The 115343-nt window shown below is 62.5% G+C and carries 82 protein-coding genes, 1 tRNA gene and 2 pseudogenes (1 of these 85 cut by a window edge); 43 read left to right on the forward strand and 42 right to left on the reverse strand.

Annotated features, from left to right (window positions below; translation table 11 throughout):
- The first annotated feature begins 192 nt into the window (after positions 1–192).
- From IDM28_RS08525 to IDM28_RS08545, 5 genes are all read left to right on the forward strand, one after another.
- Positions 193–519: a helix-turn-helix domain-containing protein gene (locus tag IDM28_RS08525; protein ID WP_101318434.1), complete on the forward strand. Its 327-nt coding sequence runs from the start codon at positions 193–195 to the stop codon at positions 517–519.
- Between the two features lie 126 nt (positions 520–645).
- Entirely contained in the window at positions 646–1284 is a 639-nt protein-coding gene (uvrY, locus tag IDM28_RS08530) for a UvrY/SirA/GacA family response regulator transcription factor (protein WP_101318436.1), read from the forward strand.
- Between the two features lie 6 nt (positions 1285–1290).
- A complete protein-coding gene (gene uvrC / locus IDM28_RS08535) occupies positions 1291–3114 on the forward strand; it encodes an excinuclease ABC subunit UvrC (RefSeq protein WP_101318439.1) in 1824 nt (607 codons plus the stop codon).
- A gap of 33 nt (positions 3115–3147) precedes the next feature.
- Positions 3148–3708, forward strand: coding sequence for a CDP-diacylglycerol--glycerol-3-phosphate 3-phosphatidyltransferase (gene pgsA, locus IDM28_RS08540; RefSeq protein ID WP_101318441.1), 561 nt, complete (start codon positions 3148–3150; stop codon positions 3706–3708).
- A 62-nt stretch (positions 3709–3770) separates the two neighbouring features.
- Positions 3771–3846: transfer RNA gene (locus IDM28_RS08545), tRNA-Gly, on the forward strand.
- Positions 3847–4113: 267 nt separating this feature from the next.
- Here IDM28_RS08545 and IDM28_RS24015 read toward each other — a convergent pair.
- Entirely contained in the window at positions 4114–8277 is a 4164-nt protein-coding gene (locus IDM28_RS24015) for an NEL-type E3 ubiquitin ligase domain-containing protein (RefSeq protein WP_410524658.1), read from the reverse strand.
- On the opposite strand from IDM28_RS24015, the gene IDM28_RS24180 reads away from it, so the two are divergent.
- Positions 8179–8394: a hypothetical protein gene (locus tag IDM28_RS24180; RefSeq protein WP_188035707.1), complete on the forward strand. Its 216-nt coding sequence runs from the start codon at positions 8179–8181 to the stop codon at positions 8392–8394. The two genes, IDM28_RS24015 and IDM28_RS24180, sit on opposite strands and share 99 nt — an antisense overlap.
- 335 nt (positions 8395–8729) lie before the next feature.
- Here the strand turns inward: IDM28_RS24180 and IDM28_RS08560 are convergent, their stop codons facing one another.
- Positions 8730–9554, reverse strand: coding sequence for an MBL fold metallo-hydrolase (locus tag IDM28_RS08560; protein WP_262500041.1), 825 nt, complete (start codon positions 9552–9554; stop codon positions 8730–8732).
- Between the two features lie 323 nt (positions 9555–9877).
- On the opposite strand from IDM28_RS08560, the gene mdcA reads away from it, so the two are divergent.
- The 9 genes from mdcA to madM are packed head-to-tail and all read left to right on the forward strand — an operon-like array spanning position 9878 to position 17094.
- Entirely contained in the window at positions 9878–11539 is a 1662-nt protein-coding gene (mdcA, locus tag IDM28_RS08565) for a malonate decarboxylase subunit alpha (RefSeq protein WP_150572854.1), read from the forward strand.
- A complete protein-coding gene (locus tag IDM28_RS08570; protein ID WP_188035709.1) occupies positions 11539–12393 on the forward strand; it encodes a triphosphoribosyl-dephospho-CoA synthase in 855 nt (284 codons plus the stop codon). The genes mdcA and IDM28_RS08570 overlap by 1 nt, the downstream gene beginning before the upstream one ends.
- A 2-nt stretch (positions 12394–12395) precedes the next feature.
- On the forward strand, positions 12396–12695 hold the full coding sequence (locus IDM28_RS08575; protein ID WP_101318453.1) for a malonate decarboxylase subunit delta: 300 nt from the start codon (positions 12396–12398) through the stop codon (positions 12693–12695).
- A complete protein-coding gene (locus IDM28_RS08580) occupies positions 12688–13542 on the forward strand; it encodes a biotin-independent malonate decarboxylase subunit beta (protein ID WP_188035710.1) in 855 nt (284 codons plus the stop codon). Before IDM28_RS08575 ends, IDM28_RS08580 begins: the two co-directional genes overlap by 8 nt.
- Positions 13539–14321 (forward strand): biotin-independent malonate decarboxylase subunit gamma, encoded by a 783-nt coding sequence (gene mdcE, locus IDM28_RS08585; protein ID WP_188035711.1) that lies wholly within the window; start codon positions 13539–13541, stop codon positions 14319–14321. The genes IDM28_RS08580 and mdcE overlap by 4 nt, the downstream gene beginning before the upstream one ends.
- A gap of 4 nt (positions 14322–14325) precedes the next feature.
- Entirely contained in the window at positions 14326–14931 is a 606-nt protein-coding gene (locus IDM28_RS08590) for a malonate decarboxylase holo-ACP synthase (RefSeq protein ID WP_188035712.1), read from the forward strand.
- Entirely contained in the window at positions 14928–15854 is a 927-nt protein-coding gene (gene mdcH / locus IDM28_RS08595) for a malonate decarboxylase subunit epsilon (RefSeq protein WP_150569603.1), read from the forward strand. Before IDM28_RS08590 ends, mdcH begins: the two co-directional genes overlap by 4 nt.
- Positions 15855–15914: 60 nt before the next feature.
- Positions 15915–16331, forward strand: coding sequence for a malonate transporter subunit MadL (gene madL / locus IDM28_RS08600; protein ID WP_101318463.1), 417 nt, complete (start codon positions 15915–15917; stop codon positions 16329–16331).
- Position 16332: 1 nt separating this feature from the next.
- The gene (gene madM / locus IDM28_RS08605; RefSeq protein ID WP_101318465.1) at positions 16333–17094 is read left to right on the forward strand and encodes a malonate transporter subunit MadM; all 762 of its coding nucleotides are present in this window, start codon (positions 16333–16335) and stop codon (positions 17092–17094) included.
- Positions 17095–17143: 49 nt separating this feature from the next.
- Here the strand turns inward: madM and IDM28_RS08610 are convergent, their stop codons facing one another.
- The 5 genes from IDM28_RS08610 to IDM28_RS08630 form a co-directional block, all read right to left on the reverse strand.
- Complete coding sequence (locus IDM28_RS08610) at positions 17144–18061, reverse strand: LysR substrate-binding domain-containing protein (RefSeq protein WP_101318467.1); 918 nt, start codon at positions 18059–18061, stop codon at positions 17144–17146.
- A 403-nt stretch (positions 18062–18464) separates the two neighbouring features.
- Positions 18465–19655 (reverse strand): Na+/H+ antiporter NhaA, encoded by a 1191-nt coding sequence (gene nhaA / locus IDM28_RS08615; protein WP_188035713.1) that lies wholly within the window; start codon positions 19653–19655, stop codon positions 18465–18467.
- Positions 19656–20044: 389 nt separating this feature from the next.
- Positions 20045–21634 (reverse strand): hypothetical protein, encoded by a 1590-nt coding sequence (locus IDM28_RS08620; RefSeq protein ID WP_188035714.1) that lies wholly within the window; start codon positions 21632–21634, stop codon positions 20045–20047.
- A gap of 149 nt (positions 21635–21783) precedes the next feature.
- The gene (locus IDM28_RS08625; protein ID WP_101318473.1) at positions 21784–22278 is read right to left on the reverse strand and encodes a DUF934 domain-containing protein; all 495 of its coding nucleotides are present in this window, start codon (positions 22276–22278) and stop codon (positions 21784–21786) included.
- Entirely contained in the window at positions 22262–23914 is a 1653-nt protein-coding gene (locus IDM28_RS08630; RefSeq protein ID WP_101318475.1) for a nitrite/sulfite reductase, read from the reverse strand. Before IDM28_RS08630 ends, IDM28_RS08625 begins: the two co-directional genes overlap by 17 nt.
- Before the next feature lie 211 nt (positions 23915–24125).
- On the opposite strand from IDM28_RS08630, the gene IDM28_RS08635 reads away from it, so the two are divergent.
- Positions 24126–25202, forward strand: a complete 1077-nt coding sequence (locus IDM28_RS08635) for an ABC transporter substrate-binding protein (protein ID WP_188035715.1) — start codon at positions 24126–24128, stop codon at positions 25200–25202.
- 272 nt (positions 25203–25474) lie between these two features.
- Here the strand turns inward: IDM28_RS08635 and IDM28_RS08640 are convergent, their stop codons facing one another.
- Together IDM28_RS08640 and metH are read right to left on the reverse strand one after the other, a co-directional pair.
- Positions 25475–25693, reverse strand: coding sequence for a DUF2970 domain-containing protein (locus IDM28_RS08640; RefSeq protein ID WP_101318479.1), 219 nt, complete (start codon positions 25691–25693; stop codon positions 25475–25477).
- Positions 25694–25779: 86 nt separating this feature from the next.
- Positions 25780–29487 (reverse strand): methionine synthase, encoded by a 3708-nt coding sequence (metH, locus tag IDM28_RS08645; protein ID WP_188035716.1) that lies wholly within the window; start codon positions 29485–29487, stop codon positions 25780–25782.
- Between the two features lie 164 nt (positions 29488–29651).
- On the opposite strand from metH, the gene IDM28_RS08650 reads away from it, so the two are divergent.
- From IDM28_RS08650 to IDM28_RS08670, 5 genes are all read left to right on the forward strand, one after another.
- The gene (locus tag IDM28_RS08650) at positions 29652–31961 is read left to right on the forward strand and encodes a fatty acid cis/trans isomerase (RefSeq protein WP_181089356.1); all 2310 of its coding nucleotides are present in this window, start codon (positions 29652–29654) and stop codon (positions 31959–31961) included.
- A gap of 142 nt (positions 31962–32103) precedes the next feature.
- The gene (locus IDM28_RS08655) at positions 32104–33138 is read left to right on the forward strand and encodes an acyltransferase family protein (protein WP_101318485.1); all 1035 of its coding nucleotides are present in this window, start codon (positions 32104–32106) and stop codon (positions 33136–33138) included.
- 58 nt (positions 33139–33196) lie between these two features.
- Positions 33197–33781: a Fe-S biogenesis protein NfuA gene (gene nfuA / locus IDM28_RS08660; protein WP_101318487.1), complete on the forward strand. Its 585-nt coding sequence runs from the start codon at positions 33197–33199 to the stop codon at positions 33779–33781.
- A 234-nt stretch (positions 33782–34015) separates the two neighbouring features.
- Entirely contained in the window at positions 34016–34621 is a 606-nt protein-coding gene (locus tag IDM28_RS08665) for an SCO family protein (protein ID WP_101318489.1), read from the forward strand.
- Between the two features lie 6 nt (positions 34622–34627).
- A complete protein-coding gene (locus tag IDM28_RS08670; RefSeq protein WP_188035757.1) occupies positions 34628–35110 on the forward strand; it encodes a copper chaperone PCu(A)C in 483 nt (160 codons plus the stop codon).
- Positions 35111–35178: 68 nt separating this feature from the next.
- Here IDM28_RS08670 and IDM28_RS08675 read toward each other — a convergent pair whose 3' ends face one another.
- From IDM28_RS08675 to IDM28_RS08710, 8 genes are all read right to left on the reverse strand, one after another.
- Positions 35179–35406, reverse strand: coding sequence for a hypothetical protein (locus IDM28_RS08675; protein ID WP_101318491.1), 228 nt, complete (start codon positions 35404–35406; stop codon positions 35179–35181).
- Positions 35407–35466: 60 nt separating this feature from the next.
- Complete coding sequence (locus IDM28_RS08680) at positions 35467–36300, reverse strand: AraC family transcriptional regulator (RefSeq protein WP_188035717.1); 834 nt, start codon at positions 36298–36300, stop codon at positions 35467–35469.
- On the reverse strand, positions 36297–36611 hold the full coding sequence (locus IDM28_RS08685; RefSeq protein WP_101318495.1) for an AzlD domain-containing protein: 315 nt from the start codon (positions 36609–36611) through the stop codon (positions 36297–36299). Before IDM28_RS08685 ends, IDM28_RS08680 begins: the two co-directional genes overlap by 4 nt.
- Complete coding sequence (locus tag IDM28_RS08690; protein WP_101322983.1) at positions 36608–37309, reverse strand: AzlC family ABC transporter permease; 702 nt, start codon at positions 37307–37309, stop codon at positions 36608–36610. The genes IDM28_RS08685 and IDM28_RS08690 overlap by 4 nt, the downstream gene beginning before the upstream one ends.
- Before the next feature lie 92 nt (positions 37310–37401).
- Positions 37402–38046, reverse strand: coding sequence for a hypothetical protein (locus IDM28_RS08695; RefSeq protein ID WP_101322984.1), 645 nt, complete (start codon positions 38044–38046; stop codon positions 37402–37404).
- 192 nt (positions 38047–38238) lie between these two features.
- The gene (locus IDM28_RS08700) at positions 38239–39312 is read right to left on the reverse strand and encodes a hypothetical protein (RefSeq protein ID WP_188035718.1); all 1074 of its coding nucleotides are present in this window, start codon (positions 39310–39312) and stop codon (positions 38239–38241) included.
- A gap of 35 nt (positions 39313–39347) precedes the next feature.
- Complete coding sequence (locus IDM28_RS08705; RefSeq protein ID WP_103436955.1) at positions 39348–39980, reverse strand: LysE family translocator; 633 nt, start codon at positions 39978–39980, stop codon at positions 39348–39350.
- Between the two features lie 3 nt (positions 39981–39983).
- A complete protein-coding gene (locus IDM28_RS08710) occupies positions 39984–40760 on the reverse strand; it encodes a YqcI/YcgG family protein (protein ID WP_101318501.1) in 777 nt (258 codons plus the stop codon).
- Between the two features lie 159 nt (positions 40761–40919).
- Between IDM28_RS08710 and IDM28_RS08715 the strand changes: the two genes are divergently transcribed.
- The 6 genes from IDM28_RS08715 to IDM28_RS08740 all read left to right on the forward strand — a co-directional run bounded on the left by IDM28_RS08715 (position 40920) and on the right by IDM28_RS08740 (position 68281).
- A complete protein-coding gene (locus tag IDM28_RS08715) occupies positions 40920–41840 on the forward strand; it encodes a LysR substrate-binding domain-containing protein (RefSeq protein WP_101318503.1) in 921 nt (306 codons plus the stop codon).
- 52 nt (positions 41841–41892) lie between these two features.
- The gene (locus tag IDM28_RS08720; protein WP_188035719.1) at positions 41893–44253 is read left to right on the forward strand and encodes a DNA polymerase II; all 2361 of its coding nucleotides are present in this window, start codon (positions 41893–41895) and stop codon (positions 44251–44253) included.
- A 91-nt stretch (positions 44254–44344) separates the two neighbouring features.
- Positions 44345–53596, forward strand: a complete 9252-nt coding sequence (locus IDM28_RS08725) for a non-ribosomal peptide synthetase (RefSeq protein WP_188035720.1) — start codon at positions 44345–44347, stop codon at positions 53594–53596.
- Positions 53597–53665: 69 nt separating this feature from the next.
- Positions 53666–54724, forward strand: a complete 1059-nt coding sequence (locus tag IDM28_RS08730) for a TauD/TfdA family dioxygenase (protein WP_101318508.1) — start codon at positions 53666–53668, stop codon at positions 54722–54724.
- A 10-nt stretch (positions 54725–54734) separates the two neighbouring features.
- Entirely contained in the window at positions 54735–57815 is a 3081-nt protein-coding gene (locus IDM28_RS08735; protein WP_188035721.1) for a non-ribosomal peptide synthetase, read from the forward strand.
- Positions 57812–68281 carry a non-ribosomal peptide synthetase gene (locus tag IDM28_RS08740; RefSeq protein WP_188035722.1) on the forward strand — a complete coding sequence of 3490 codons (10470 nt, stop codon included), beginning with the start codon at positions 57812–57814 and terminating at the stop codon, positions 68279–68281. Before IDM28_RS08735 ends, IDM28_RS08740 begins: the two co-directional genes overlap by 4 nt.
- 642 nt (positions 68282–68923) lie before the next feature.
- Here IDM28_RS08740 and IDM28_RS08745 read toward each other — a convergent pair.
- The 8 genes from IDM28_RS08745 to pvdM form a co-directional block, all read right to left on the reverse strand.
- Complete coding sequence (locus tag IDM28_RS08745; protein ID WP_188035723.1) at positions 68924–70120, reverse strand: colicin-like pore-forming protein; 1197 nt, start codon at positions 70118–70120, stop codon at positions 68924–68926.
- Positions 70121–70378: 258 nt separating this feature from the next.
- The gene (locus IDM28_RS08750) at positions 70379–72847 is read right to left on the reverse strand and encodes a TonB-dependent siderophore receptor (RefSeq protein WP_188035724.1); all 2469 of its coding nucleotides are present in this window, start codon (positions 72845–72847) and stop codon (positions 70379–70381) included.
- Between the two features lie 93 nt (positions 72848–72940).
- Complete coding sequence (locus tag IDM28_RS08755) at positions 72941–74596, reverse strand: cyclic peptide export ABC transporter (RefSeq protein WP_181108735.1); 1656 nt, start codon at positions 74594–74596, stop codon at positions 72941–72943.
- A gap of 197 nt (positions 74597–74793) precedes the next feature.
- A complete protein-coding gene (locus IDM28_RS08760) occupies positions 74794–76542 on the reverse strand; it encodes a BCCT family transporter (protein WP_150573506.1) in 1749 nt (582 codons plus the stop codon).
- A 330-nt stretch (positions 76543–76872) separates the two neighbouring features.
- Positions 76873–77889: a GNAT family N-acetyltransferase gene (locus tag IDM28_RS08765; RefSeq protein WP_101318520.1), complete on the reverse strand. Its 1017-nt coding sequence runs from the start codon at positions 77887–77889 to the stop codon at positions 76873–76875.
- 35 nt (positions 77890–77924) lie between these two features.
- Positions 77925–78734 carry a formylglycine-generating enzyme family protein gene (locus IDM28_RS08770; protein ID WP_224786383.1) on the reverse strand — a complete coding sequence of 270 codons (810 nt, stop codon included), beginning with the start codon at positions 78732–78734 and terminating at the stop codon, positions 77925–77927.
- A gap of 96 nt (positions 78735–78830) precedes the next feature.
- On the reverse strand, positions 78831–80111 hold the full coding sequence (locus IDM28_RS08775; RefSeq protein WP_188035725.1) for an aminotransferase class V-fold PLP-dependent enzyme: 1281 nt from the start codon (positions 80109–80111) through the stop codon (positions 78831–78833).
- Positions 80108–81481 (reverse strand): pyoverdine-tailoring dipeptidase-like protein PvdM, encoded by a 1374-nt coding sequence (gene pvdM, locus IDM28_RS08780; protein ID WP_150569565.1) that lies wholly within the window; start codon positions 81479–81481, stop codon positions 80108–80110. The genes IDM28_RS08775 and pvdM overlap by 4 nt, the downstream gene beginning before the upstream one ends.
- A gap of 286 nt (positions 81482–81767) precedes the next feature.
- Between pvdM and IDM28_RS08785 the strand changes: the two genes are divergently transcribed.
- From IDM28_RS08785 to IDM28_RS08800, 4 genes and pseudogenes are all read left to right on the forward strand, one after another.
- Complete coding sequence (locus IDM28_RS08785) at positions 81768–82331, forward strand: DUF4174 domain-containing protein (protein WP_101318527.1); 564 nt, start codon at positions 81768–81770, stop codon at positions 82329–82331.
- Positions 82332–82546: 215 nt separating this feature from the next.
- Positions 82547–82801 (forward strand): annotated as a pseudogene (locus IDM28_RS08790) (hypothetical protein); the annotation flags it as partial.
- Positions 82802–82906: 105 nt separating this feature from the next.
- Entirely contained in the window at positions 82907–83737 is an 831-nt protein-coding gene (locus tag IDM28_RS08795) for a DUF692 domain-containing protein (protein ID WP_188035726.1), read from the forward strand.
- Positions 83734–84453 (forward strand): DUF2063 domain-containing protein, encoded by a 720-nt coding sequence (locus IDM28_RS08800; protein WP_188035727.1) that lies wholly within the window; start codon positions 83734–83736, stop codon positions 84451–84453. The genes IDM28_RS08795 and IDM28_RS08800 overlap by 4 nt, the downstream gene beginning before the upstream one ends.
- Here IDM28_RS08800 and IDM28_RS08805 read toward each other — a convergent pair.
- Positions 84429–85385, reverse strand: coding sequence for a DMT family transporter (locus IDM28_RS08805; protein WP_150569561.1), 957 nt, complete (start codon positions 85383–85385; stop codon positions 84429–84431). The genes IDM28_RS08800 and IDM28_RS08805 overlap by 25 nt on opposite strands.
- Positions 85386–85487: 102 nt before the next feature.
- Here IDM28_RS08805 and IDM28_RS08810 point away from each other — a divergent pair, with 102 nt between their 5' ends.
- The 3 genes and pseudogenes from IDM28_RS08810 (at position 85488) to IDM28_RS08820 (ending at position 87829) form a co-directional block, all read left to right on the forward strand.
- On the forward strand, positions 85488–86372 hold the full coding sequence (locus IDM28_RS08810) for a LysR substrate-binding domain-containing protein (protein WP_101318535.1): 885 nt from the start codon (positions 85488–85490) through the stop codon (positions 86370–86372).
- A 26-nt stretch (positions 86373–86398) separates the two neighbouring features.
- Positions 86399–86584 (forward strand): annotated as a pseudogene (locus IDM28_RS08815) (hypothetical protein); the annotation flags it as partial.
- Between the two features lie 75 nt (positions 86585–86659).
- Positions 86660–87829, forward strand: a complete 1170-nt coding sequence (locus IDM28_RS08820; protein ID WP_188035728.1) for a GGDEF domain-containing protein — start codon at positions 86660–86662, stop codon at positions 87827–87829.
- Between the two features lie 62 nt (positions 87830–87891).
- On the opposite strand, the gene IDM28_RS08825 is transcribed toward IDM28_RS08820, so the two are convergent.
- The 5 genes from IDM28_RS08825 to IDM28_RS08845 form a co-directional block, all read right to left on the reverse strand.
- Positions 87892–89250, reverse strand: coding sequence for a hypothetical protein (locus IDM28_RS08825; RefSeq protein ID WP_188035729.1), 1359 nt, complete (start codon positions 89248–89250; stop codon positions 87892–87894).
- Positions 89251–89389: 139 nt separating this feature from the next.
- Positions 89390–90205 (reverse strand): protein phosphatase 2C domain-containing protein, encoded by an 816-nt coding sequence (locus IDM28_RS08830; protein ID WP_188035730.1) that lies wholly within the window; start codon positions 90203–90205, stop codon positions 89390–89392.
- 153 nt (positions 90206–90358) lie between these two features.
- Positions 90359–92698, reverse strand: coding sequence for a TonB-dependent siderophore receptor (locus IDM28_RS08835; RefSeq protein WP_188035758.1), 2340 nt, complete (start codon positions 92696–92698; stop codon positions 90359–90361).
- 137 nt (positions 92699–92835) lie between these two features.
- Complete coding sequence (locus IDM28_RS08840) at positions 92836–93807, reverse strand: FecR domain-containing protein (RefSeq protein WP_316936995.1); 972 nt, start codon at positions 93805–93807, stop codon at positions 92836–92838.
- Entirely contained in the window at positions 93804–94325 is a 522-nt protein-coding gene (locus IDM28_RS08845; RefSeq protein ID WP_101322988.1) for a sigma-70 family RNA polymerase sigma factor, read from the reverse strand. The genes IDM28_RS08840 and IDM28_RS08845 overlap by 4 nt, the downstream gene beginning before the upstream one ends.
- A gap of 159 nt (positions 94326–94484) precedes the next feature.
- Between IDM28_RS08845 and IDM28_RS08850 the strand changes: the two genes are divergently transcribed.
- From IDM28_RS08850 to IDM28_RS08865, 4 genes are all read left to right on the forward strand, one after another.
- A complete protein-coding gene (locus IDM28_RS08850) occupies positions 94485–95006 on the forward strand; it encodes a sigma-70 family RNA polymerase sigma factor (protein WP_150569557.1) in 522 nt (173 codons plus the stop codon).
- Positions 95003–95962 carry a FecR domain-containing protein gene (locus tag IDM28_RS08855; protein ID WP_150569556.1) on the forward strand — a complete coding sequence of 320 codons (960 nt, stop codon included), beginning with the start codon at positions 95003–95005 and terminating at the stop codon, positions 95960–95962. The genes IDM28_RS08850 and IDM28_RS08855 overlap by 4 nt, the downstream gene beginning before the upstream one ends.
- Positions 95963–96054: 92 nt before the next feature.
- Complete coding sequence (locus IDM28_RS08860) at positions 96055–98529, forward strand: TonB-dependent siderophore receptor (protein ID WP_188035731.1); 2475 nt, start codon at positions 96055–96057, stop codon at positions 98527–98529.
- Positions 98530–98543: 14 nt separating this feature from the next.
- Positions 98544–98831: a hypothetical protein gene (locus tag IDM28_RS08865; protein ID WP_375139959.1), complete on the forward strand. Its 288-nt coding sequence runs from the start codon at positions 98544–98546 to the stop codon at positions 98829–98831.
- Between the two features lie 88 nt (positions 98832–98919).
- Here IDM28_RS08865 and IDM28_RS08870 read toward each other — a convergent pair whose 3' ends face one another.
- Complete coding sequence (locus IDM28_RS08870) at positions 98920–100128, reverse strand: MFS transporter (protein ID WP_188035732.1); 1209 nt, start codon at positions 100126–100128, stop codon at positions 98920–98922.
- A 135-nt stretch (positions 100129–100263) separates the two neighbouring features.
- Here IDM28_RS08870 and IDM28_RS08875 point away from each other — a divergent pair, with 135 nt between their 5' ends.
- Positions 100264–100863, forward strand: coding sequence for a TetR/AcrR family transcriptional regulator (locus tag IDM28_RS08875; RefSeq protein ID WP_188035733.1), 600 nt, complete (start codon positions 100264–100266; stop codon positions 100861–100863).
- Between the two features lie 180 nt (positions 100864–101043).
- On the opposite strand, the gene IDM28_RS08880 is transcribed toward IDM28_RS08875, so the two are convergent.
- Entirely contained in the window at positions 101044–102363 is a 1320-nt protein-coding gene (locus IDM28_RS08880) for a 2-hydroxycarboxylate transporter family protein (protein WP_188035734.1), read from the reverse strand.
- 121 nt (positions 102364–102484) lie between these two features.
- On the opposite strand from IDM28_RS08880, the gene IDM28_RS08885 reads away from it, so the two are divergent.
- Positions 102485–103402 carry a LysR substrate-binding domain-containing protein gene (locus IDM28_RS08885; protein WP_188035735.1) on the forward strand — a complete coding sequence of 306 codons (918 nt, stop codon included), beginning with the start codon at positions 102485–102487 and terminating at the stop codon, positions 103400–103402.
- Between the two features lie 35 nt (positions 103403–103437).
- On the opposite strand, the gene leuD is transcribed toward IDM28_RS08885, so the two are convergent.
- Together leuD and leuC are read right to left on the reverse strand one after the other, a co-directional pair.
- Positions 103438–104052, reverse strand: a complete 615-nt coding sequence (gene leuD, locus IDM28_RS08890; protein WP_188035736.1) for a 3-isopropylmalate dehydratase small subunit — start codon at positions 104050–104052, stop codon at positions 103438–103440.
- Positions 104049–105470, reverse strand: coding sequence for a 3-isopropylmalate dehydratase large subunit (gene leuC, locus IDM28_RS08895; protein WP_188035737.1), 1422 nt, complete (start codon positions 105468–105470; stop codon positions 104049–104051). Before leuC ends, leuD begins: the two co-directional genes overlap by 4 nt.
- 390 nt (positions 105471–105860) lie before the next feature.
- Between leuC and IDM28_RS08900 the strand changes: the two genes are divergently transcribed.
- A complete protein-coding gene (locus IDM28_RS08900) occupies positions 105861–106844 on the forward strand; it encodes a DUF1852 domain-containing protein (protein ID WP_188035738.1) in 984 nt (327 codons plus the stop codon).
- Positions 106845–106871: 27 nt separating this feature from the next.
- Positions 106872–107894 carry a methionine synthase gene (locus IDM28_RS08905; RefSeq protein ID WP_150569550.1) on the forward strand — a complete coding sequence of 341 codons (1023 nt, stop codon included), beginning with the start codon at positions 106872–106874 and terminating at the stop codon, positions 107892–107894.
- A gap of 30 nt (positions 107895–107924) precedes the next feature.
- Here the strand turns inward: IDM28_RS08905 and IDM28_RS08910 are convergent, their stop codons facing one another.
- The 4 genes from IDM28_RS08910 to lysA all read right to left on the reverse strand — a co-directional run bounded on the left by IDM28_RS08910 (position 107925) and on the right by lysA (position 111290).
- The gene (locus IDM28_RS08910) at positions 107925–108599 is read right to left on the reverse strand and encodes an anti-sigma factor domain-containing protein (protein WP_188035739.1); all 675 of its coding nucleotides are present in this window, start codon (positions 108597–108599) and stop codon (positions 107925–107927) included.
- The gene (locus IDM28_RS08915) at positions 108596–109162 is read right to left on the reverse strand and encodes a sigma-70 family RNA polymerase sigma factor (RefSeq protein ID WP_224786382.1); all 567 of its coding nucleotides are present in this window, start codon (positions 109160–109162) and stop codon (positions 108596–108598) included. The genes IDM28_RS08910 and IDM28_RS08915 overlap by 4 nt, the downstream gene beginning before the upstream one ends.
- A 125-nt stretch (positions 109163–109287) precedes the next feature.
- Positions 109288–109881 carry a fasciclin domain-containing protein gene (locus IDM28_RS08920; protein ID WP_188035740.1) on the reverse strand — a complete coding sequence of 198 codons (594 nt, stop codon included), beginning with the start codon at positions 109879–109881 and terminating at the stop codon, positions 109288–109290.
- Between the two features lie 176 nt (positions 109882–110057).
- Positions 110058–111290, reverse strand: a complete 1233-nt coding sequence (gene lysA / locus IDM28_RS08925) for a diaminopimelate decarboxylase (RefSeq protein ID WP_188035741.1) — start codon at positions 111288–111290, stop codon at positions 110058–110060.
- Positions 111291–111409: 119 nt separating this feature from the next.
- On the opposite strand from lysA, the gene IDM28_RS08930 reads away from it, so the two are divergent.
- Positions 111410–112324: a LysR family transcriptional regulator gene (locus IDM28_RS08930; RefSeq protein ID WP_150572986.1), complete on the forward strand. Its 915-nt coding sequence runs from the start codon at positions 111410–111412 to the stop codon at positions 112322–112324.
- Positions 112325–112326: 2 nt separating this feature from the next.
- Here the strand turns inward: IDM28_RS08930 and IDM28_RS08935 are convergent, their stop codons facing one another.
- The 3 genes in view from IDM28_RS08935 to IDM28_RS08945 are tightly spaced (each overlapping or abutting the next) and all read right to left on the reverse strand, a layout consistent with a single transcriptional unit that may run on beyond the window.
- A complete protein-coding gene (locus IDM28_RS08935; RefSeq protein ID WP_188035742.1) occupies positions 112327–113841 on the reverse strand; it encodes an MDR family MFS transporter in 1515 nt (504 codons plus the stop codon).
- Positions 113831–114976, reverse strand: a complete 1146-nt coding sequence (locus IDM28_RS08940) for an HlyD family secretion protein (RefSeq protein WP_188035743.1) — start codon at positions 114974–114976, stop codon at positions 113831–113833. Before IDM28_RS08940 ends, IDM28_RS08935 begins: the two co-directional genes overlap by 11 nt.
- A protein-coding gene (locus IDM28_RS08945) for an efflux transporter outer membrane subunit (protein ID WP_188035744.1) crosses the window boundary here: on the reverse strand, positions 114973–115343 show its 3' portion. Its footprint extends 1069 nt past the window's final position; 371 of the gene's 1440 nt are visible here — the last part of the coding sequence; its start codon lies off the right edge, out of view — the gene reads right to left on this strand; the stop codon is at positions 114973–114975. Before IDM28_RS08945 ends, IDM28_RS08940 begins: the two co-directional genes overlap by 4 nt.

Here is a 115343-nt window from a genome sequence, read left to right on the forward strand (position 1 = left end):
CGTCAAAAATCTGATGCTGCTTGATTGGCAACAAAATGGCGTCGGTAAACTGTCGTTTATGTATTATTTTCATCTTGCTGACTGCGTCGGGTGCCAACTTGCGTCGAGCGGCTGTGCTAGGCATAGTTGCACTTGGTTACACCTCGGGTGCTGGAAGTGCTCGATCGCCCTTTACTGCACAGGAGGCATCTCATGAAAGGAATCGGACCTAGGCTGCGCGAAGAGCGTGAACGTCTGGCACTTACCCAGCGCAGATTTGGTGAGATCGGGGGCGTCGAGCCCAATGCTCAGGGCAAATACGAGAGTGGCGAGCGCACACCGCGTGTTGACTACCTTGCCGCGGTGGTCGCTTGCGGCGTTGACGCCAGATACGTGCTCGGTGGTGTCCGCACGCCACCGCCCATAACCAATCTAAGTGAAGACGAGACCCGCTTGCTGGGTACGTTTCGCAGCCTGTCCGCCAGTGATCAGGCTGCGCTGTGGTACCTCGCCGAGCGCTTGCTGGGTGACGCCAGCTAAAGCCTGACCAGATAGTCAGTTCAGATCGAGCAAAAGGCCTGGAATCGTGATGCGAAGGGCTAGGTCGACCTTGTAATTTTTTGTTATGGTGGCGGGATCCAATCGCCCCACTGACGAGGTGTCTGCTTGATTAGGGTCCTAGTGGTCGATGATCACGATCTGGTGCGTACCGGCATCACCCGCATGCTTGCCGATATCGACGGCTTGCAGGTGGTGGGTGAGGCGGATTCCGGTGAGACAGCCCTCAAGCTGGCCCGTGAGCTGAAACCCGATGTTGTCCTCATGGACGTCAAGATGCCTGGCATCGGCGGCCTGGAGGCGACCCGCAAGCTGCTGCGTAGCCATCCGGACACCAAAGTGGTGGCGGTCACCGTGTGTGAGGAAGACCCGTTCCCGACGCGTCTGCTGCAGGCCGGCGCCGCTGGCTATTTGACCAAGGGCGCGGCGCTGGATGAAATGGTCCAGGCCATTCGCCTGGCATTTGCCGGCCAGCGCTATATCAGCCCGCAGATCGCCCAGCAGCTGGCGCTGAAGTCATTCCAGCCGCAGGGCTCGCCGTTCGACTCGCTGTCCGAGCGAGAAATCCAGATCGCTTTGATGATCGTCGGCTGCCAGAAAGTGCAGATCATCTCCGATAAGTTGTGTCTGTCCCCCAAGACCGTCAATACTTACCGCTATCGAATCTTCGAAAAACTTTCGGTCACCAGCGATGTCGAATTGACGTTACTGGCCGTACGCCACGGTATGGTCGACGCAAGCCTCTGAGTTTCCATGTCCCCAATTTTTGATGCCAGCGCATTCCTGGCGACCTGCAGTGGTCGGCCGGGTGTGTACCGTATGTTCGACGCCGAGGCGCGGCTGCTCTATGTGGGCAAGGCCAAGAACCTCAAGAAGCGTCTGGCCAGCTATTTCCGCAAGACCGGGCTGGCGCCCAAGACTGCCGCCCTGGTGGGGCGCATCGCCCAGGTCGAAACCACCATCACCGCCAATGAGACCGAGGCACTGCTGCTCGAGCAGAACCTGATCAAGGAGTGGCGGCCGCCGTACAACATCCTGTTGCGCGACGATAAGTCTTACCCATATGTATTCCTGTCTGACGGCCAGTTCCCACGCCTGGGTATTCATCGCGGGGCGAAGAAGGCCAAGGGTCGTTATTTCGGCCCGTACCCAAGTGCTGGTGCCATCCGCGAAAGCCTGAGCCTGTTGCAGAAGGGCTTCATGGTCCGCCAGTGCGAAGACAGCTATTACGCGAACCGGACCCGGCCGTGCCTGCAATATCAGATCAAGCGCTGCAAAGGCCCCTGCGTGGACTTGGTCAGCCCAGAGGAATATGCCGAGGACGTGCGTCACTCGGTGATGTTCCTCGAAGGCCGCAGCCAGCAGTTGGGCAATGAGCTCAATGCCGAGATGGAACAGGCGGCGATGACCTTGAATTTCGAGAAGGCAGCCCAGCTGCGCGATCAGATCGCCTTGTTGCGCCGGGTGCAGGACCAGCAGTACATGGAGGGTGGCTCCGGTGAGGTCGACGTGGTGGCGGCCTTCATCAACCCGGGCGGCGCCTGTGTGCACCTGATCAGCGTGCGCGGCGGGCGGGTGCTCGGCAGCAAGAACTTTTTCCCGCAGGTGGGCATAGAAGAGGAGGTCAGCGAGGTCATGGCGGCCTTCCTCGCCCAGTATTACTTGGGCAATGCCGAACGCGAGATGCCCGGCGAGTTGATCGTCAACGTCGTCCACGAAGACTTCGCCGCTATCAGCGAAGCCGTGCAGACCTTGCGCGGGCGCGAGTTAGCTATTACCCATCGCGTGCGTGGCACCCGTGCCCGTTGGCAACAACTGGCCGTGACCAATGCCGAGCAGGCGTTGAACGCCCGGCTGGCCAACCGGCAACACATGGCCGCACGCTTTGAAGCCCTGGCCAGCGTGCTGGGCCTTGATGAAGTACCGCAGCGCCTTGAGTGCTACGACATCAGCCATTCCAGCGGTGAGGCCACTGTAGCCAGTTGCGTGGTGTTCGGCCCGGAAGGCCCGATCAAGTCCGACTATCGCCGTTTTAACATCGAAGGCATTACCGGCGGTGACGACTATGCCGCCATGCACCAGGCACTGATGCGCCGCTATGGCCGGATCCAGGCCGGCGAGGGCAAATTGCCCGATGTGTTGCTGGTCGACGGCGGTAAAGGTCAGTTGAACATGGCCCGCGACGTCATGCAGGAACTGGGCATCAGCGACCTGACCTTGCTCGGCGTAGCCAAGGGCGTGACCCGCAAGGCCGGCTTCGAGACCCTCTACCTCAACGACGTAGCCCACGAGTTCACCCTCAAGGGCGACTCTGCTGCGCTGCACTTGATCCAGCAGATCCGCGACGAAGCGCACCGTTTTGCTATCACCGGCCACCGTGCCCGGCGCGGCAAGGCCCGACGCACCTCCAGCCTGGAAGACGTCGCCGGGGTTGGCCCGAAGCGCCGCCGCGAGCTGCTGAAACATTTCGGCGGGCTGCAGGAGCTCAATCGCGCCAGTATCGACGAGATAGCCAAAGCACCCGGAATCAGTAAAAAGCTTGCCGAGTCGATTTATGCCAGCCTGCATAGCGAGTAGAATGCCCAGTTCAACTCGCAGCCAGTCGTACCGATGAATATTCCAAATCTGCTCACCGTTCTACGCGTCCTGCTCATCCCGATCTTCATTCTGCTGTTCTATGTGCCCTATCACTGGAGCTACATGGCTGCCAGTACGGTGTTTGCCATCGCCGCTGCCACCGACTGGCTGGACGGCTATCTGGCCCGTCGTCTGCAGCAGAGCACTGCGCTCGGTGCCTTCCTCGACCCGGTCGCAGACAAGCTGATGGTCGCGGTTGCTCTGGTGCTGCTGGTACAGGTACACGCGAACTTCTGGCTGACCTTGCCTGCGGCGGTGATCATTGGCCGCGAGATCGTTGTTTCGGCGCTGCGTGAGTGGATGGCCGAGTTGGGGGCGAGGGCACATGTTGCCGTGTCCAATCTGGGCAAGTGGAAGACTGCGGCGCAGATGCTGTCCCTGGTGATCTTGCTGGCCAACCCGCCGGTCTTTGGCTTCTGGGTTGTGCTGGGCTATGGTCTGCTGCTGGTAGCTGCAGCGCTGACGTTGATCTCCATGATCAATTACCTGGTCGCCGCCTGGCCGCATCTGCGTGAAGGTTCAGAGCCGAAATAAAACTTTTTTGAATCAAGGGCTTGACGGCGTTTGGCAGATCGCTAGAATAGCGCCATCACCAAGCGGGAATAGCTCAGTTGGTAGAGCACGACCTTGCCAAGGTCGGGGTCGCGAGTTCGAGTCTCGTTTCCCGCTCCAAATATCGGTCTGCAGAAGGAAGGTAATTTCTGCAAGGCCTTGAAAAAAGACGCTTCGGCGTCTTTTTTCGTTCCAGGCCAAACCACTCCGATCCATGGGCCGCCAGACTTTTTGCTCCAGGAATCAGCCCATGAAGCCCGCACTCCCATTCGCTGGAGCGGGAGACCTGGATCCCCGCGGTGTGCCCGAGCCAAAAGGCGACGTCGCTACTCCGGTCGCCTGATTGGAGTATTCTCACTGCAGCTCACTCCTGGCTACCCAGACACTCTACAAGACGCCCCCCCAGGGGTGCTCGGTAAGCAATCCCTGCGTCAAAGTCAGCGTCAGCTCGCGCTCGGCTGCGCTGCGTTCATCAGCCAGCATGCCCACCGCTTCAATGACTTGCTGCTCGTTGGCGCCTTCCTCGGGCACCAGCAGCGTTTCGAGGCGGTCATGGTAGGATTGGTTCAGCGCCTCGTATTGTTCCGCAAAGGTCTCACGCAGAAAATCGATCCAAAAGCCATGCTGCGCCATCGAATCTGCGATACGGGCGTTGGTCTCTGCCTGCAGGATGGTCCGGGCGGCGTCACGCAGGCGAGCGTCGTTCACGTCGGAGAATATCCGGTGATACATGTAGCGCGCCTGGGCCGGCAGCCCCAGCGGGCGCACCAGACCGGCGCGATACGCCAGGTGTATTTCCACTTCATCGATCAGCCCGTGGGGGTTGCTGGTTCTTAGCTCCCTTATGTGCTGCGCCGCGACGCGATCTACCTCGTCAAGCCGGTACAGCTCGCGGCCCAGCTGCACCAGTGCCGGGCTCATCTCTGCGCTGCCCAGCCCGGCCGTGCGGGTGGCGACCAAGGCGCGCACCTCGAACAAACTGAGCATCAACAGCATCTGGTCTGCGCAGGTCCGCGGGCCCGCTGCTTGCTGAAAAATCGCCTCCCGCACTTGTGTATTCTCCACGCACACCTCAACCAGCGCCCAGATGCGCCTGCGCAAATCGATGCCCTGAAGGTCATAATCACTGGATCGGCCGAGGTCGTTGAGAAACCGCATGAGATCATCGCAACCCGGTTGTTGCGTCAGGGCCAGCCACTGTTCGGAGCGGATGGCACGTTCCTCAACGCTGAAGTCGGCCAGCCATCGCTCGAGCGACTCCTGTCCGCCAGGCCCATGACGTCGCGTAGGCAATGCTCCCGCACCGGCCTCGCCCAGGGTGCTGCGCAAGGCGGTCTGGGTCGGCTCGGGTAACGGGTTGTCATGCAGGCTCAACCCGGCCAGTCGGCGGTGCGACCGAGCAAGGGTCGGGCTCATGTCCTGTATGTGATTGTCGCGCAGATCGATGTCTTCAAGCGCAGGGTGCATGTACACCTCTACAGGCAATTCGCTCAGGCCGCAGTGGCGCAAATGCAGGCGCTGGAGGTTGAGCAGACTGCCCAATGGCGGCAGCTGCCCGATCGGATTATGCGACAGGTCCAGCACCCGCAGTCTGGACAATGCACTGAGCCTGGCCAGGCCTGCATCGTCGATCACGATCTGATTGCGCGTCAGGCGCAGCTCGCTGAGCTGGGTCAGTGCCTGCAGGCCATCTGGAATGCCGCCTAGCAGATTGTCACTGAGGTCCAGGGTGCGCAGGTTGGCGAACCGTTGCAAAAACCCCTCGGTGATGTGCGTCAAATGCGCGCGGCGCAGAATTAAGTGCGTGACATGGTCAAAAGTCACCTGCGCCGGCAGCACCGGCAGACTATCGATACGCTCGCTATCTATCACCAGACGGTACTCGCCGTCCGCGTCAGGCCGCTTGCGCCGCCAGCACTGGCGAATGCGTCGAGCGATCAGGCGGCGGCGCTCGGGCAGAGGCGCAACAGTGGCCTCCCGGCGCCACGCGCCCAGGCTCTCGCCCAGTCCGATCAGGTGCTGCTGCAGGCTGTGCAAGTGGTCCCACGGTTGCTCACCCTGCAAGCGAACGCGCTCCAGGTAGACCTCTATCTCCATGTCGGTCAACGTCGGGAAGATTTGCTGATAACCGCGAAGCAGCGCGCGTCGTGAGCCTTCCGGGCGACCGCTGAGTACATAGCCGATGCGTCCATCACCCAGACGCATTGGAGGTCGGGGGGTGCCGATCGGCGCCATGCCCAGCAGCCGTGCCGCCTCGTTGCGGTCTGCGAAGGCTAGATCTGCAAGGGTGCTGGCCAGCTTCGCCGGCGATGCTGAGGCTTCGCCCAGCGCCACCCGTTGCTGCGTGTCCAGCACATGCAGCAGGGCCTTGAACAGATCGTCGCCAGCCAGGGAACCGGGCTTGGCGAAACCTGCCTTGTCGGTAGCAAGGTAGCCTCGTACGGTGCGGATCAGAGAGTGGGTCTGCGTGGGCTGTTCAGCGCCAATGCTGGCCGCGACATCACCGTTGAGCTGTGTGTCGCGCACCTCCACTCGCACCGTCGATTGCCAGGGCCATGCGGTGTGAAGCAAGCCCAGGGCCAGCTGCTCTGTGTCAGGCGTCACAGCAACTGGCTGCTCGAAGCCTGCGCAAGCGCGATCCAGGCGTGCGTCGCGCAGTTCCCAGCGAGCCTTTTCGGCCAGCGCCAGTGGCACCCTCTGTTGCTCCAGCAACTGGGTGAGATCGCTGTCGCTGGCGGCTGCGACCAACGCTCTGCCCGAGCGGATCGTCAGGCCAGGAAAGGCGCGGTGCAAGGGCTGTGCTGGGTCGCTCGGAACCGGCTGCGTCTCCTGCCAGTATGCCTCGAATGCTTGCCCGCGCAGGCGTGGGAACGACTCGTGGGCTACGTACCGTTGCAGTGCGTCACAGAGCCGGGCAGGGGCAGGGGCGTTTTCCAGATGCAGGCGCCGTAGGCACGCTTCATCCATGCCTACACTGCGCAGCAGCGAGCTGGCCAAGTCATGCCTGGCCAAACCGAGGTTCGAACCGAGCCTCCTCATCAGCATTCCCGCATCTTGCCAGTCATGTGGTCGCTCCAAGGCGTGGTGCACGCCACCAGCCTCGTTTTCCTCCAGGGCTATTGCTGCCGCTTGAGCACGATCGGGGTGCACCACGGTTGGGCGCTCCTCACTTTGTCCCAAACGGTAAGCCTGCTGCGCGATCGACACGTGTGGCTTGCCCCGCAGAACACCTCGCTGGCCCGACATCAGGCTGGTGCCTGCCATCGAGTAGCCCGGCAGGTCAGCTCGTGCCAGGCGCTGCTCACCTGTGGGCGTGAGCACGGGTGCCAGCTCATCAACGGCAGCTTCTCGAGCCAGTATCCCGCCTGTTGCGGCTCCGGCGGCCGCCCCTAATCCGATCATCGCAACGTTTTGGGCTACAGACATCAGGTGGCTAAGCGCTGCCTCACGATCGCCCAGCTCCCAGTCCTGGTAACCCTCGAATACGTTGTTTGTTACCTGGTGCGCAGCCAGCGCAAGCAATGGCAAGCCAAGCTCTGGTACGAAGAAAGCGGCCAGCCCAAGCATGTCCACGCCGAGTCCTTTGAAGAAATGCATGCGCCGGTCGCGTTCCTGGCTATCGACAGCGCTGTTGGGGACTGCCAAGGCTTGAGCGTCCTGCAGTACCTTATCGATCTGCACCTGACGCAGGTGCTCGGCCAACGAACCGGTAATAAGCTGCTGGCGCCCGTCCAGGTGCATCGGCTGCTGGGCAGCGCCTTGGCCCAGCAAACCCTTCAATTGCTGGCTGACGTGCATCCGGTCATGCTTTTTGATGAACCGTTGGAAGAACGTTCGATAGGCTGGATCGCGCAGACGGCTACCCAAGGTGTTGAACACTTGCGACCATGACCCATAGACGTTCAGGGCCCCATGCGGATCGTCAGGGATCCACACCATCAGGCTCTGCGGCGCAGTGGTTGTTGCACTCGAGCGCGGCTGGAACACCGTTACACCAGTGATCACCCGCCCCAGCAGTCGAAGCTCGCTGAACGTACCTGCGGCGCTTTCGGCTGGAGCCGATACAGCGTTCAGCATCTCATCAAGCAGCACCCCCTCAACCTCGCCTTTGAGGCGCGCCAGTTGCGCAGCCGCCAGCAGGTTCGTGCGCCATGCTTCTTCGAGTATGGCGTTGACGCTGCGCCGGCGGCTGTCGTCTGCAAACAGCACCTGCTTGAGATGTTGCTGATAAAGCGCGCCCACATCCAGAGAACGGCACAGGCCGGCAAATGCACGAGGTCGCAGCGCGATCAGCGTACCGTCTGCATCTTGCAGCCTGGACTCTGGCAACCAGGCCGACTCGGAGGTTTCCCGGCGCTCGAAGTTGTGCAGGGCGCAGGCCAGCAGGCTTTGCTCCGAGGTTGTGGGGACCACACGATCGGGAACTGTGCTGACACCTGATGGGTAACGCACGTGTACCACCCGGCGGAGCTTGGCCGTGTGGACATCCACTGGGCGCTGCGCGAGCCTTTGCAGCGCTGCGTCCAGCGATGTGCTGGCGAAGCTGTCCAGGGGTTCTATCTGGGCGAAAAGAAGCGTCAGCTGTTCGCGCGCACGCTGTTGCGCGATCAGTGCCTGATGCAGAACAGAACGTTGATCGGCGGTAGCCGCGGTCAGCCAGTCTGGTAAGCGATCTGCTATGAGGGTATCAACGGAAGTGTCCGGGAATAGAGTATCTTTCATAACGCACCAATGAGCGCAAAACGCTCATTCAGCCCGCGTTGTCACCGGCGCGTGCGGTAGTTATGTCGATGACAGCGGGTACTGGGACGCCAAGATCGAGAGCGATCCGCGCCGAACACATGAGAATGCAGCGCAATGAACGCTGGCAGGAGGGCTGTGGTTTTTTGATTGATGTTGGGCAAGACAGGTTCACAACTGGCAAAAATGATAGGGCTGCTTCCTGAAATGATCAGCACTGAAGCCGCTGACGGCAAAGTCGACGGCTTGGTTGCCGAGTCGGATCACTCCCACTGCATCTCGCCCTTGGCCACCTTGGCACTCAGCTCCAACGAGCTGTCCCCGCCCAAATCCGGATAGCGCTTTTTCATCGCCGCAATCAGCTCAGCGGAGTTGTCAGCCTTGGCAGTCTCTTTGTCAAACGCGCGAATGTAGTCAGCGGTGAACTGAACAGCTTGCAGGCCCTTAGGGAATGTCCCGTTGAAATGCCCTGGTATCACCGTGGCCGGTGCCAGTGCCTTGATCTGCTCCAGCGTCGCCAACCAGTGCTCATGGGAGGCGGCGCTCTGCGTATCAGCCATCCACACATGCTCACCCCATTGCACCGGAATGCCGCCAACCACCGTCTTGATCGAAGGAATCCAGACAAAGGTGCGCTCTGGCGTCGGGCCATCGAGGCCGATGATCTTCAGTGGCTGACCTTCCAGCATCAGGGTATCGCCGCTGAGGGGCTGCGGCACCACGATCTGCCGCGGCGCATTGGCGCCAAGCTCGGGAGCCCAGATTTTCAGTTTCGCGTCTTTGCTGGCGTTGATATGGGCAACGGTCTGCGCGGTGGCGACAACTTTTGCCTGAGGGAATGCGCGCACCAAAGTGTCCAGCCCGAAGTAATAGTCAGGGTCGCCATGGCTGATGTAGATGGTCGTCAAATGCTTGCCGGAGGCCTTGATCCGGGCTGCAAGTTTGGCGGCCTCCTGCGCGGAGAACTGGGCGTCGATCAGGATTGCGTCCTGCTTGCCTTCGACCAGTACCGATGACACGGCAAAGATTGCCGCTTCGCCTGGATTGAACACATCCACAGTCAATGCCTGATGCGCAGGCCTGGTCATGGCGGGCGGCTCGCTGACTGGGCTGGCAGCGGGTGCGGTGCCAGCCACTAGCATGGCGAAGGCGCCGGTCAAGGCTGAGAGGACAAATCGCGGTGTTTGCATCGGAGTTCACTCGGCAAAGATTGAAAGGAATGGGGCAACGCCCTTGGATTGAAGCGCACTGTCCGCATCAACGTGTAACGAAAATCAGCCCTCAGCTATTAGCGCTTTCTAAATTAAGTAATCATTAACCTGAGAGTAATGATCAGCCCCGGGCGTTGATTGATCGGCCTGAACTGCCAGCCTTAAATGACTCCACGAAAGCGCACCCGTGGAGTTGCAGAATGACAACAAGAACCTCCCCCCCACCGCAATGGTCGCGGCGGCGCAGCGAAAAGCAGCGCCGCCTTGAGCAGGTGCGAGACCTTGCCGATGGCGTGGTGTTGCCCAGCGAGCGGATCGTCGAAGCCCTTGAGCGCCTGATCGCCCCTGGTGACCGGGTGGTACTCGAAGGCAATAACCAGAAGCAGGCAGATTTTCTCTCGCGCTCGCTGGCCAAGGCCGACTCCGCTCGCCTGCATGACCTGCACATGATCATGCCCAGTGTCAGCCGTGCCGAGCACCTTGATCTGTTCGAGCGCGGCATCGCCCGCAAGCTCGACTTCTCCTTCGCTGGGCCGCAGAGTCTGCGCATCGGCCAGTTGCTTGAAGACGGCCTGCTCGAAGTCGGCGCCATTCACACATACATCGAGCTGTACTCGCGCCTGCTGGTCGACCTGATCCCCAACGTTGCCCTGGTTGCCGGCTTCATGGCCGACCGCGAGGGCAATATCTACACCGGCGCCAGCACCGAAGACACTCCGGCGCTGGTCGAGCCTACGGCGTTCAGCGATGGCATCGTCATCGTTCAGGTCAATCAGTTGGTTGACGACGTGCGCGACCTGCCGCGGGTGGATATCCCGGCGTCCTGGGTCGACTTCGTGGTGGTCGCGGACAAGCCGTTCTATATCGAACCGCTGTTCACCCGCGACCCACGCCACATCAAGCCGGTGCACGTGCTGATGGCGATGATGGCGATCCGCGGCATCTACGAAAAACACAACGTGCAGTCGCTCAATCATGGCATCGGTTTCAACACCGCGGCCATCGAGCTGATCCTGCCGACCTACGGCGAGTCACTGGGCCTGAAGGGCAAGATCTGCCGCAACTGGACACTGAACCCGCACCCGACATTGATCCCCGCGATCGAAACCGGCTGGGTGCAGAGCGTGCATTGCTTTGGCACTGAATTGGGCATGGAGGACTACATCTCCCAGCGCCCAGACGTGTTCTTCACCGGCCGCGATGGCTCGATGCGCTCCAACCGCATGATGTGCCAGTTGGCCGGGCAGTACGCAGTCGACCTGTTTATCGGCGCCACGCTGCAGGTTGACGGCGACGGTCATTCCTCGACCGTCACCCGTGGCCGCCTGGCCGGCTTTGGCGGTGCGCCGAACATGGGCCACGACCCCCGCGGTCGGCGCCATGCAACGCCGGCCTGGCTCGACATGACCACCCCGGTGACTATGCTCGAACGCGGTCGCAAGCTGGTGGTGCAGATGGTCGAGACCTTCCAGGAGGGCGGCAAACCCACCTTCGTCGATACCCTCGATGCGGTCGAGGTAGCCAGGAAGGTCGGTATGCCGCTGGCGCCGGTGATGATTTACGGCGACGACGTGACCCACCTGCTCACCGAAGAAGGCATTGCCTATCTGTACAAGGCACGCACGCTCGAAGAGCGCCAGGCGATGATCGCGGCGGTTGCCGGCGTGACCAGCATCGGCTTGCGCCACGACCCTAAAGACACCGCACGCATGCGCCGCGAAGGGCTGATCGCCTTGCCCGAAGACCTTGGCATCCATCGCAATCAGGCCTCGCGTGCGTTGCTCGCCGCCAAGAGCATCGCCGAGCTGGTCGACTGGTCCGGCGGCCTGTACAACCCGCCCGCACGCTTCAGGAGCTGGTGATGACTGCATCCATTCAGATCCACGCACCACTGCCGTTGTCGCACCAGTTGGCCGACCTGGCGGTTGAAGCGCTGATCGACGAAGCCGATCTGTCGCCCAAACCGGCCCTGGTCGACCGCCGTGGTAGCGGCGCCCACAGTGATTTGCACCTTGGCCTGATGCACGCTTCGGCGCTGTCGCTCTGGCCATGCTTCAAGGAGATGGCCGAGGCCGCCATGCTCCACGGAGAGGTCGGCCAGCCATTGCGCGAAGCCCTCGGCCGCATTGGCCGGGAAGGCGAGACAGCCATGCGCGTCACTACTGCCGGCATCAATACTCACCGTGGTGCCATCTGGGCACTGGGCTTGCTGGTCGCTGCCCGTGCCCTTGATCCAATCAACAACGATGCCGCATCGATTGCCGCACGGGCAGGGCGCATCGCCCTGATCGACGACCGCTATGCGCCGCGTCAGCACGACAGTCATGGCCTGCAAGTACAGCGCCGCTTCGGCGTGCGTGGTGCCCGCGAAGAGGCGCAGTTGGGCTTCCCGACGGTACTCGCCTACGGCTTGCCGCAGTTGGCCAAAAGCCGCGCTGCTGGCAGTGGCGAGCAGAACGCGCGGCTGGACGCGTTGCTGGCGATCATGAGCCAGTTGCACGATACCTGCGTGCTCTGGCGGGCAGGCCTCGAAGGCCTGCAGGCCATGCACCAAGGTGCCCGTGGCGTACTGGATGCTGGCGGCAGCGCAACCCTGGCCGGGCGCCGTGCGCTGCGCCAACTGGATACGCGCCTGCTGGCGCTGAACGCCTCACCGGGCGGCGCCGCTGACCTGCTGGCGGCCTGCCTGCTGCTTGATAACTTCGGGAGCCTTTGAGCATGGAAACCTTGTCTTTCAGATTTCCGGCCGGCGCGCCGGCAACCAACCGAGCCTTGGTCGGCTGTGTCGGCTCAGGCGACCTCGAAGTGCTGCTCGAACCTGGCACCAGCGGTGTACTGAACATCAACGTAGTGACCTCGGTAAACGGCAGTGCGCCGCGCTGGGAGCAGCTTTTTCAGCGCCTGTTCGCCGAGCACAGCCTGCCCGCCATGAACATCGACATCCACGACTTCGGCGCCACGCCTGGCGTAGTACGGCTGAGGCTGGAACAAGGCTTCGAGGAGATCAACCATGACTGACATCGACCGTTTACTGCAGGCCTGCAGCTTTGTTGAACTCAGCGCCCGCGAGCGCGCCCGCGCCTTGCTCGATGCCGGCAGCTTTCGCGAATTGCTTGGGCCGTTTGACCGGATGATGTCGCCGTGGCTACCCCAGCAAGGCATCGTGCCCCAGGCTGACGATGGCGTGATCATCGCCAAGGGCAGCCTCAATGGCCAGCCGTTGCTGGTGGCCGCCATCGAAGGCGTATTCCAGGGCGGCAGCATGGGCGAAGTCGGCGGCGCCAAGATCGCCGGGGCGCTGGAGCTGGCGGTCGAAGACAACCGTAACGGCATACCCACCGCCGCTGTGCTGCTGCTGGAAACCGGTGGCGTGCGCTTGCAGGAAGCCAACCTCGGCCTGGCCGCGATCGCCGAGATCCAGGCCGCGATAGTCGAGCTGCGCCAGTACCAGCCCGTGATCGGCCTGATCGCAGGTTCAGTCGGTTGTTTTGGCGGCATGTCGATTGCCGCTGGGCTATGCAGCCGGTTGATCGTCACCCGCGAAGCACGCCTGGGCCTGAATGGGCCGCAGGTCATCGAGCAGGAAGCCGGCATCGAGGAATACGACTCGCGCGACCGGCCGTTCATCTGGAGCCTGACCGGCGGCGAGCAACGCCACGCCTGCGGCCTGGCCGACGCCTATGTGGCGGATGATCTGGCCAAGGTACGTGAGGCGCTGGTAGCACAACTCGCTGCAGGCGAACCGGCGTTGCCGCGCAGCCGTCGCCACGCTGACTTCCTCGCGCTGTTGGCCACGCTGGGCACTGACTGTGCGCAAGTCGACGCTGCGCTGACGCGGGCGCTGTATCAAGGAGAACTGCAATGAGCCGTGGTCTTGAGTGGATTCGGGCGCTGGCCCAGGGCAGCGAGCTGCCAGGCTATCCCGCCTCGGTAAAAGTCATCGACGGCGAGTTGGGCAACCGTCCTGCACGCTTCATCGCGGTTGTGCCCGACGCGCAAAACCCCTTCCCAAGGGCTCGCGATGGCGAGGTCGGCCTGCTCGAAGGCTGGGGCCTGGCCAAAGCTGTCGATGAGGCGATTAAGGCTGACCAGGGCGGCACGCCGCGGGTGTTGGTCGCCGTGGTCGATGTGCCCAGCCAGGCTTACGGCCGCCGTGAAGAGGCGCTGGGGATCCATCAAGCGCTGGCTGGCGCGGTAGATGCTTATGCCCGGGCGCGCCTGGCAGGGCATGCACTGATTGGACTGCTGGTGGGCAAGGCCATGTCCGGGGCGTTTCTCGCCCACGGCTATCAGGCGCAGCGCTTGATCGCGCTGGATGATCAAGGGGTGATGGTGCATGCCATGGGCAAGGCGGCAGCTGCGCGGATTACCTTGCGCAGTGTCGAGGAGCTGGAGGCTCTGGCTGCAAAAGTGCCGCCCATGGCCTACGACATCGCCAGCTATGCCTCGCTCGGCCTGCTCTGGGAGCGGGTCAAGGTGGACGCGGTCGAGCAGCCGACTGCCGCCGATATCGGCAAGGTGCGCGCGGTGCTGGAAAGCGCTGTGGACGACATCGGCAGCAGTACTGATCTGCGCGGGCGACTGGGCGCGCCCAACCGGGCGATGTCTGCCCAGGTTCGGCAACTGCTGCGCGAGCAATGGTGAAAGCATGAACGCACACGACCTGCTGTGGGGCATGGCCCCGGACCATTTGCCTGCAGACGCCCCCGCGTGGGCGCGGCAGATGCTGCTGGCCGGTCAGCCGGTGGTGGTGCGCCGCGCCGTAGCCGGTGCGGGGCGCGTGGCGGTCGGCGTGCGTGGCAGTCAGCGCGGCGAGCGTCTGGCGGCTGAAATGCCCGTCGCCTCGATCAAGCGCCGTTGCAGCCCTGAACAGCTGCGCGGCGAGGGCAGGGCAGAGCTGGCTGCGCTGCAGGCACTGCACGCTGTTACGCCGTTTATGGACAGCCTCGGCCTGTCTTGGGGGCCGACCGGAGGGGTGGGCTATCAGTTGGCGACGGGGATCGCTGTGCTGCACCACGGCAGCGATCTGGACCTGGTTTTGCGCACGCCCGCAGCCTTGACTCGCGTCGATGCGAAAGCGCTGTATCAGGTGTTGTGCGCTGCACCGTGCCGTATCGACCTGCAGCTGGAAACACCCTTCGGCGCCGTCGCGTTGGCTGAATGGGCCGGCGCTTCAAAGCGGGTGCTGCTCAAAAGCCGCCACGGTGCATGCCTGGTCAGCGACCCGTGGTCAGTATTGGAACTGTCGGCATGAGCAGCTTGTTTGCCTTCCCCGGCCAAGGCGCGCAACGGCCCGGCATGCTCCAGCAATTGCCGGATGCGGCCGTGGTGCGTGCCTGCGTGGAGGAGGCCAGCGACGTGCTGCAGCAGCCGGTGTTGCAGCTCGACACGGCGCAGTCGCTGGCGTCTACCCGTGCGGTGCAACTGTGTCTGCTGGTGGCCGGTGTCGCCCATGCGCGCTGGTTGCTGGAGCGCAGCCCGGCGCCGGACTACGTTGCCGGTCTGTCGATCGGCGCTTACCCAGCGGCAGTCATAGCCGGGGCTTTGACCTTCGCCGATGCCCTGCGGCTAGTGGCGTTGCGCGGCGAACTGATGCAACAGGCCTATCCCGAGGGCTACGGCATGACCGCGATCATCGGGCTTGATCAAGGCACTGTCGAACGACTGCTTCAAGACTCGGCGCAGCCGCTGTACCTGGCCAACATCAATGCCGACAACCAGTTCGTGATCGCCGGCAGCGATACGGCCATGGCCGCGCTTGCCCGCCAGGCCCTGGCGCTGGGTGCCGGCGCGTGCAAGCGGCTGGCGATGAGCGTGCCGTCCCACTGTGCGCTGCTCGATGCGCCTGCCGCCGAACTGGCGGCTGCATTCGCCGAGGTGCCGCTCAAACGCCCGCAACTGGGTTACCTGAGCAGTACCAGCGCTCGCCAACTGCATGACCCAGAAGCCCTGCGCCGCGACCTGGCGCTGAACATGTGCCGCACCGTCGACTGGTACGGCACGCTGTGCAATGCCTACGAGCGCGGTGTACGGCTGCTGATCGAACTGCCCCCCGGCACCGTCCTCAGCGGCCTGGCGCGGCGTGTATTCAACTCCGGTACGGTGATCGCCTGCCAAGGCGCCCGCGCCGACACCCTGGATGCCCTGTTGCGGCGGGAGGTGAACGCCAGCGACTGACTGCCCGCATTTCGAAGAACAACAACAAAACAACTTCGATTCAACGTGAGGAAAACAACAATGATCATTTACGGTGTGGCCTTGCTGGCCATCTGCACGCTTGCCGGTGTCATCCTCGGCGACTTCCTTGGCGTTCTGCTCGGGGTCAAATCCAACGTCGGCGGGGTCGGCATTGCCATGATCCTGCTGATCTTCGCCCGCCTGTACATGCAGCGTAACGGCGGCATGAGCAAAGAGTGCGAGCTGGGCGTGGGCTTCTGGGGCGCGATGTACATCCCCATCGTGGTGGCCATGGCTGCGCAGCAAAACGTCGTCACCGCCTTGCATGGCGGCCCGGTCGCGCTGCTGGCAGCGATCGGCTCGGTCCTGCTGTGTGGCGCCACCATCGCCCTGATCAGCCGCACCCACCGGGGAGAACCGCTGGAAAAGGAGGTCGTTGAAACCTCCAGCGCAGTCGCACCGGTCGGAGGTCGCTGATATGGAAGTCATCCTCAAAGCACTTGAACACAACAGCCTGATCACTGCCTTCGCCGTAGTCGGCGCAGTGATGTGGATCTCGGTAATCCTCTCCAAGCGCCTGACCTTTGGCCGCGTGCACGGCTCGGCGATTGCCATCGTCATCGGCCTGGTGCTGGCTTGGGTGGGCGGCACCCTTACCGGCGGGCAAAAAGGCCTGGCCGACCTGACCCTGTTCTCCGGCATCGGCTTGATGGGCGGCGCCATGCTGCGCGACTTCGCTATCGTCGCCACCGCCTTTGAAGTGCAGGCCACCGAAGCACGTAAGGCCGGCATGATCGGCGCAATCGCACTGCTGTTGGGTACAGTGCTGCCGTTCGTGGTCGGTGCGGCAGTCGCCTGGAGTTTCGGCTACCGCGACGCGGTGAGTATCACCACCATCGGTGCCGGCGCCGTCACCTACATCGTCGGTCCGGTCACTGGTGCCGCGCTGGGCGCCAGTTCCGAAGTGATGGCGCTGTCGATCGCCACCGGCCTGATCAAAGCTATTCTGGTGATGGTCTTCACCCCCGTCTCGGCGCGCTGGCTGGCGCTGGACAACCCACGCTCGGCGATGGTCTTCGGCGGCCTTGCCGGTACCGTCAGCGGCGTTACCGCAGGCCTCGCGGCAACCGACCGCAGGCTGGTGCCATATGGCGCATTGACCGCAACCTTCCACACCGGACTTGGCTGTTTGATGGGGCCATCGATCCTGTACTTCTGCGTACGCGGCCTGGTCGGCTGATAGTACCTTTGACAAACGCCCCGGCCCCGAACGCCGGGGCGTTTGCGTTTCAGCCTTCGCGTTGGCGGCTGTACATCCGGCATTCGGCAACCAAGGCGAGCAGGTTCGGGTCGCGCTCGCGAGTCTTCAAGAACACCGCACCGATATGCTGCTGATGACGGTAACGCGCCTGCAGCGGGATCAGCCGAATCCGGTTCTCGTACACCGCCGAAATCCGCCCCGGCAACAGCGCATAACCCACCCCGGAACTGACCATGCTCAGCAGGGTGAAAATGTCATTCACCTGCATCGCCACATTCGGCTTGAACCCCGCCTGCTCGAATACCCGCTCGCCATCGCGGTGGGTGGCAAAGCCCTGGGTCAGGGTGATGAAGGTCGAATTGGCCAGATCCGCCAGGTCGACCTCCTGCTCCTGAGCAAATGGCGAATCGGTCGGCACCGCCAGGAAGATATCGTCCGAGAACAGCGGCAACTGCTCGCACGCCGCATCGCAGGTGCTCTCATCCAGCGAGACCAGAATCGCGTCCAGCTCGAAGTTTTTCAGGCGGTACATCAAGTCCACGTTCGAGCCCAAGGTCAGGTCGATGTTCAGCTCGCTGCGGCGCAGCTTCAAGCCCATTACCAGCAGCGGCACGGTTTTCACCGTCAGCGAATACAGCGCGCCTAGCTTGAACCGCTCCGACGAAAAGCCCGCCGCCTCGCGTGTGGCGCGGACCATCTCGGTGGTGTCCTGGATCAGCTTGCGGGCCTTCTCTTCAAGCACGTAGGCGCTCTCCAGCGGCGTCAATGTACGGCCCTCGTGCTTGAACAGTGGGCAGCGCAGGGCGTTTTCCAGGGAATGGATGGCCCGGTGCACGCTGACACTGCTGGTGTCCAGCGCGCTGGCTGCACGGGCCAGGTTACCGCTGTGCATGAAGGCGAGGAATATTTCGAGCTTCTTCAGGGTGAGCTCTTCGTCGATCTGCATGTGGGCCTCGGGAGCGGTGGGGCGGTTTTCAGTTGCTGCTGACGAGCGAGGGGTAGGGCGGGATCAGGATAGGGCGTTGGAGCTTGGGCGGCAATTTGTATTCAGGGTGGGTGAACAGTGGTGGGTTGTGGATGGCCTCGGCAGCTATTGCGGTGTGGTTTTGCGTGCAGAGGCCGTGGGCAAACTACTCTTTGGGGAGTCGTGTGCGGCGACGACCGTATAGTTTTTTCTTGCGCGACGGTTCGCGTGCGGGTGCCTCTTCAAAGGCTTCAGCAGGCGGCGCTGCAGCTTTGACGTTGAACAGGCGGCAGAGGATGTACCAACAGATGGCGAGTGAAAAGTTGTGGTTCCTAGCCATGACAGCCGCGGCTGAACGGCGCCGCTGACGCGGCGCCGTTCCCCTTCACTCCACCGTCTTAGGCGCAAAGCGCAATATCAAACAAGCAATCACCGCCGACAGTAGCGACCCCAGCAAAATCCCGATCTTGGCTTTATCAATCAGCTCAGCCTGCCCCGGAAACGCCAACTCACCGATAAACAGGCTCATGGTGAAACCAATCCCACAGAGCATGGCCACCCCGTAAATCTGCAACCAGCTGGCCCCCTGCGGCTTCGAAGCCAGGCCAGTCTTGACCGCCAGCAACACCCCGGCAAACACCCCAAGCTGCTTGCCCAGCAACAGCCCAAGGGCAATCGCCAGCGGCAGGGGCGCAAACACGTCGCTCCAGCTCAAGTGGGTAAACGCCACGCCGGCATTGGCAAAGCCGAACGCGGGTACGATCAGGAAACCTACCCACGGCGCAATGGCATGCTCCAGCGTCAGCAGCGGGCTCTTGGCATCGCCGGCGGTGTAAGGGATCAGCAGTGCGCCGACCACGCCAGCGATGGTCGCGTGCACGCCGGACAGCAGGGTGAAGTACCACAGGGCGGCGACGCCGATCATGTATGGCCACAGGCTGACCACGCGCAGGCGGTTCAAGCCCAGCAGCAGGGCGACGATAGCGCCGGCGCCGGCGAGGGCGATGAGGTTGATCGAGGAGGTATAGAACAGCGCGATGATCGCTACTGCGCCCATGTCGTCGATGATCGCCACCGATACCAGCATCACTTTCAGCGACAGCGGTGCGTGCTTGCCGAGCAGCGCCAGGGCGCCGACGGCAAAGGCGATGTCGGTGGCGGCGGGGATTGCCCAGCCACCGGCCAGGCCGGGCTCTACAGCGGACACCTTGAGGTAGATCAGCGCTGGCACTGCCATGCCCATCAGCGCTGGCAGCGCTGGCAGCCGGCGTTGCTCCCAGGTGGCCAGGCGGCCGTCGACCATCTCGCGCTTGATCTCCAGGCCAACCATCAGGAAGAAGATCGCCATCAGGCCGTCGTTGATCCACAGGTGCACGGTCATCGGCCCGAGCTTGTCCGTGAAGGTGGGGCCGAGGGGCAGGTGCAGCAGGTGTTGGTAGGCCGCAGCCCATGGGCTGTTGGCGACGATGATGGCCACTACTGCGGCAAGCATCAGCACCACGCCGCCTGCGGCTTCGCTGGCGAGCAGGCGCTGCAGCAATGGGCGCCGCTGGGCGTTGTTCAGAGAAACGGTCATGCGAGGTCCTCGTTCATGGATTCGCCCTGGATGCTGCAGGCATTGGCCGAACGACGGCCATGGCAAAGCGCTGGCACCGAATGGGCCACTGCAACAATAGGCGAGAAGAAGGGAAGGGGATGCAGCGAGCACGTACCCGGCAAAAAACGCGGAAACGGCATACGCCAAAGGAATAGCAAGGCTGCGTGCAACATGGATGGACTCTCGGAAAACAAATGAATGTTCTCCGTATTCGGGATAGCTCCCGGGCGCACGCAGCACACGCCAGGCGGCGAATTATACAGAGTTGGCAGTCAAGGTGGGCGAGGGGTCTGCATCGAAATGTTGCAATGGGGAGCCGCGCTCGAGCATCAGCCCATTGCGGGCGTCTGCTCGAGCGCGGTCAGGCGTTAGCCGCCGATGGCCGCAGTCGACCCTTGCAGCTGCCAGCGGCTGCGCAGCGACTGCAGTGCATCATCAAGGATCGAGATGCCGCTCTGCTCGCGTGCGATGCGCTCCTGGCGGAAGCTGTCGTCCAGTACCGTCAGCAGGCTCTGGCTGCGGCTGCTCGAGCTTGGCGTGGTCACGTCATCGGTCAGGTCGCCATTCACATAAGTACGCACCCGCTCGCTCTGGCTGGCGGATTGCGAGGCGCTGGCTTCGACCAGGCGGCCTTTGTCGAAGGCCAGGCGCGTGCTGCTGCTGGCCTGGTCGTTGATCTCGTGATAGCGGTAGTTCTGCGATTCGCGGTCCAGCCCTAGCTGCATGTTGGTCAGCGGGTTGAGGCCCAGGTGGTAACCCGCTTTCAGTGCGCTCTGCTGATCCTGCTGCACCGAGCGGGTCAGCTGGCCGCCACCTGTAATGCTGGTCGATTGCGACGCGCGGTAATCGAAGCGGTCGGATTCTTCCAGGCGCATCGGGTTGCTCTGCTGCGAGGTCTGGCTGATCGAGGCATTGAAGTCGGCCAGGCCGCTGAGCAGGGCGCGGTCGCTGGCGCTCTGCAACGAGCCACGCTCGGTCACCGCCTGCTTGCCGTCATCGACGGCGTTGAGCTGGGTGAAGGCGTCCTTGAACAGGTTCATCAGGTTCTCATCGCCTTTACCGCGCTTTTGCGCGGCGTCGAACTGGCTCAGGTAATTGCTGATGGCGGCCTGGCGCTGGCTGCTACTGCCCAGCTTGGCAGCGTCCGGCGTGTCGAGGTTCATCTGTACGCGCCCGGAGGGGCCGTCCAGTGTCAGGTTGCGCGACTGCTCGTTGACGCTGAGGTCAAAGGTCTGTGGTTCGCCGTTGACGTCCAGCTTGGCGTTCAGTTGCAGGCCGCTGAACAGCGTCGTGTCAAACTTGACCAGGTTACCGAGCTGCAAGCGCGGTGGCACCTGGGTCAGGCCGTCGAGCGCCGATTGGAAGTCGTCGGCCATTGCCGCCAGGCCTTGGAGTTCTTCGTCGTTCAGTTCACCGCCAAGCACCTCGGCGCTCACGGCCAGGCCTTGTGCGCTGCTCGCCAGGGAGAGGTTGACGGTCGCTCCGGAGGCCGTGGTCAGGCTGAATGTCACCCCATTGGTGGGGTGCGAGCGCAGGTTGGCCAGCTGCAATTGCAGGGCAGCCTCATTGGGCTGCTCGCCGCTGGCGATGGTCATGATGGACTGCGAAACGGCCTTGCCGCCATTGCCTGCCAATTGCTCCAGCAGCGCGGCGCCGATGTTCTGGAAGCGGCCACCATTGGACGACGACTGGATGCTGTTCTTCAGGGCAATGCTGAGCTTGTCCGATCCTTCCCGCTCCCAGACGTGGCGCACCTGCGGGCCAGCCAGAGTACCGTTGGCCAGCGTACCGTTGGCGGTGTAGGTCGGGTCGGGGGTAGCGTCCACCGCCTGGCCGAGGCTGACCGAAGTGCTTGGCGAGGTCAGGGGTTGGCTGGCTTGGGCAACCGCCTGCACTTGAACAGGAGGCGGAGCGTTGTAGATTGGGGTTAGGCGCTGCGCAGCAGTTATCGCATTCATGGTCGGCTTCCGTGCAGATCTAGGGTCTAACCCAAGGTATCGGCACGGTCAGGCAAAACCTTAGCGTTCATGCAGGTATTGGCGGGGCTGCGCCAGCCAGAAACAAATCAGCCCGCCAAAGGGCGGGCTGATTGCTCAAGCACAGACGATCAGCGGCGGCGGAACAGCGGCAGCGGTTCGTCGGTCGCGGCCTGGTAGGTCACCGAAAAATCTTTCAAGCCTTCCAGGGCATCGACGGGGTCTTTGTCAGCGCGAATGGCAAATGCATCGAAGCCGCAGCGCGCCAGGTAGAACAGCTGGTCACGCAGGACATCGCCGATTGCGCGCAGCTCACCCTTGAACTGATAGCGATCACGCAGCAGGCGCGCATTGGAGTAGTTGCGCCCGTCGGTGAAGGCCGGGAAGTTCAGGGCGATTACCTGGAAATGCGCAACGTCGTCACCGATTTCTTCAGCTTCTTCGTCGCTGTCCAGCCATACGCCAAGGCCGCCATCGCGGGCCTTGAGCGCATGGGCGTGATCGCGCCAGAGTTGCAGCGGCACGATGTAGTCGTCGCAGTTGGTCAGTTCGTCGAACGAGGCATCCTTGGGCAGCAAGTGCCAGGTTTCGTCGACCAGCTGGTTGTTCTTAATGATTCGCTGCATAGACGCGCTCCTTGAAGGGGTCGATGCCAATACGTTGGTAGGTGTCGATGAAGCGCTCTTCTTCGGTACGTTGTTCAACGTAGACGTCGATCAGCTTCTCGATCACATCGGCCATCTGGTCCTGAGCGAACGATGGGCCGAGGATCTTGCCCAGGCTCGCGTCACGGGCGGCGTTGCCACCCAGCGAGACCTGGTAGAACTCCTCGCCCTTCTTGTCGACACCAAGGATGCCGATGTGGCCGACGTGGTGGTGACCGCAGGCGTTCATGCAACCAGAGATGTTCAGGTCCAGCTCACCGATGTCGAACAGGTAGTCGAGGTCGTCGAAGCGACGCTGAATCGACTCTGCAATCGGGATCGACTTGGCGTTCGCCAGCGAGCAGTAGTCACCACCCGGGCAGCAGATGATGTCGGTCAGCAGGCCGATGTTCGGCGTGGCGAAGCCGCTTTCGCGCAGCTCTTGCCAGAGCGTGTGCAGCTGACGCTGCTCGACATCGGCAAGGATGATGTTCTGCTCGTGCGAGGTCCGCAGGAAACCGAAGCTGTAGCGCTCGGCCAGATCGGCAACGGCGTCCAGCTGCTTGTCGGTGAGGTCGCCCGGGGCAACCCCGGTCGGCTTCAGCGACAGGGTCACGGCCACATAGCCTGGGCGCTTGTGCGCACGGGTGTTGCGCGAACGCCAGCGGGCGAAGCCTGGGAACTCCTGGTCGAGCTCGGCGTAGTCGACGTTGTCCAGCGCCTGGTAGGCCGGGTCGACGAAGTGGCGCGAAACGCGCTCGATCTCGGCTTCGGTCAGGGTCGTGTTGCCACCGCGCAGGTGGGCCATTTCGGCTTCGACCTTTTCCGCGAACACTTGCGGGGTCAGGGCCTTGACCAGGATCTTGATCCGCGCCTTGTACTTGTTGTCACGACGACCGTAACGGTTGTACACGCGCAGGATCGCGTCGAGGTAGCTGATCAGGTCCTGCCACGGCAGGAACTCGTTGATGAACGAGCCGACCACCGGGGTACGCCCCAGGCCGCCGCCGACCAACACGCGGAAGCCCAGTTCGCCGGCTTCGTTGTGCACCGGCTCAAGGCCGATATCGTGCACTTCGATGGCCGCGCGGTCGTCCTTCGAGCCGTTCACGGCAATCTTGAACTTGCGCGGCAGGTAGGCGAATTCGGGGTGGAAGGTGGTCCACTGACGGATGATCTCGCACCATGGGCGCGGATCGATCAGCTCGTCGGCGGCGACGCCGGCAAACTGGTCGGTGGTGGTGTTGCGCAGGCAGTTGCCGCTGGTCTGGATCGCGTGCATCTGCACGGTGGCCAGCTCGGCAAGGATGTCCGGGATGTCTTCCAGCGCCGGCCAGTTGTACTGGACGTTCTGCCGGGTACTGATGTGCGCATAGCCCTTGTCGTAGTCGCGGGCGATCTTCGCCAGCACACGCACTTGCGTCGAGTTGAGTTGGCCGTAAGGCACGGCCACCCGCAACATCGGGGCGAAACGTTGGACATACAGGCCGTTCTGCAGGCGCAGAGGGCGGAATTCTTCTTCGCTCAGTTCACCGGCCAGATAGCGGCGGGTCTGATCACGGAACTGCTTGACGCGGTCCTCGATGATCCGCTGATCGTACTCGTCGTATACGTACATAAAAGTCCTGTCTCAGGCTGCATGCAGCTAATCGCGCGCACGGCCGCGCACTCCGGTTCGGAGCCGGGGAACGATATCAGGTTGCATTTATGCGCTAAAGTGATGTTTTTGCATATGAAAAGAACTAAACGGACTAAGTGAGACTGACTGGCATTTATTCCAGGCGTCTGCGCTGGGTATAATCCGCGCTTTGCTCCACAGAGATGCACCCATGTTCAAAGCGCTGTGCCAGAGTCTGTGCCTGTTTCTGCCGTTATCGGCCGGTGCGCAGGCGGCGTCCGTGGTGTTTCTCAACCCGGGTCATGCCAACGAGAACTTCTGGGTGGGATACACGCGCTTCATGCAGGCCGCCGCTGACGATCTCGGCATGCAGCTGCGGGTGGAATACAGCGAGCGCCGCGCCGATCTGGTGTTGAGCCAGGCGCGGGCTATCTTGAGCGGGCCGCAGCGCCCCGACTATCTGGTGCTGGTCAACGAGCTGTATGTCGCTCCGGAGATCATTCGCCTGTCCCGCGACAGCGGCGTGCAGCTGTTTCTGGTCAACAACGGCCTGACCGATAACCAGCTCGAGAGCGTCCGGGCACAACCGGACAAATACCCGCCAGTGCTGGGCACGCTGACCAGTAACGATGAGCAGGCCGGTTACCAGATGCTGCGCGAGATGGTCGCGAAGTTGCCGCCATCGGACGAGCCGATCGACCTGCTGGCATTTGCCGGCGTCAAGACCACCCCAGCCTCGCAACTCCGCGAGCATGGCATGCGCCGGGCCTTGGCCGATCACCCGCAGGTGCGCTTGCGCCAGGTGGTATACGGCGGCTGGAACCGCGAGCGCGCGTTCGAGCAAGCGCAGCTGCTGCTCGAGCGCTATCCGCAAGCGCAGTTGGTGTGGTCGGCCAATGACGAAATGGCTTTTGGAGCGATGCAGGCGTTCGAGGCAGCGGGGCGCAAACCTGGCGTCGATGTGCTGTTCGGTGCGGTCAACAGCTCGCCTGAAGCGCTGCGCGCGCGTATCGACGGGCGCCTCAGCGTATTGATGGGCGGCCATTTCACTGTCGGCGGCTGGGCCATGGTCATGCTGCATGACCACGCCCAGGGCATCGCCATCAATCGCGACGGTGGCGGCGAATACAGCTTGCCGGTGCTGCAGTCAATCGATCAGGCCAAGGCGCGGCGCTGGCTGGCCCTGCAGGAGGGCGACGATTATGGTCTGGACTTCCACCGTTTCAGCGCCGAAGGGCGACCAGCCGATTATCGTTACCCGTTTCTGACGTCACCGGTCGACTATTGAAAGACCCTGCTTGAATCAAGGGCATTGCTCGACTTAACTGCTGATGGTGTATGTGCATTCCCATAACCACTACAAGAGGCAATGCAATGGGTAACTCCACCAAGCTGCGCAAAAGCGACAGCAGTGTCGATGCCTGGGCGATCCTGTGTCTGATCGTGCTGGTCGTCGTTACTGCGGTGTACTGGGTCAGCCATCAGTAGCGCATCACTGCTGTCGACCGTGATTGCAACCTGAACCGCCCGTGGCAGGCACCGCCACGGGCGGCTTGCCTTTCAACGGGCGGTCAGGTGCATGGCCAGTTGCACCAGGCCAATCAGCACCAGTACGAATACCAGCGTGAACAGCACGCCCAGGGCGATGAAATGGCTGGCCTTGCCATGAGTGAAGTCGCGAGCGCGGTTCTTGCCGCTCTGCACGCCCAGGGCAGCGGCAAGCACGCTGTGCAGCATCTGCCAGAAGGTCGGCGGTTTGCCTTGGCTGGGGTCGTCCATGCTGGCCTCCTGTAGGTAGCGCAGGCGATCAGTGCACAGTGTAGACCTTCAGCAGGCAGGGGCCGCGCAGCAGCCCCTGGCACGCTTTAGTTGTCGTAACCCAGATTAGGTGCCAACCAGCGCTCGGTGACATTCAGCGCCTGGCCTTTGCGCTCGCTGTAGCGCTCGACCTGGTCCTTGTCGATCTTGCCCACGGCAAAGTACTGCGCCTTGGGGTGGGCAAAGTACCAACCGCTGACCGCTGCCGCCGGGAACATCGCGAAGTGCTCGGTAAGGAACACACCACTCTGGCCGGTCTCGCCAATGGCCGTGCCGTCGAGCAGGCGGAACAGGGTTTCCTTCTCGGTGTGGTCTGGGCACGCTGGGTAGCCCGGGGCAGGGCGGATACCGCTGTACTGCTCCTTGATCAGCGCATCGTTGTCCAAGTGCTCATCACGGGCATAACCCCAATAGTCCTTGCGCACCTGCTCGTGCAGCCACTCGGCGCAGGCCTCGGCGAGGCGGTCGGCGAGCGCCTTGACCATGATCGAGCTGTAGTCGTCGCCCTTGTCCTGATAAGCCTTGGCCACTTCCTCGGCGCCGATGCCGGCGGTAGTGATGAAGCCGCCGATATAGTCGCTGACGCCGCTGTCCTTCGGTGCCACAAAGTCGGCCAGCGACAGGTTGGGCTTGCCGTCGGGCTTGATCGTCTGCTGGCGCAGGTGGTGCAGTTTGGCCAGCGGTTGGCCATCGGCGCCGTACACTTCGATGTCGTCGTCGGCGACCTGGTTGGCCGGCCAGAAGCCGAACACCGCACGCGCGCTGATCAGCTTCTCGTCCATCAGTTTGTCGAGCATCTCGCGGGCATCCTGATACAGCGCGGTAGCCGCTTCGCCGACCACTTCGTCGGTGAGGATGCGCGGGAACTTGCCGGCCAGGTCCCAGGAGATGAAGAACGGGGTCCAGTCGATGTACTCGGCCAGGGTCCGCAGGTCGATGTCTTCCAGCACCTTGACGCCGGTGAAGGAGGGCACTGCCGGGGTGTACTCGGCCCAGTCGTATTTGGGCTTGGCAGCAATCGCCTGGGCGTAGCTGAGGCGTTCGGTGCGGGCACTGCGGTTGGCGGTGCGTTCACGGACTTCGATGTAGTCCAGGCGAGTGCGCTCGACGAACTCCGGCTTGAGCTCCTTGGACAGCAACTGGGTGGCCACGCCGACCGCACGCGAGGCGTCGGTCACGTAGATCACCGCGTCGTTGGAGTACTTGGGCTCGATCTTCACAGCGGTGTGCGCCTTGGAGGTGGTCGCGCCACCGATCATCAGCGGCAGGTGGAAGTCCTGGCGCTGCATTTCGCGGGCGACATGGACCATTTCGTCCAGCGACGGCGTGATCAGCCCGGACAGGCCAATGATGTCGCACTTCTGCTCGCGGGCGGTCTGCAGGATTTTCTCGGCCGGGACCATCACGCCCATGTCGACGATGTCATAGCCGTTGCAACCGAGCACCACGCCGACGATGTTCTTGCCGATGTCGTGCACGTCGCCCTTGACCGTGGCCATGAGGATCTTGCCCTTGGCTTCGGGCTTGTCGCCTTTTTCCGCTTCGATGAACGGGATCAGGTGGGCCACCGCCTGCTTCATGACGCGGGCCGACTTGACCACCTGTGGCAGGAACATCTTGCCCGCGCCGAACAGGTCGCCGACCACGTTCATGCCGCTCATCAGCGGCCCTTCGATAACCTCGATCGGGCGCGTCGCCAGCTGCCGGCATTCTTCGGTGTCTTCGACGATGAACGCAGTGATGCCTTTGACCAGTGCGTGTTCGAGGCGCTTGCCGACCGGCAGCGAGCGCCACTCTTCGTTCTCGACCTCTTTGGTGGCGCCGCCGCCCTTGTAGTCGTCGGCAATCGCCAGCAACGCGTCGGTGCCTTCGGGGGTGCGGTTGAGCACCACGTCCTCGACCTTCTCACGCAGCGCAGGCGGGATCTCGTCGTAGATCTCCAGCTGGCCGGCGTTGACGATACCCATGGTCAGGCCATTCTGGATCGCGTGGTAGAGGAACACCGAGTGAATCGCCTCACGCACCGGGTTGTTGCCACGGAACGAGAACGATACGTTGGAGACGCCGCCACTGGTCAGTGCGTGGGGCAGATGATCGCGAATGAAGGCACAGGCCTCGATGAAGTCGACGGCATAGTTGTTGTGCTCTTCGATGCCGGTGGCAACGGCGAAGATGTTCGGGTCGAAGATGATGTCTTCAGCTGGGAAGCCCACTTCGTTGACCAGAATGTCGTAGCTGCGCTGGCAGATTTCGCGCTTGCGCGCCGCTGTGTCGGCCTGGCCCAGTTCGTCGAAGGCCATTACCACTACCGCTGCGCCATAGCGCTTGCAGAGGCGGGCGTGATGTTTGAAGGCATCTACACCTTCTTTCATCGAGATCGAGTTGACGATGCCCTTGCCCTGGATGCACTTGAGGCCGGCTTCGATCACTTCCCACTTGGACGAGTCGATCATGATCGGCACGCGCGAGATGTCCGGTTCACCGGCAATCAGGTTGAGGAAGCGGACCATGGCAGCCTGGGAGTCGAGCATCCCTTCGTCCATGTTGATGTCGATCACCTGCGCGCCGGCTTCAACCTGCTGCAGGGCGACTTCCAGCGCCTCGGTGTAGTTCTCTTCGCGGATCAGCCGGGCGAACTTGGCCGAACCGGTAATGTTGGTGCGCTCGCCGACGTTGACGAACAACGACTGGCGGTCGATGGTGAATGGTTCCAAGCCCGACAGCCGGCAGGCCTTGGCGATCTCCGGGATGACCCGCGGCGGGTACTTGGCCACGGCCTCGGCAATCGCCTGAATGTGCCCTGGGGTGGTGCCGCAGCAACCGCCGATGATATTGAGAAAGCCGCTGGCGGCAAATTCTTCGACCACTTCGGCCATTTCTGCCGGGGTTTCGTCGTATTCGCCAAAGGCATTCGGCAAGCCGGCGTTGGGGTGCGCAGAAACGTGGGTGTCGGCTTTGGTCGACAGCTCTTCCAGGTACGGGCGCAGGTCTTTGGCGCCGAGGGCGCAGTTGAGGCCGACCGAAATGGGCTTGGCGTGACGCACCGAGTTCCAGAAGGCTTCGGTGGTCTGCCCGGACAAGGTCCGCCCGGAGGCGTCGGTGATGGTCCCGGAGATCATGATCGGCAGCTCGATGCCGTCGTCTTCGAACACCTGCTGCACGGCGAAGATGGCCGCCTTGGCGTTGAGGGTGTCGAAAATGGTTTCGATCAGGATCAGGTCGGCGCCCCCGGCAATCAGCCCGCGGGTCGACTCGATGTAGTTTTCTACCAGCTCGTCGAAGGTGACGTTGCGATAGCCCGGGTCGTTGACGTCGGGCGAAATCGAGCAGGTGCGGCTGGTCGGGCCGAGCACGCCGGCGACGAAGCGCGGCTTGTCTGGCGTCTCCAGGGTTTTTGCGTCGGCCACCTGGCGGGCAATACGCGCGCCTTCCAGGTTCATCTCATAGGCCAGCGCTTCCATGCCGTAGTCGGCCTGGGAAATCTGCGTGGCGTTGAACGTGTTGGTTTCGAGGATATCGGCGCCAGCGTCGAGGTAGGCTTTCTCGATCGCGGCAATGATATCGGGCTGGGTCAGCAGCAAAAGATCGTTATTGCCCTTGATGTCACTTGGCCAATCGGCAAAGCGCGTGCCACGATAGTCGTGTTCCTCGAGACGATAGCTTTGGATCATAGTGCCCATGCCTCCGTCGAGGATCAGTATGCGCTCCTTGAGTGCGTGCTGGAGTGCTTGGAGACGAGCGCTACGGTCGGACATAGGACTACCTGGTCGGGCGAAAAACAGAAGGTGCGGAATGATAGCAAAGCTGCGCGGTTTTTAGGTGCGTAGGGCTTTTGCATGAATTTCTCTCATGTTTACGCATCCCGCCGGCCCGTTAGATACACCGTGATGGCTTTATTCGAAACCAGGACATTCGGCACATGATTCACCGCTGTTTACTTGCCCTAGCTGGCACGCTGGCCCTGTCGGTCAGCAGCATGGCGCTGGGGCAGGCCCCGCAATCGAGCCCGGCAATCTCCTACACCCGGGACATTCAGCCGATCTTTACCAACAAGTGTGTGGCCTGCCACGCCTGCAACGACGCTGCCTGCCAGCTCAACCTGGGCAGTGCCGACGGCGCCCAGCGCGGCGCCTCCAAGGTGCCGGTGTATCAAGGCGACCGCAGCCAGGCGGTGCCGACCACGCGTTTGTTCTATGACGCCCATAGCGAGCAGGCCTGGCGCAAGCAGGGCTTCTATTCGGTGCTCGACGGCCAGGGCAGTCAGGCGGCGCTGATGGCGCGCATGCTCGAGTTGGGCCACAAGACGCCGCTGACGCCCAACGCCAAACTGCCCGAGAGCATTGTGCTGGGCCTCAATCGCAACAATATGTGCCCGTTGCCCCATGAATTCGATGCCTACGCCGGTGTTCATCCTGGCGAAGGTATGCCCCTGGCCGTCACCGGCCTGACCGATCAGGAATACCAGACCCTGCAGCGCTGGCTGGCAGCCGGCGCGCCGGTCGATGCCCAGGCGCTACAGCCGAGCGCTGCGGAAGCCAGCCAGATCGCCGAGTGGGAAGCGTTGCTAAACCGCCCAGGCTCATCCGAGGCGTTGATCGGTCGCTGGCTGTACGAACATCTGTTTCTTGCCCATATCGACTTCGTCGGTGGCCAGCCTGGGCACTTCTTCCAGTGGGTGCGTTCGCGCACGCCCAGCGGTCAGCCGGCCGACATCATCGCCACTCGCCGACCCAACGACCCGCCCGGTACTGACTTCTATTACCGGTTGGTCCCGGTGCAAGGCGTGATCGTTCACAAAACGCACATCAGCTACCCGCTCGGGCCGCAGAAGCTCAAACGGGTCAAGCAGCTGTTCTATAGTGGCGACTGGCATGCCACCTCATTGCCAGGCTATGGCCCAAGGCACCGGGCCAACCCGTTCGAGACCTTCGAAGCGATCCCGGCGGTGGCGCGCTACCAGTTCATGCTGGATAACGCCGAGTACTTCGTGCGCACGTTCATCCGCGGGCCGGTCTGCCGTGGGCAGATTGCCACCGATGTGATTCGCGACAACTTCTGGGCATTGTTCCAGGAGCCTGCACATGACCTGTACATCACCGACGCACGTTATCGCGGTGAGGCGACGCCGTTGTTGGCCATGCCCGGCCAGATCGACGACGTTGGCAGCGTGATCAGCCTCTGGCATTCCTACCGCGACAAGCGTAACGAATACGAAAAGCTGCGCCGCGAAGCCTATGCTGAGGCCCCCGCGCCGAGCTGGTCGACCTTGTGGGCCGGTAATGACAACGCGCTGCTGAGCATCTTCCGCCACTTCGACAGCGCCTCGGTGAGCAAAGGCTTGATCGGCGACGTGCCACTGACTAGCTGGCTGTTCGACTACCCGCTGCTTGAGCGCACCTATTACCAACTGGCGGTCAACTTCGATGTGTTCGGCAACGTCTCGCACCAGTTGCAGACCCGGCTCTACTTCGACCTGATCCGTAACGGCGCCGAGGTCAATTTCCTGCGGTTGATGCCCGCTGACCAGCGCGGCGCGATCCTCAGCGATTGGTACCAGACCACCGGCAAGGTCAAGATGTGGCTGGATTACGAAGACATCGACACCGATACGGCAAGCGCTTTCAAGCTCGACGAACGTGACCCCAAGCGCGACTTCGGTCTGCAATTGCTGCAGCGCACCAAGAGCCTCAATGTCACGCCCGACCCGATCAACCGCTGCCAGGGCGCGTACTGCTCGCGGCCGCAGATGAGCGCCGAGTTTCGCGATGTCGAGCAGAGCCTCAGCCGCTTGGTATCACGTCCTGCCGCAGGCCTGAAGGTAATCAATCAGCTGCCCGAAGCGAGCATGCTGCGTATCGAAGGGCAGGGTGGGCAACGCCAGGTCTACAGCCTGCTGCGCAACCGTGCGCACAGCAACGTGGCGTTCCTGCTGGGCGAGGAATCGCGCTATCAGCCGGGTCTGGACACCCTGACCCTGGTGCCGGGCGTGCTCAGCAGCTACCCCAATTTCATCTTCAACATCCCGGCCAGCGATGTCCCGGAGTGGGTCGAAGACATGGAAGCTGCGCGCGATGATCCGGCCAAGTTCGAGCGCATCGTCATGCGTTGGGGCGTGCGCCGCAGTCACCCGCAGTTCTGGCAGTACTTCCACGATCTGAATACCTTTATCCAGGAGACCGATCCGCTGGAAGCGGGGGTGCTGGACATGAACCGCTATGAAAACCTGTGAGTTGACCGCCCGGCAGGAGGGCTGATCTTTTCATCGATGTCGTGGTCCCAATAGCAAGTGGTCTGTGGTTCGGCTCGCCGCTCTCGGTGGCGCGTCTGCGCCGAACCCCAGGCTTGAATGCACCAGGACCACAGGGCATTGCATGTTGTACTCGCTTCAGGCACTTCGGGCGTTCGCCGCCTGGGTGGTGGTTTGCCACCATTTCATGCAGATATTCTTCGACTTCCACGCCAGCGGCCCCGTTGGCGCCCTGCTCGCCGAGCGCGGCGCAGTTGGGGTGGACATCTTTTTTGTGATCAGCGGGTTGGTGATCTACCTGTCGACACGTGACAAGGACATCGTCCCCAGTCAGTTTCTGCTCAACCGCGCGTTGCGCATCATACCCGCCTACTGGTTTTACACCGCTCTGATGGCCCTGCTGCTGTTCGGCGCCAGCCGCTGGATGCCGCATCAGGTGTTCGACTGGCAGCATTTGCTGCTGTCGTTGCTGTTCATCCCGGCAGAAAACCCCGGCGGCTACGGCATGTATCCAACGCTCAATGTGGGCTGGACACTGAATTTCGAGATGTTCTTCTATCTGCTGTTCGGCCTCGCCTTCATGGTACGTCGGCGTCTGCACCTGCTGCTGGTCACGGCCGCGCTGTTGCTGGTCAGCGAAGTTCTGGGGCGGCTGGGGGTGGTCAGCCACTTCTACAACAACGGCATCATCTACGAATTTCTGTTAGGGATCGGCCTGGGCGTGCTCTACCGCCGAGGTCTGATCCGCGAGGGCTTTTGGCTGCCGTTGGCATTGCTGGCGCTGGCCGGGTTTGCCCTATACCGGCTGGATGCGTCGCTGCGCCTGCTGCACTGGGGCCTGCCGAGCGCGCTGGTGGTGCTGGCGTTCATCTCGCTTGAGCCGTATTTCCGTGGCAACCAGCTGCTCAAGATGCTCGGTGACTGCTCCTACTCGGTATATCTGATCCATGTGCTGGTGCTGCATGCTGGCTGGTTCGTCAGCGAGCGCTTTGCACTCAACCCTTATCTGGTCTTCGCCTTCTGCGTGCCGTCCATTGGACTAATGTCGTGGCTGAGCTACCAATGGCTGGAACGCGGCCTGTATCAACGGATGAAGGCCTGGATCGATGCACGTTCGGCGCAGCAGCCAGCCTGGGAGCTATCCCGAGTCAAATGCTAGGACTTTGTTCGGGGCCTGGGTTGGCGTACACTTGCCAGCAAGTCTGTGAGGAACTTCCATGAGCGCTATAACCATTACCGACGCCGCCCATGATTACCTGGCCGATCTGCTCTCCAAGCAGAACACCCCGGGTATCGGCATCCGCGTATTCATTACCCAGCCAGGCACCCAGTACGCAGAGACGTGCATTGCCTACTGCAAGCCGGGCGAAGAGAAGCCAGAGGACACTGCCCTCGGCTTGAAAAGCTTCACGGCCTACATCGACGCCGTCAGCGAACCGTTTCTGGATGACGCGCTGGTCGACTACGCCACCGACCGTATGGGCGGCCAGCTGACCATCAAGGCGCCAAACGCCAAAGTGCCGATGGTCAACGAAGACAGCCCGATCAACGAGCGCATCAACTACTACCTGCAAACCGAGATCAATCCAGGGCTGGCCAGCCACGGTGGCGCAGTGAGCCTGATCGACGTAGTTGACGACGGCATTGCCGTCCTGCAGTTCGGTGGTGGTTGCCAAGGCTGCGGCCAGGCCGACGTGACCCTCAAGGACGGCATTGAGCGCACCTTGCTCGAACGCATTCCTGAGCTTAAGGGCGTGCGCGATGTGACCGACCATACCCAGAAAGAAAACGCCTACTACTGATAGCGGTAGTGGTGCGCAAGCAGACCCGGGCAGCAACGCGCGGGTCGCGCTTCTAGCAACAATCTGTTACTGATTCAACCCCCGCGACAACAGGTCGCAGCCGCGTATTACAAGGGCTGCAGGCCGATCACCGGCTTTGTTGGGTAGATAGCCAACAGAGGTCATGCCAGAATGCCGCGGCTTTTTGACCGGCCCTGCCCAGGGGCTGGCACCTTCCCTGTAAAGGATGGTTCCATGACTGATCTGTTGAGCCGGCGTGCCGTTGTCGCCGGCATGGGCGTACTCGGGCTTGGCCTGTTGGCCGGTTGCAACCCGGCGCGCGGCCTTGATTTCAAGTACGGCAAGAACATGAGCAACGAAATCCTCGGCCGTTCGTTCCGCCTGACCGATAGCCAAGGCAACGTGCGGACCTTGTCGAGCTTCTACGGCACCATGCCGATGATCTTCTTCGGCTTCACCCAGTGCCCGGCCGTGTGCCCGACTGCGCTGGCGCGTGCCGCCCAGATCAAGAAGCTGATGGGCCGCGATGCTGGCTTCTTGCAGGTGGTATTCATCACCCTCGACCCTGAACGTGATACGCCCGAAGTGCTTGACGCCTATGTCAAGGCATTCGACCCATCGTTCACGGCCCTGACCGGTACGCCGGAAGAGATCGCCGCGGTTGCGCGGGAGTTCAAGGTGTTCTACGAAAAGGTCCCCACCGGCGACACGTACACCATCTCCCATTCGTCCACCAGCTACGTCTACGATTCGCGCAGCACACTGCGCCTGAGCCTGGGGCATTCCCTGAATGCCAAGGAATGCACAGAAGACCTGCTTACCCTGATGGAGATCTGCTAAATGGCAATTTCGCTGCAACCGATCAAGCGCGGCCTGGCCGCTCTGGCACTGATGGGCATGGCGCTGCCGGCCCTGGCCGAGACCAGCGTCAGCGATGCCTGGGTGCGGGCAACCGTGCCGCAGCAGCATGCTACCGGCGCCTTCATGGTGCTGACTGCCACCACCGACAGCAAATTGGTCGGGGTCGCTTCGCCAGTAGCCAAGGACGTGCAAGTGCATGAGATGACCATGAACGGTGACGTCATGGGCATGCGTCAGGTCAAGTCGATCGAGCTGCCTGCCGGCAAAGCCGTGAGCCTGGATCCGAACGGCTACCATGTGATGCTGATGGGCCTGCATGAGCAGGTCAAGGAAGGCGCCCAAGTGCCGCTGACGCTGACCATCGAAGACGCCAAGGGCTCCAAGCAGACCTTGCAGGTCCAGGCGCCCGTGCGTGGCCTGACAGCCGATGGCAACACTGGTGGCCACGAGCACGCGCATCAGCACTGACAGCTGCCGGAGCTATTCGCTCAGTAAAGAAAGCCGCTCCCTGGAGAGCGGCTTTTTTTTGCCGAGAATCAACCGCGAAAACGTGGCAGCGGGCGGTCGGTCTTCAGCGAGGTCAGCGTTTTGCGCACCTGTGCTTCTTCAGCCTCCAGTGCCCGCAAGCTGTCGCGGATCTTGCCGGCTGCGGGCACATCACCCTGCCGGTCGATCCAAGCGGCAATTTCCTTGCACGCGCTGGTCAAGTGGGTTTGGCGCTGATTCATCAACGTCAGCAGGGTGTTGAGCTCTTTTGCAGACATGGCAGGTTCCTCCGTTCAGCGCTTGAAGTGTAGCAGCGCTGGCAGAATTTGCCGGGCGCCTCAGCGGCTCAGGCAGGCGCTGCGGTAGGCGCCAGGGGTGACGCCGTAGGCCTGCTTGAACTGGCGGTTGAGATGGCTTTGATCGGCAAAGCCCAGGGCGAACGCGGCATCGGCAGCGGCCATGCCACCCTTGAGCAGCTCCCGCGCGCGGGCCAGGCGCCGTTGCTTCAGCCAGCTGTGCGGGGGCAGGCCGGTGGCTCGGCAGAATACCCGGGCAAAGTGAAAGGCAGACAAGTTAACCGCCGCCGCCAACGCTTCCAACGAAGGCGGGTTGGCGAGCTGGCTTTCCAGCAGCTCACGAGCGCGGGCGACAGCCAGCGGCTCACGGCCTGGATCGCGTGGCGCGCTGCACTGGCCGTGCCGCTGGGCCAGGGCCAGCACCGCTTGGCGCCAGGCAGTCTGCTGTTGCAAGGCGCTAGCCCCGGCTTCCGAGAGCTGGTGCAACTGGCTGAACGACGCCGCCAGGGCGGGATCATTGATCACGCTCTGCTGAAAGTACGGCATGCCCTGGCCGCTCAGTTCCAGCTCGTCGAGCACGCCCGTAACTCGTGCCTGCTCGGGATAAAAGCCCCGATAACGCCAGCCGGTTTCGTGCGCAGTAGCGCCGGTGTGCAGTTCGTCGGGGTTGATCAGGACCATGCTGCCCACCGGCGCCAGGTGCTCGCTGCCACGGTGCCAGAAGCGCTGCGCGCCCGATTCGATCACGGTGAACACATAGCCTTCATGCACATGCGGGGCAAACCGTTGCTGCACATAACGCGCGTGCAGCATCTCGACGTCGCCAAGTGCCGGCGCCTGCCAGAGGTGGGTTTGTTCACGCAGGGGTGTGCTCATGCCAGCCAGCTGCGCAGCAGGAAGAAGATCAACATGCTTACCAGCATGCTCAGCAGCACACTGCGGGTCAACAGCACCAGCGCCACAGCCACCACCGAACCGAGCAGGTACGGATTGGTCAGGCTCAGGTCAAGCTGGTGCTCAGGCAGGAAGATGATTGGTCCGCAGATGGCTGTGAGCATGCCGGGTACGGCAAAACCGAGAAACTGCCGTGCGTTGGAGCTCAGGCGCAGCGGTAAACGCGGTTCGAGAAACGCGTAGCGGTTGAGAAATACCAGCAGGCCCATGCCCAGGATCAACAACCAGATCATGCCCGTGCTCCAGCCAGTTTTTGACAGACAAAGCCTGCACCCATGCCCAGCAACCCTGCTGCAATCAATGCGGTCTCCCAGTGCCAGTAGGTGAACAGCACCGAGCTGAACAGCGATACCAGCACGCACACCAATGCCGGCACGTTGCGCACGGTGGGCGCTATCAGGGCAACGAAGGTGGCGACGATGGAGAAATCCAGCCCCAGTTGGTCCAGGTGCGGGATGTTCTGGCCGAGCACAATGCCGGCCAAGGTAAACAGGTTCCACGCCACGTAGAAGGTCAGGCCAACGCCCAAGGCATACCAGCGGTTGAACTGCTGTTGGTCGTAGTGGCTGGTCAGCGCAAAAAATTCATCGGTGAGCAGGAAACCCAGGCCCAGCCGCCAGCGCAATGGCTGGCCCGACAGCAGCGGGCGCATCGACAGCCCGTAGAGCAAATGTTGGGAGGTCAGCAGCAAGGTCGTGAGCAGGATCGACAGCAGGCTGGCGCCACCCTTGAGCATCCCGATCGCCACCAACTGCGCTGCACCGGCAAACACGATCGCCGACAGGCCTTGGCCTTGCCATGGGCTGAGGTTCGCCTCGATGGCCATCGAGCCTGCCAGCAGGCCCCAGGGAGCAACCGCCAGCGACAGCGGCAGGCTGGCAATGGCACCGTGGAGAAAGGCGTGGCGAGTGATTGGCTGACTGCTGGGCATGATGACGGCTGCAAACAACAAGGCAGCGCAGCATGGCAGAACAGGTCAAGGCTGGCTTGAACGATCTTGCTCGTCTACGGCCAGCCTGTGCTTCAGCGATTGCTGGTCAGGCGTTGCTGCGCAGCGGCGCAGCCGTTGATCTCTACTGCCTTCTGCAGCAGTGTCTGCCGATGCTGCGGGTCCAGATCACCCAGCAACCGGTAGACCTCGGCCTGATAATCGCGCTGCCGCCCCCATTGCATCTGCAACCCTTGTGGCTGGCTGCGGTTACAGGCCAGGCGCACAGCGGGTTGCGGGTAGTACTGCGCGTACAACGTGGCCATGTTGGGGATGGCTTCCATCGCGTCGCGATACGCCGGGCTGGCGTTGTACGGTGGGCACCAGGTCGAAATGGCCGGCGCGGGCGGGGCAAAGCCCTGCTGCAGGCTGGCCTCGAGCAAGGGGCAGGCGGCGTCGGGAATCTGCGCGGCAGGCAGGTAGGTCATGTAATACAGCGCCAGCCGGTATTGCGCCACCGGATGCCCCAGCGCCACCGACTTTTTCAGCAACGCCACCGCGGTCGGCAGGGTCTGCGCCAGCGCCTGGCCTTGGCGGCTCAGCTCGGGGTCGCTGTCGGCAACCGAGCGTAGCGGCGAGGGACTGTCGCTCACGCTGTCGGCTTGCTCGAGCAGCGGCAAGGCCTGCCGGTAGAGCAGATCAGCGTGCGGGTCGATCTGGCTCTCAAGCGCGTCTGCCATGGGCGCAGCCAGGGCGATGAGCAGGGGCGAGAACAGGACAGCACGCGTGACGATTGAACGTGGCGTGCCGCTGTTGGCAGCGTTGGAGCTTCGATGTTCTTTGCAGATGCGCATATGCCTCGGTAAATCACAGCGATGACCGGCTATTCTAGCCATCCCGAGGCCCATGCCGATAGACCATGGCCGCGTTTATCAGACGAGCTTGATCGGCGTCACCTTGCGCAGGCGTTGTTTATCCTGCGCCAGGCCCAGCTTGGCAGTGATCACCTTGGCCAAGGTATTGTTCCCCAAGTCATTGAAATGCAAGCGATCTACGAACAGTGACTGGGCGAATACCGGTGAGCTGTCGAGCATGCAATTCATGTCATAACAGGCGACAGAATCGGCTTGGTTCTTGATCCGGCGAAAGAATGCCGAGTGCCGTTCGGCATCGAAAACGCCCGCCAGCAACTGATCGAACGGTACCGGCTGCTGTTGCAAGGCATCAAGCCTGGCCTGCTCAGCTGCGGGCACCGTTTCGCGGCACCAGGGCAGCAGCGGCTGCAAGATGAAGGTGAGGGTGGCATGGCTGTCGGCCAGCAAGCGGTCCCACTGGCGCAAGGTGCGCCCAATACAGTCGGCAGCGCGCATCAGGCGCTTGTCCGCAGGCGGCAGCGACCAGCTCAAGGCAGGCTGCTCGCGGCGTGGCACCAACGCCTGGCGCAAGCGTTGCCAGAGCGACTCGACGTCTTTGCAGGGCGGTGCCTGCAAGGTCTCATTGAAACTGTTCAGGTATGCCTGACGCGGGTCGGAACCCGTGGCCAGTAACTCGCTGAGGGCCTCCTGGGCCAACGTGTTGAGCCCGCTGAGGATCACCACATGGCCGATCTTGCCCAGCCGATGCTGGTGTGTAAGGAACAGCAGCAGCTCTTGCGTAGCGCTCAGCCCGCAGCCAGCCAGGCTCAGCCAGACCTCACCGGTGAGCGCCGACAGGTGCGAGGCAACCGTAGCGTCATCACCGCTCGCGCCTATGCCAAAAGCGGTCGAGCCGCCCACCAGCAAGTTGACTCGCGCCGTACTGCCACGTTCGGCGGGCGAGTAGCGCTTGCCCGCCCAGTGGCTATAGCGCAAGCCCAATGCATCGGTATTGACGGTATCCGAGCGATAACCCCGTTCGTGCATGTACAGGGTTTGCGGCAAACGCCGGCTGCCCAGCTGCATAAAGCGCTGGTAGTCCAGTTGCAAGGGAAGCAGTTGGCCGTCCGTGGCGCTATCGATCAGGCTCATCAAACCTCCTCACTCGGTCAGCAGGCGTGTGCGGCTCAGGCCGTCAGTTCCTTCAGGTTGTAAAGCAGGCCGACCGCTGCAATCAGCAGCAGCGCTACGCCGGAGGCAAGGCTGATCATGCGGCTGCTGCGCTGCGAAGCGATCCTGCCGATGGCGAAGATATACAGACTGAGTACGGCGAAATCGATGGCGATCCACAGCAGCGACAGCACCACCATGCTCTTGCCGAACGACTCGGTGATCTGGATGAACTGCGGGAAGAACGAGATGAAGAAGATGATGTCCTTGGGGTTGGAAATGCCCACCATGAACCCCTGCAGCAAGCCGCCGCGGGCCGGTTGCGGCGTTTCTGCCACGGCTGCCGCTGTAGCCGTAGGCGGTTGCAGTGCCTCGCGCAGAGTCGCCACGGCGATGTAGCCGATGAATAGGCAACCGAGCAGGCTCATGCCGTTGAGCCAGGCCTTGTCGATGGCGGCGCTGGTCATGATGATCCAGGCCGCAGCGCCGATCAGGACCAGTGATGCCCAGTTGGTACCGATGGCCGTGAACAGCGCCTTGCGTGAGCCGGACGCTGCAGCAGTGTTGACGATCAGGGCGACGACTGGGCCGGGGGTGGCGATCAGCAGCAGCACGGTCAGGGCATAGGTGGCAGTCAGGGCGGTATTCACGATTCAGTTCTCGATCAGTGTGTCGGGTGCCTTGTGGGCATGGAAAGGGCAGCGCGACGGGTTCAGCGACCCCTGCTCCTGCAACTGGTACTGCTTCCATTCAAAATTGTCGTCTTGGCCGAAGTACCCCAGCGAGTCAGGCACGACACCGTCGTTGTAGTGGCTGACCCGTTCACGAATCCGCGCGCGAATGCGCTGACCGCTCTCGGTCTGGGCACTCGCGACTTCTTCGAAGCTCTCGCGGGGGTTGATCACGAAGACCATGCTGTCGCCCAGGTTGCGGCTCTTCATCAGCCGGTGCGCCGGGAAGTTCATGTTGATGAACAGCGGCATGCCGGCGAAGCAGAACGACCATTGATTATCGTGCGGGTCGCCAGGCACGTCCTGAGGCCAGGGCTGCGGGTCGCGGGCATGCACGCCTTGCAGCACTTTCCAGGCCAGCGCCTGCTGCTCGTCGAGGCTGCCGCCAGGGGCGGTTTCGATGAACACCAGCAGCGGGGTGCCGATGCGTTGCTTGCGAGGTATCGGTTCGATGGTGCGCACGTAGTCGGTCAAGCCCTTGGCCATGTCATCAGCCATGTGCTCAGCACGGGCGAAGACAATGTGACACGTCTTGGCACCGACCGCCTTGCGGCCAAACAAACAAGGAAATTCAGGATTGGCGAGAATTGCGCGAAAGTGTTCTATGGTTTTGAAGGTCCAGTGACTCGTATTCTGGACATGTTCGGCGGCCAGCTCTAGCGCATCCAGGCGATAGCAGTTTCCATATCCCGTAAACATGGTTTCCCCAGACGTTCTAATGATCATTTCTGCCTAGCTAAGGCTGATTAGCTCTATGTATTTATGGTTTACAGGCATTTTCTGAGATGCGCCCAGCGTTGTAAAACGCCTGGATTTATGACCTACTATTAGTCTCACTCATGCTGCGGACGGCCATAGATGTCAGAACGGATTCAAGCACTGCATGCCCTGCGCGCTTTTGAAGTGGCTTCGCGCTACGGCTCATTCACTCGTGCAGCCGAAGAGCTGGCCCTGACCCAGGGCGCCGTCAGTCATCACATCAAGACCCTTGAGTCGATGTTTGGCTGCAGCCTGTTCGAACGACGCGGGCCCAAGCTGCGCCTGACCGAACATGGCCGCTTGCTGGCGCAGGAGCTCAAGGTCGGCTTCAAGATCATCGAAAACGCCTGCGCCTTGCTGCGTCAGGATCGCTATGGCTTGCGCCTGAAAGCACCGTCGACGCTCACCGTACGTTGGCTATTGCGCGCGCTGGATGGCTTCAAGAAGGTGGAAAACAGCTGCAGCGTGCAGCTGTCGAGCGTGTGGATGGACATCGATAGCGTCGATTTTTATTCAGAACCGTACGACTGCGCGATTCTTCTGGCCAACGGTCGTTTCCCTGCCGACGTCGAGGGCTTCAAGCTGTTCGACGAGTGGCTGATTCCGGTCTGCCACCCCGATTACCTGCAAGACCCCAACCCGGATCTGGCCATACTCAGTCAGTGCGACTTCCTGCACCCCTCGACCGACCGGCGTGACTGGCGGCGCTGGCTGGCGCGGATGGACGCATTGCACATCAGCATCGACCAGGGGCAGGTGTTCGACACCCTTGATCAAGGTATTTCCGCCGCCCAGCAAGGCCTGGGCATCTCGGTAGTGGACCTGGTGCTGGCCAGCGCCGACGTCGCTGCCGGGCGCCTGGTAATGCCGTTCAAGCACGCCGTGGCAACCGGCGACGGCTATTACATGACCTGGCTCAAGGCCAGCCCCAAGGCTCGGCAGATGCTGCGGCTGCGCGATTTTCTGCTGGCCCAGGTGCCGCCGCTGGTGTCCAAGGAGATCAACTACCTCTACGGCTGACGCAACAGGGTAGAATCCCTGCTCAGCACGCCGTATCACAGAGGTCATCGCAGTGGAGTTGCAGCAGGGCTTTGTCCTCACCCGACATTGGCACGATACGCCCGAAGGCACCTGCGTGGAGTTCTGGCTGGCGACCGATCAGGGCCCGCGCCAGCTGCGTCTGGCGCCGCAGGAATCGGTGGCGTTCATCCCTGAGCGGTTCGCCGCCCACGCCCGCGCAGTGCTCAAGGGCGAGCAGGGTGCTGAGCTCAAACCACTGCGCTTGCGCGACTTCGAGCAACGCCCGGTGCTGGGCCTGTACTGCCGCCAACATCGCCAACTGATCCAGCTTGAGCACCGTCTGCGCAGCGCTGGTATCGATGTATACGAGGCGGATATCCGTCCACCGGAACGCTACCTGATGGAGCGCTTCATTACCGCGCCGGTGCTCTTCAGCGGCCAGCCGGATGCCCACGGCGTGCTCTGCAACGGTCAGCTCAAGCCGCACCCCGATTACCGCCCGCCGTTGCGCCTGGCCTCGCTGGACATCGAAACCACCGAGCGTGGCGAGTTGTACAGCATTGCCATCGAGGGCTGCGGCCAGCGTCAGGTGTACATGCTCGGGCCGGCCAATGGCGACCACAGCATCGTCGACTTCGATCTGCACTACTGCGCCGACCGCGCGCAACTGCTGCACTGCCTCAATCAATGGATGGCCAGCCACGACCCAGATGCGATCATCGGCTGGAACGTGCTGCAGTTCGATCTGCGCTTGCTGCACGAGCACGCCGCGCGCTTGCAGGTGCCGCTGCTGCTTGGCCGTAACGGCGCACCACTCACCCTGCGCGCACACCCCGAGCGCAACCATGTGTTCGTCGAGGCGCCGGGCCGCTTGTTGATCGACGGCATCGAGGCGCTGCGTTCGGCGACCTGGAGCTTCCCTTCATTCAGCCTGGAGAACGTCGCCCAGACCCTGCTCGGCGAAGGCAAGGCGATCGATACGCCGTACCAGCGCATGGACGAAATCAACCGCATGTTCGCCGAGGACAAGCCGGCCCTGGCCCGGTACAACCTCAAGGACTGCGAGCTGGTCACGCGGATTTTCGCCCATACCCGCCTGCTCGAATTCCTCCTGGAGCGCGCCAGCGTCACCGGTCTGCCGGTGGACCGCAGCGGTGGCTCGGTCGCGGCGTTCTGCCATTTGTACATTCCGCACATGCACCGGATGGGGTTTGTCGCGCCAAACATGGGCAGCCAGCCGGACACTGCCAGCCCTGGGGGCTTTGTCATGGACTCGCGCCCCGGCCTGTATGACTCGGTGCTGGTGCTCGACTACAAGAGCCTGTACCCGTCGATTATCCGCACCTTTCTGATCGACCCGGTCGGGTTGGTCGAAGGGCTCAGCCAGCCCGATGACGAGCACTCGGTCGAGGGTTTTCGCGGCGCACGTTTTTCCCGCACCCGGCATTGCCTGCCAGCCATCGTCGAGCGCGTCTGGCAAGGCCGGGAAGCGGCCAAGCGCGACGGTAACGCGGCACTCTCGCAAGCCTTGAAGATCATCATGAACGCCTTTTACGGCGTGCTCGGCTCCAACGGTTGCCGCTTCTTCGACACGCGCCTGGCCTCGTCGATCACCCTGCGTGGCCACGAAATCATGCGCCAGACCCGCGGCCTGATCGAGGCCGAGGGTTACGACGTCATTTATGGTGACACCGACTCGACCTTCGTCTGGCTCAAGCACGCCCACGACGAGCAGGCGGCGGCGAGCATCGGCAAGGCGCTGGTGGCCAAGGTCAACCAGTGGTGGCGCGAGCACCTGCGTCAGAGCCTGAACCTCGACTGTGCACTGGAGCTGCAATACGAAACCCATTACCAGCGTTTTCTGATGCCGACCATCCGCGGCGCCGAGGAGGGTAGCAAGAAGCGCTACGCAGGCCTGGTGCAGGGCGCCGATGGCGAGCTGCAGATGATCTACAAGGGCCTGGAGTCGGTGCGCACCGACTGGTCGCCACTGGCCCGGCAGTTTCAGCAAGGGCTGTATGAGCGGATCTTTCGCAACCAACCTTATCGTGACTATCTACGCGATTACGTACAGCGCACCCTCGCTGGCGCGCAGGACGAACTGCTGATCTACCGCAAGCGTCTGCGCCGGCCGCTGGCCGATTACCAGCGCAACGTGCCGCCGCACGTGCGCGCGGCGCGTCTGGCCGATGACTTCAATGCGCGGCTGGGCCGTCCCAAGCAGTACCAACGCGGCGGCTGGATCAGCTATGTGATCACTACAGCAGGCCCCGAACCGCTGGAAAACCTGCAGTCGCCGATCGACTACGAGCATTACCTGAGCCGCCAGCTGCAACCGGTGGCGGACGCGATCCTGCCGTTTGTCGGTGACGATTTCAACGCCCTGACCGGCCGCCAATTGATGCTGTTCTGAGCCCGCACGGGCGCTAATTTTTCCTCGTTGCATTCGTTCTATAGGGATGGTTCGCCACCGCCCCACGCCTATAGATTCGGATGCCCACACAATGAATGCTGAAGACGCCCTGAAACTCGCTCGTCGCTTTATTGGCCTGCCGGCGGAGAAACGTCAGCTGTTTCTCGCTGCATTGGCCCGCGAAGGGGTGGATTTTGCCCAGTTTCCGATCCCGGCCGACGTGCCCGCCGAGGATCGCCAGGCGTTGTCCTATGCCCAGCGGCGCATGTGGGTGTTGTGGCAACTGGACCCGCACAGCGGCGCCTATAACCTGCCCGGTGCAGTGCGGCTCAAAGGTGCGCTGGACATCAACGCGCTGGAGCGCGCCTTCGCCAACCTGATCGAGCGGCATCAGACCCTGCGCACTGTATTCCGGCGCCGTGATGACGACAGCGTGCAGCAGGTGCCCGCCGAGCAGCCGCTGCACATCGTTCATCAGGACTTTTCGGCGCTGGCTATTGATGCGCGCGAGCAGGCGGTACGAGAGGCAGCCGAAGCCCAGGCGGTGCAGCCCTTCGACCTTGAGCAAGGCCCACTGCTGCGGGTCAGCCTGCTGCGTCTGGCCAGCGACGAGCACGTGTTGCTGCTGACCCTGCACCACATCGTCTCCGATGGCTGGTCGATGAACGTGTTGATCGAAGAATTCACTCGTTGCTACGACGCTTTCGCGCTGGGCAAGAATCCTGCGCTGGCGCTGTTGCCGGTACAGTACGCCGACTATGCCCTGTGGCAACGACGCTGGCTCGAGGCGGGTGAGCAGGCGCGTCAGCTAAGCTACTGGCAGGATGCGCTCGGCAACGAGCACGATCCGCTTGAACTGCCCACCGATCATCCACGCCCGGCGCTGCCAAGCCAGCGCGGCCGGCGCCTGGAATTCGCCATCGACACAGCGTTGGCCGACGGCCTGCGCGAACTGGCCCGCCAGCACAACGTGACCTTGTTCATGCTGCTGCTCGGCGCCTTCAACGTGCTACTGCTGCGCTACACCGGGCAAACCGACCTGCGTGTCGGCGTACCGATCGCCAACCGCAACCGCAGCGAGATCGAAGGCCTGATCGGCTTCTTCGTCAATACCCTGGTGCTGCGCACTCAAGTCGACGCCCTGCAGCCATTCGCCAGCTTGCTGCAAGCGGTCAAGGAACGCGTGCTCGGGGCCCAGGCGCATCAGGATCTGCCTTTCGAACAGTTGGTCGAAGCGCTGCAGCTGGAGCGCAGCCTGAGCCACACGCCGCTGTTTCAGGTGATGTACAACCACCAGCCGCACGTAGCCGACATGGCCAGCCTGCAAACGGCCTCGGGCCTGAGCCTGAGTGCGGTGCAGTGGCAGAGCCGCACCACTCAGTTCGACCTGACTCTGGATACCTATGAGCAGGGCGGGCAACTGCGCGGCGCCCTTACGTATGCGGATGAACTGTTCGACGCCGCCACTATTGCGCGCATGGCCAAACACTTCACCGGCCTGCTGGCAGCGCTGGTGGCCGACCCAAATCAGCGCGTTGGCGAGCTGGCGCTGCTGGCGGATGAAGAACACGACACCCTGATCAGCGGCTGGAACCAGACCGCCCAGGCCTATCCGCTGGATCAGTGCCTGCACAGCCTGATCGGCGACCAGGTGCAGCGCACGCCCGATGCGCCGGCCGTGCGTTTCGCTGAACAGACCCTGAGCTACGCGGCCCTCGAACGCCGCGCCAACCAGCTGGCCAACCTGCTGCGTGAGCGCGGAGTTGGCCCGGATGTGCTGGTCGGCGTATGCCTGGAGCGCTCGCTGGAAATGGTCGTGGCCCTGCTGGCCATCCACAAGGCCGGCGGTGCCTACGTGCCGCTTGACCCGGAATACCCTCAGGAACGCCTGCACTACATGATCGACGACAGTGCCGTGCGCCTGTTGCTGACTCAGCGTGCGCTGCGGCCGCTGCTGGAAGGGCAGGCCGGCCTGCAGATGATCGATCTGGATCAGTCGCAAGGCTGGCTCGACGACTACTCCGAGCAAGTACCACTGTCGCAGACCTTGCCCCAGCACCTGGCCTACGTGATCTACACCTCAGGCTCCACCGGCAAACCCAAAGGCGCGGGCAACAGCCATGCGGCGCTGGTCAACCGGCTGTGCTGGATGCAGCAGGCCTATGCACTGACCAGCAGCGATGTGGTCCTGCAGAAAACCCCGTTCAGTTTCGACGTGTCGGTGTGGGAGTTCTTCTGGCCGCTGCTGACCGGCGCTTGCCTGGTGGTCGCTGCACCCGGTGCACATCGCGACCCAGAGCGGCTGATCGAAACCATCGTCGACAACGGCGTGACCACCCTGCATTTCGTGCCTTCGATGCTGCAGGCATTTATCCATGAACACGGCGTTGAGGCCTGCCAGAGCCTGCAGCGCATTGTCTGCAGCGGCGAGGCACTGCCGCTGGAAGCGCAGCAGCAGGTTTTTGCCCGCTTGCCGCAGGCTGCGCTGTACAACCTCTACGGGCCGACCGAAGCAGCCATCGATGTCACGCACTGGACCTGCATCGACGAAGGCGCGCTGGCCGTGCCGATTGGTCAGCCGATTGCCAACCTGCGCACCCTGGTGCTGGATGCCCAACTGCAACCGGTGCCGGCAGGTGTTGCCGGCGAGCTGTACCTGGGCGGGATCGGCCTGGCGCGCAGCTATCATCGCCGCCCCGGGCTGACCGCCGAGCGCTTCGTCGCCTGTCCGTTCGTTGCCGGTGAGCGGCTGTATCGCACCGGTGACCGTGTCCGCCAGCGCCGCGACGGGGTGATCGAATATCTGGGCCGCTTCGACCATCAGGTCAAACTGCGTGGCCTGCGCATCGAGCTGGGCGAGATCGAGACGCGCCTGATGCAGCAGCCGCAGGTCGATGAGGCGGTCGTGCTGGTGCAGGAAGGCAAACACCTGGTGGCGTATCTGGTACTTGCTCAGGAGCCACAGGAGGGCTGGCAGGCCCAGCTCAAGAGCGCGCTGCTCGAATGCCTGCCTGAGTACATGGTGCCGACCTACTGGCTGGCATTGGACCAGCTGCCCGTGACTGGCAACGGCAAGCTCGACCGCAAAGCCTTGCCACTGCCGGAGGCGGCGCCGCAGCAAACCTACGTGGCCCCGCAGGACGAACTGCAACGGCTGCTGGCCGGGATCTGGCAGGACGTGCTCGGCCTGGCCCAGGTGGGCCTGGAAGACAATTTCTTCGAGCTTGGCGGCGACTCCATCGTCTCCATTCAGGTGGTCAGTCGCGCGCGTCAGGCCGGCGTGCGGCTCAAGCCGCGTGACCTGTTCCAGCATCAGACGGTGCGTAGCCTGGCCCAGGTCGCGGTGCGCGACAGCCAGGGCCAGCAAGAGCAGGGGCCGGCAACCGGCGACGTACAGCTGACGCCGATCCAGCACGCGTTCTTCGCGCTGGACATGCCGCAGCGCAGTCACTGGAACCAGTCGCTGCTATTGAGCCCGCGTGAACCGGTGCAAGCCGAAGTGCTTGAGCAAGCCTTGCAACTGTTGCTGGCCCAGCACGATGCCCTGCGCCTGCGTTACACCGCGCAGACGCAAGGCTGGCAGCAGGCGTATGCGCCGGTCAGCAGCGCTCGAGTACTCGAATCCGCGCAGGCAACCGACACCGCCCAACTGGCAGCACTCTGCGATGGGTTGCAGCGCAGCCTCGATCTGCAGGCAGGGCCACTGCTGCGTGCGCTGTTGGTAGAGCTGCCTGATGGCGAGCAACGCTTGCTGCTGGTCATTCACCACCTGGTGGTCGATGGAGTGTCCTGGCGGGTGCTCCTCGAAGACCTGCAACTGGCTTATCAGCAATTGGCCGCCGGCCAACCAGCCAGGCTGCCGGCTAAGACCAGCAGCTATCAAGCCTGGGCCGCGCGCCTGCAGCAGCACGTACCGGCTGTGCTCGATCAGCTGCCGTACTGGCTTGCCCAGCATCAAGACATCGCCGAACTACCGTGCGACCGCCCCCACGGCGCCCTGACCAATCAACTGCAGCGCAAGGTCGAAGCGCGTCTGTCGCGAGAGGCCACCCGGCAACTCTTGCAAGTCGCCCCGGCGGCCTACCGCACCCAGGTCAACGACCTGCTGCTGACCGCTTTGGCGCGCCTGCTGCAACGCTGGACGGCGCAACCAGGCTGCCTGATCCAGCTCGAAGGCCATGGCCGCGAAGACCTTGGCGATGACCTCGACCTGACCCGCAGCGTCGGCTGGTTCACCAGCCTGTTCCCGGTACGCCTGCAAGTCCCGGCCGACTGGCCGGGTTCGATAAAGGCGGTCAAGGAGCAGTTGCGCCGGGTGCCCGGCAAGGGTCTCGGTTATGGCCTGCTGCGTTACCTCGCCGAGCCTGCCGTCGGCGCCCAACTGGCCGCGCTGCCAGCGCCGCGGGTGACCTTCAACTACCTGGGCCAATTCGATGGCCAATTCGACCAGGCGGCGCTGTTCGCCCCGGCCAGCGAACGCAGCGGCCAGGCGCAGGACCCCCAAGCGCCGCTGGCCAACTGGCTGACCGTTGAGGGCCAGGTGTATGCCGGGGAGCTGGCCTTGCAGTGGGGCTACAGCAGCGCCATGTATGACGATGCCAGCATCCAGCAACTGGCCGACGGTTATCTGCAGGAGCTGCACGCGCTGATTGCCCACTGCCTGCAAGTGCCGGCCGGGCAGGTGACGCCCTCGGACTTCCCGCTCGCCAGCATCAGCCAGGCGCAGCTCGATCAGCTGCCGGCCAGCGCCGATCAGATCGAAGACCTGTATCCGCTGGCGCCGATGCAGCAAGGCATGCTCTTTCACAGCCTGTACCAGCCGGCAGATGGCGCGTACGTCAACCAGATGCGCCTGGACATCGCCGGCCTCGACGTCGAGCGCTTCCGTCAGGCCTGGCAAGCGGCGCTGGATCATCACCCGATCCTGTGCAGCAGCATCCATTGGCAGGGCCTTGAGCACGCGCATCAGTTGGTCCATCGCCAGCTGCAACTGCCGCTGACGTTGCTCGAAGCGGGTGAACATGACCTTGACCAGTTGGCCGCCGCCGAGCGCGCGCTGGGCTTCGATCTGGCTCGCGCGCCATTGCTGCGCCTGAGCCTGGTGCCGACCGGTAGCGGCGACTGGCACCTGATCTACACCAGCCACCACATTCTGCTCGACGGCTGGAGCAACGCCAGTCTGCTGGCTGAGGTGCTCGGGCGTTATGCAGGCGTACAGCCGAGCGCTGCACCAGGGCGTTACCGCGACTATCTGGCCTGGTTGCAGGGGCGCTCTGCTGAAGCTGCCAAGGCCTACTGGCAAGTCAACCTGGCGCCGCTGGAGCAGCCGACCCTGCTCGCTGAAAGCCTGCGCCGACCGGCGCACGGCAGCGGCTACGGGCAGCTGCTGGCCGAGCTCGAGCCCGTGCAGACCGAGGCGCTGAAGACGTTCGCCCGCGCCCATAAAGTCACCCTCAACACCTTGCTGCAAGGCGCCTGGGCGGTGTTGTTGCAGCGTTACAGTGGGCAAGCGTGCGTAGCCTTCGGCGCCACCGTGGCTGGACGCCCGGCCGAGTTGCCGGGCATCGACGCGCAGCTTGGGCTGTTCATCAATACCTTGCCGATCGTCTGCCAGCCGCACCCGCAGCACAGTGTGGCGCAGTGGCTGCAGGCCTTGCAGTCGCACAACCTGGCGCTGCGCGAGTTTGAGCATGTGCCGCTGTACGAGATCCAGGCCTGGGCTGGGCAGCAGGGCAACGCGCTGTTCGACAGCCTGCTGGTATTCGAAAACTTCCCGGTGGCCGAGGCCTTGAGCCAGGCTGACAGCAGCGGGTTGCGCATGCGCAACCTGAGCAACCACGAGCAGACCAGCTATCCGCTGACCCTCGGCATCGAACTGGGCGCGACCCTGCGCCTGGACTTCAGCTACGATCTGGCGCGGTTCAGCAGCGAGCAAGTAGCCGGGTTGTGCAGCCAATTGCGCCACCTGCTTGAGCAGTTTGTCGCCGCCCCGCAAGGCGTGCTCGGCAACCTGACCCTGCTTGATCACACCGGCCAGCACAACCTGCTGCAACGCCAGGGCGACAGCTGCATGGCGCTGCGTGATCAAGCGCTGGTGCATCAGCGTATCGCTGCTCAGGCCGCCAGCACGCCTGGAGCATTGGCGGTGTGGACCTCGGCAGCAAGCCTTGACTATGCCAGCCTCAACCAACAGGCCAACCGCCTTGCCCATTGCCTGATCGAATCCGGCGTCGGCCCCGGCCAACGCGTCGGCTTGGCACTGCGGCGTACCCCGCAGTTGATCGTCAGCCTGCTGGCAGTGCTCAAAAGTGGCGCCGCCTATGTGCCGCTCGACCCCAGCTACCCGGACGAGCGCTTGCTGTTCATGGTCGAAGACAGCCGTCTCGACCTGTTGCTCAGTGAGGGTGGGCTGCTTGCTCATCTGGCACTGCCGGCTGGCTTGACGCGGCTGCAACTCGACGTGCTGGGCGATCAGCTGGCCAACGCATCAACGCTGGAGCCGGCAAACCGCGCTTGTCCTGAAGACCTCGCTTACGTCATCTACACCTCAGGCTCCACCGGCAAACCCAAGGGCGTGGCGATTGCCCATGCGGCCCTGCGCGAGTTCTGCGAAAGCGCCGCTGACTATTCCCGGCTCGCCGCCAGCGACCGCGTCCTGCAGTTCGCCACGTTCAGCTTCGACGGCTTTGTCGAGCAGTGCTACCCACCCTTGAGCGTCGGCGCGGCGCTGATCATGCGCGATGACCAGCCGTGGTCGGTCGAGCAGTTGGCCGAGGTGCTGGTCGAGCAGGGCGTGACCCTGGCCGACTTGCCCGCTGCCTACTGGCATCTGTTGGCCAAGCTGTGTGCCAGCGAAGACCGCAGCCTGGGGCGGTTGCGCCAGGTGCACGTCGGCGGCGAGGCGATGTCGGTCGAGGGCTTGCGCCTGTGGCATGCTGCCGGGCTGGGCGCGGTGCGCCTGGTCAATACCTACGGCCCGACCGAGGCGACGGTGGTGTCCAGCGTGCATGACTGCCAGTTGGCCGACGCCAGTGCCGTATATGGTGTGCCCATTGGCCAGGCGATTGCCGGGCGCAGTTTGCGCATTCTTGATGCTGGCGCCGAGCTGCTGCCGGCCGGCGCAACCGGAGAGCTGTGGATTGGCGCTGCGGCGAGCCTTGCACAGTGCTATTTCGACCGCCCAGCGCTCACCGCCGAGCGCTTCTTGCCCGACCCGTTTGCCAGCGAGCCCGGCGCGCGGCTGTACCGCAGCGGCGACCTGGTGCGCTACAACCCGGCAGGTGCTATCGAGTACGTCGGCCGCATCGACCACCAGGTGAAGATCCGTGGTTTTCGCATCGAGCTTGGCGAAATCGAAGCGCGCCTCGCGGCTCAGCCCGCCGTGCGCGAGGCAGTGGTCGTAGCGCTGCCAGCCCGCCATGGCCTGCAACTGGTGGCCTATGTGGTGCCAGTCGATGACCTGGAGGCGCTGGCCGTGCCAGCGCAGGATGACCTGCGCGGTGTTATTCAAGCCGCGTTGAAAGCCGATTTGCCGGACTACATGCAGCCCAACCAGCTGATCTTGCTGGCGCGCCTGCCGCTCAACCCCAACGGCAAGCTCGACCGCAAGGCGCTGCCCGCGCCGCAGGCCGTCAGCCACAGCCAGGCGCTGCCGCAGACCGATCTGCAGCGCCGTGTTGCCGCCATCTGGCAGTCGGTGCTGGACGTGGCGCAGGTCGGCCTCGGCGATAACTTCTTTGCCCTCGGCGGCCACTCGCTGCTGGCCACGCAGGTGATCAGCCGGGTGCGTCAGGAGCTGGGCGTACAGCTGGCCCTGCGCAGCCTGTTCGAGGCGGCCACCCTGCAAGACTTTGTCGCCAGCATCGAACACAGCGAGCGCGCTGCGAGCATGCCGGTGCTGCGCCGGGTCGATGAGCGCCAGCCGCAGCTGCAGTCGTTTGCCCAGCAGCGGCTGTGGTTCCTCTGGCAACTCGAGCCGCACAGCTCGATGTACAACATTGCCCGCGCGCTCGAGCTGACCGGCACGCTGGATCCGCGCGCGGTGCGCCAGGCCTTCGACATGCTCGTACAGCGCCATGCAGTGCTGCGTACCACTTATTTCGAAGCCGATGGCGAGCATTGGCAGCAAGTGCATCAGCAGCTGGCGCCGGAATTTGCCTTCACTGATCTGCGTGGCTCAGCCGAAGGGCAGGCTGCGCTCGAGCAGCACCTGCAGAGCGAAGCCCGCCAGCCGTTCGACCTGGTCGACGGCTCGCCGATGCGCGTGCGCCTGCTGCGTCTGAGCGAGCAGCGCCATGTGCTGCTGATCACCCTGCACCATATCGTCGCCGACCACTGGTCGTTTGGTCTGCTGCCGGCGGAGTTCGTCAGCCTGTACCAAGCGGCCCGCAGCGGCAGCCCATCGGCGTTGCCGGAACCACGCCTGCAATACGTCGACTTCGCCGTCTGGCAGCGCGAGTGGCTGGCGGCCGGTGAACTCGAGCGGCAGCTGGCCTACTGGCGCGCCCAGTTGGGCGATGACCACCGCTTGACCAGCCTGCCGGCATCGCCTGCACGCCAGGCAGCCTCGGCCAATGCCGCCTATTGCGAGGTGCACGAGTTCCACTTCAGCCCGGCCCTGAGCGAGGCCCTGCGCGAATTCGCCACGGCGCGGGGGGTGACCTTGTACATGCTCCTGCTGGCCGGCTTCAGCGTGGTAGTGGCCCAGCGCAGCGCCAGCAGCCGGGTGCGCCTGGGTACCGATGTGGCCAACCGCAACCACGCCGGGGTTGAAGATCTGGTGGGGTTCTTCGTTAACCAGTTGGTACTGCAATTGACGGTCGAACCACAGGCCAGCGTCAGCCAGTTGCTGGAGGCGGCGCGCAGCACCGTGATCGGCGCTGCCGACCACCAGGACCTGCCGTTCGAGCGCTTGGTGGAAGCTCTGCGAGTTCCACGCAGGGCAGGGCGTTCACCGCTGTTTGCGATCAAGTTCATCTATCAGGACAGCAGCGATGTGCCGCTGTCGATCGACGGCCTCGAGATCCAGCCATTGCCGGCCGGTAAAGCCGCCGCCGAGCTGGACCTGATCGCCGAGTTCGTCAACGCGCCCGCCGGCATATACCTGGGGCTCAAGTGCGATGCCGGGCTCTACGCCAGTGCCGACATGGCCTGCCTGTTTGGCCAGTTGCAAGGGGTGTTCGAGCACATGCTTGGCGACCCGCAGGCGGCCTTGGCGCAGTTGCTTGAAGGTGCAGCGCAGGTGCAACAGGCGGCCGAGCAACAGGCCCTGGCCGAGCGCCAGGCGCAATTGCAGCAACAGCCGATCCAGCGCCGTCGCCCAGGCCGGGTGGCGGTCGAGTAACGGCGGCAAGGACAGTCAGGCAGGTGCGCGCCAGGGGGCGCCACCTGATACACGAATGGGAGAGGTGCAATGTCGAATTTCGAGTCGCAAGTGATACCGGCGCTGGGCAAGGGGCGGCGCAAGAGCCTCAGCCTGGACCAGTCCAGCCTGGTCACCTTCAGCCCGATGTTCGCCGACCGCCCGCTGCCGCTGGTGTGCACGCCAAGCATGCCCGGGGTCAACCTGATCGAGTGGGCCGGGCAGAACCGCGCCCTGATCGAAAGCAAGCTCGACCAGCATGCGACCCTGCTGTTTCGTGGCTTCAACGTGCCGGATATCCACGCCTTCAACCAGTGCGTCGATGCGATTTCCGGCGGCGCGCTGGAGTACCTGTTCCGCGCCTCGCCGCGCACCCAGATCACCAAGAAGCTCAACGTCTACAGTTCCACCGACTACCCGTCGGCAGAGAAGATTTTCCCGCACAACGAGCACTCCTATTCGCCGGTGTTTCCGCTGCACCTGTACTTCTATTGCGACCAGCCTTCGGCCACCGGCGGCGAGACGCCGTTCGGTGATACCCGGCTGCTGCTCGAACGCATCGACCCGCAGGTGCGCGATGAATTCATCCGCAAGCGCGTGCTCTACGTGCGCAATTACGGCGACGGCATGGGCCTGCCCTGGCAAACGGTGTTCCAGACCGAAGACCGCGCCGAAGTCGAGGCTTACTGCGCCAGGATTGGGATCACACCTGAGTGGAAGCCCGGCAATCGCTTGCGCACCCGCCAACAAGGCCCCGCAGTGGTGCGCCACCCGCGTACGGGCGAAACGGTGTGGTTCAACCACGCCACCTTCTTCAACGCGCTGACTCTGCCCGAGAGCATTCGCGACAGCCTGCTGGCCGAATTCGAACCGCAGGACCTGCCGCAAAACACCTACTTCGGTGACGGCTCGCCAATCCCCGAAGACTACATCCGCCACCTGCAGCAGCTGTACCGCGAGGTGATGGTCGAGTTCCCGTGGCAGCAGGGCGACGTGGTGGTGCTGGACAACATCTTCACCATCCATGCCCGCAACGGTTACAGCGGCCCGCGCAAAATTCTCACCGCAATGGCAATCCCGCTGAAAAGCACCGACGTGGCCATTGGTTAAGGACATCAGCATGACGTACAGCACTCCAGCAGAAATCTTCCAGACCTCCGCCCAGCAAGCCGCACTGCTGCGCGCCGAACGCAATGCCGGGCGCCCGCTGCTGGCCACCCTGCAGCTGCCTGCCAGCGTTGTCGGTGACGACGCGCAGTGGCACGCCGCGCTGCTGCAACTGGCCGAGCGCCACGAAATTCTGCGCACTCGCTACACCCAGGTGCCTGGCCTGCAGTTGCCCGCCCAGGCGATCAGCGCGCAGGCCGAGGTACGCCTGATGCACGCGGCTGACCTTGAGCACGCCCGCGAGCTGGCTCGCGCAGCGTTGGCAGAGACGCCGCTGGTGGCAGTGCGTTGGGCTCAGCAAGTGCTGCTCGCCGCGCCGCTGGCCAGCCTTGACCGGACCAGCCTGCGCCTGTTGGCTGATGAACTGGCGGCGCTTGGCCAGGGCCAGACATTGCCTGAATTCGATGCCCTGCAATATGCCGACTACGCCGCTTGGCAGGAGGAGCTTGCCGAGCAGCAACTGGGCCAAGAGGGCCTGGCCCATTGGCGCGGTCTGCTGGCGCAATTTACTCATGCCCCGCAGCTGCCATTCGAGCGTCGGGTTGGCCTGGGCGGCGAGCGGGAGTCGAGCCGTCTGGAGTTGCCATTGGCGACCGTGGCAGGCCTGGCGGCGCAGCTTGGGCTGCCGGCGCAGGTAGCGCTTGGCGGGCTATGGGCAGGTTTTCTGGGCGGCCTGCTGGGCGAGCAACGAGTTTTGCTGAGCCTGCTGGTGGACGGTCGCAACGAACAATTGCTCGCCACCTTGGGCCACTTCGCTCGGCGTCTGCCGGTTGCCGCAGAGGTGCCGGCGCAGCAGTCTGTGCGTGAGCACCTGCAGGGCTTTGCCCAGCAGTTGGCGCAGAGCCGCTCCTGGCTTGAATGCTTCAATGAAGTGGAACTGTTCGAGAGCAATCTGGACCAGCCCGGCCCGTTGCTGCTTGGCGCTGACATCGAGCTGGAGACTGAGCACGATCTGGTGCTGGTGCAAGATCCCGCTCAAGCCGAAAAACTCCACCTGCAGGCGCGCCGCTGCGGTCAGCAACTGATTCTGCAACTACTGGCCCCGATCGGCCTGCTCGTACCGGGCTTGCTGGATGCCTGGCTGGCCCAGTTTGCTGTGTTCATCGCCGCGGCTGCGGCCGCGCCTGAGCACCCCGTCAGCGACATCGCCACGCTCGATGCCGGCCAGTCGCGGCAGGTGCTGGCGTCGCTGGACCACAGTGCCAGCCTGCAGGGCCCGCAGGCGCAACTGCTGCACCAACTGTTCGAACGCCGCGCCGCGCTGCATCCGCAGCACATCGCCTTGCAGGTCGAAGGCCGCCAGCTGAGCTACGCCGAACTCGACCGCCAGGCCAACCGCCTGGCGCGGCGCCTGCAGGCCGAAGGTGTCGGCCGTGATGCCCTGGTGGGCGTCTACGGTGGCCGCTCAGTGGAAATCGTGGTGACCCTGCTGGCCATTCTCAAAGCTGGCGGCGCCTATCTGCCGCTGGATCCGTCCTATCCGCACGAACGGCTGAGCTTCATGCTTGAAGACGCTGGCGTCCGCTGCCTGGTGCGCTTGCAGGCGCTGCCTGAAGCACTGACGCTGCCCGCTGCAACCGTGCAGCTGGAAGTGACCGCGCAGACGTTGGAGGAGGGCGACGCCAGCCCGCTGCCGGCCAGCAATCACAGCGACGACCTGGCCTATGTGATCTACACCTCCGGCTCCACCGGCCTGCCCAAAGGCGTGATGATCAGCCATGCCAACGCCTGTGCCTCGACCCAGGCGCGCTTGCAGTTCTACCGTGAACCGATCCAACGCTTCCTGATGCTGTCGTCGTTCTCCTTCGACAGCTCGGTGGCCGGCATTTTCTGGACCCTCGCTCAAGGCGGCAGCTTGTGCCTGCCGGCCGAGCAGGCACACAAAGACCCGTTGCAGATCGCCCAGCAGGTTGCCGACCAGCAAATTTCGCACTTCCTCGCGCTGCCATCGTTCTATGCGCAGATCCTCGAAGCACTGCCAACTGACGCCGGCCTGACCTGTGTGATCGTGGCCGGCGAGGCCTGCCCGGTCGAGCTCAGCGAGCGCCACCAGCAACGCTTGCCGCAGACACTCTTGGTCAACGAGTACGGGCCGTCCGAGAGCGCCGTCTGGTGCACTGCCCAGGCAGTTGCCGAGCCCGTGCTGGCCGAGCGCGTGGCGATCGGCACGGCGATTGCCGGCACCCGCTTGCAGGTGCTCGACGAGGAGGGCGAACTGGTCGGCTTCGGTCGCCCGGGTGAGCTGTATATCGCCGGCGCCGGCCTGGCCCGCGGCTACCTGGCAAGGCCGAGCCTGACCGCCAGCCGCTTCTTGCCGGACCCGCACGGGGCAGTACCCGGGGCGCGCCTGTACCGCACCGGCGACCGCGTGACCTGCCGCCCGGACGGCGTGCTCGACTACCTTGGACGCCTCGATTTCCAGCTGAAGATTCGCGGCTTTCGTATTGAGCTGGGCGAGATCGAAGCGCGTCTCGGCGCTGACAGCCGTGTCCGCGAAGCGGCGGTGGTTGCCCGCGATACCGCAGCCGGCAAGCAGTTGGCCGCCTATGTGGTATTGCACGCCGACGCGCCCGCCGAGGCCAGTGAAGCGGCGCTGCTAGAGCTGCTGCGCGAGCAATTGCCCGAGCATATGGTGCCAGCCTTCATCAACGCGCTCGAGCGCATGCCGTTGACCCCCAACGGCAAGCTAGACCGCAACGCGCTGAGTGCCCGCGAGCAACGCGGTCAGGCCTACGTCGCACCGCGCAATGAGCTGGAGCAGACGCTGGCGCGCATCTGGCAAGAGGCGCTGGAGCTGCCGCAAGTCGGTATCCACGACAACTTCTTCGCCCTCGGCGGGCATTCGTTGCTGGCCACGCGGATTCGCTCGCGGGTACACAGCGAGCTCAATATCAACCTGCCGCTGCGCGCATTTTTCGAAGGTGAAACCGTCGAGTTGCTGGCCCAGCAGGTCGAGCTGCACCGCGATAACGAAGTCAACGAAGACAAGCTCGATGCCCTCGAAGCCCTGTTCGCCGAGGCTGAGCAGCAATGAGTCAGCTACCCGATCGGATGTTGGCCCTGGCCAAACGCTTTGCCGGCTTCAGCCCAGCGGAACGCAGCGCCCTGCAAGCGAAGATGATCGCCCAGGGGCTGTCGCTGGATATTCTGCCGATTCCGCCGCGCGAGGCGGGCATCAGCGAGTTGCCGGCCTCGTATGCGCAACAGCGGCTGTGGTTGGTATGGCAACTGGACCCGCAGTCCAGCGCCTATAACCAACCCGCGCAGCTGCGCTTGCGTGGACAGCTGAACAGCACCGCGCTGGAGCAGGCGATCGGGCAGTTGATCGAGCGGCACGAAGTGCTGCGCACCAGCTTCCGCTGGCACGAGCAGCAGGTGTTGCAGGTGATCCACCCGCAGCGTCGGTTTGCCCTGACCCGGCTCGACCTCAGTGCCGCGGGTGAGGGCGCCGAAGCGCTATTGGCCGAACAGATGACGGCGCTGGCCGAGCAGCCCTTCGATCTGGAGCGTGACTTGCTGCTGCGGGCAACGCTGATCAAGCTCGCTGCCGAGCAGCATGTGCTGTTGTTCTGCAGCCACCATATTGTCTGCGATGCCTGGTCGTTGCCGATCCTGGTTGGTGAAGTCAGCGAAGGTTATCGCCAGGCCTTGCAGGGCCAGCGCGCTGCGCTGCCGCCTCTGGCCGTACACTACGCCGACTACGCCCACTGGCAGCGGCTGTGGCTGGAAGCCGGTGAGGGCGAGCGGCAGCTGGCCTACTGGCGCGAGCGACTCGGTAGCGAGCACGTGCAGCTGGCTTTGCCACTGGACCGGCCACGCACGGCCAGCCGCAGCAACCGCGGTGCGCGCCATGAAATCGAATTCGATGCAGCCCTTGGCGCGCGCCTGCGCGCGATGTCGGCGGCGACCGGCAGCACGCTGTTCATGCTGCTGCTGGCCAGCTTCCAGGCCGTACTGCACCGTTACAGTGGCGCCGCTCAAGTCCGCGTCGGCACGCCCGTGGCCAACCGTACTCGCGCTGAAGTCGAGGGGTTGATCGGCTTTTTCGTCAACACGCAGGTGCTACAGGCTGATATCACGCCCCAGCAGACCTTTGCCGCGCTGTTGGCCCAGGTCAAGAGCCGGGTCCTCGAGGCCCAGGCGCATCAGGACACGCCGTTCGAACAACTGGTCGATGCCCTGCAACCCGAGCGCAATCTGGACAGTAGCCCGCTGTTTCAAGTGCTCTACAACCATCTGGTCGACGCAGCCGACGCCGGCCGCCTGGAATTGCCGGGCCTGACCGTCGAGGTGCAGGGCAGCGGGCATGAAGCGGTGCGCTTCGACCTGACCCTGAGCACCCGCGAAGCCGATGGCCGCTTGTATGCAGCCTTGGTGTACGCCACTGATCTGTTCGACGCCAGCACCATTGCCCGCCTAGCCGAGCACTGGCGCAATCTGCTCGCTGATGCACTGCGCGATCCGCAGCAGGCGATTGGCGACCTAGCGCTGTACAGCCCTGCAGAACAACAGCAATTAGCGCAATGGGCCGAAGGCGGCCCGTTGCAGCAGCGCGCCCTCGATGTACCAGCGCGGATCAGTGCCCATGCGCAAACCACACCTGAGGCCATCGCTGTGGTGCAAGGCGCACGGCGCCTCAGCTATGCCCAGCTCGACGGCCAGGCCGAAGCCTTGGCCGGGCGCTTGCGCGAGCAGGGCGTGGGCGCCGATGTACTGGTCGGTATCGCTGCCGAGCGTTCGCTGGAGATGGTCGTCGGCCTGCTGGCAGTGCTCAAGGCCGGCGGCGCCTATGTGCCGCTGGCGCCCGAGTACCCGCAGCAACGTCTCAACCAGATGATAGCCGACAGCGCCCTCGAGCACCTGCTGGTGCAGGCGCCGCTGGCTGAGCGCTTTGCCGAGCTGACCGGCGTCCACCAGCAACTGCTGCCCGACCCGACCCAGGCGTTGTCCGGCGCAGGCTGGGCGCTGGCGCCGATCAGCGACCCGCAGCAATTGGCCTATGTCATCTTTACTTCCGGCTCCACCGGTCGCGCCAAGGGCGTCACCGTCAGCCACGGCGCGCTGGCCAACTACGTTGCAGCCATCGGCGAACGCCTGCCGATCACTCAGGCGCGGAGCATGGCGCTGGTCTCGACCATGGCCGCTGACCTTGGTCATACCGTGCTGTTTGGCGCGCTGTGCCACGGCCAGGCCTTGCACCTGATCGACAACGACATGGCGGTCGATGGCAGCGCCCTGGGTGCTTATCTGCACAACGAACAGATCGATGTGCTGAAGATCGTGCCGTCGCACTTGGCGGCGCTGCTTGGCGAAGATAACGCCGCAGTCATCCCCCGGCAGTGCCTGGTGCTGGGCGGCGAAGCCTGCCCGCCAAGCCTGTTGCAACGCATCCAGCAGCTGGCCCCGGCCTGCTGCGTGGTCAACCATTACGGCCCGACCGAGACCACGGTCGGCGCCATCACCCAAAGCCTCGATGGCGACTGGGCGCACGCTACACGCCTGCCGCTGGGGCGGCCGCTGGCCAATCTGCGCGCCTATGTGCTCGACAGTGATGCTGGCGCGCTGCCGGTGAACTGTGCCGGTGAGCTGTACCTGGGCGGTGCCGGCGTCGCCCGTGGCTATCACCTGCGTCCGGGCATGACCGCCGAGCGCTTCGTGCCCAACCCGTTCAGCGCCGATGGCGCGCGGCTGTACCGCACCGGTGACCAGGCCCGCTACCGCGCCGATGGCCTGCTGGAGTTCATTGGCCGGGTCGATCACCAGGTCAAGATTCGCGGCTACCGGGTCGAACCTGGCGAGGTGCAGGCCTGCCTGCAGAGCCACCCACAGGTGCGTGAATGCGCCGTGGTTGCTCAGGACGGCCCGACCGGCAAACAGCTGGTGGCTTATCTGGTCGCCGCCGAGGCCGATCTGCCCGGGATCCGTCAGTGGCTGGGCGAGCAGTTGGCAGCGCATCAGGTGCCGAGCCATCTGCTGCTGTTGCCGACGCTGCCGCTGACCGCCAACGGCAAGCTGGATCACAAGGCACTGCCACAACCCGACGTCAGCAGCCAGGCCGACTATCGCGCTGCCGCCAACGACGTCCAAGGTCAACTGGTAGAAATCTGGCAAGCGCTGCTCGGTGTCGAGCGGGTAGGCATCAGCGACAACTTCTTCGAACTTGGCGGTGACTCGATTATCGCCATCCAGATGGTCGGCAGGGCGCGTCAGGCGGGCATTCATATCGCCTCCAAAGACGTCTTCCGCTGCCAGACCATCCTTGAGCTGGCAGCCGTTGCCAGCTGTATCCAAGTGCTGCAGATCGACCAGGGCCCAGTGCGCGGCGAGATGCCGCTGACGCCGATCCAGCAGGTGTTTTTCGCCAGCGACATCCCGCAGTTGCAGCACTGGAACCAGTCCGTGCTGTTGACGCCACGCAGCCCGCTGCAAGTGGCACTGCTGGCCCAGGCACTGAGCACCCTGCAACAGCACCATGACGCTTTGCGCCTGCGCTATCAGCAGGTTGCCGGGCAATGGCAGGCCAGCCACGTCGACAGCATCGAGGCTTGCCTGTGGCACGAAGCCGTGGCCGACGAAGCCGCTGTGCGCGATCTGGGCCAGCGTGCACAAGCCAGTCTGGATCTGAGCAACGGCCCGGTGCTGCGCGCGGTGCTGATGGACCTTGCCGATGGCAGCCAGCGGCTATTGCTGGTGATCCACCACCTGGTGGTCGATGGCGTGTCCTGGCGGGTGTTGCTGGAAGACTTGCAGCAGCTGTACCGGGATCTGCAACAGGGCACGCTGGCGCGTCTGCCGGCCAAGACCAGCGCGTTCCAGAGCTGGGCCCTGCGCCTGCGCGAGCATGCCCGCGGCGCGCTGACCGAGGCTGAACTGGCCTACTGGCAACGCTTGCGTGACGCTGATGCCAGCCTGCCACTGGACCGCCCACACGGCGCCAACCTGGCCTGCCATGGCCGCGCTATCAACACCCGCCTGCCACGCGAGGCCACCACCCGCCTGCTGCAGGACGCTGCACGAGCCTACCGCACGCAGATCAACGACCTGCTGTTGCTGGCCCTGGCCGAAATGGTCTGCCGCTGGACCGGTCGCCCTGAGGTGCTGGTGCAGTTGGAAGGGCACGGCCGCGAAGAGCTGTTCCCTGAAATCGACCTGTCACGCACGGTTGGCTGGTTCACCAGCCTGTACCCCGTGCGTCTGGCCCCAGCCGACGATATCGCCAGTTCGATCAAGGCAATCAAGGAGCAACTGCGCCAGGTGCCGGGCAATGGTCTGGGCTTCGGTGTGCTGCGTCATCTCGGTGACGATGTCTGCCGCGCCGCGTTGGCGGCAGTGCCGAAACCGGCGATCACCTTCAACTACCTGGGCCAGTTCGACCAGAGCTTCGACGAGCATTCGCTGTTTGCGCCGGCAGCGGAAAACGCCGGGGACGAGCGCGACAGCCGTGCGCCGCTGGGCAATTGGCTGACCCTCAACAGCCAGGTCTACGGCGGCGAGTTGGCGCTGAGCTGGAGCTTCAGCAGCGAGGTGTTCGACGATGCCACGGTGCAGCGGCTGGCCGACGACTATCAGGCGACCCTGCTGGCGCTGATCGAACACTGCTGCCAGCTGGCAAACGGCGGAGTAACGCCGTCCGACTTCCCGCTGGCGGCGCTCGAGCAAATCCAACTGGACGCCTTGCCGGTAGCACCACGGGCCATCGCCGACCTCTATCCACTGGCGCCGATGCAGCAGGGCATGCTCTTTCACACCCTCTACCAGCAAGCCTCGGACGACTACGTCAATCAGCTGCAAGTGCCGGTGCAAGGCCTCGACGCCGAGCGTTTCGGCAAGGCGTGGGCGGATGCAATTACAGCCCACGACATCCTGCGCACGTCCTTCCACTGGCAGGGCGAGCTGAGTGAGCCGGTGCAGATTGTCCATCGTCAGGTCGAGCTGCCGTTGCAGGTGCTCGATGGCCAAGGCGTGGATCTGGAGGCATTGGCCGCTGCCGAGCGGCAGGCCTGTTCGCGCTTTGATCAGGCGCCATTGCTGCGTCTGCTCCTGCTGGAACTGGGCGGCGACAAGCAGCACCTGATCTACACCAACCATCACATCCTGATGGACGGCTGGAGCAGTTCGCAGCTGATGAGCGAAGTGATGCAGCGCTATCACGGCCTGCAGCCGGCTCGTCAGCCTGGTCGTTATCGCGACTACATCGGCTGGCTGCAGCGCCAGGACAGCGCCGCCTGCGAAAGCTTCTGGCGCCAGCGCCTGACGGCCCTGGACGAGCCTACCCGGTTGGCCGGTAGCCTGGCCCGGGGCACGGGTGCGAGGGGCCATGGCGAGTTTCACCATGACTGGGACGAAGCCAACAGCCAGCACCTGCAGGCGTTTGCCCGGCAACAGAAAGTCACCGTCAACACCCTGGTGCAAGCGGCCTGGCTACTGCTGTTGCAGCGCTATACCGGCCAAGCCAGCGTGGCCTTTGGCGCCACGGTGGCCGGGCGGCCGGCAGAGCTGCCGGGGATCGAGCAACAGGTCGGGCTGTTCATCAACACCTTGCCGGTCATTGCCACCCCGCAGGCAGGCCAGCGCGTCGGCGACTGGCTGCACAGCGTCCAGGCCGAAAACCTCGCCCTGCGTGAGTTCGAGCACACGCCGCTCAACGATATCCAGCGCTGGGCCGGCACCGGCGGCGAGGCACTGTTCGACAGCCTGCTGGTGTTCGACAACTATCCCGTAGCCGAGGCACTGGGCCAACAAGCCGAGAGCAGCGTGCGCTTTGGCGACGTTGCCAGCCGCGAACGGACCAACTATCCGCTGGCCGTGGCAGTTGCAGCCGAACGCCGCCTGAGTATCAGCTACGGCTACGACCGCGCAGCGTTTACCCACGCCGCCATCGAGTGTCTCAATGGCCATCTGTTGCAGCTGTTGGCCGCCTTCATGGTCGACGCCGAGCGCCCCTTGGCCAGCATCGAACTGCTGACCGAAGCGGAGCGCGCTGCGCTGTGCCACGACTGGCCACGCTTCGCCGAACCGCCGGTACACCTGGGTATCGGCGCCATGGCCGGCGCCTGGCCAGAGCGTCAGGCACTGATCTTCAATGGCCAGCGTTTCAGCTATGGCGAGCTCGACCAGCATGCCAACCGTTTGGCCCATGAGCTGATCGCCCGCGGCGTCGGCCAGGAGCTGCGGGTGGGCGTGGCGCTGCCGCGCAGTGACGGCTTGCTGGTGGCCTTGCTCGCCGTGCTCAAGGCCGGTGGCGCCTACGTGCCGCTGGACCTCAGCTACCCACGCGAGCGTCTGGCGTATTTGATGGAAGACTCTGCCATCAGCCTGCTGCTGACCGAGGCGCCACAGCGCGCGCAACTGCCGATCCCGCCGGGGCTGGCAGTGCTTGAGCTGAACAGCCTTGACCTCAGCCAGCACGCGAGCAGCGCACCGGCCGTCGAGGTTGCACCCGAAAGCCTGGCCTACATCATCTACACCTCAGGCTCCACCGGCCGCCCCAAAGGCGTCGCTGTCGCCCACGGCCCGCTGGCGATGCACTGTCGCAGCACCGGCGAGGCCTATCGCATGACGCCGGCCGATTGCGAGCTGCACTTCCTCTCGTTCGCCTTCGACGGCGCTCATGAACGCTGGCTGACCGGCTTGCTGCATGGCAGCAGCATCCTCTTGCGCGACGACAGCCTGTGGACCCCGGAGCAGACCTGCGAGGCGCTGCGCGAGTACGGCGCGACCATGGCCGGGTTCCCGCCGGCCTATCTGCACCAGCTTGCCGAGCACGTGCAGCGGGTCGGCAATCCACCGCCGATGCGCCTGTACAGCTTTGGTGGCGATGCCATGCCGCAGGCCAGCTTCGAGCTGGTGCAGCAGGTGCTCAAGCCGAAGATGATGATCAACGGCTACGGCCCGACCGAAACCGTGGTCACGCCGATGGTCTGGCGCACTGATTTGAATGACGTCTGCAGCGCGGCCTATGCACCGATTGGCAGTTGCGTGGGAGAGCGCAGCGCGTACGTGCTCGACGCCGACCTCAACCTGTTGCCGGTCGGTGTGGCAGGTGAGTTGTATATCGGCGGCACCGGGCTTGCTCGCGGCTACCTCAACCGCCCTGGACAAAGTGCCGAGCGCTTCGTGCCCGATCCTTACGGCGAAGCCGGTGCACGGTTGTACCGCACCGGCGATGTGGTACGCCAGGACGAGGCGGGCGTGTTCGAGTACCTCGGGCGGATCGACAATCAGGTCAAGATTCGCGGCTTCCGTATCGAACTAGGCGAGATCGAAGCCCGCCTGATGGGCTTTGCCGCCATCAGCGAAGCCGTGGTGCTGGCGCAGGAAACTGCACAAGGGCGCAGGCTGGTGGCTTATCTGGTGGCCGCCGCTGGCCAACGCCAGGCGCATACCGATGCAGCCTTGCTCGAGCCGATCAAGGCCGAACTCAAGGCCGCGTTGCCCGATTACATGCTGCCCGCGCATTGGCTGCTGCTCGAGCAACTGCCGCTGACACCCAATGGCAAGCTCGACCGCAAGGCCTTGCCGCTGCCGACGGTTGACCACGCTGCGCGCAGCTACGTGGCACCGCGCAATGACGTCGAAAGCACGCTGGCTGCGTTGTGGCAGGAGGTGCTCAAGGTCGAGCAGGTTGGCGTCACCGACAACTTCTTCGAACTCGGTGGCGACTCGATCATCTCGCTGCAGCTGGTTGGCCGTGCGCGGCAGGCGTCGATTCGCTTTACGCCTAAGGACCTGTTCGAGCAGCAAACCATTCAGGCCTTGGCTGCCGTCGCTGAAGTGGGTGAGGGCGAGCAGATCGACCAAGGCCCGGTAACCGGTGGGCAGGTACTGCTGCCGGTGCAGCAGTGGTTCTTCGAGGAGCCGATCCCGAGCCGGCATCACTGGAACCAGTCGGTACTGCTCAAAGGCCGTGAGCCATTGCAGGCCGCCACGCTGGAGCAGGCGCTGCAGGCCTTGGTCGCACACCACGATGCGTTGCGCTTGGCGTTTGTCGAGCAAGCCGATGGCTGGCAGGCGCACTACCGTGACGTAGACGTCGCTCAGAGCCTGCTGTGGCAGGTTGAGGTGGCCGATACCGCTGAACTGCAAGCACGCTGCGAAGCTGCCCAGCGCAGTTTTGATCTGGCTGCCGGGCCGTTGTTGCGGGCAGTGCTGGCGACCTTGGCTGATGGCAGCCAGCGCTTGTTGCTGGTGGTGCATCACCTGGTGGTCGACGGCGTGTCCTGGCGGGTGCTGTTCGAAGACCTGCAACAGGCCTATCAGCAAGCGCTGCAAAACCAGCCAGTGCAACTACCGGCAAAATCCAGCGCCTATCAACGCTGGGCCGAGCGCTTGCAGACTCATGCGCAGCGCGCCGACGCGCCAGCCGAACTGGATTACTGGTGCAGCCAGCTCAGCGGCGCGGTTACCGGTCTGCCCGGTGTTGCAGCCAACGCGATCGCCAGCGGCCTCGATGCCACCAGCGTGCACGCCCAGCTCGACACCGAACAGACCCGTCGCCTGTTGCAGGCAGCGCCGGCAGCCTATCGGACGCAGGTCAATGACCTGCTGCTCACCGCGCTCTCCCAAGTCGTGGGCCAGTGGACCGGCGCCGGCTCGACCTTGATCCAGCTCGAAGGCCATGGCCGCGAGGCGCTGTTTGACGACATCGACCTCAGCCGCACAGTCGGCTGGTTCACCTCGGTGTTTCCGTTGAAGCTGACACCGGCTAACGATCCTGCAAGCTCTATCAAAGCCATCAAAGAACAACTGCGCGCCATCCCCGACAAAGGTTTGGGCTACGGCGTGCTGCGTTACCTCGGTTCGGCGGACACTCGTCGGCAACTGGCTGCGCTGCCGGTACCGCGCATCACCTTCAACTACCTCGGCCAGTTCGACGGCAGCTTCAGCCAGGATGATGCCTTGTTCAGCCCGGCCAGCGAAGCCCATGGCAGCGATTCCAGCGCTGAGGCGCCGCTGGGCAATTGGCTGTCGATCAGTGGCAAGGTGTATGACGGCCGTCTACGCCTGGACTGGAGTTTCAGCCAGGCGATGTTCGACCCTGCGCCGATGCAGGCGTTGGCGGATGCCTATGTGCAGGCGCTGGCCGAGCTGATCGAGCATTGCTGCGACGAGCGCCACGCCGGCGTCACCCCATCCGACTTCCCTTTGGCCGGGCTTGCGCAGCCCCAGCTGGACGCACTTGGCGTCGCGCCTGCGGCCATCGAAGACATCTATCCGCTGGCGCCGATGCAACAGTACCTGTTGCAACATGAGCTGCATGACGCGGTGGCGGGCGACTTCGTCAACCAGATGTGCATGGACCTCGATGGCGTCGACCCGGAGCGGCTGCGCCAGGCCTGGCAGGCGGCGATGGATCATCATCCGATCCTGCGTACCCGATTTGCCTGGGCGGCGCCGTTGGCTGCTCCGGTGCAGGTGGTGCATCGCCAGGTGCGGTTGCCGTTGCGGCAGGTGGATGGTTGCGAACTGAGCACTGCTCAGCTTGAACAGTTGGCCAATGATGAGCGCCTGCGTGGGTTTGAACTGGATGCTGAGCCGTTGTTGCGGTTGGTGTTGATTCACCGCGGTGGCGCGCGCTATCGGTTGCTGTGTACCAATCACCATATTCTGCTGGATGGCTGGAGTGGTTTTCAGTTGTTCAACGATGTCCTGGCTGCCTACACCGGGCAGGCGCTGGTGCACAGTGGTGGTGGCTATCGCGATTACATTGCCTGGCTGCAAAGCCGTGACCGTTCTGCCGATCAGCACTTCTGGCAAGGCCAACTGGCCTCGTTGCACACGCCGACCTTGCTGCAGCGCTGCGCGATCGGTCGCACTGCGGCAGCGGGAGGAGGGCATGGCGAGTTGGCCTACCGCTTTGACGCACTGCAGACCGAGCAGGTTGCCAGTTTTGCCCGCCGGCAGAAAATCACCGTCAACACGCTGATGCAGGCCGCTTGGTTGTTGCTGCTGCACCATCACACGGGTGAATCGACAGTCGCCTGCGGCGTGACCTTGTCTGGACGACCGCCGCACTTGCGCGATATCGAGCGGCAGTTGGGCCTGTATATCAACGATGTGCCACTGGTGGCCGAAATAGATCGTCTACAAGGGCTGGGCGACTGGCTGCAGGATTTGCAGACGCGCAACCTGCGAGTGCGCGAGCATGGCTACAACGCGCCAGGTGAGATCGAAGGCTGGGCAGGCCTTGGTGGTGCGCTGACCGACAGCGTGATTGTCTTCGAGAACTATCCGGTCAGCGCCGCACAAGCGAGCGGTGACAGCCGCGGCTTGCGCTTGCAGGCCATGAACAGTGTCGAACAGGCCAATACCCCGCTAACGCTGTATGTGGAGCTGAAAGGCCAATTGCAGCTGCGCTTTGACTACCGACTCGATGCATTCGCTGAGGATGCGGTGGGTCTGCTGAACGAGCAATTGTTGCAGGTGCTGTGGCAGTTGGTGGATGGGCGAGTTGATCGCAATCTGGGGGAGGTGTTGGGCAAACGACCGTTGGCGGCGTGATGGCTTGTCGTGAAGGGTGAAAAAGGGGCACCGAAAGGTGCCTCTTTTTTTGCGATGACATATGGGCGGCACCCGTTAGCAGTAGCTCAATTGCGCTGCCTGAAGTCGTTGCGACCCAGCCGCTTGGCTTTGCGTAGAGACCTGAATGAGGGAGACTCACATGGGTATATGCATTTTGCATGCATCTGCGCTAAGCGGTATCATGCAGGTCAAAATTGCTCAGGTAGATAGGCCGCGGAAGAGGGGTCGCGGCCTTTTTTGAAGCACGTCAGAATAGACCAAAAATGGACAGTCAATATTATCTTCGGCAATGCAAACGTGGGCTGCTCTATAGCGGCGTGTTTTTGATTAACTGGTATTGGCGTGATGCGTATCCCTTAGGTACTAATGTCGTCTATACCTCGCTGGTAGTCGCCAGTTGCTTATTGTTTCCGTATGCTACTAAGTGTTTCGAGCAGCTTGCGCATGTTACGCGTACCTATAGCCTGTGGCATAGATGCTTTGGTGTCGAAACCCTCAGAAATAACGGATTTATTATGCTCTATCACGTTTTTTGTTTGGTCGTAGCGCTGCCAGTTGGCGGGCTGTATTTTCTCTGCGCGAGCGCGAGAAAAAGCTGACTCAATAAGTCAGCTTGTTCGATTAAGGTCTGAGAGACAAAACAAAATCGTTGAATTTCTTCATTTGGTTATCATCGATTGCAGCGCTGACTACAGCCATTAGCACGGCGAAAGCTAGGATTCCAGCAGCCCCTGCCGGCATACCAATAGTCATACTATAGGCGGCTGCTAACAGTATTCCTGCGAGCTTTCCTGCCACGAAAGTTTCGGTTGCCAGGAAAAAAGAATTCCAGTTATTGGTCTCGAAGCCTTCGACTGCAGCGGTATGTAAGACCTGTAAATCCATGACTAGGGCAGTAACGCCAAAACCTTTGGCAAAGCGTGCAAGGTTCTCCGACATTTGTTTCTTGTCCATGGCCTTCAGCGCAGTGGCGATTGCAGCCCTATCTGCGACGCCGAACTTCTTTTGAATGCCTTCCCGGTATTGGTCGAATGCCTTGATCGCCTGAGCTGCGGACCGGATGCGTTTACCCTGAGCAGCCTGTTCCAGTTCCCGAGCTTGCGAGGCCAGTTGATTGCCGAATTTGTCTGTTACTTCGCTATAAAAGTCGACAACGAATTTGACCGCTGCCATGTGGTCGGCTTCAGCCTCAGCCTTGGCTTTCTCATCGGCTAGACGTTTAGCTTCCGCCTCGCGTTGCTGTTGTGCTTTGACGCGTTCTTCAGCGAGGCGCTTACCCATGGACTCGATTGCAGCATCCAGCCAAAGGACCTTGTGCGCTTCAGCGTACGACAAGCCGTATTCCGTCTGAATGCGCAGTGCCATGGCCATGTAGCCACGAGCCAGTCCGCTTACCCTGAGTTTGCTTTGCTTGACCTTCATCGAAATTGTAAGGGGGTTGCTGCCAAAAAAAGCATTAGCTTTTTCTAGTGCAACTGCTCGCTCTTTTCCTAAGCTTGTAATGAGTGTTTCCATTTTTGCAGCGTTACTAGCGGCATCTGCTGTCGTGGCCCCCAAGGCGGCTAGTTGATTGCTGAGGTGCGTGTCGAGATTCTTGGAAGTCTCGGCAAACGTTGCTTTTACCTCCCCTTCAATACGACCGATTTCCTTCGCTAAGCCATTGTTTGCATATTGAATTTCATATTTTACATATGCCATATGCGTGGACGCTATGCCTGGCGCGAAATGGTAGGACTGTACATTGAACCCGATCCCATAAGGATCATTGCCAGCGGGAGGCTGTGCGCCCACAAAGGTTGCTGGGAGATTAGTTTGCATAGGGTGGTATTCCTCGCTGTACTAGATGGCGGAGCAGTTTTGCTCCGGCCTGCTGTTCGTGCAGGTGAAGCCACTCTATATGCATAAATGCATGCCGTGCATTGGCGTTACCCCTTGCAAGGTTGTGGGGGAGGGGGCAGCTGCTTGCTCGCTGGCTTAGGTGTGCATGCATCTCGCTGCCCTGCAAAACGCATGGCAACAAAAAGCCCCCGCCGGAATCCCGGTGGGGGCTTTGAACTCGCGAGACTGCGAGTCAGATCAGAAGCTGTACTTCACATTGAACATTACGTTGCGCGGTGCACCCCAGAAGGTCGTGCCGTAGTTACCAATGCCGCTGTAGTAATGCTTGTCGAACAGGTTATTGACGTTGACCGTGGTCTTCAGGTCCTTGCTGACATCATACCCAGCCACCAGGCCCACCAGGGTGTAAGCCTTCTGCTCAAACTTGGCAGTAGGATCGCTGACGGTGTACCAGTCGCCCGGCAGGAAATAGGTCCCGCTCTGCCAGTACACGTTACCGCCCACCGTGACCTTGTTCAGATCGCCGGGCAGGCGATAGTTGGTCGCCACCTTGAACATATGCTGAGGCTGATTGGCCGCAACGCGACGGTCATCCGCATCATGCGATTCGGCAAAGGTGTAGCCCCCCTGCACCTGCAGGCCTTCCAATACCTGTCCCGCAACCTCCAGCTCCACACCTCGGGTCGTCACGCCTTGAACGGCTCGGTATGCCCCGCCATTATCGCCAGCAATCGCTTCTGCGAAGTTATCTTGCTGGAGCTCAAACAGGGCCATGCTGGCATTCAGGCGGTCATTCAGGTACGCGCCTTTGATGCCGATCTCGTAGCTCTGCCCGGTCAGCGGGTCCAGTGCAGTGCCGCTCGGAGTCAAGTTGAAGGGTTGTGGTTTGAAGACGTCGGTGTAGCTGGCATAGACCGTGTGATGATCGTCCAGGTCGTAGGTCAGGCCGGCATACGGCACAACTTCCCCGGAAACCGAAGCCTTCGGGTCTTCAGGATTGAACGTTGCAAAGACGTTCTGGTTACGCCACTTGTAATCAACCACGCGCGCGCCGAGGATCACCGAAAGCTGGTCGGTCGGCTTGAGGATGGTAGAAGCAAACGCTACTTTTTGACGCGATTCGATATCGAACTTGAGCCACCAGTCGTAGGCATCAGGTTTGGACGCATTGTTGTCCCAGTCAAATACATCGTCCACGGTAGCATCCGTGTTGCCGTCGAACCGCGTAGACACCGAGCGGGTGTGAGCAATGCTGTAACCAAACACTGCCTCATGCGTCCTGCCGCCCAATGTGAACGGACCACGGGCATAGATATCCAGACCTTTTTCCTTGGTCGTGGTATTGAATTTCGAGGCACCGCCTTGATAGAAACCGTGCTGAGCGCTGTTATCCAGGTTCACCGGTGCGCTGGTCAGGCCGGAAATGAGCTCGCGTGAACTGTACTTCCTGCCACTGATTTGGGTTTTCAGCTCCCATCCGTTGGAAAAATCATGGCTGATCTCCGCGAAGGCACGTTGAGTTTCCTGGTTGCGCCATGCCCATTTATCTGCAGCGTTCATGTCCCGATCGAACTTGATTGTCTGGCCATTCACGTAGAAGGCGGGCAACGCACCAGTTGTCGAACCGTTATGCTGATCCTTTTGGGTGTCGTAACCCACGGTCAGCATGGTGTCCTCGTTCAGATCAGCTTCAACAACGCCGTAGAAGATGTACTGATCACCTTCCAGGTAATCGATGTAGCTCTTGTTGGTCTGGGCCCCGGCAACCATCCGCCCGCGGATGTTCTTGTTTTCAGTCAGTGGTCCAGACAGATCCAGATCAGTGGTGTATTTATCCCACGAGCCTGCGCCAGCACCGACTTGCCCCTTGAATTCGCTGGTCGGACGTTTGCGTACCAGATTGACGACTCCAGATGGGTACCCAGCACCGTTGACCAATCCGGTAGCGCCCTTCAGGACTTCAACGCGGTCGTAGATGATGGTGTTACCAATGCTGTAGTTGTCCCGCAGCGAGCCACCGTCGGAAGACAAGCTCGGCACACCATCAAACTGAAAGTTCTCCAGCTGAAAGCCCCGCGAGTAGAAGCTGTACGCCTCCGAACTCTCCTGGTTGACGGTAATCCCCGGCGTCTGCTTGAGCACATCGGAAACACTTTGCAGGTTCTGATCATCCATCTGCTGGCGGGTCACCACACTGACCGACTGCGGCGTCTTGCGCAGGCTCAGAGGCAAGCGCGTAGCCGCTGCGGTTTCACCGGTGGTGTACGAACCTGTTCCTTCGGTGGTGATCCCCAACGCCGCCCCGGAAATGTTCGTTGCACCCAACTGCATGGCCGAATCATCCGCCGCCCGCGGAGCGCCAAGGGTGACGACGTTGCCCTGCACGCTGTAGCTGACGCCAGTGCCCTGCAGCAGTCGCGCCAGTGCTTGCTCAGGCGACAGGCGACCGGCTACTGCTGCGCTGCGGCGGCCTTGCACGGTGTCCTGGCTGAACAGGATCTGCATGTCGGTCTGCTTGCCGAAGCTGAGCAGCGCGCTACTCAGCGGCTGCGCCGGAATGTCGAAAGCCAGGTCCTGCGCCTGAGCAACCGTTGCATAGGGCAGGGCCAGGGCCAGGCCAAGAGCGCTCATGCTCAACGATGGGCGCAAGGCATGGCGCAGAAGCAGTGCTTTTCCTAGTGGGGTGAGGCGGTGTGGTGCTGGCATTGTGTCGGCTCTTATATATGGCGTAAGTGTTAATGCGATTGCGTCTCAACTTACAATGGAACGCATGACCCGCTGAAAACCGGAAAAGTTTTTTCAGGCCGGCTCCAGATCGCTGCGCACCTTGCCCGAATCCATCCGTACCAGCTGGTCGGCTACATCGAAATAACGGTCGTCGTGGGAGATGACAATGATGGTCTTGCCCAGCCGTTTCAGATCGGGCAGCAGCTCGGTGTAGAAGATGCGGCGGAAGGTCGGGTCCTGGTCAGCGGCCCATTCGTCGAATACCAGCACCGGCCGCTCTTCGATCCAGGCATTGACCAGCGCCAGGCGCTTGCGCTGGCCGGTGGAGAGGTCGGTGGTGGTGAACGCGCCGTCGCGGATGCTGACCTTGTGGGCAATTTCCAGACGTTCCAGGTAACGGGCAGCGTCTGCCGGCAGGTCGCCGTCGCCCTGGACCAGGTCGTCGAACAGGTAGTAGTCGGCGAAGATGGTGGTGAACAACTGGCGATAGTCATCGCGGTTCTGTGCCGTTACCGCCTGGCCGTTCAGGCGTATTTCCCCTTGCTGCGGCTCATACAGGCCCAGCAGCAGTTTGATCAGGGTGGTCTTGCCGCAGCCGTTTTCGCCAACGATGAAGACAATGTCGCCCTGGCGGATCTTCAGGTTGACCGGCCCGAGGGCAAACGGCGTAGCGCCGTCAACTACCGGGAAGGCATAGCGCACGTCGCGCAGTTCCAGCTCGTGCACCGCTTGCGCGGGCTTGGCCGGGGCGTCGAGCAGCAGATGTGGCTCCGGCGAGGAGAACGTCTCGGACAGCTCGGCAATGCGCCGGAAGGCAATTTGCGCGCGGCTGACGATCGGCAGGTTGGCAATCAACTGCTCGAGCGGGCCTTTCATGTACAGCAGCACCAACACAAAGCCACTCATCACCGCCTTGTTGCTGTCGGGCCAGTAGGCTTGCATGGCCAGCGCCAGGCCGATCACCACGAAGAACAGCATCGAGCCAAAGGTCTTGGCGACGATGAAGATGTTCACCGACTCGATCTGCTTGCGGCAGATCAGCGAAGCGCTTTCACGGATGCGCTGGGTGAACATGCGCTGGCGGCGCGGGCGGTGAATGCGCAGTTCCTTGGCGCCATCGGCAATCGCGCGGTAGTGCTTTTGCAGGTTGTCTTCTTCATCACGTGCTTCGAGAAAGCCTTTCAGGCCTTTGTTCTGGGCGACGAACTGCGCGGTGCAGCCGATGGCAATGGCCACCAGCATCATCAGGAACATCGGCCACGACAGCATGGCCAGATAGCCCAGGCAGCCGAGGGTGACGGTCAGCGAGATGGCCAGCGGGGCAAACACGAAAGCGAAGTCGCTGATGGTGTCGATGTCGTGAGTGAGCACCGGGATCAGACGGTGGCTGCGGTAGCGCTCGATCTGCGCGATCGGTGCGCTGAGGACCTTTTCGCCAAGCTCCAGGCGCAGGCGGCGGATGATGTACTGGCCGACGCGGTTGCTGCTCATGTCCGACAGGATCGAGCAGCACAGCGCCAGCAGGCACAGGCCGGCGAAGGCGGCGACGACGTTGCCGGTCAAGCCAGCCTCGCTGTTGAGGGCGTTGTTGATGGTGGCCAGCAACACCGTAATCGACAACCCACCGACCATGCCCAGCACGATGGACACAGTCACGAGGGGCCAGAACGGCTTGAGCAGGCGCAGCAGGTCGGCGAAGGCGCTGCGGCTGCGTGGAGGGCTGATCATGGAAACTCCTGAGTCGAACGGCGAGAAAAAGACAGATAGCCGTGCGCGCAAGGCTGGCGTATCCCTGCAGAGAGGACGAAGCGGGAGGAGGGGGATTTAGCGAGGAGAGAGGGGAGGGTGAGCTGCTCGCGCAAATGGTGGACAGAAATGTCCACCACTCGCAGAGCAGCTCAGGTTGAAGCCAATTCAGATAGCCGTTACGACTCGGTTACGCGCTGTTTTTCACTCGCATGCTTAGGTGCAGACTTGGTTTCCTGAACGACGATGTAAAACTCCTCGCCATGCTTCACCGCCCCGTACAGTACTGCCTTTTCGATCAGTTCGCTGGCACGCACGTGACGCAGCATCATCGGATCCCTGCGCAGATCGCGATACAGCGCCACGCACAGCAATACCATCACGATCACAAAGGGCAGGGCCACGACGATAGTCAGGTTCTGCAGACCGGTAAGGGCCGCGCCGGGATTCGCCGGGTCGCCAATTGCGAGCATGATCGCCGCAACGGTGCCGGTCAGGCCGCCCCAGAAAATCACCGTGGACCGCGACGGTGTCGTCGTCCCGCGCTCCGACAGCGTGCCCATCACCAGCGAAGCAGCGTCCGCCCCGGACACGAAGAAAATCGCCACCAGCACCATGACCAACACCGACGTCAGGCTTGCCAGCGGGTATCCGTCCAGAAGCTGGTAAAGCGCGGTGTTGCTGTTGACCACGCCGTCCACCAGCAGCAGGCTGCCCTCGCGCACTGCATCGATGCTTGCACCGCCGAACAAGGTGAACCAGATCAGGCTGACCAGGCTTGGCACCAGCAGCACGCCGCTGACGAACTGGCGGATGGTCCGGCCGCGACTGATGCGGGCGATGAACATGCCGACAAAAGGCGTCCAGGAAATCCACCATGCCCAGTAGAACACGGTCCAGCTGGCCAGCCAGCTGTCCATCTGCGGGCCGCCACTGGCGCTGGTACGCGCCATCATTTCCGGTAGCAACTTGATGTAGACACCGATAGAGGTCGGCAGCAGGTTCAACATCAATAACGTCGGGCCGACCAGGAATACGAACACGGCCAAGGCAAGGGCCAGGATCATGTTGACGTTGGACAGCCACTTGATGCCTTTGCCAATCCCGGACACCGCAGAGGCAACGAAGGCGATGGTCAGCACGGTCACGATGGCGAGGTAAAAGATTTTGCCAGGGTGTTCGATCCAGCCGTTGTATTCCAGGCCGCCGGCGATCTGCAGCGCCCCAAGCCCCAGTGAAGCGGCAGAGCCAAACAAGGTGGCGAAAATGGCCATCATGTCGATTACCCGCCCCAGCGGCCCGTTGGCATGCTTGCCGATCAGGGGACGAAATGCATTCGAAACCAGCTGCGAGCGGCCACGCCGAAACGTACCGTAAGCAATCGCCAGGCCTACAATCGCGTACATCGCCCACGGGTGCAGCGTCCAGTGGAACAGGGTGGTGGCCATCGCCACCTGCATCGCTTCGTTGGACTGGGGGGCCGCTGAGCCGGGAGGTGGCGTCATGTAGTGAGACAGCGGCTCAGCGACGCCGAAAAACATCAGGCCGATGCCCATGCCGGCACTGAACATCATCGCGACCCACGACACTGTGCGAAACTCGGGCACCTCGCCGTCACGCCCGAGTGGGATCCTGCCGTAGCGGCTCGCCGCCAGCCAGAGCACGAAAATCACGAACAGCGTAGAGGTCAGCACGAAGAACCAGCCGAAATTGATGATGACCCAGGATTGCGCCGCTGACGCGCTGGCGGCAAGAGTCAACTGGCTGAGGAAGCCCCAGAGGATGAAGGCGATTGCGGTGATGCTGGTAATGCCGAACACGATCCAGTCGATCTTGCCTTCTAGATGCCGATCTTGCCGCGCTTCTTCTGTTTTGGAGGGGTCGGTTACGCCGAGTGCGAGGGTTTCAGCGTTGTTTTCCATTGCCATAAATTAACTACCCACCTTGAAATTTTGCAGGTCTTTGTTCTTGTTTTCTCGGTAACGCTGCAAACAGTCCGACGTCAGTGCGCACTGGAGGCCTGCCGATTATCCATTTCCTGTTCACGCCGCCTGTTCTGAGAGCGTCCATGCGCAATCCTTTTGACGACTTGCGACAACTGCGCAGGGGGAATTTGGTGCAGGGCAACGGCGGGAGAAGGACGGTCAGGCGGGCGCTTGCCCTGAGCAGAGGCGGGGGATTCAACGGGGAAGGTGGCGGGCAGCCGGTTGCTTAGCGGGTTCGGCCTGATGGCAGGCCAAACCCTTTAACGACGCAGATCAGAGGCTGCGTTCGAAGAAGTATTCGCGCTCAAGACGCAGCAAGGCGGCCTTCTTGTGCACGAACTGGATGTCTTTCAAGTGGCCGAAGCCCTGCGACTTGAGAAATTCGATCTGGCGCGTGTGATCGATGCGCGGCTCGCCAAGAATGCGCTGAGTACGCGGGTCATCCAGGTACATGTAATGCATCAGCGAGTTGAACCATGCCTTGAGCTTGCCCACCCCCTGGTGCTTGCTCTCACCGACCACCACATGCCAGCCGCGGTCGTAGTCGGCCACGTCATAGAACGGCGCGATGCGGTCTTCCTTGCACCAGTACACCTCGAAGTAGGCGAACGGCTCATCGTCGAAGCAGCCGATCAGCGGATGCACGCGCGGGTCGTCGAGCATCTCGCGCAGGTAGGCGGCGTGCTCTTCGAGGCTGCCGGTCTGCTCCCAGAAGTACGCCACCTGTTCCAGGTTCATCCAGCGGTTGAAGGCTTCGAGGTCGCGGTCGGGGTCGATGGTGCGCAGGCTGAAAGTGCTGTTCAGGCCCGGCAGGTGGCGCCGATAGACTTCGCCGGCAGGGATAGGGGGGCGCTGAGGGTGGCGTTTTTCGCCGCTGAAACAGTAATGCGGGGCCGTGTGCACACTGGCCGGTGCGGTCAGCCATGCCAGCGGGTTCTGCCAGAAGGTGGCGCGTCGGCATTGCAGTTCGAGGCTGCCATCTGCACTGGGCAGCTGCGTGTCGAACACGCCCTGGCGGATTGCCGCAACGGCGAATGCCTGCGGGGCTTTGAGGTTGATGCTGAGCACGGCGGATTTTTTGCGGTAGGCAAAGTGGCTGCCGATCACTGCCAGCAAGGCGGTGGCGGGGTAGTGCGCGGGCAGCGGGCTGTCGATCAGCACGCGCTCGCCGTCGAAACGGTAGCTGAGCGAGGGCAGGTCGCCGACCTGCAGCACGCCCTCGGCGGTGTCGCCGTGAGTGCTGGCGCGGCGGCCATCAGGCAAGGTCAGGCTGAACAGTGGTGCGGGCATGGCAGGGCTCCCTCGGGGCACGGGTGGGGTGGCGGTCACAGTTCGCGGGCAACGCGAAAGCTCAGCCAGTCGCCGCGGTCGGACGGGATGGTGGCGTTGCGGTTGCCGGAGCGGGAGAAGATCGGCGGCTCGATCCAGTCGTTGCCGCGCATCGACAGCACCTTGCAGCCAGGCTCAGTCCAGGCGCTGCCGTCGTTGGGTGCGCCTTCATAGCTGTCGCGGTAGCAGTCAGGGGTGAATTCGGAAACGTTGCCGTGCATGTCATAGACGCCAAAGGCGTTGGGCTTGAAACTGCCGGCCGGGGCGATATTGGCAAAGCCGTCTGCTGGGCCGTAGGTGTTGGCATTGAGGGCGATGCTGTATTCCTTGTCCGGGTCCAGCGGGAACGGGAAGGGTCCTTTGCTGCCGCCGCGGGCGGCGTATTCACGCAGCGCTTCGCTGGGCATGAAGTACTGCTTGCCGGTCTTTTTCGACAGCCATTGGATGTACGCCTGGGCTTCGTTGAAGTCCAGGCACACCGCCGGGTTGCGCGCTTCGTACTTGTAGCGCGGGATGCCGGCGATGCACTGGCGGCCTTCGCGGTCATCACCGCTGGGCATGCGGTAGCCGCTGTCGCGCAGGTACACATCCCACTCGCCTTTGAGTACCTGGAAGCGGCTGATGGCGATAGGGCGCTTGAAGGTCACCTCATGCTGCGGGCCTTCATCGGGCTGGCGGCCGACTTCACCCTCGGGGGTGCCCATGCTGAAGCTGCCTGCGGGCAGTACCACCAGCTCTGGGCAGTCCTTGCAGTCACGGATCACCGTGCCGGGCGCTGCGGCCTGGGCGCCGCTGCTGAGCAGCATGCCGGCGGCGAGCGCCAGGGTCAGTCCGTGCAGGCGGGCGAGGGTAGGGCGCGAGGTGGGTTGGGACATGGCAATTCTCGTTGGCGAATACATGGGTTACACCGTTTTGCGCAGCAGGGCGACAAAGCGCTCGAGCTGGGCTTCGTCGTTGAGCAGGCCCGGCGCGGTGCGGATCACCGGGCCGACATCGCGGTACACCGCATCGACCATGGCTTTGTTTTTCTGCAGGTAGGCGGCGACCTCGTCGCAGTCGCGATCCTTGACCCGGAAGAAGCAGAAACCGGCGGAAAGCGTCGGGCTGCGGGGGGTTACCAGCTCGACCCCTCGCACCGTCGACAGTTGCTGCTTGAGGTAGCTGTTGAGTTGATGGATGCGCGCCTGGATGTCGGCCTTGCCCAATTGCAGGTGCAACTTGAAGGCTTCATCCAGCGCCCAGCGGTGCTCGAATGCGTGGTAGCCACCGGGGGTAAAGGTGGTGGCAAAGTCGGTGTCTTCGGAGAAGGTTGGCACCATTGGCGTCAGGTGTTCGACCTTGGCGCTGCGGGCGCAGACGATGCCGGTGCCACGTGGGCCGAACAACCATTTATGAGTGCCGGCGATGAAGAAGTCGCAGTCCATGCTCGGCACGTCGAGGTCTTCCACGCCAAGGCCATGCACGCCGTCGATCACATACAGGATGCGGTCCTGTTCGGCGCGGTCGCGGTTGGCCTCGCGCACCAGCGCGCCGATACGCGCAACCGGCAGCTTGACGCCGCTGCCCGACTGTACCCAGGTCATGCCCAGCACGCGTGTCTGCGGGCGGATGGCCTGGCGGATATTGCCGAGAATTTCGTCTTCGCTGACCAGCGCCGGGTCTTTGATCAGGGTGATGCGGCGCACCTGGGTGCCTTGCTTGCGGGTGCGCAGGTCGAGGCTGGTCTCGGCTGAATAGTGCTCGTGCACGGTGGTCAGGATCTCTTGATCCGGGCGTACATGAATGCCGCCGTAGACCATCGCCAGGCCTTCGGTGGTGCTGCCGGTGAGGGCGATCTGGGCCGGGCTCACCTTCAGGTATTCAGCGGCGGCGCGGCGGACCTGGCCCTCGCGCTTCCAGGTTTCCTGCAGGTCCCAGTCCATTGCCAGGGCCGGATTGCGGTCGATCTGCGCGCGGTAGCGGGCGATTGCCTCGCGGACTGGGCGCGGCTGCGAGGTGACCAGGAAGTTGGACAGGTGCAGGTAGCTAGGGTCCTGCTCGAACAGCTGCTGCAGGTCACGCCATTTGTCGCCGCTGGCGCTGGTCGCAGGATTTTCAGCAGCCGTGGCCAGCGCGTATTGGCCCAGCGGCAACGTGGCGGCGAGCACCCCGGCCTGCTTGAGAAAGGTCCGCCGCGGGTTCATGGCTGTGCCTCCACGACAGAGCTGGCCGATTGCAGGCTGGCGACCGGTTGCGCCGCTTTTTGCACCTGCGCCCAGACGCGCATGAAGTTGCCGCCCCAGAGCTTGGCGATATCGGCCTCGGAGTAACCGCGGGCGATCAGCTCGGCTGTGACGTTGCGGACCTCGCCGACGTTGTCCCAGCCTTGCACACCGCCGCCTTCATTGAAGTCCGAGCTGATGCCGACGTGATCGATGCCGACCTTGGCCACCGTGTAGTCGATGGCCGCGACAAAATCCTGCAACGTGGCCTTGGGCTCGTCTTCGAGAATGCCGTACAGCGCGCCTGCGTACTCGCCGAAGCGCTGCTCGGGCCAGCCGGCAATGATCGGGTCGCCAGGCATCAGGGCCATGGCCAGGTCTTGCAGGGGCGGCAGGTCGAAGCGCTGGCGCAGCGCGTTGAGTTTGTCGCGGGTGCCCTGGGTCAGTGGTTTGAGGTATTGCGAGAACGCTACCACCTGGACCACACCGCCACTGTCCTTGATCAACTGCAGCTCGCGGTCGCTGAGGTTGCGCGGGATGTCCACCAACGCCCGCGGCGCTGAATGCGACGCTACCAGCGGTGCGCGGCTGAGCTGGGCGACCTGCTCCAGCGCTGGAGTCGACATCTGCGACACATCGATGATCACGCCCAGGTCATTGAGCCGCTGCACGGCCTGCTTGCCAATTGCCGACAGGCCGCCGAGGGCATTTGGGGTGTCGTTGAAAAACGGCATCGGCCGCGATGAGTCGGCCCAGGCATTGTTGCCGATATAGCTGAAGCCGAACATGCGCATGCCGCGCGCAGCCCAGGTGTCGAGCAGATCGATGTCATTACCCAGTGGGTAGGCATTGAGCATGCTCAGAAAGATCACGAACTTGCCTTCGCCGTGCAGACGGCGGAAGTCGTCGGGGCTGTAGGCGATGGCGACCTGATTGGGAAAGTCGCGGACCAGGCCGGTGATGATCCGGTAGCGCACTTCCTGCTGGTGGCGCGCTTCATCGACAAAGGCGGCGGTTGGCTTGTGCGGCGCATTGTCGCCGTTCCACATCTCTGGCCAGCCAAACAGGTTCAGCGCGGCACCGGACAGCCGACCGCGGTTGAGCTTGACCAGATCGAACTGGCCCGCGCCGTCTTTATCGAACTCGTTGCCGGCGCTGGCGTAGTCCAGCGGCAGGCTGATATGGCTGTCAAAGGTGAGCATGTATTCATGCAGCGCGTCCGCCTGCTGGGTCACCTCGGCGGGGTAGCCGCGGTTGCTCCAGTGGTCCCAGGCCAGGTAGCCGCCGCCACCCAGCGCCAGCAGCAGGGGCAGGCCCAGGTACAGCGCCTTGTTGCGCAATCGTATGTTCATTGCCATCTCGGATCAGGGTGGTAACCGGGCGTGGCTCAAGCCACACGCTATGAGGGGAAGGACGTGTGGCCACGGGGAAAAATTAATCGCCTGGCGGCAATCGGCTATGCTCAAACAGGGCGTAGGCATTTTCCGTAGGTGCTGTCGTCCTGATCTGCGAAGGTATTGGAAATCGGCAGTTACGCTTGAGCCAAGCGGGTGTTGGATGACTTGGTTTAGGCTCGCCGACAGGATCTTTCTCCCCGATCTGTAGTCTTTGTTTCATCGAGAGAATAAGGAGATGTGCATGCTTGTCCGGTCATTGACCCTCGCCACGTTGCTAGCCGTAGCTGGCCCTTTGCTTGCCGCCGACAGCGATGCGCCGTTGGCAAAGGAGCTGGGCAAGGCCAGGCCGTTGGTGGTGATTGCCCCCAGCCCAGCTGACCCGACCTTGCGTGGCCTTAACGAGGCACTGAATGAATCGGCGACCAAAAAGGCCTTTGAAGAGCGTCAGCTGGTGCTCTACAGCGTTGCTGGCCTAGCGGGTACGCGCGAAGGGAAAAACCTTGAGCAGCAGACCACCATGGCCCTGATTCGTGAACTGAAACTTGGTGCGAGCAAAGGCACCAAGGTCATTCTGGTGGGCAAGGATGGCGAGTTTCATGTGTTGAAGGATGACGACAGCGGCGACAAGCTTGATCCGCAGGTGATCTTCAAGGCGGTGGACGAGTTGCCTGCCAGCGAGAAGGCTGCAGCGGTTGCGGCGCCGGTTGCGGCAGCTGCTCCGGAGCCCAAGGGTAAGGAGGCCAAGAACGTCAAGCCTGCCAAGCCGGCCAAGCCAGCGGCGCCACCCAAGCCGCTGGAGGATTGAGCGCGAATAAAGGTATACACGCGGCACCAAGCGGTCTCCCCGGACGCCAGCCGGCCGGAAAGGATTGCGTAGCGGTCCACCCGCCCGCGTGTATCACTCTGTATCCACACCTATTCCTGACCCACTCCCATACAAAAGCACCGCAGTGCCGATACATCACCGACACACCACTGCGGCTCAATGGCTCCACTACCAACCGCAAGTGGAGCACCACCATGAAACAGTCGAAAAACACCCTTGGCCTGCTTGGCGCTGCTGTCGTCGGCAGCCTGTTGCTGGGCAATAGCGCCTTCGCCGTCGAACCGATGAGCCAGGGTTATCAGCTGGCCGCCGCCAAGACCGACGCGGAAGGCAAATGCGGCGAAGGCAAGTGCGGCGGCAGTGAGAAGGCTGGCAAAGCCGAAGGCAAATGCGGCGGTGAGGCCAAAGCCGGCAAGGCCGAAGGCAAGTGCGGTGAGGGCAAATGCGGTGCCAGCGAGAAACAGGCAGGCAAAGCCAAGTCCTGACCGCCAACGTCCGCAGGCCTCGATCCTCGGTATGGATCAGGCCTGCGGCACTTGCCCGGAGTACCAAGCATGAACAACCCGCATCTGCGCACCGGCCTAGGCCTCCGTCGCGGCCTGTTACCCGAATTGCTGACGATGCCCCTGGGGGCGGTAGACTTTCTCGAGTGCGCCCCGGAAAACTGGATCGGTGTCGGTGGCAGCCATGGCCGCAGCCTGGCCCAGCTGGCTGAACGCTTTGCCATCAGTTGCCATGGGCTATCGCTGTCACTCGGCGGCATCGCACCGCTGGACCGGACCCTGCTGACCAGCACCCGGCAGTTTCTGGATCGCTTTGAGGTCCGACACTATAGCGAACACCTCAGCTATTGCAGCGATGACGGTCACCTCTACGACCTGTTACCGATACCCTTCACCGATGAAGCCGTGCGCCACGTCGCCGGGCGCATTCGCCAGGCTCAGGACCAGTTGGGCAGGCGAATCGCGGTCGAAAACATCAGCTACTATGCCGCGCCTTACCAGGCCATGAGCGAACTGGCGTTTATCCGCGCGGTACTGGACGAGGCTGACTGCGATCTGCTGCTGGATATCAACAATGTCTACGTCAATGCCTGCAATCATCGCTATGACCCCGTCGACTTTCTTCACGGTTTGCCCCGCGAGCGGGTCACTGCCATGCACGTGGCGGGTCACTATGACGAAGCCCCCGACCTCAAGGTCGACACTCACGGCGCGCCGGTGAAAGAGCACGTCTGGGACCTTTACGCAGTGGCCTGCGAGCGCTTTGGCGTGCAGCCGACGGTTCTTGAACGCGATTTCAACTACCCGCCATTGGCCGAGCTTCTGGCCGAAACGGCGCGCATTGCAATGGCGCAACAAGCCCGCGGGAGGCGTGCAGCATGAACCTGCATCAGCAGCAATTGCAGATGGCCAACTACGTGCGCGACCCCGTGCGCAACCCGCCGCCGGGCGATATCGAGGCTCGGCGCCTGCGGGTCTATCGCGAGCTGTTCTACAACAGCATCGAAGGGCTGCTGGCAGCCAGTTTCCCAGTGATGCGAGCAACCCTGGGCGAGCTGGTCTGGCACGCGAGAGTGCATGATTTCTATGCCGCTTACCGTAGCCAGACGCCGCTGTTTACCGAGGTCGGCGGGGCATTCATCGAGTACCTGCACGAGGCTGATCTGGACGCCCCGTGGCAACTGGAACTGGCCCATTACGAATGGATTGAAGCGCAGCTTTTCCTGAGCGCTGATGAGGCCTTCACCCAGCTGGATACAGCCGATTTGCTGGAGGGCGAGCCAACACTGTCGTGCCTGGCGCGGATCCTGGCGTACCGCTGGCCGGTCGATCGGATCGGCCCCGGCTTTCAGCTTTCAGCGCCACCTGCATCGCCAACCTTGTTGCTGGTTTATCGCAATCAGCACCTGCAGGTGCGTTTCGCCCGACTCACCCCTCGGGCCTACCAGTTACTGGCCGGGCTCAGCGGCAGCGGACGGCAGCGCTTGCAGGCGCTGGGCGACGAGCAGGTTCAGGCGCAGGGCTTGGCGCTGCTCGAAGACCTGCACGCGCAGCAGCTTGTCATCGCCGCAAATTACCTGGCGGGTGCCTCGGCCTGAGCCTCGGCGGATTTCTTCGCCGGCGGCTTCAACCGGGTGACTCCCAACAGCACCAGTGCCATGCCCGCCACTTGATACAGTGAAATCTGCTCACTGAGAATCGCCCACGACGCCAGCACCGTCAGTACCGGGCCGAGGTTGCCGACAGCCGCCGTCTGGGTAGGCCCCAGGCGCTGAATCGCCAGGGCCAGCCAGTAGATCGGCAGCACCGTGGAGAATACTGCCATCAGTCCGGCATTGGCCCACACCGCAGCCGGCAACTGCGCCAGCTGGCTTACATCCGCCACCAGCAGGTAGTGGGCCAACACCATCAAACTTGAAGCCGTGCCGCACAACCCGGCCAGGCGCATAGAGCCCATGCGCTTGAGCAGCATGCCGGTGCCGCAGTAATACATCGCGTAAGTGACCGCGCTGGCGAACACCCACAACGAGCCGACAATGATCTGCTGGCCTGCGCTGGCACTGCTGACATCGTGCACGAATGCGATGCCCAGGCCGAGATAGCAAAGCCCCATCGCCGCCATCGTGCGCAAGGTGGGCCGTTCACGCAGGGCGACGGCCTGGATAAGCAGTACCAAGGTGGGGTAGGTGAACAGGATCAGCCGCTCAAGCCCCGCGCTGATGTACTGCAAGCCATAAAAGTCGAACCAGCTGGCCAGGTAGTACCCAAGCAGCCCCAACACTGCCACCCGCAGCCCATCGGCCACCGTCAACCGTTCGCCACCCTGGCGTTGGCTGAGCCACAGCAACCAGACAAACAGCGGCAGGGCCAACGCCATGCGCATCGCCAGCAGGGTGATTGCATCTACCGCAGCTGCGGCGTAGGCGAGTTTGACGAAGATCGCCTTGAAGCTGAAGCCCAGTGCCGCGAGCACTGCAAACAGGCTGCCGTTGTCGATCTGGCGTTTGAGCATGGCGTGTAAGCGAGACATGGCGAATCCGGAAACAATTGGTAAGGTTTATTCTGCGCATAACGCGGCGCACTGTAGAATCGCTATTTAGCGAAAAAGGCTTTCGTTTTTGGAGAAGACCTGATGCACTTCGACCTTGCTGATCTGCGCCTGATCGCGGCGATCGCCAGCAGCGGAAGCCTGAGTAAAGCCGCGGCTACCTTTCCGGTAGCCGTCTCGGCTGCCAGCAACCGCCTGCGTCTGTTCGAGCAACGCAGCGGTTTGACCTTGTTCAACCGCCGCGCCGACGGTATGCAACTGACGCCCTCCGGGCGGCTGGTGCTGGAAGCTGCCCGTGGTGTGCTCGGCGAGGCAAGCAAGCTGCAGGCGACCCTGCACGAACTGGCCGGGCAACGCCGAATCACCCTGCATCTGGCCGCGTCGACGGTGACCAACAGCACCTTGCTGCCGGCGGTGCTGGGGCCGTTCCTGGCGGACTACCCGCAGGTCGATCTGCAGTTGGTCGAGCACAAAAGCATCGATGTACTGCGCGTGGTGCTGGCCGGCGAGTGCGAAATCGGCGTGTATGACGGCAACCTGGTCAATGACGGTGTGGTGTCGCTGCCGTTTCGTACCGAACGGCTTGTGCTGCTGGTGCCCGCCGAGCATGCGCTGGCCGAGCGCGGCCCGTTGCGGCTGGTCGACGCGCTGGATTTTGCTTTTGTCTGCCTGCCGGCCGAACGCGCCATGCAACGCTTTGTCGAGGAGCTGGCGATGAACCTGGCCATGCCATTGAAGGTGCGGGTCAGGGCGCCCAGCTTCGAGGCGATAGCGCAGTTGGTCGCGCAACACGCCGGCATTGCCATCGTGCCGCAGACCGCTGCCGTGCGCGCCGAGCAGGAGTTGGCCGTGCGCTGGCTGCCACTGCAGGAGCGTTGGGCCACGCTGGAGCTCAGGGTGTGCTTTCGCAGCTGGGAAGGCCTCAGCTCGCATGGACGGCTGTTGGTGAGCTTTCTGACCGGGCAGTGAAGCGCCGCCCAGAGCCCCGGTCGTCAGTTGCGATCACCGAGAACGTCATGCTCAACGACATCGAGGGCGCGTTGCAGACCATGACCGCGCTCAAGGAGCTGGATGACCAGTGCCCTGAAGTACAAGGGTTTTTATTGAGCAGACCACTGGACAATTGCGTTTTGGTGCGGATGATGCATGAACAAATCGCCACGACGGAAATCGTGCGCTAGGCATACCGCGCAGGGTCGCGCAGAGCGGTTTACACCGTGCCATTTCATCACTTCTGCATACAGGCCCGTCAATCCATGGCGCTCGACCCCCCAACGATGTTGACCATCTCGATAGCCCTTGCCGCCGCTGCGGCGCTGTACCTGGCGGTCGAGTGGCGCACCGTGCGTGAATCTTCATTGCTGTATTGGAGCGCAGGCTTCGCCACCATTACCGTCGGCTGCGTACTGTCGTTGATGCGTTTGCAGGGAATGCTGTTGATCGGCATCTGGTTCGCCAATGGCCTGCTGGTTACGGCGCACTTTTTGTTCCTGCTGGGGGTGGCGCGCTTCACCGAAACTCGCCTGTCACGGGGCTGGTATTCGATTTTTGTCATCTGGACGGCACTGTTGCTGCTGCCAGACGGGCCTGAATGGTCAAAGCTGATGCTGCTGGCCAACTCGCTGCTGGTGGCGGTCACGACGCTCAAAGCCAGCTCGCTGCTGCGCCCGCATGGGCTGTCGCTGAGCGTGGGTGCGGTGCAGTTGCGCTTTGTGCTGCTGCTGCACGGGCTGTTCTACCTGGCCAAGATGATCCCGCCATTGATGCCCGGCACGTTGATTGACCTGGCGGCGTTCCGTGGCGAGATCATCCAGATTTCGCTGGTTGAAGGGGCAATGGCGATCATGCTGATCGCATTGTCGATGACCGGCACCGAGCGCTATCGCCGCGAACAGCAGATCGCCCGCCTGGCCGCGCGCGACCCGCTGACCGCAATGTACAACCGGCGTGCTCTGGAGGTGCGGGCGCCGCGCCTGCTGGCTCAGGTCGGCGCCGCGCGCCCGGGGGCGCTGTTGATCATCGATATCGACAACTTCAAGATGGTCAACGACCTGTTCGGCCACGCTGCCGGCGATCGCCTGCTGGTGGCGCTGAGCGAGATGATTCGTGGGTTGGTGCCTGCCCATGCGCTGGCTGCCCGGTTGGGCGGCGACGAGTTCATCATCTTGCTTGGCAACACCAGTCGTGAACGGGTCAACCAGCTGGGCGACAGCCTGCGCCAGCAGTTCCAGCTACTGACCTCAGGCTCTTATGCAACACCTGCGGCGGTAACCTTGAGCATTGGTGCCAGCTTGTTCGATCAGCCGCCCAGTAGTCTCACAGCGTTGATCGAGCAGGGTGACAAAGCGCTTTATGAAACCAAGCGGGCAGGGCGCAACAGCATTAGTCTGGTTGATTTGACCCTGGGCACTCCGGTGGCCGATTGAGCACAGCTGCCAACTAATTGACTGCGATGGAGCGGGTTACGGGCGGTCTCGACGAAAAGCTGTCACTGCGCGTTGATGATTACCGTGCGAGCCATGCAGTCTTTGCAGTTGACTACAGTTTCAATCTGGTTGGCTTGCGCATGCACAGCCGCTGAACCGCAGCTTACGCAGTGCAGCCTGGTGCCGCCTGCGGACGCGGCCGCTGCGCCGCCAGGCGTGGGCAATTGGCTGATGTAGGCAAACAAGGTCTGTTCCAGGCCATGGTCATCCAGTTTCAGTACCACGCCATGCAGGACTTGGCTGAAGCCTGACCGCGGTGCCTTCACCTCGTAGCCGGGCCAACGAAACGGCCAGCGCTCGTCGACCGCACGCTGGCCAAGCGCGAGCATCCGCCCGGGGATGGTATTGGAGGCGATGTGTTTGTTTACCTGACACTGCGCGGCAAACGCCAGCGCGCCGCGAATGGCCGTATTGGTCAGCGACCAGATACTGCGTATGGGCAGGTGTAACAGGAGCTGCGCGGCCACCTCACGGGATTTTTTCCACGCATCGAACGGCAGGCCGTGATCGGCCGCTCGGCTGAGGATGTAGGCATACACCTCTTCCACAGCCAAGCGGTGGAGTACTTCGACGATCTCGCCATGCCAGGCCGCCAGCGGCCCCTGTGACAAGTCATCGAGCAACGCCTGCTGCAGTTGCGTCAGGCTCGCCCGCTCCGGGCCGGTCAGGTAGACATTGACGATCCAGCACACTTTGTCCAGCCGCGGTACCAGTGCCGAGCCGGTGCTGAAGGCATCCACGGCTGAACCTGGATCGATCACCAGCACTTTGCGCTCGCGCAGCGTCTGCAACAACGCGCTGTCCATGTCCTGCGTGGGTGTGAGGCGGGCATCGCCGCGCAACTCGGCCAAGGGCGCCAGGCGCTGGTTGGCCTGGTCTGCATGGGTCATGAGCAAGGCCAGCAGTTGCACTTTGCTGGTGAAGTCCAGCGAGGCGAGCGGCACGCCGGGGATATCATCCAGCGACCACTGTGTTCGAATCCGCTGACGACGCTCCAGGGTTTGTTGCTTTTGCTGGGCCATTAGTGATGCCTTGCAGGGCGCGCAGGTGCAATAACGCAGCAGGCGGGTCCGGCCAGGCGGGTAGTGACGATGATCGCAGCCCTTGCAGAAGGCTGGATCAAGATTCCAGCTGGTCGCCGTCTTGCCCCTGCGTCGCTCATACATCGGCACGGCGCAGTAAGGGCAGGTCACGTCCGGCGACGCGATCGGCGGAAAGCTCTTGATCAGACAGTTGGGTGCAAGGTCGAGGTTATAGCGCTGAATCAGAGCGGCGTTTTTGGCGCCACCGAGGTATTCCTGGTAGAGCTTTTCGACCTGTTCAGCGCTCAAGTGGCGCAGCTTGTTTTGATAGTCCGACAAACCTGATTTCTCCCTCGGAAACATCGCCTTGGTGTGAGGGAGGATCATGCGGCGCATCGATTTAGCCTGGGAAGAGCCAAGAGGGCCGATCCTTCCTAAGCGTTTGTAGGGCGTTTCCCAAGCATTGCCGTTGGGGGCTTCAGCTTACCCGGAGCCAGATGGCGGAGGCATCGTCACTGGCTTTGAATCGGGGGTAACGCAGGCAGGCGGCATCCTCCTTTTCGATCCGACGTAGCTGCAGTGCCAGATCCGCCAGGCCGTGGTGCAGCAGATGGGCGATGAAGTCAGCGGGAGTGAAGGCCGCGTAGCTGTCCAGCAACGCGCTGAAACCGTCGCTCATCAGGACCAGGTCGTCGCCCGCTGCCACTGGCGTGCGGGTGTAGCGCAGGGCAGCGCGGGCGGCCTGGACATCTACGCTGAGGACTGCCTTGGGCCGCTCCCGCGCCAGCCTGCGGTCAGCGATGATGGCCGGTGTGCGTACGCCATGGGCGCCAGTGCCCGGGCCCAGGGCTGCGGCTTCGGCGCTTTCAGCCTGGCGGTCTGGCGCGGGGGTGAGGAAGGCAATGCCTTGCGCACTGCGGTGCAGCACTGCGCAGTCGCCGAGAAAGCTGCAGCTCAACTGATCGCCTTCGAGCGCTACCGCCGCGAACGAGGCCCGGGGCAGTTCCCAGGTCGCGAGCGGAAGGCGCTGACGCTGGCGTTCGTAGTCACGGGCAACGTGCTCGAAAACCGATTCACACACCTGCTCCAAGTTACCTTCAGCACCCGCAAAAGCCCGCTGCGCGGCCGCCGCCAGCCATGCTGCGCCGCCGCGTTGGCCGAGCAGGCCAGGCGGGCCGAGGTCGGTGGCGCCATCGATCACCCACGCGTGCAGGTCTGCGCTGCCAATGCGGTCGTCGTTGGCGACGTCTGGCTTGCCGGCCAGGCTCAGGCTCTGGATAAAGTCGAGGTGCATGGTCGATCGGTCTTCTTGGCGAGTGGCTGGGAGGGGTTGGACCGGGTATTGGCCCGCGGGTTCGTTCAGCTCGCGGGCGGGTTCCAGCATACCTGATGACCCTGGTCGCATTCGAGTAGGGCAGTAGGTGGGGGTTGAGTCCCCAGGCCAACCTCAGAAGCTGTACTTGAAACTGGTCATCAGATTGCGCGGCGCGCCGTACACGCTATACAACCCGGACTGGCTGTAATACTCGCGATCGAACACGTTATTGATGTTCAGCGCAGCACTGAGGTTGCGGCTGATGTCGTAGCGAGCCATCAGGTTGGTAACCGCATAGCTGCTCTGGCTGAAGGTGTGCAAGTCAGCGCCAACCTTGCTCTGCCAGTTCACCCCGCCGCCAATCGTCAGTTTGTTCAGCGGCCCGTGCAGCCGGTAGCTGGTGAAGGTCTTCACGCTGTTGCGCGGCAGGTTGGTATTGATGCGTTGATCATCGGCATCGGTGGTCACCGAATAGGCATAGCCGGCGGACGCCTGCCAGCCTTCGGCCAGTTCGCCGTTCAGTTCCAGCTCGATGCCCTTGGATGTGGTGTCCTGCTCGGCGCTGTAGACGTTGTCGTGCTGCCAGATGGCAAGGTTGTCCTGCTCCAGCTTGAACAGCGCAAGGCTTGAGTTGAGCTTGCCGTCGAGGTGCGAGCCTTTGATGCCGATCTCGTAGCCGACGCCTTCCATCGGGTCGAGCGGGTTGTTGCCTTCGTCGGTCACCCACGACGCTTGCGGGTTGAAGATCTTGGTGTAGCTGGCATACAGCGACCAGGTCTGATCAAGGTCGTAGACCACCCCGGCATACGGGATGAACACGCCGCTCTCTTTGCGCTTGACCTCGGTCTCGGCGCCGCCGTAAGGGCGCTCCGAGGTGTCGCGCTGCCAGTCGATCAGGCGGCTGCCGAGGATCAGGCTGAGGTCTTCGCTGACGCTGAAGCGCGAGGTCAGGTAGGCCGCGTACTGGTCTTCATCGATCGACGACTTGCCGCTTTCAGTGAAGTTGGGCTTGGCCGAGTTGCCGTCCCAGTCAAACAGGTTGTCGATCGCGCCGGCAGGCGAGCCGGCATAGTCATAGCCCCAACCGCCCCAGCCGGGCACGCTTTCCTTGTACTGGGACAAGGTCATACCGGTGATCAGCTCGTGCTCGCGGCCGAACAGGCTGAAGGGCCCGGTGGCGTAGACATCGAGGTTGTCCTGGCGTGGCGTGCCGGAGAAGCGCACGGGCAGTTGCGACAGGCCGCTGCCGTCGGTATTCAAGTCGCCCATGGCGAAGTTGAACACTTCGTCGAACTTGTTTTCGGCGTGTGTCAGCTCGATCTTGCCGCTCCAGCCGTTGCCCAGTTGCTGTTCGATGGAGGTGAAGAAACTGGTTTGCTCGTGGTCGTTGTAGGACCAGTCCGGGGCGGCGTTGAGCGAGCGTTTGAGGCTGGTGCGCTGGCCGGTGCTGAAGCGCGACGGCAGGCCCGAGCGCAGCGGCGAGTCGACGTCGCTGCGCAGGTAGCTGAAGCCCAGGGTCAGCAGGGTGTCTTCAGTCAGGTCGAACTCGGTGATGCCGTAGATCAGCTGCGACTGCGAAGAGTAGCGGTCGATCCAGGCCTTCTCGGTCTTGTAGTCGGCGACGAAGCGGCCGCGGATGTTGCCCGCGTCGGTCAGCGGGCCCGAGACGTCGAAGCCTGTGCCGTAGCGGTCCCAGGTGCCGGCCTCGCCGGTGATGCTGGCCTGCGCATCGGCTGTCGGGCGCTTGCGGATCAGGTTGATGGTCGCCGACGGGTTGCCCATGCCGCTGATCAAACCGGTGGCGCCGCGGACGATTTCGACGCGGTCGTACATCGCCATGCTCTGCGAGTAGTTGTCCAGACGAGTGTTGGTGGGCACGCCGTCGACCTCGTAGTTCTGGATGGCAAAGCCGCGTGACCAGTACGAGTCGCTCTCGGCGCCGAGGCCGTCGCGCACGACGATGATGCCGGGGGTGGCCTCGAGGGCATCGGTGAGGTTGGTCAGGCGCTGGTCATCGAGGCGCTGGCGGGTCATCACGGTGAGCGACTGCGGGGTTTCCTGCGGGGTCAGGTTGAGGCGGGTCGAGCTGCTTGACGAATAGGTGGTGTAGAGGCCGGTGCCTTCGGTGGTCGAGCCGGGGGCTTTGCCGGAGATGGATACCGCGCTCAGCTCCATCGCGCCGCTGCTGCTGGCTTGCAGGGTGTAGTTGCCGTTGGCACTGCGGCTGGCCTCCAGGCCACTGCCGGCAAGCAGTATGGCCAGGCCCTGGTCAACGTCGAAGTTGCCGTGCAGGCCGGCGGTGCTGCGCCCGTCGGTGAGGGTGCTGGGGTAGCTCAGCAGAATATGGGCGGCCTGGCCAAAGCGGCTCAGGGCTGGCGCGAGCGGGCCGGCCGGGATGTCGAAGTCGGCCTGGGCCTGCTCGGCGGCGCTGGCCCAGGTGGGCAGCATCAGCAGCGGTGCGGTGGCGGTCATGCAGGTGATGGCCTGGACCACGGCGCCGGCCAGTTTATGCTTGAGATTCACGCGTTGTTCCCCGATTGAATGGATTGTCTGGGGGTTAAGTCTCGCGAGAATCAAAAAGGGACCACCCTTGCGCAGATTTTTTTGCGTCAGACGATGCGTGGCTTCAATGTCACCCAGTATCGGGTGAAATGCTCGACCTCAAGCTGCAGGGTGTTGGCCACGGCGAGGATGACCTTGTCGGTGTCGGCCAGCGGGAAGGTGCCGGATACACGTAGCCTGGCCAAAGCGGGATCACAGGCCAGATGGCCGCGGCGGTAACGGCTCAGTTCAGCGATGAATTCTGCCAGTGGCTGGTTTTGAGCGACCAGCATGCCCTGGCTCCAGGCAGGGGCGGCGAGCGGTTCAGGTTGCCGGCTGACTACGCCGGTTTCGGCAAAGCTGGCCCGCTCGCCGGCTTGCAGAGTGATCGGCGGCTGCGCCAGCAGGGCAGGGCTGAGCACCAGCGTGCCGCGGTAGACGCTGATCTGAGTAACGCCTGCGCGTTGCCTGACGCTGAACTGCCCCAGTTGCGCTTCAAGCCGGCCCTGAGCGGTGTGTACCGACAGCATGCGCCGGGCGCCGGCGTTGCTACGGGTGATCAGCAGCTCGCCGCGCAGCAGTTGTATCCGCCGCTGGTTCTGTTCGGTGGCGACGTTGACCGCCGTGTCAGTGTTCAATTGCAGCTCAGTGTCATCGGCCAGGCTGATGCGCCGTTGTTCGCCGACCCGGCTGTGATAATCGGCGCTGAAGTCTTGCACCAGCGCTGTGTCCTTCATGTACCAGGAACTGGCGCCGGCGGCCATCAACACGCTCAGTTGCTTGAGCACACTGCGTCGCGACGAGCCTGGGCGCAGCGCCGCCTGGGCCAGACGGCGCTGGCCCGGATTACGCAGGTCGCCCATGCGCTGGGCGAATGCTTCGGCGCGTTGCCAGGCATGTTCATGCATCGGCTGCGCCTGCCTCCAGGCCATCCACGCGGCGAGGGTGGCCGGGCTGACCTCAGGTTCCTGCAACTCGAAATGCCAGTGCATGGCCTGCTCGGCTATTTCCGCGGTAATCGGCGACGTGCTGCTGGTCACGGCAGGTCCAGGCTGTCATCGAGGACGATGCACCGCGCGCTGGCTTTGATGATGTAGCGCTTGATGGTAGTTACCGATAGCTTGAGCCGGTCGGCAATCTCGGCGTGGCCGAGGCCATCGACCTGCGACAGCAGAAACGCCTGGCGCACCGGCCGCTCGAGGCTTTCGAGCATGGCATCGAGGGCGATCAAGGTTTCGAGCAGGATTGCCTGGGTTTCCAGGCTTGGCGCAACCAGCTCGGGCATTGCCGCCAGCGCTTCGAGATAGGCGCGTTCGATTTTCTGCCGGCGGTAATGGTTGCACAGCACGCTCTGCGCCACCTTGGCGAGAAAGGTCCGCGGTGCGTGCAGCGCTGGCAGCTGCTCTTTGGCCAGCAGGCGCATGAAGGTGTCCTGGGCCAGATCCGCTGCGCTGTGCGAGCAACTCAGGCGTTGCCGCAGCCAGCCCGTCAACCAGCTGTGTTGCTGACGGTAGAGCACAGCCACGTTGCACAGGGCAGGTTGGGAGGATGGGAGCATGATCTGCAGGCGCCGATGGGAAGTGTCGCAAACGATAATGCTTATCATATATACGGCTCGGGGCGATGCGCAACAGGTGCGAATCGGTTGGCTATTGCAAAGCTACTGGCCACCGCACGACAATAAGAGTCATTACCACTCGCGAAACGTTCTATTGCCATGTCCGCCAATGATGCGTCCCTGCACACCGCCGTCAATGACCTGTACTGCGAGCATCACGGCTGGCTCAATCGCTGGTTGCGCCAGCGCCTGGGCAATGCTTTCGATGCCGCCGATCTGACCCAGGACACCTTCGTGCGCGTGCTCAAGGCGCGCAGCGCCTTGGAGATCCGCGAGCCGCGGCCGTACTTGTCGAGGATCGCCAACGGTTTGCTGATCGACCTGTTTCGGCGCCGTTCGCTCGAACAGTCCTACCTGCAGGCACTGGCCACCCTGCCTGAAGCGCTGCAGCCGTCTCCGGAAGAGCAGGCGATCATGCTGCAGGCGTTGGTCGAGATCGACCGCTTGCTGCAAGGCCTGGGGCCCAAGGTCAAACAGGTGCTGATCCTGTCGCAGTTCGACGGCCTGAGTTACCCACAGATCGCCGCGCAGTTGGGTATCAGCCTGCGCAGCGTCAACAAGCATATGGCCAAGGCCATGGAGCACTGCTGCTTGATGCAGATCCAGATGCAGCTGGCATGAGCCTGACCCTCGCTGAACGGCAAGCGATCAGCGCCGCAGCGCGCTGGTACGCAGCGCTGCAATCAGGGGTCGCTACCGACGCCGAGCGGGCGGCCTGGAACGCTTGGCTGGTGGCCGATCCTGTTCACCTGCAGGCCTGGCAGCGCATGACTGCCGTTGCCGAGCAGATGGCCAGCGTGCCAGGTGCGGTGGCGGCACCGGCATTGCGTGGCCTCGAGCGCTCGCGCCGACAGGTGCTGCGCAGCGTCATGATCCTGGTGCCTGCTGCGTCACTGGGTTGGCTGAGCTGGCGCAGTGATACGCCGCAGCAGCTGTTTGCCGATTTTCGGACCACGGTTGGTGAGCGTCGCCAGTTTCAGTTGGCGGATGGCAGCAGCCTGTGGCTGAACACCGATTCGGCAGTCAACGTGAGGTACGACGGCAGCCAGCGTCTGCTTGATTTGTTGCAGGGCGAGATTCTGATCAGCACGGCCCCTGACGCTGCGCAGCGGCCGTTCAAAATCCACACCCGTCACGGCGAGGTACTGGCGCTGGGCACGCGCTTCATCGTTCGCACTCACGAGCAGAACGCCGAGGTCGCCGTAATCGAGAAGGCGGTAGAGGTCCGCACGGCCAGCGCTGGCGCAGCCATTCGGGTCGAAGCGGGGCAGCGGCTGGACTTCAATAAACGATCGTCGGGGGCTGTGCAGCGCAGTGATGCCTCCGTGGGCGCCTGGCAGCAGGGCAGCATCATTGCCGTGGAGCGGCCGTTGGCTGAGCTGTTGGCGGATCTGTCGCGTTATCGCCGCGGCGTGCTGCGTTGCGATCCGCAGATTGCCCGGATGAAGGTCTCCGGAGCGTTCCCGGTCGATGACACCGACCTTGCCCTTACCGCACTGGAAAGTGGCCTGTCGCTGCGGGTCACGCGCTTCAGCCGCTACTGGGTGCATGTCTCGGCAGCGGCCGTGGCCCATTGAAAAAAATTCGCAGGCATGTGCACTTTTTACCGACGCCGTTCGGCTCATCCCCCAATACGTTTTATTGAGCAATGTTCAGGGGGAGGGTAGGCATGTCTGCAATGCACAAACGGGGTCGTCTGGCGACCGCAGTCAGGGCTGGTTTGTTGGCCGCAAGCATGGCCAGTGTATGGTCGACGGCAACAGTCGCCGCTCCGGCGCAGGAGCAAGGCGCGGCGCGGGCGTTCGCGATTGGCCCGGGCAGCCTGACCGAGGTACTCGGCCGCTTCGCCAGCGCAGCGGGTGCTGCGATCTCTTTTGATGGCCGGCAAACAGCCGGGCTGCAGTCGCCAGGGCTCAATGGGCAGTTCAGCATTGGCGAAGGTTTTGCGCGGATTCTTGCCGGCAGCGGCCTGCAGGCCGAAGCGCAGGCTGACGGCACCTATGTGCTGCGTGCTGCGCCCGCTACTGGTTCGGCAATGGAGCTGGGCGCCACCACCATCAACGGCCAGTTGCTTGGCGCCACTACCGAGAACAGCGGCTCGTATACTACCGGCGCGGTCACCATCGGCAAGGGTGAGCACTCGCTCAAGGAAACACCGCAGTCGGTCACGGTGATGACCCGCAAGCTGCTCGATGACCAGAATCTCAACACCATCGACCAAGTCATGGAAAAGACTCCGGGCATCACCGTGTATGACTCGACCATGGGTGGAAAATACTTCTACTCTCGCGGTTTCCGCATGTCGGGCCAGTACCAGTACGACGGCGTGCCGCTGGACATGGGCAACCTGTACGTGCAGGCCGACAGCTTTAGCAGTGACATGGCCTATTACGACCGGGTCGAAGTCCTGCGCGGCGCCGCCGGCATGATGAAAGGCGCGGGCGGCACCGCCGGTGGCGTCAACTTTGTGCGCAAGCGTGGCCTGGCCGCTGCCCACACCGATGTCACCCTGTCGGGCGGCAGTTGGGACAATTACCGTGGACAGGTCGACACGGGCGGCCCGCTGAATGCGTCCGGCACGCTTCGCGGCAGGGCGGTGATCGCGCAGCAGAGCCGGCACTACTTCACCGATGACGCCAGCCGCAAGGATCAGGTCTATTACGGCGCACTCGATTTCGATCTCGGCCCTGACACTACCCTGGGCCTCGGTGTCGCCTATGAAGACGTCGACGCCAATCCATGCTGGGGTGGCTTGCCGCGCTATCGCGATCGCAGTGACCTAAAGCTGAGCCGCTCGACCTGCCTGGACCCTTCGTGGAATACCTGGCGCAGCCAACGCACTACCGTATTCAGTGACCTCAAGCACCAGTTCAATGATGACTGGCAGCTCAAGGTCGCCAGCGTCCATTCAAAAAACACCCAGGATATCAAATACGCTTTCGCCTCCGGCGCTGTTACCCCCGGCGTCGACACCACCGGTATGCTCGGCAGCATGTATGACTACGACCAGGTCGACTATGGTCTGGATGCCTATGTCGATGGCAAGTTCGCAGCGTTTGGCCGGCAGCACGAGTTGGTGTTCGGCGCCAATGCGAGCCGCGCCGACAAGGACGACTTCTATTCGGTCGCGTTTCTGCCGCAACGACAGAATGTATTCAACCCTGACAAGAATATCCCTGAGCCGGATGACAGCTACTTCATCGACAATGCGTCGCGCGGTGGCCCGGTCAAATCGGTTACCAAACAGAAAGGCGTGTACTCGACGCTGCGCCTGAAACTGGCCGATCCGCTGACGCTGGTGGTCGGTGGACGGGTCAGTTGGTACAGCTCAGAGACCGATTCGGAGTTCCTCAACGGCGTTGCCCCACAGCATTCGCGCAGCCGCGAGACCGGCCAGGTGACCCCGTTTGCCGGCGTACTGCTGGACCTCAATGACAACCTGACGGCCTACGCCAGCTACTCGGATATCTTCACCCCGCAAGGCAATTACCGCGATGAAGCCGGATCGGCGCTCAAACCGTTGGTAGGCCAGAGTTACGAGTTGGGGATCAAGGGCGCCTGGTTCGACGGTCGCCTCAACAGCGCGTTCAACCTGTTCCGCACCCTCCAAAAGGACCAGGCGCAGACGGATTACTTTTCGTCATGCCCGTCTTCCGACGGCTATTGCTATGTCAACGCCGGTAAGGTTCGTGCGCAGGGTTTCGAGGCTGAAATCAGCGGCGAAGTCATCGAGCGCCTGCAACTGATGGCGGGCTACACCTACACCCAGACCAAGACCCTCGACGACATCGATGCCAGCCTCAACGGCGCAGCGTTCAACAGCTATGTGCCGCGGCATGTACTGCGGATGTGGGGTGAATATGCCTTGGGCGGGGCGCTCGAGCGCTTCACGGTTGGGGCAGGGGTGAATGCGCAAAGTGACAATTTCCGCCTGTCGCCTGCCAGCGGCGAGAAAATCACCCAGGCAGGTTACGTGGTCTGGAATGGACGGATCGGTTACCGCATCGATGACACCTGGTCGCTGGCACTGAACGCCAATAACCTGTTCGACAAGCGTTACTATGCAACCATCGGCACCGAGGCGTTCGGCAACTACTACGGTGAGCCGCGCAACTTCATGGCGTCGGTGAAGGCGAGCTTTTGATCAAGGAGACTGCGTTGATGGATCGGGCCTATTGGCTAGCGCTAGGTGGTCGCGCGGCGCAGGATATTTATGCCTGGTCGGCTTTCGTCGCGGCCACGGAGTTTCTCTGGCAGGACGCTGCGCTGGTCAAGGACAGCGATGCCTGGCAGGCGCTGTGGTTTGAACTTGAGATCGTCAATGCGCTGGCATTGGCCGAGTGGGATGAGCAGGGGCGACCTGGAGACTGGTCGGTGCGCTGGGGTAAGGATTATCAGCAGGATGCGGCTGAGCTGGCGGGGCGGTTGCTAGCGCTGTTGGAGTGATCCGGATTTCGACATGGGGGCTGCGCGGCAGCCCCCAACCATCCAACGGTCTGTTATCAAGGCGCGCCAGTTAGGTGGCGCGAACCGTTCACTCAGCCATCAGCGCAGCCGTTTGCTGGCTGTGCAGCTTTCGCGATGCCTGCAGTGCCACCAGCAGCACTGCACAGGCGGCCCCCAGGGCCAAGGCAAATCCAGCGTGGACACCCGCGCCGTCAACGATTCGTCCGGCACCCGCGGCGCCCATAGCCACGCCAACATTCAGCCCAGCCAGCAGCCAGGTCATGCCCTCGGTCACTTGCTGTTCAGGGACCAACCGCTCGATCAGGGTCATCGCCACAATCATGGTGGGTGCGAAGCACAGGCCCGCCACCAGTACTGCGGCCGCCAGGGCAGGGATGCTGCCCGCAAGCATCAGCGGCAGCGTGGTTACGGCAGTAGCGGCTGCACCGATGAGCAACTGTCGATGCAGCGCAACGTTCGTCTGCAAAACGCCAAACAGCAAGCCGGACGCGCAGGAGCCGAGCGCATATGCGGCCAGGACCACGCTCGCAGCTGCCGGGCGCTGAAGCTGCTCGGCGAATGCCACGCTGGCGATATCGACGGTGCCGACAATGATGCCCATGCACACCATCAACAGCGTCAGCAGACGCACGCTGCCGAGGCGGATGACCGAGCATGATGGTGTAGCCAGATTATCGGCAGCAGCAACGCCTGGCTCGGTAGCACGTTGAAGCAGCAGCGCAGTCACGCCAAGCGCCAATACGCTTGCGCTCACCAACAGCGCAGCTTCTGGAAACACCGCCACAGACAAGCCGACCGCAAGCGGTGGCCCGAGGATGAACGTCACTTCGTCAAAGACCGTTTCCAGCGAATACGCCGTTTGCAGGCAGGGCTGGCCGCGATACAGGGCGGTCCAGCGGGCCCGCACCATTGCCGACATGCTTGGCATGAACCCCGCGAGCAAGGCTGCAATGAACAAGCACCAGTTCGGCGCCTGCCACCTGGCGCTGGCGGCCAGCATCAACAGGCCGACCACGCTGATTGCGGTCGCGACCGGCAACACGCGGCGTTGCCCATGCAGATCAACCAGGCGCGATAGCTGCGGCGAGAGCAGGGCGTAGGTCAGCACAAAGGTCGCCGAGACCAGGCCTGCCAGGGCATAACTGCCGTAGAGCTGGGATAACAGGGTGATGATGCCGATACCGGTCATTGGCAGAGGCAGCCGCGCCAGCAGGCCTGCGGCGGTAAAAGCAGTGCTGCCAGGTGCGGTGAACAGTGCTCGATAGGTGGGGGCCATGGGGATCTCCTGAAATGCCGACTTGCATGTGCATTGCCCATGCAGGGAAAATACATACGCTGTGTATGAAAGCGATCGTATATTCATACGCTGCGTATGTAAATCATCATTCAGGCCGTAGCCAGGAGAACGCAGATGGTTCGTCGCACCCGTGTCGAGATGGAAGAAACCCGCGCAGCCTTGCTCGCCACCGCGCGCAAGGTGTTCACCGAGCGTGGCTATGCCGACACTTCAATGGATGACCTGACCGCCCAGGCGGGCTTTACCCGCGGCGCGCTCTATCACCACTTTGGTGACAAGAAAGGGCTGCTGGCGGCGGTAGTCGAGCAGGTCGACAGCGAGGTGGACGCACGGCTGCAGGCCATTTCTGATTCCGCTGAGAACCCCTGGGAAGGCTTCAGCGGTCGCTGCCAGGCCTATCTGCAGATGGCCCTCGAGCCGGAAATCCAGCGCCTGTTGCTGCGTGATGCCCGGGCGGTGCTGGGCCCTGCCTCGGCCGAGGCGCAGCGCCACTGTGTCGAGTCGATGAAGGGGTTGATCGATGAACTGATGGCGCAAGGGGTAGTAGCCGAGACCGACTCGGAAGCATTGGCATCGTTGATCTATGGCAGCTTGTCAGAGGCAGCGTTCTGGATCGCAGAGGGTGTGCAGGCAACTGCTCGGCTGGAGCGTGCGACGGCCGCGCTGGAGCTGCTGCTGCGTGGGCTGCTTATCAAACCTTATAACCCTCTGTAATCACCTGAAAGTGCTCTAGGATACAAATGGCTGACCGGCCAGGAACGGCGGAGTCATCTATGGCAGCGGCTTTGCGCTGCCAGTGTGATCCAGCCTTCACTGTCTCTGGCTGCGCGCGCCTGGGCTGAAAAGTGCCCAGGCATGCAGTAAAGGGTTCGCGGGCTGAGTGCGAGATCACCCTCAGTGCCAAAGCCCCAACAGGATAGTCGCGCCAATCACCGTCGCAGCGCCGCCAATCCGGGTTGAAATCTGCGCAAACGGCATCAGTGACATGCGGTTGCAGGCTGACAGGATAGCCACATCACCGGTACCGCCCAGGCCGCTGTGGCAGCTAGTGACAATGGCCGATTCGATGGGGTACATCTTGAGCAGATTGCCTACCAGGAAGCCGGCAACTGCCATCGACACCACCACCGCAATGCACACCATCACGTAGCCGACCGAGAATACGCTGGCAACGCTCTCAAGTGGCACATAGAGCATGCCCAGGCCGATCATGGTCGGCCAGATAAAGACCGTGGATACCAGTTTGTAAAAACGCTTGCTGCCCTTTTCCAGGCGATCAGGCAGTACCCGCATGTATTTGAACAGGACGGCTACCACGATCATCATCACCGGGCCTGGGATGTGCACCAGTTTCTCCAGCAAACCGCCGAGGACGAAGAACGAGCAGATCAGCAGAACGCCGGCACCCATGTAACGGAAGTCTATTGATTGATCTTCTTCGTCATCGATCTTGAACTTGTCGTTCTCTTCCTTGGCGCGGATCAACATGCCATTGCCGCTCAAGTGCGGTTTACGGGTAGCCAGTCGGGCGAGCACACCTGCGCAGATGATCGCAACGATATTGCCGATCACGGCGGCGGGTACCAGCTGCGCGACGAATTGCTCAGGGGTGCCACCAAGGATATGTGCGTAGGCCAGGGACAGCGGCAGGATACCCTCACCGATACCGCCGCCAATGATCGGCACGATGATGAAGAACAGGGTGTGGTGGACGCTATAGCCGAATGCCACGCCGACCAGGATGCCCGCCGCAATTGCCGCAGCCGTGCCGGCAACCAGCGGTATGAACATTCGCATCATGCCTTGTACAAGGATTGTGCGGTTCATACCGAGGATGCTGCCAACAACCAGGCTGGCAATCACGAAATAGAGGAAGTTGGCATCTTTCATCAACACCTTGGTGGCGTCGATCGTGCTGCTGCCGAAGAAGCCGTGATACACCAGCACAGAGGGCAGTAGCAGGCACAGGATTGCGCCGCCGCCAATGTCTCTGAGAATGGGCAGGCGTTGGCCGATCTGGCCTAACAGCATGCCCAGGGTCATGATCACGGCCAGGCCGCCGATCATGCTCTTGGGTAACAGTCCGAAGTGTGCCGACATGAACACGATCAGTGCGATGCCCAGAAAATAAGGAAACGGGATTACCCCGATTTCGTATTCCATGAGCGCGCTGAAGCGGCTTTTTTTAGTCGAAGCAAGGGTAGCGGAGGTCATGCTGAAGTCCTCGATTATTGTTGTGTGAGGAAAAGCCAATGGCCTCGGTCCACGGTTTTCCGAAGCGTGAGGCATGCTATCCTTTAACGAATCGTGGAAAAATAAGGATTTCATAAAGGCTATGAACACGATTCATGAAGAAGCCCCGCTTCCGGAAGACCTTCGGGTCTTCCTTACGGTCATTCGCAAATCCAGCTTCGCGGGTGCTGCGGCCGAGCTGCAGCAGTCACCCGCCTATGTCAGCAAGCGCATCAAAATTCTCGAGGACACGCTCGGCACCAAGCTCATCCATCGTTCAACGCGCCGTTTGACGCTGACGGATGCGGGTATCCGTACGCAGCAGTGGGCGACCAGAATCCTCAACGACATCGACGATTTCGTGGGTGAACTGAGCCAGGTGCGCAAGGCGCCCAGGGGGCTCTTGCACATCTGCAGCAGCTTTGGATTTGGCAGAAATTACGTAGCGCCAGCGCTTGCCGAACTAGCAGTGGCGTACCCGGATCTGGAGGTTCGTTTTGATGTTTTCGACCGTGTCGTCGACATTGTCAGCGAAGGCTTCGATCTGGAAATCCGCGTTGGCGACGACATCCCTGGGCAGCACATCAGCCGCCAGCTAGTGGCCAATCGGCGGATTATCTGCGCGACGCCGGAGTACTTGCGGCAACGGGGTACGCCAACCAGCATCGAAGATCTGGCCGGGCATGATTGCCTGGTGCTCAAAGAACGCAACAACAGTTTTGGCGTCTGGCATTTGCGCAATGGCCAGAGAGAAGTAGCGGTGCGGGTCAGCGGCCAGCTGTCGTCGAATAACGGCGAGATCGTCTTGCAATGGGCGCTGAAGCATCGTGGGCTGCTGTTGCGTTCGATGTGGGACGTCAAGCCGCTACTTGAACAAGGCCAGCTTGTTCAAGTGCTGCATGACTACAGTCAGAGTGCCAACGTCTGGGCGGTATATCCGACGCGATTGGCCGAGTCGGGAAAGCTCAGGGCCTGCGTCGAGTTTCTGCAAGCGTGGTTCAGTCGACTCAGAGCCGACTGAATCCGCCTGCCTGTGGCAATGGCGCAACCGCTGGCTCAAGCCAGCCAGGGATTGCGCGCGAGGTGACGCGACTCGAAGTCACAGATCTGACCGTGCCGTTGCAGGGTCGTACCAATGGCATCCAGCCCCAACAGCAGCGCTTGTTTGCGTAACGCGTCGATGTTGAATGCAATGGCGCGGCCATCCACCAGGAGGATGTGCTGAGCCTCCAGATCGATGGCGATGCAGGCACTGCCGCGTTCGCCGACGACTTGTCCGAGCTCCTTCAGTTCAGCCGGTGAGAGCTGAATGGTCAGTACACCATTGCGCTGGCAGTTGTCGTAGAAAATACCGGCGAAGGTAGTCCCGATAAGCGCACGTACGCCGAGCTGCTTCAACCCCCAAACAGCATGTTCACGGCTTGAACCACAGCCGAAGTTCGGGCCGACCACGAGAAACGCTGAGGTATTCCAGGGCTCCTGATTCAGTACAAAGTCCGGGTTGGGCGTGCCGTCGGCAAGAAAGCGCAGGTCGAAGAACACGCCCTTGTCCAGCCCGCTGCGGTCGATGCCTTTCAAGAACTGCTTGGGCATGATTACGTCGGTGTCGACGTTGGCTGCCAGCATCGGCGCTGCGCAGCCTTCTACATAGGTGAACGATTGCATGCTCATGCCTCCAGTACCAACGCACGTACATCGACCAGGTGACCGGTGACCGCCGCAGCGGCAACCATTGCGGGGCTCATCAGGTGGGTGCGCGCGCCAGCGCCCTGACGGCCCTCGAAGTTGCGGTTGGTGCTCGAGGCGCAACGATCACCCGGGTTGAGAACATCGTCGTTCATGGCCAGGCACATCGAGCAGCCTGATTGACGCCATTCGAAGCCGGCATCGCGGAAAATGTCCGCCAGACCTTCAGTTTCGGCCTGATCACGCACCAGCGTTGAGCCGGGCACGATCATTGCGCGAACGCCATCGGCAACCTTGCGGCCTTTGACCACGCGCGCCGCGTCGCGCAGGTCTTCGATACGCGCGTTGGTGCAGGAGCCTATGAACGCATGGCTGATGGTGATGCCTTGCAGGGCAGTGCCCGGCTGCAAGTCCATGTAACGCAGGGCCCGCTGCAGGTCCTGGCGCAAGATCAGATCAGATTGCTGCATTGGATCAGGCACCAGGTCGGTAATGGAAGCCGCCTGATCAGGGCTGGTGCCCCACGTGACCATCGGTTGCAGGTTGTCGACATGCATCTGGATTTCCTTGTCGAAGCTCGCCCCCGCATCTGAATACAGTGATTGCCATTGCTCGACCGCAGCCTGCCACTGGGCCCCTTGCGGTACCCGCGGCTTGTCCTTCAGGTAGGCAAAGACGTTCTCGTCAGGCGCCATGAACGCCCCGCGAGCGCCCGCTTCGACGGCCATGTTGCAGATGGTCATGCGTGCTTCCACGCTCAATGCGTTGATGGCCGGTCCGGCGAATTCAATAGCGTAACCGGTAGCACCAGCTGCGCCGATCTGGCGGATGAGTTCCATGATGATGTCCTTGGACACCAGCCCTGGGCCAGGGACGCCTTCAACTGTGACGCGCATGCTCTTCAAGCGTTTGTAGACCAGGGTCTGGGTGGCTAGCAGGTGTTCGATTTCGGAAGTACCTATGCCGAAGCCAAACGCCCCCAGTGCGCCGTAGGTAGTCGTGTGGCTGTCGCCGGCTGCGACAACCATGCCTGGAAGGATATAGCCTTGCTCAGGCGCGACCACGTGCTCGATGCCTTGGCGCTTGTCGAGGACGTCGAACAGTTCCAGGCCAAAATCACGGCAGTTCTGTTCGAAGTAGCTGACCTGCAGTGCACCGCCGGCGTCGGGCATCTGCGCGGTGCGGTGCGGCGCAGTCGGGTTGACATGGTCTACAACGCATAAGGTTGCAGAGGGCCGCCAGACTTTTCTGCCTGCTTCGCGAAGCCCGCTGAAGGCTTGTGGGCTGGTGTATTCGTTGGCGACCTGCCGATCAATGTAGAGAAGCACATGACCTTGGTCGTCCAGCTCGCACACAGTGTGCGAGTCGATATGCTTCTGATAAAGCGTTCTTGGGCTGCTCATCGCACGTACGTACCTTTGTTGTTATTCCGCCCTTAGGCATCACGGTCGCTGCACTGCAGCGTTGATTACAGAATAACTACGCGACCACGAGCATCAACCCGACATCAGTGGAGTCTGGATTCACACTTCGTGCATAAGTGTTTGATCCGCTTCGTGCTATCAGGCTGGCTCGATGACGGGTGTCAGGAAAGGGGCAGGGGGGCGAAATCAGCTGTCATCATGAATATGCCTAAAGCTGCTGTGAAATCGTTTCAATATTCCGCAAGGGGTAAATGACCTAGAATTTTCTCCACACAGAGACGCGATTGATCTTGAGGTTGAAGTTGCCCATCACGGCAAACGCAACGGACGCATTCAGTCTCATCTCGCCGCACAGGACGACAGTTAGCGATGAATAACCAGTTTGCCTTTACCCTGAAAAGTCTTCGTTTCGACGAACACTATCAACCCTGCGAAAAGACCCGCATTACCACCAACTTCGCCAATCTGGCGCGCGGCAGTAATCGCCGGGAGAACCTGCGCAACACCCTGCAGATGATCGACAACCGCTTCAATGCCTTGGCCCATTGGGACAACCCGACAGCGGATCGCTACAGCGTCGAACTGGACATCATCTCGGTTGAAATGGACCTCGGTGCACCTGACGGCGCGCGCGGCCTGCCGTTGATCGAGATATTGAAAGCGACCGTAGTGGATCGCGTCACCGGCGAGCGTACCCAGGGCATGGTGGGCAACAACTTCTCCTCCTACGTGCGCGATTACGACTTCAGTGTGCTGTTGTTGCAGCACAACAAAGGCGCGTCCGAGTTTGCCGTTCCGGAAAACTTCGGCGAGCTGCACGGCAAGCTGTTCCAGCACTTCGTCACGTCCAGCGCCTACCGCGAGCACTTCGCCAAGCCCCCGGTTATCTGCCTGAGCGTTTCCACCAGCAGGACGTATCAGCGCACCGACAATCACCACCCGGTGCTGGGTATCGAGTATCGCCAGGATGACTACTCGCTGACCGATGAATACTTCAAACAGATGGGCTTGAAGGTGCGTTACTTTATGCCGCCCAACAGCGTTGCGCCGCTGGCGTTTTATTTCTCGGGTGATCTGCTGGCCGATTACACAACGCTTGAGCTGGTCAGCACCATCAGCACGATGGACACCTTCCAGAAGATCTATCGTCCCGAGATCTACAACGCCAATTCCGCGGCGGGCAAGTCGTACCGGCCAAGCCTGCAACATGAAGATTATTCATTGACGCGCATCGTCTATGACCGCGATGAGCGCAGCCGGCTGGCGCAAGAGCAGGGCCAGTTCGTCGCCGAACACTTCATCAAACCTCACCGCGCTGTTCTCGAACAGTGGGCCGCCAACTACGCGGTTTGAGCCGTTAACAAAGCAAGGTTATCTACCGTGAAAAAACTGCTACCCACTTCGACTGCCGGCAGCCTGCCGAAACCCTCCTGGCTGGCCCAGCCCGAAACACTCTGGTCGCCCTGGAAACTGCAAGGCGATGAACTGACTGAGGGTAAACAGGATGCGCTGCGTCTGTCGTTGCAAGCGCAGCAACAGGCGGGCATCGATATCGTCAGTGACGGTGAGCAAACCCGTCAGCACTTCGTCACCACGTTCATCGAGCATTTGAGCGGGGTTGATTTCGAAAAGCGCGAAACTGTCAGGATCCGTGACCGTTACGATGCCAGCGTGCCAACCGTTGTAGGCGCTGTTGCGCGGACAAGACCGGTGTTTGTCGAAGACGCCAGGTACCTGCGCCAGCTGACCGATCAGCCGATCAAGTGGGCACTGCCGGGCCCCATGACCATGATCGATACGCTTTACGACAGCCATTACAAAAGCCGTGAAAAGCTGGCGTGGGAATTTGCCAAGATCCTCAACCAGGAAGCCAGGGAACTGGAAGCGGCCGGCGTCGATATCATTCAGTTCGACGAACCGGCCTTCAACGTATTCTTCGACGAAGTCAACGACTGGGGCGTTGCTGCCCTGGAGCGGGCAGTCGAAGGCCTGAAGTGCGAAACCGCGGTGCATATCTGCTACGGCTACGGCATCCAGGCCAACACCGACTGGAAGAAGACCCTCGGCTCGGAATGGCGTCAGTACGAAGAGGCGTTTCCGAAACTGCAGAAGTCCAGCATCGACATCATTTCGCTCGAATGCCACAACTCCCATGTGCCAATGGACCTGATCGAGCTGATCCGTGGCAAGAAGGTAATGGTCGGCGCGATCGATGTGGCGAACCACACCATCGAAACGCCCGAGGAGGTGGCCAACACCTTGCGCAAAGCGCTGCAGTTCGTCGATGCCGACAAGCTGTTCCCGTGCACCAACTGTGGCATGGCGCCGTTGCCCCGGCAGGTTGCCCAGGGCAAGCTGAGCGCGCTGAGTGCGGGTGCAGAGATCGTTCGCCGAGAGCTCTGAAGCCCCTGCCGGGCCAGTGGCGGGTCTGGTCTACAGATCCGCCAGCGCACCTTTGTACAGTACCGGCCCGGTCGGTTGACCGGTCGGCGAGCCGCCTTTGGGTTCAAGGCTGATCGCCAACACCACGGCCTTGCCGAGCAATCGGCTCTGGGCCTGATCAAGCTTGAGCGTGCTGCGGCCAGTCGCGGCGATCACCCCGAGCGAGACCGGCTTGCTGCCCGCGGCGATCGCCCAGAGTTGCAGGCTGTGCGCCGGGGTAATTGCAGTCAGTGCCAGCGCTTCGATGTGCAACTGGTCTGCACCAGCGTCAATCCGGAACACAGCCTGCGCAGTGTCACTGCGCAGGGTGGCGCGGTAGCGGCTGTCGTCGAGGTTGTGGATCACGCCAAACACCACGGCCACCGCCAGCGCACAAGCCACCACGCCGATACGCAGCCCGTTCCACCACCTGCGTTTAGCCGGTTCAGTGACCGGCTGCGGTTCGATGCGTGCCCTGATCCGCTGCCAGACATGCTCGGCAACGGGCGACTCTGGGATAGTCTCGGTCATGCTGGCCAGGCAGGTTTGCCACTGGGTAAGCTCTGCACGCAGCGCCTTGTCTTCAAGCAACAGCCGTTCAAAGCGCCGCTGCGCCAGCGCCGGCATCAAACCGACGGCGTAGTCGCCAGCCAAGGCACGGCGCAGGGCAGGGGTTTGATAGTTCATGATTCAAGGCACCTGCGCAGGCGCTCCATACCGCGGCGGATCCACGACTTGACCGAGCCCAATGGAGCCTTGAGGTGGACGGCGAGTTCGGCACAGGACAAACCCTGGAAATACGCGACGGCGATCGACTGGCGTTGCATGCCTTCAAGCGTGTCCAGGCAGCGGTTCAGCGCGCTAGCCTCGCGGGCAGTGCTCAATTGCTCATGCGCGGAAGGACCTTGATCCTCCAGCAGCTGCGCTTCGACATCGCTCAGCGAGCGTTCACGTTGCTTGCGCAGGTGATCCACGGCCTGATTGCGAGTGATGTTGATCATCCAGGTCATTGGCGCGGAAATGTGCACCTGGTAGCGGGAGGCGTTATGCCAGATGCGCACGAAACTCTCCTGCAGCACATCTTCAGCCAGATCGCCGCGCCCCATGAAACGCAGGGCAATCCCGTGCAAGCGCGGGCTTACACTGCGATAGAGCGTTTCGAAGGCGCGCCGGTCGCCCAGCGCAGTGGATGCCAGGAGCTGCGCCAACTGGTCACTTTCGGCGATTGAGATAGCTGTTCTCCAGGCAATCGGGTTGAGTGATGCGAGGCTTCGATTGCAGTCAGAGAATAGTGTAGGAAATGGGGACGGGCCATTCACTGAGCGGCGCCTGGCCAATACCGCCGCACCCCGTCCGATGGGCGCGGCGGCAGGGCTCAGCCTTTAGGCATCAGGACCTTGTCGATTACCTGGATCACGCCGTTGGACTGGTACACGTCGTAGGTGGTGATGTCGGCCATGCCACCCTTTTCATCCTTGAGGGTGATGTTGTGCGGCCCGTTCATCATCGCCCACAACTTGCCGCCCGCCACGGTGGTCAGTTCGGCTTTGCCGCCGCCCGCCTTGATCTTGGCGGCAAGGGCAGCCATGTCGAGCTTGCCGGCAACGACGTGATAGGTGAGCAGTTTGCTCAAGCTGGCCTTGTTTTCCGGTTTCAGCAGCGTGTCGACAGTGCCCGCAGGCAATGCCGCGAAGGCTGAGTTGACCGGCGCGAATACGGTGAACGGGCCTTTGCCTTTGAGGGTGTCGACCAGCCCGGCCGCTTTCACTGCGGCGACCAACGTAGTGTGATCTGCAGAGTTCACTGCGTTGTCGATGATGTCCTTGCTCGGCAACATGCTCTGGCCGCCCACCATGACGCTGTCCTGGTTCATGCTCGCCGCTTGCGCGGTACTGATGGTGAAATTACCGGCGAAGGCGAGCGTCAGCAGGCTGGCGACCAGCTGCGTTTTCAATGCAGTGCGTTTCATGGTGGTGATCCTTGCAGGAAGTATCGGCCAGGAAGGTCTGTCCGTGCTTGATATACGCGGTGGGTGGCGGGTTGGATGCAGTGGGGCAAGTTTTATTTTCAGGGCGGGACAAGTGTGTCGCTTGGCGCTGGTGAAATGCCGCTGATCGGCTCGGCCCGATTCGATCAGCGTGGTTCTTACAGTTCCAGGTCCAATAGCGCCTGAATGGTTTGTCGGCGTCTGATCAGACGAATATCGCCATCCTCGATCAGCACTTCGGGTAACAACGGCCGACTGTTGTAGTTCGACGACATGGAGGCGCCGTAGGCCCCTGCGTCGTGGATCACCAGCAGGTCGCCGACACAGGCCTGGGGCAACAACTGCGCCGCCAGCCCGTGCTCGTCCTGGGTGAAAACATCGCCCGACTCGCACAGCGGGCCAGCCACCTGAGTCAGTTGCAATGGCCGCTCGACTGGATTGCCGTTGGCATCAAGCACTGTCATCCGGTGATAACTGCCATACAGCGCCGGGCGCAGCAAATCGTTGAAGCCGGCGTCGACCATGATGAAGCGGTTGCCGCCCATCTGCTTGACCGCACGCACCTCGGTCACCAGGTAGCCCGACTCGGCAAGCAAGAACCGCCCCGGCTCGATCTCCATGCGCACGCCATGGCCAAGCATTGTTTCGATCTGGCTTTTCGCCGCTGCCCAGGTCCGGGCATAGCGCTGGATGTCGACCGGAGTGTCGCCGTCCCGGTACGGTACCGATAACCCGCCGCCGATGGAGAACGCCTCGATATCCATGTCCAGCCGGCCGACCAATGCGACCATCGCCTGGGCAACCTGCTCCAGGTGCGCATAATCCACACCTGAGCCGATGTGCATGTGCACGCCCACCAGGTGCAGGCCGTGGGCGCGGATGCAGTCGAGGGCCTCGCCGAGTTGCTCGTGCCAAATGCCATGCTTGCTGTTTTCGCCGCCGGTGTTGGTCTTGCGGCTGTGGCCGTGGCCGAAGCCCGGGTTGATCCGCAGCCACACCCGGTGCCCGGGGGAGCATTCGCCCAGCTGTCGGAGCATGTCGATCGAGCCCGCATTGACCTCGATGCCCGCTTCGACCACCCGCGCCAGCGTGGCGCGATCCAGCACATCGCTGGTCAGTACCAGCTCTGCTGGCTGCCGATCGAGCGTGGCGCCTGCAGCCAGGGCCCGTTCGATTTCGCCCAGTGATACCGCATCCAGGGCCAGGCCTCGCGCGCGCATCAGGCGCAGGATATGCAGATTCGGGTTGGCTTTCTGCGCATAGCGAACCAGATCGAAGCCTTGCAACTGGTCGATCCTGGCGTTGATGGTGTTTGCGTCGTAGGCCCAAAACGGCAAGCCATGGCGGTGAACTGCGCTGGCCAGCAAGTGGAAGGGGGTGGATTCAGGCATGGGGTAATCCTTGTACGGGAGGGGCCCAAGGTTGCGGTAAGCGACGTATTTATAAAAATAGCTTTTTATGTGTCAGCAATTCATATCTGATATGGCAATTCTGCTGCGTCGGTGCCGCTGTGAAGCTTACATTTCGTCATATCGAGATCTTTCGGGCCATCATGTCAGCCGGCAGCGTGACCGGGGCTGCACGCCTGCTGTTCACCTCGCAGCCTACCGTCAGCCGTGAACTGGCGAGGTTCGAACAACTGGTGGGGTTGAGCCTGTTTGACCGCGAAGCAGGACGCTTGAAGCCTACTGCGCAGGCGTTGCTGCTGCTGGAGGAAGTGGAGCGGTCGTACATCGCTCTGGAGCGTATCGATCGCTGCGCCCAGGCCATTCGCAACTTTGAGCAGGGCAGGTTGGCGATCACTTGCCTGCCACTGTTTTCGCAGACGTTACTGCCAGAGGTGTGCCAAAGCTTTCATCAACACTACCCCGGCGTGAGCGTGCGGATCGAAGCGCAAGAGTCGCCACTGCTGGAAGAGTCTCTGATTGCACAACAGCATGACCTTGGGCTCACCGAGGTCGAGCAAACGCCACACGGGACCGTCGCTGAGTTGTTGTTCAGCGCAAGCATGGTCTGCCTATTGCCGGATCAGCACCCGTTGCTCGACAAGCGCCAGCTTGAGCTCAGTGACTTTCACCAGGTTGATTTCATCAACCTCTCCAGCCTGGATACCTATCGCCAGCAGCTGGATCAGCATTTCAGCGCGGCAGGCGTCAACCGGCGCACCGTCATCGAGACGACCAATGCCGCCTCGGTATGCGCGATGGTCAGGCAAGGGCTGGGCGTGGCAGTCATCAATCCGCTAAGTGGCCTGGACGCTGCGCGCAGTGGCCTGTCGATACGCAGGCTGAGTGTCTGCGTACCCTACAAGGTGATGTTGGTTCGCCCAGACCACCGCCCCGGCTCGGCGGCGGTCGATCGTTTCTGCCAGACGCTGCGGGCGCAAGCTCGCAAGCTGAGTGATGCCTTGGCTACGGGGCTGTAAATTCACTTTGCCCGTTCCGAGCGCAGCAGCAGGGCCGCGACTGCGCAGGCGGTAAGCGCCAGGCACGACACATAGAATGCATCGCTGTAGGCCATCAGGTAGGCCTCGCGGCGGATCGTCCCGGCCAGCCCTTCGAGCAGCTGTTGCTGCTGCAGCAGCCAGCTCTGCATCGGTTGGCCGATACGCTCCTGCAGGGCGGGCGAGAACAGCGTGACGTGCTCATGCAAGCGCTCGCTATGCAGCCGTTCTCGGCTGGCGACGATCTGCGTCAACCCCGCCGTACCGATGGCCCCGCCGAGGTTGCGCAGCATGGAAAACACCGCCGAGGCTGAGCCGGCCTGGCGCTTGTCCAGGCCAGCGACGGCCAGCACCGACAACGCCACCATGATGAACGGCTGACCAATGCCGCGCACCACGGTCGAGGGAATGATCACGTTGTTGCCGGCATCGGCGCTCAGCCACGCGCCCAACCAGCAGCCCAGTGCCATGATCAAAAAGCCGCTGGCGACCATGAACTTGGCACTGGTCCAGCCCATCAGGCGGGGCATCAGTGGCGCCAGCAGCAGTTGCACCACGCCGTAGGCAATCAGCGCCACGCCGACCTGATGGGCGCTGAAACCCTGCAGCTGCGACAGATAGTTGGGCACCAGAAAGACCAGGCCAAAGGTAGCCGCGCCAAAGATGAACATCGCCGCGCTGGCCACGCCGAAGTTGTAGTGGCCGAGCAGGCGCAGATTGATGAAGGCACGTGAGCCAAACAGCTGGGTCGCCACGAACAGCACCAGCGCAACGGCGGCAATCAGGCTGAGGCCGGCAATCAACGGCGAGCTGAACCAGTCGAGGCGGCCGCCTTCTTCCAGCACGATCTGCAGCCCGCCCAGGCCGATGACCATGGCGGCGATGCCCAGCCAGTCGCCTTGGCGCAGGCGCGCCAGCTGCATCGGTTTGGCTTCGATCGACCAGGCGATGGCGAGCAGCAAGGCAATACCCGGCACCAGTTGCAGGTAGAAGATCCAGCGCCACGAAAAGGCGTCGGTGAGCCAGCCGCCCAGCGACGGGCCCGCGGCTTGGGCGACGCTGTTGGCCAGGCTGAACAGGGCCATGCCCATGGCCATCTTGCGCGCCGGTAGCTCGGTGATGATCAGCTGGAACGACAGCGGAATCAGCACCGCGCCAGCCGCGCCCTGAATGACCCGGATGAAAATCATCGTCTCCAGATTGGGTGCCGCCGAGCAGGCTACCGAGGCGAGCAGAAAGATAAACGAACCGGTCCACATCACTCGGCGCAGGGAGAACACTTTGACCAGCCAGGCGGTCAGCGGGATCATCACGATTTCTGCGACCAGATAGGCCGTGGATATCCATGAGCCTTCTTCAAAGCTGGCCCCCAGTGAACCCCGAATCTCGGGCAGCGCCGCGCTGGTGACGTGTACGTTCATGCCGGCCATGAAGCAGCCGAACAGCCCCGCCAGCACTGCCACCCAGGCACGCAACGATACCGGTTGCTCAGTGCTCATCGGTGCTTGCCCCCGGGCGCGTGTCGACCCGTGTCACAACCGACATGCCGGGCAGGATCGGCAGATCCGGCAACGGTTGATCGAGCAGGATGCGTACCGGGAAGCGCTGCACGATCTTGGTGAAGTTGCCGGTAGCGTTATCGGACGGGAGCAGCGCGAAGACATTGCCGGAGGCCGGCGACAAGCTCGCTACATGCCCTTGCAGGTCGTGGTCGGGAAAGCTGTCGACCGCGATGCGTACCGGCTGGCCGGGGCGCATGTGCTCCAGCTGGGTTTCCTTGTAGTTGGCCACGACGTAGGCCTGCTGCCACGGCACCACTGCCAGCAGCGGCTGGCCTGGCACTACATATTGCCCGGCACGAACTCGGCGTTGGCCGACCACCCCGGCGATCGGGGCGCGAATCACGGTGTCTTGTTGATCCTGTTCGGCCAGCCGTTGTTGGGCTTGCGCGCGGGAAAGGGTCGCTTGGCACTGCTGGAGTTTGGCATCGACCTGCGCGGCGCGCAGTTTGGCCATGTTCAGTTGCGCTTGCTGTTGCTGCAGTGCGGCCTGGGCGACTTGCTCGCCCGCTTGCGCCTGGCTGGCCTGGCTGGTGGCGGTTTCCAGCCGTTGCGCGGTGGCGGCGTGGTCACGCACCAGTTCGCGATAACGCTGGACATCGAGCTGGCTGCGGCGCGCTTCGGCCTTGGCGCTGCGCAGGGCGGCCTGCGCCTGGAGGATGGCCTGGCCTTGCAGGGTGATCCGCTCGGCCGCCAGTTGCTGGCTGGCAGCGGCTGCGAGCAGTGCCGCCTGCGCCTGGGCAACACCGGCTTTTGCCTGATCAAGGCGGGCGCTGTAGTCGCGATCGTGCAGGCGCACCAGCACGTCTCCGGCCTTGACCGGTTGGTCGTCTTCGACTTCAACAGCCGCCACATTGCCCGCCACGCGCGAACTCAGCGCCACCCAGTCAGCCTTGATGTAGGCGTCATCGGTGCTCTGCAGATAGCGGCCCGTGGCCCACCAATAACTGGCCAGCGCCACCAGCGCGACCACGGTCACGGCGAGCGCTAGCGTCAGCACCAGGCGCCGCCGGGTTGTGGTTTTACTGCGCTGCTCGGCAGCGTTGGGCACGGTGGGTTGTACGGCACTGTTCATGGTTGGGTTCCGGTTTTACTGATGGGTGCCTGCCAGCGGCCGCCGAGGGCGCGCAACAGGTTGATCTGGGCCTGGGCGAGACGACCTTGGGCGTCGACCTGGCGAGCGCGCAGGCGTATCAGCTCGCGTTCGCTGTCGAGCAACGCCAGGCCGTCGAGGGCGCCGGCGCGGTAATTGAAGTCGGCCAGTGCATGCGCACGTTGACCGTGCTCCAGCGCAGCGGTGACGGCCAGCAGGCTTCGCCGCTCACCGTCGAAGCGAGCGAGGGCCTGGCGCACATCCTTCAATGCGGCCAGCGCGACGCCTTGGTAATGAGCCCGTTGGGCCTGCTGCAAGGCTTCGGCCTTGCGCACTCGGGCGCGGTTGG

Origin of the sequence: Pseudomonas sp. EZ-C24 (genome assembly GCF_014525325.1) — a bacterium.
Classification (GTDB): domain Bacteria; phylum Pseudomonadota; class Gammaproteobacteria; order Pseudomonadales; family Pseudomonadaceae; genus Aquipseudomonas; species Aquipseudomonas shirazensis.

Coding starts and splice junctions, on each gene's coding strand:
- nhaA (WP_188035713.1), bottom strand. CDS start 19,655: ATGACCGTTTCTCTGAACAACGCCCAGCGGCGCCCATTGCTGCAGCGC.
- IDM28_RS08910 (WP_188035739.1), bottom strand. CDS start 108,599: ATGAACTATCAAACCCCTGCCCTGCGCCGTGCCTTGGCTGGCGACTAC.
- IDM28_RS08740 (WP_188035722.1), top strand. CDS start 57,812: ATGAGTCAGCTACCCGATCGGATGTTGGCCCTGGCCAAACGCTTTGCC.
- IDM28_RS08655 (WP_101318485.1), top strand. CDS start 32,104: ATGTTGTACTCGCTTCAGGCACTTCGGGCGTTCGCCGCCTGGGTGGTG.
- IDM28_RS08845 (WP_101322988.1), bottom strand. CDS start 94,325: ATGCTCCCATCCTCCCAACCTGCCCTGTGCAACGTGGCTGTGCTCTAC.
- IDM28_RS08735 (WP_188035721.1), top strand. CDS start 54,735: ATGACGTACAGCACTCCAGCAGAAATCTTCCAGACCTCCGCCCAGCAA.
- mdcH (WP_150569603.1), top strand. CDS start 14,928: ATGAGCAGCTTGTTTGCCTTCCCCGGCCAAGGCGCGCAACGGCCCGGC.
- IDM28_RS08690 (WP_101322983.1), bottom strand. CDS start 37,309: ATGCCCAGCAGTCAGCCAATCACTCGCCACGCCTTTCTCCACGGTGCC.
- IDM28_RS08610 (WP_101318467.1), bottom strand. CDS start 18,061: ATGCAGATCGACGAAGAGCTCACCCTGAAGAAGCTCGAAATATTCCTC.
- IDM28_RS08630 (WP_101318475.1), bottom strand. CDS start 23,914: ATGTACGTATACGACGAGTACGATCAGCGGATCATCGAGGACCGCGTC.
- metH (WP_188035716.1), bottom strand. CDS start 29,487: ATGTCCGACCGTAGCGCTCGTCTCCAAGCACTCCAGCACGCACTCAAG.
- IDM28_RS08675 (WP_101318491.1), bottom strand. CDS start 35,406: ATGTCTGCAAAAGAGCTCAACACCCTGCTGACGTTGATGAATCAGCGC.
- IDM28_RS08810 (WP_101318535.1), top strand. CDS start 85,488: ATGCACTTCGACCTTGCTGATCTGCGCCTGATCGCGGCGATCGCCAGC.
- leuC (WP_188035737.1), bottom strand. CDS start 105,470: ATGAGCAGCCCAAGAACGCTTTATCAGAAGCATATCGACTCGCACACT.
- IDM28_RS08770 (WP_224786383.1), bottom strand. CDS start 78,734: ATGCTGCTCAGCAGCGGCGCCCAGGCCGCAGCGCCCGGCACGGTGATC.
- IDM28_RS08620 (WP_188035714.1), bottom strand. CDS start 21,634: ATGAATGCGATAACTGCTGCGCAGCGCCTAACCCCAATCTACAACGCT.
- IDM28_RS08575 (WP_101318453.1), top strand. CDS start 12,396: ATGGAAACCTTGTCTTTCAGATTTCCGGCCGGCGCGCCGGCAACCAAC.
- IDM28_RS08885 (WP_188035735.1), top strand. CDS start 102,485: ATGAACACGATTCATGAAGAAGCCCCGCTTCCGGAAGACCTTCGGGTC.
- madL (WP_101318463.1), top strand. CDS start 15,915: ATGATCATTTACGGTGTGGCCTTGCTGGCCATCTGCACGCTTGCCGGT.
- nfuA (WP_101318487.1), top strand. CDS start 33,197: ATGAGCGCTATAACCATTACCGACGCCGCCCATGATTACCTGGCCGAT.
- IDM28_RS08795 (WP_188035726.1), top strand. CDS start 82,907: ATGAACAACCCGCATCTGCGCACCGGCCTAGGCCTCCGTCGCGGCCTG.
- IDM28_RS08800 (WP_188035727.1), top strand. CDS start 83,734: ATGAACCTGCATCAGCAGCAATTGCAGATGGCCAACTACGTGCGCGAC.
- IDM28_RS08570 (WP_188035709.1), top strand. CDS start 11,539: ATGACTGCATCCATTCAGATCCACGCACCACTGCCGTTGTCGCACCAG.
- IDM28_RS08745 (WP_188035723.1), bottom strand. CDS start 70,120: ATGCAAACTAATCTCCCAGCAACCTTTGTGGGCGCACAGCCTCCCGCT.
- IDM28_RS08880 (WP_188035734.1), bottom strand. CDS start 102,363: ATGACCTCCGCTACCCTTGCTTCGACTAAAAAAAGCCGCTTCAGCGCG.
- IDM28_RS08785 (WP_101318527.1), top strand. CDS start 81,768: ATGCTTGTCCGGTCATTGACCCTCGCCACGTTGCTAGCCGTAGCTGGC.
- IDM28_RS08920 (WP_188035740.1), bottom strand. CDS start 109,881: ATGAAACGCACTGCATTGAAAACGCAGCTGGTCGCCAGCCTGCTGACG.
- IDM28_RS08870 (WP_188035732.1), bottom strand. CDS start 100,128: ATGGCCCCCACCTATCGAGCACTGTTCACCGCACCTGGCAGCACTGCT.
- IDM28_RS08700 (WP_188035718.1), bottom strand. CDS start 39,312: ATGAGCCTGATCGATAGCGCCACGGACGGCCAACTGCTTCCCTTGCAA.
- IDM28_RS08900 (WP_188035738.1), top strand. CDS start 105,861: ATGAATAACCAGTTTGCCTTTACCCTGAAAAGTCTTCGTTTCGACGAA.
- IDM28_RS08850 (WP_150569557.1), top strand. CDS start 94,485: ATGTCCGCCAATGATGCGTCCCTGCACACCGCCGTCAATGACCTGTAC.
- IDM28_RS08695 (WP_101322984.1), bottom strand. CDS start 38,046: ATGGCAGACGCGCTTGAGAGCCAGATCGACCCGCACGCTGATCTGCTC.
- IDM28_RS08860 (WP_188035731.1), top strand. CDS start 96,055: ATGTCTGCAATGCACAAACGGGGTCGTCTGGCGACCGCAGTCAGGGCT.
- uvrC (WP_101318439.1), top strand. CDS start 1,291: ATGTCCCCAATTTTTGATGCCAGCGCATTCCTGGCGACCTGCAGTGGT.
- IDM28_RS08935 (WP_188035742.1), bottom strand. CDS start 113,841: ATGAGCACTGAGCAACCGGTATCGTTGCGTGCCTGGGTGGCAGTGCTG.
- IDM28_RS08775 (WP_188035725.1), bottom strand. CDS start 80,111: ATGAACCCGCGGCGGACCTTTCTCAAGCAGGCCGGGGTGCTCGCCGCC.
- IDM28_RS08760 (WP_150573506.1), bottom strand. CDS start 76,542: ATGGCAATGGAAAACAACGCTGAAACCCTCGCACTCGGCGTAACCGAC.
- IDM28_RS08715 (WP_101318503.1), top strand. CDS start 40,920: ATGTCAGAACGGATTCAAGCACTGCATGCCCTGCGCGCTTTTGAAGTG.
- IDM28_RS08710 (WP_101318501.1), bottom strand. CDS start 40,760: ATGTTTACGGGATATGGAAACTGCTATCGCCTGGATGCGCTAGAGCTG.
- pgsA (WP_101318441.1), top strand. CDS start 3,148: ATGAATATTCCAAATCTGCTCACCGTTCTACGCGTCCTGCTCATCCCG.
- IDM28_RS08940 (WP_188035743.1), bottom strand. CDS start 114,976: ATGAACAGTGCCGTACAACCCACCGTGCCCAACGCTGCCGAGCAGCGC.
- IDM28_RS08755 (WP_181108735.1), bottom strand. CDS start 74,596: ATGATCAGCCCTCCACGCAGCCGCAGCGCCTTCGCCGACCTGCTGCGC.
- madM (WP_101318465.1), top strand. CDS start 16,333: ATGGAAGTCATCCTCAAAGCACTTGAACACAACAGCCTGATCACTGCC.
- pvdM (WP_150569565.1), bottom strand. CDS start 81,481: ATGAACATACGATTGCGCAACAAGGCGCTGTACCTGGGCCTGCCCCTG.
- IDM28_RS08650 (WP_181089356.1), top strand. CDS start 29,652: ATGATTCACCGCTGTTTACTTGCCCTAGCTGGCACGCTGGCCCTGTCG.
- IDM28_RS08830 (WP_188035730.1), bottom strand. CDS start 90,205: ATGCACCTCGACTTTATCCAGAGCCTGAGCCTGGCCGGCAAGCCAGAC.
- IDM28_RS08820 (WP_188035728.1), top strand. CDS start 86,660: ATGGCGCTCGACCCCCCAACGATGTTGACCATCTCGATAGCCCTTGCC.
- IDM28_RS08640 (WP_101318479.1), bottom strand. CDS start 25,693: ATGGACGACCCCAGCCAAGGCAAACCGCCGACCTTCTGGCAGATGCTG.
- IDM28_RS08805 (WP_150569561.1), bottom strand. CDS start 85,385: ATGTCTCGCTTACACGCCATGCTCAAACGCCAGATCGACAACGGCAGC.
- IDM28_RS08750 (WP_188035724.1), bottom strand. CDS start 72,847: ATGCCAGCACCACACCGCCTCACCCCACTAGGAAAAGCACTGCTTCTG.
- IDM28_RS08590 (WP_188035712.1), top strand. CDS start 14,326: ATGAACGCACACGACCTGCTGTGGGGCATGGCCCCGGACCATTTGCCT.
- leuD (WP_188035736.1), bottom strand. CDS start 104,052: ATGAGCATGCAATCGTTCACCTATGTAGAAGGCTGCGCAGCGCCGATG.
- IDM28_RS08580 (WP_188035710.1), top strand. CDS start 12,688: ATGACTGACATCGACCGTTTACTGCAGGCCTGCAGCTTTGTTGAACTC.
- IDM28_RS08525 (WP_101318434.1), top strand. CDS start 193: ATGAAAGGAATCGGACCTAGGCTGCGCGAAGAGCGTGAACGTCTGGCA.
- IDM28_RS08635 (WP_188035715.1), top strand. CDS start 24,126: ATGTTCAAAGCGCTGTGCCAGAGTCTGTGCCTGTTTCTGCCGTTATCG.
- IDM28_RS08730 (WP_101318508.1), top strand. CDS start 53,666: ATGTCGAATTTCGAGTCGCAAGTGATACCGGCGCTGGGCAAGGGGCGG.
- IDM28_RS08680 (WP_188035717.1), bottom strand. CDS start 36,300: ATGAGCACACCCCTGCGTGAACAAACCCACCTCTGGCAGGCGCCGGCA.
- IDM28_RS08665 (WP_101318489.1), top strand. CDS start 34,016: ATGACTGATCTGTTGAGCCGGCGTGCCGTTGTCGCCGGCATGGGCGTA.
- IDM28_RS08725 (WP_188035720.1), top strand. CDS start 44,345: ATGAATGCTGAAGACGCCCTGAAACTCGCTCGTCGCTTTATTGGCCTG.
- IDM28_RS08875 (WP_188035733.1), top strand. CDS start 100,264: ATGGTTCGTCGCACCCGTGTCGAGATGGAAGAAACCCGCGCAGCCTTG.
- IDM28_RS08685 (WP_101318495.1), bottom strand. CDS start 36,611: ATGATCTGGTTGTTGATCCTGGGCATGGGCCTGCTGGTATTTCTCAAC.
- IDM28_RS08560 (WP_262500041.1), bottom strand. CDS start 9,554: ATGACCAGGCCTGCGCATCAGGCATTGACTGTGGATGTGTTCAATCCA.
- IDM28_RS08835 (WP_188035758.1), bottom strand. CDS start 92,698: ATGACCGCCACCGCACCGCTGCTGATGCTGCCCACCTGGGCCAGCGCC.
- IDM28_RS08625 (WP_101318473.1), bottom strand. CDS start 22,278: ATGCAGCGAATCATTAAGAACAACCAGCTGGTCGACGAAACCTGGCAC.
- IDM28_RS08855 (WP_150569556.1), top strand. CDS start 95,003: ATGAGCCTGACCCTCGCTGAACGGCAAGCGATCAGCGCCGCAGCGCGC.
- mdcA (WP_150572854.1), top strand. CDS start 9,878: ATGACAACAAGAACCTCCCCCCCACCGCAATGGTCGCGGCGGCGCAGC.
- IDM28_RS08765 (WP_101318520.1), bottom strand. CDS start 77,889: ATGCCCGCACCACTGTTCAGCCTGACCTTGCCTGATGGCCGCCGCGCC.
- mdcE (WP_188035711.1), top strand. CDS start 13,539: ATGAGCCGTGGTCTTGAGTGGATTCGGGCGCTGGCCCAGGGCAGCGAG.
- lysA (WP_188035741.1), bottom strand. CDS start 111,290: ATGCCTGAATCCACCCCCTTCCACTTGCTGGCCAGCGCAGTTCACCGC.